Annotated in this window: 83 protein-coding genes, 1 tRNA gene and 1 other annotated feature; of the genes, 45 read left to right on the top strand and 39 right to left on the bottom strand. The window is 54.0% G+C overall.

The features are described from left to right. Positions 1-249 precede the first annotated feature (249 nt). Positions 250-1,164, top strand: coding sequence for a branched-chain amino acid transaminase (locus H6G13_RS22420; RefSeq protein ID WP_190486970.1), 915 nt, complete (start codon positions 250-252; stop codon positions 1,162-1,164). Between the two features lie 18 nt (positions 1,165-1,182). Here H6G13_RS22420 and H6G13_RS22415 read toward each other — a convergent pair whose 3' ends face one another. Continuing rightward, positions 1,183-2,814, bottom strand: coding sequence for an ATP-dependent DNA ligase (locus H6G13_RS22415; RefSeq protein ID WP_190486967.1), 1,632 nt, complete (start codon positions 2,812-2,814; stop codon positions 1,183-1,185). 151 nt (positions 2,815-2,965) lie between these two features. Further along, a complete protein-coding gene (locus tag H6G13_RS22410) occupies positions 2,966-3,565 on the bottom strand; it encodes a hypothetical protein (protein WP_199306502.1) in 600 nt (199 codons plus the stop codon). Positions 3,566-4,091: 526 nt separating this feature from the next. Between H6G13_RS22410 and pntA the strand changes: the two genes are divergently transcribed. The 10 genes from pntA to H6G13_RS22360 all read left to right on the top strand — a co-directional run bounded on the left by pntA (position 4,092) and on the right by H6G13_RS22360 (position 15,495). Then, on the top strand, positions 4,092-5,717 hold the full coding sequence (gene pntA, locus H6G13_RS22405) for a Re/Si-specific NAD(P)(+) transhydrogenase subunit alpha (protein WP_190486965.1): 1,626 nt from the start codon (positions 4,092-4,094) through the stop codon (positions 5,715-5,717). Between the two features lie 90 nt (positions 5,718-5,807). After that, positions 5,808-7,229 carry an NAD(P)(+) transhydrogenase (Re/Si-specific) subunit beta gene (locus H6G13_RS22400; RefSeq protein ID WP_190486962.1) on the top strand — a complete coding sequence of 474 codons (1,422 nt, stop codon included), beginning with the start codon at positions 5,808-5,810 and terminating at the stop codon, positions 7,227-7,229. A gap of 185 nt (positions 7,230-7,414) precedes the next feature. Next, entirely contained in the window at positions 7,415-7,741 is a 327-nt protein-coding gene (clpS, locus tag H6G13_RS22395; RefSeq protein ID WP_190486960.1) for an ATP-dependent Clp protease adapter ClpS, read from the top strand. A 180-nt stretch (positions 7,742-7,921) separates the two neighbouring features. Further along, entirely contained in the window at positions 7,922-8,215 is a 294-nt protein-coding gene (locus H6G13_RS22390) for a DUF2103 domain-containing protein (protein WP_190486958.1), read from the top strand. A 2-nt stretch (positions 8,216-8,217) separates the two neighbouring features. Further along, positions 8,218-9,360, top strand: a complete 1,143-nt coding sequence (locus tag H6G13_RS22385; protein ID WP_190486956.1) for a tRNA (guanine-N1)-methyltransferase — start codon at positions 8,218-8,220, stop codon at positions 9,358-9,360. A 240-nt stretch (positions 9,361-9,600) separates the two neighbouring features. Further along, complete coding sequence (locus H6G13_RS22380) at positions 9,601-10,650, top strand: DUF4268 domain-containing protein (RefSeq protein WP_190486954.1); 1,050 nt, start codon at positions 9,601-9,603, stop codon at positions 10,648-10,650. 190 nt (positions 10,651-10,840) lie between these two features. Next, positions 10,841-11,404: a GAF domain-containing protein gene (locus H6G13_RS22375; RefSeq protein WP_190486952.1), complete on the top strand. Its 564-nt coding sequence runs from the start codon at positions 10,841-10,843 to the stop codon at positions 11,402-11,404. Further along, on the top strand, positions 11,394-12,131 hold the full coding sequence (locus tag H6G13_RS22370) for a DUF3891 family protein (protein ID WP_190486949.1): 738 nt from the start codon (positions 11,394-11,396) through the stop codon (positions 12,129-12,131). The genes H6G13_RS22375 and H6G13_RS22370 overlap by 11 nt, the downstream gene beginning before the upstream one ends. A 382-nt stretch (positions 12,132-12,513) precedes the next feature. After that, the gene (locus tag H6G13_RS22365; protein WP_190486947.1) at positions 12,514-14,658 is read left to right on the top strand and encodes a DUF4114 domain-containing protein; all 2,145 of its coding nucleotides are present in this window, start codon (positions 12,514-12,516) and stop codon (positions 14,656-14,658) included. Between the two features lie 168 nt (positions 14,659-14,826). Continuing rightward, a complete protein-coding gene (locus H6G13_RS22360; protein ID WP_190486945.1) occupies positions 14,827-15,495 on the top strand; it encodes an alpha/beta hydrolase in 669 nt (222 codons plus the stop codon). Here the strand turns inward: H6G13_RS22360 and H6G13_RS22355 are convergent. The 6 genes from H6G13_RS22355 to H6G13_RS22330 form a co-directional block, all read right to left on the bottom strand. Further along, positions 15,449-17,119, bottom strand: coding sequence for a solute carrier family 26 protein (locus H6G13_RS22355; protein ID WP_190487051.1), 1,671 nt, complete (start codon positions 17,117-17,119; stop codon positions 15,449-15,451). The two genes, H6G13_RS22360 and H6G13_RS22355, sit on opposite strands and share 47 nt — an antisense overlap. A 184-nt stretch (positions 17,120-17,303) precedes the next feature. Beyond that, positions 17,304-19,346: a response regulator gene (locus H6G13_RS22350; RefSeq protein ID WP_190486943.1), complete on the bottom strand. Its 2,043-nt coding sequence runs from the start codon at positions 19,344-19,346 to the stop codon at positions 17,304-17,306. Positions 19,347-19,350: 4 nt separating this feature from the next. Continuing rightward, positions 19,351-19,923 (bottom strand): chemotaxis protein CheB, encoded by a 573-nt coding sequence (locus H6G13_RS22345; RefSeq protein WP_190486941.1) that lies wholly within the window; start codon positions 19,921-19,923, stop codon positions 19,351-19,353. Further along, the gene (locus tag H6G13_RS22340; protein ID WP_190486939.1) at positions 19,923-20,759 is read right to left on the bottom strand and encodes a protein-glutamate O-methyltransferase CheR; all 837 of its coding nucleotides are present in this window, start codon (positions 20,757-20,759) and stop codon (positions 19,923-19,925) included. Before H6G13_RS22340 ends, H6G13_RS22345 begins: the two co-directional genes overlap by 1 nt. Positions 20,760-20,980: 221 nt before the next feature. Beyond that, positions 20,981-24,598, bottom strand: coding sequence for a response regulator (locus H6G13_RS22335; protein WP_190486937.1), 3,618 nt, complete (start codon positions 24,596-24,598; stop codon positions 20,981-20,983). Between the two features lie 239 nt (positions 24,599-24,837). Then, complete coding sequence (locus H6G13_RS22330) at positions 24,838-25,779, bottom strand: phosphoribulokinase (protein WP_190486935.1); 942 nt, start codon at positions 25,777-25,779, stop codon at positions 24,838-24,840. Between the two features lie 195 nt (positions 25,780-25,974). Here H6G13_RS22330 and H6G13_RS22325 point away from each other — a divergent pair, with 195 nt between their 5' ends. Beyond that, entirely contained in the window at positions 25,975-28,548 is a 2,574-nt protein-coding gene (locus H6G13_RS22325) for a U32 family peptidase (RefSeq protein ID WP_190486933.1), read from the top strand. A 111-nt stretch (positions 28,549-28,659) separates the two neighbouring features. Here H6G13_RS22325 and H6G13_RS22320 read toward each other — a convergent pair whose 3' ends face one another. Together H6G13_RS22320 and gltB are read right to left on the bottom strand one after the other, a co-directional pair. After that, on the bottom strand, positions 28,660-29,196 hold the full coding sequence (locus H6G13_RS22320) for a VUT family protein (protein ID WP_190486931.1): 537 nt from the start codon (positions 29,194-29,196) through the stop codon (positions 28,660-28,662). Positions 29,197-29,323: 127 nt separating this feature from the next. Beyond that, a complete protein-coding gene (gene gltB / locus H6G13_RS22315) occupies positions 29,324-34,009 on the bottom strand; it encodes a glutamate synthase large subunit (protein WP_190486929.1) in 4,686 nt (1,561 codons plus the stop codon). 724 nt (positions 34,010-34,733) lie between these two features. Here gltB and H6G13_RS22310 point away from each other — a divergent pair. From H6G13_RS22310 to H6G13_RS22270, 9 genes are all read left to right on the top strand, one after another. Beyond that, positions 34,734-36,500, top strand: a complete 1,767-nt coding sequence (locus H6G13_RS22310) for a phosphodiester glycosidase family protein (RefSeq protein WP_199306501.1) — start codon at positions 34,734-34,736, stop codon at positions 36,498-36,500. 306 nt (positions 36,501-36,806) lie between these two features. Then, a complete protein-coding gene (locus H6G13_RS22305) occupies positions 36,807-37,226 on the top strand; it encodes a cupin domain-containing protein (protein ID WP_190486927.1) in 420 nt (139 codons plus the stop codon). Between the two features lie 132 nt (positions 37,227-37,358). Then, positions 37,359-37,700 carry an iron-sulfur cluster assembly accessory protein gene (locus H6G13_RS22300; RefSeq protein WP_190486925.1) on the top strand — a complete coding sequence of 114 codons (342 nt, stop codon included), beginning with the start codon at positions 37,359-37,361 and terminating at the stop codon, positions 37,698-37,700. A gap of 198 nt (positions 37,701-37,898) precedes the next feature. Continuing rightward, positions 37,899-38,276 carry a 30S ribosomal protein S12 gene (rpsL, locus tag H6G13_RS22295; protein ID WP_190486923.1) on the top strand — a complete coding sequence of 126 codons (378 nt, stop codon included), beginning with the start codon at positions 37,899-37,901 and terminating at the stop codon, positions 38,274-38,276. A 232-nt stretch (positions 38,277-38,508) separates the two neighbouring features. Beyond that, the gene (rpsG, locus tag H6G13_RS22290) at positions 38,509-38,979 is read left to right on the top strand and encodes a 30S ribosomal protein S7 (RefSeq protein WP_190486921.1); all 471 of its coding nucleotides are present in this window, start codon (positions 38,509-38,511) and stop codon (positions 38,977-38,979) included. 97 nt (positions 38,980-39,076) lie between these two features. Continuing rightward, entirely contained in the window at positions 39,077-41,152 is a 2,076-nt protein-coding gene (gene fusA / locus H6G13_RS22285) for an elongation factor G (protein ID WP_190486917.1), read from the top strand. Positions 41,153-41,176: 24 nt separating this feature from the next. Then, positions 41,177-42,406, top strand: coding sequence for an elongation factor Tu (gene tuf, locus H6G13_RS22280; RefSeq protein ID WP_190486915.1), 1,230 nt, complete (start codon positions 41,177-41,179; stop codon positions 42,404-42,406). 125 nt (positions 42,407-42,531) lie between these two features. After that, on the top strand, positions 42,532-42,849 hold the full coding sequence (gene rpsJ, locus H6G13_RS22275; RefSeq protein ID WP_190486913.1) for a 30S ribosomal protein S10: 318 nt from the start codon (positions 42,532-42,534) through the stop codon (positions 42,847-42,849). 233 nt (positions 42,850-43,082) lie between these two features. Continuing rightward, on the top strand, positions 43,083-43,724 hold the full coding sequence (locus H6G13_RS22270) for an LON peptidase substrate-binding domain-containing protein (protein ID WP_190486911.1): 642 nt from the start codon (positions 43,083-43,085) through the stop codon (positions 43,722-43,724). 140 nt (positions 43,725-43,864) lie between these two features. On the opposite strand, the gene pheA is transcribed toward H6G13_RS22270, so the two are convergent. After that, positions 43,865-44,734: a prephenate dehydratase gene (pheA, locus tag H6G13_RS22265; RefSeq protein ID WP_190486909.1), complete on the bottom strand. Its 870-nt coding sequence runs from the start codon at positions 44,732-44,734 to the stop codon at positions 43,865-43,867. A 229-nt stretch (positions 44,735-44,963) separates the two neighbouring features. Here pheA and H6G13_RS22260 point away from each other — a divergent pair, with 229 nt between their 5' ends. Both H6G13_RS22260 and H6G13_RS22255 read left to right on the top strand, forming a co-directional pair. Beyond that, positions 44,964-45,548, top strand: coding sequence for a DUF1997 domain-containing protein (locus tag H6G13_RS22260; RefSeq protein WP_190486907.1), 585 nt, complete (start codon positions 44,964-44,966; stop codon positions 45,546-45,548). Positions 45,549-45,951: 403 nt separating this feature from the next. Continuing rightward, positions 45,952-47,787 (top strand): polysaccharide deacetylase family protein, encoded by a 1,836-nt coding sequence (locus tag H6G13_RS22255; RefSeq protein ID WP_190486905.1) that lies wholly within the window; start codon positions 45,952-45,954, stop codon positions 47,785-47,787. On the opposite strand, the gene H6G13_RS22250 is transcribed toward H6G13_RS22255, so the two are convergent. The 5 genes from H6G13_RS22250 to H6G13_RS22230 all read right to left on the bottom strand — a co-directional run bounded on the left by H6G13_RS22250 (position 47,784) and on the right by H6G13_RS22230 (position 55,349). Continuing rightward, positions 47,784-48,422 carry a ribonuclease HII gene (locus tag H6G13_RS22250; RefSeq protein ID WP_190486903.1) on the bottom strand — a complete coding sequence of 213 codons (639 nt, stop codon included), beginning with the start codon at positions 48,420-48,422 and terminating at the stop codon, positions 47,784-47,786. The genes H6G13_RS22255 and H6G13_RS22250 overlap by 4 nt on opposite strands. A gap of 14 nt (positions 48,423-48,436) precedes the next feature. Continuing rightward, positions 48,437-50,578 carry an Rne/Rng family ribonuclease gene (locus H6G13_RS22245; protein ID WP_190486901.1) on the bottom strand — a complete coding sequence of 714 codons (2,142 nt, stop codon included), beginning with the start codon at positions 50,576-50,578 and terminating at the stop codon, positions 48,437-48,439. 535 nt (positions 50,579-51,113) lie between these two features. Beyond that, complete coding sequence (locus tag H6G13_RS22240) at positions 51,114-52,868, bottom strand: ribonuclease J (protein ID WP_190486899.1); 1,755 nt, start codon at positions 52,866-52,868, stop codon at positions 51,114-51,116. 395 nt (positions 52,869-53,263) lie between these two features. After that, a complete protein-coding gene (gene dapA / locus H6G13_RS22235; RefSeq protein WP_190486897.1) occupies positions 53,264-54,142 on the bottom strand; it encodes a 4-hydroxy-tetrahydrodipicolinate synthase in 879 nt (292 codons plus the stop codon). A 172-nt stretch (positions 54,143-54,314) separates the two neighbouring features. Further along, positions 54,315-55,349, bottom strand: coding sequence for an aspartate-semialdehyde dehydrogenase (locus H6G13_RS22230; protein WP_190486894.1), 1,035 nt, complete (start codon positions 55,347-55,349; stop codon positions 54,315-54,317). A gap of 264 nt (positions 55,350-55,613) precedes the next feature. On the opposite strand from H6G13_RS22230, the gene tig reads away from it, so the two are divergent. The 4 genes from tig to H6G13_RS22210 all read left to right on the top strand — a co-directional run bounded on the left by tig (position 55,614) and on the right by H6G13_RS22210 (position 60,162). Beyond that, on the top strand, positions 55,614-57,035 hold the full coding sequence (gene tig, locus H6G13_RS22225; RefSeq protein WP_190486892.1) for a trigger factor: 1,422 nt from the start codon (positions 55,614-55,616) through the stop codon (positions 57,033-57,035). A gap of 226 nt (positions 57,036-57,261) precedes the next feature. Further along, positions 57,262-57,951 (top strand): ATP-dependent Clp endopeptidase proteolytic subunit ClpP, encoded by a 690-nt coding sequence (gene clpP / locus H6G13_RS22220; RefSeq protein ID WP_190486890.1) that lies wholly within the window; start codon positions 57,262-57,264, stop codon positions 57,949-57,951. Positions 57,952-57,960: 9 nt separating this feature from the next. Then, complete coding sequence (gene clpX / locus H6G13_RS22215; RefSeq protein ID WP_190486888.1) at positions 57,961-59,298, top strand: ATP-dependent protease ATP-binding subunit ClpX; 1,338 nt, start codon at positions 57,961-57,963, stop codon at positions 59,296-59,298. Between the two features lie 3 nt (positions 59,299-59,301). Next, complete coding sequence (locus tag H6G13_RS22210) at positions 59,302-60,162, top strand: alpha/beta hydrolase (protein ID WP_190486887.1); 861 nt, start codon at positions 59,302-59,304, stop codon at positions 60,160-60,162. Between the two features lie 14 nt (positions 60,163-60,176). On the opposite strand, the gene H6G13_RS22205 is transcribed toward H6G13_RS22210, so the two are convergent. Next, positions 60,177-61,166 carry a GntR family transcriptional regulator gene (locus H6G13_RS22205; protein ID WP_190486885.1) on the bottom strand — a complete coding sequence of 330 codons (990 nt, stop codon included), beginning with the start codon at positions 61,164-61,166 and terminating at the stop codon, positions 60,177-60,179. Between the two features lie 286 nt (positions 61,167-61,452). After that, on the bottom strand, positions 61,453-61,773 hold the full coding sequence (locus H6G13_RS22200) for a BMC domain-containing protein (protein WP_190486883.1): 321 nt from the start codon (positions 61,771-61,773) through the stop codon (positions 61,453-61,455). 111 nt (positions 61,774-61,884) lie between these two features. Between H6G13_RS22200 and H6G13_RS22195 the strand changes: the two genes are divergently transcribed. The 4 genes from H6G13_RS22195 (at position 61,885) to H6G13_RS22180 (ending at position 65,509) form a co-directional block, all read left to right on the top strand. After that, positions 61,885-62,628: a dienelactone hydrolase family protein gene (locus tag H6G13_RS22195; protein ID WP_190486881.1), complete on the top strand. Its 744-nt coding sequence runs from the start codon at positions 61,885-61,887 to the stop codon at positions 62,626-62,628. 179 nt (positions 62,629-62,807) lie between these two features. Beyond that, positions 62,808-63,689: a S1 RNA-binding domain-containing protein gene (locus H6G13_RS22190; protein ID WP_190486879.1), complete on the top strand. Its 882-nt coding sequence runs from the start codon at positions 62,808-62,810 to the stop codon at positions 63,687-63,689. A gap of 63 nt (positions 63,690-63,752) precedes the next feature. Next, complete coding sequence (locus H6G13_RS22185; RefSeq protein WP_190486877.1) at positions 63,753-64,616, top strand: Tab2/Atab2 family RNA-binding protein; 864 nt, start codon at positions 63,753-63,755, stop codon at positions 64,614-64,616. Between the two features lie 128 nt (positions 64,617-64,744). Beyond that, positions 64,745-65,509: a carbohydrate ABC transporter permease gene (locus H6G13_RS22180; RefSeq protein WP_242028472.1), complete on the top strand. Its 765-nt coding sequence runs from the start codon at positions 64,745-64,747 to the stop codon at positions 65,507-65,509. A 145-nt stretch (positions 65,510-65,654) separates the two neighbouring features. Here H6G13_RS22180 and trpD read toward each other — a convergent pair whose 3' ends face one another. Then, positions 65,655-66,731, bottom strand: coding sequence for an anthranilate phosphoribosyltransferase (gene trpD / locus H6G13_RS22175; RefSeq protein WP_347277515.1), 1,077 nt, complete (start codon positions 66,729-66,731; stop codon positions 65,655-65,657). A gap of 204 nt (positions 66,732-66,935) precedes the next feature. On the opposite strand from trpD, the gene H6G13_RS22170 reads away from it, so the two are divergent. After that, positions 66,936-67,355 (top strand): nuclear transport factor 2 family protein, encoded by a 420-nt coding sequence (locus H6G13_RS22170; protein WP_190486873.1) that lies wholly within the window; start codon positions 66,936-66,938, stop codon positions 67,353-67,355. Positions 67,356-67,392: 37 nt separating this feature from the next. On the opposite strand, the gene H6G13_RS22165 is transcribed toward H6G13_RS22170, so the two are convergent. Beyond that, positions 67,393-68,298, bottom strand: coding sequence for an alpha/beta fold hydrolase (locus tag H6G13_RS22165; protein WP_190486871.1), 906 nt, complete (start codon positions 68,296-68,298; stop codon positions 67,393-67,395). A gap of 154 nt (positions 68,299-68,452) precedes the next feature. Here H6G13_RS22165 and H6G13_RS22160 point away from each other — a divergent pair, with 154 nt between their 5' ends. Further along, positions 68,453-69,268: a TlyA family RNA methyltransferase gene (locus H6G13_RS22160; protein WP_190486868.1), complete on the top strand. Its 816-nt coding sequence runs from the start codon at positions 68,453-68,455 to the stop codon at positions 69,266-69,268. Between the two features lie 40 nt (positions 69,269-69,308). On the opposite strand, the gene H6G13_RS22155 is transcribed toward H6G13_RS22160, so the two are convergent. The 9 genes from H6G13_RS22155 to rplS form a co-directional block, all read right to left on the bottom strand. Then, positions 69,309-69,602, bottom strand: a complete 294-nt coding sequence (locus H6G13_RS22155; protein WP_190486866.1) for a DUF4090 family protein — start codon at positions 69,600-69,602, stop codon at positions 69,309-69,311. A gap of 161 nt (positions 69,603-69,763) precedes the next feature. After that, positions 69,764-70,153 (bottom strand): 50S ribosomal protein L7/L12, encoded by a 390-nt coding sequence (gene rplL / locus H6G13_RS22150; protein ID WP_190486864.1) that lies wholly within the window; start codon positions 70,151-70,153, stop codon positions 69,764-69,766. A 60-nt stretch (positions 70,154-70,213) separates the two neighbouring features. Next, positions 70,214-70,747, bottom strand: coding sequence for a 50S ribosomal protein L10 (gene rplJ, locus H6G13_RS22145; RefSeq protein WP_190486862.1), 534 nt, complete (start codon positions 70,745-70,747; stop codon positions 70,214-70,216). Between the two features lie 71 nt (positions 70,748-70,818). After that, positions 70,819-70,980, bottom strand: a sequence feature (ribosomal protein L10 leader region). A gap of 66 nt (positions 70,981-71,046) precedes the next feature. Next, the gene (gene rplA / locus H6G13_RS22140; protein ID WP_190486860.1) at positions 71,047-71,763 is read right to left on the bottom strand and encodes a 50S ribosomal protein L1; all 717 of its coding nucleotides are present in this window, start codon (positions 71,761-71,763) and stop codon (positions 71,047-71,049) included. A 128-nt stretch (positions 71,764-71,891) separates the two neighbouring features. Next, a complete protein-coding gene (gene rplK, locus H6G13_RS22135) occupies positions 71,892-72,317 on the bottom strand; it encodes a 50S ribosomal protein L11 (protein ID WP_190486858.1) in 426 nt (141 codons plus the stop codon). Between the two features lie 3 nt (positions 72,318-72,320). Continuing rightward, complete coding sequence (nusG, locus tag H6G13_RS22130; RefSeq protein WP_190486856.1) at positions 72,321-72,983, bottom strand: transcription termination/antitermination protein NusG; 663 nt, start codon at positions 72,981-72,983, stop codon at positions 72,321-72,323. Next, complete coding sequence (secE, locus tag H6G13_RS22125) at positions 72,984-73,235, bottom strand: preprotein translocase subunit SecE (RefSeq protein ID WP_190486854.1); 252 nt, start codon at positions 73,233-73,235, stop codon at positions 72,984-72,986. 190 nt (positions 73,236-73,425) lie between these two features. After that, positions 73,426-73,498: transfer RNA gene (locus H6G13_RS22120), tRNA-Trp, on the bottom strand. 63 nt (positions 73,499-73,561) lie between these two features. Continuing rightward, complete coding sequence (rplS, locus tag H6G13_RS22115; RefSeq protein WP_190486852.1) at positions 73,562-73,927, bottom strand: 50S ribosomal protein L19; 366 nt, start codon at positions 73,925-73,927, stop codon at positions 73,562-73,564. Between the two features lie 212 nt (positions 73,928-74,139). Between rplS and H6G13_RS22110 the strand changes: the two genes are divergently transcribed. After that, the gene (locus tag H6G13_RS22110) at positions 74,140-74,382 is read left to right on the top strand and encodes a hypothetical protein (RefSeq protein ID WP_190486850.1); all 243 of its coding nucleotides are present in this window, start codon (positions 74,140-74,142) and stop codon (positions 74,380-74,382) included. Positions 74,383-74,469: 87 nt separating this feature from the next. Next, positions 74,470-75,309 (top strand): type I methionyl aminopeptidase, encoded by an 840-nt coding sequence (gene map / locus H6G13_RS22105; protein ID WP_190486847.1) that lies wholly within the window; start codon positions 74,470-74,472, stop codon positions 75,307-75,309. Here the strand turns inward: map and H6G13_RS22100 are convergent. The 5 genes from H6G13_RS22100 to cofG all read right to left on the bottom strand — a co-directional run bounded on the left by H6G13_RS22100 (position 75,300) and on the right by cofG (position 79,834). Then, positions 75,300-76,280: a hypothetical protein gene (locus H6G13_RS22100; protein ID WP_190486845.1), complete on the bottom strand. Its 981-nt coding sequence runs from the start codon at positions 76,278-76,280 to the stop codon at positions 75,300-75,302. The genes map and H6G13_RS22100 overlap by 10 nt on opposite strands. A gap of 70 nt (positions 76,281-76,350) precedes the next feature. After that, entirely contained in the window at positions 76,351-77,097 is a 747-nt protein-coding gene (locus H6G13_RS22095) for a hypothetical protein (protein WP_190486843.1), read from the bottom strand. Between the two features lie 216 nt (positions 77,098-77,313). Beyond that, positions 77,314-78,231 (bottom strand): PstS family phosphate ABC transporter substrate-binding protein, encoded by a 918-nt coding sequence (locus tag H6G13_RS22090; RefSeq protein WP_190486841.1) that lies wholly within the window; start codon positions 78,229-78,231, stop codon positions 77,314-77,316. A 139-nt stretch (positions 78,232-78,370) separates the two neighbouring features. Continuing rightward, the gene (locus H6G13_RS22085; protein WP_190486839.1) at positions 78,371-78,787 is read right to left on the bottom strand and encodes a biopolymer transporter ExbD; all 417 of its coding nucleotides are present in this window, start codon (positions 78,785-78,787) and stop codon (positions 78,371-78,373) included. Between the two features lie 39 nt (positions 78,788-78,826). Further along, positions 78,827-79,834, bottom strand: coding sequence for a 7,8-didemethyl-8-hydroxy-5-deazariboflavin synthase subunit CofG (gene cofG / locus H6G13_RS22080; protein ID WP_190486837.1), 1,008 nt, complete (start codon positions 79,832-79,834; stop codon positions 78,827-78,829). Positions 79,835-79,935: 101 nt separating this feature from the next. Between cofG and H6G13_RS22075 the strand changes: the two genes are divergently transcribed. Continuing rightward, positions 79,936-81,261 (top strand): glutamine synthetase family protein, encoded by a 1,326-nt coding sequence (locus H6G13_RS22075; RefSeq protein ID WP_190486836.1) that lies wholly within the window; start codon positions 79,936-79,938, stop codon positions 81,259-81,261. A 4-nt stretch (positions 81,262-81,265) separates the two neighbouring features. Here H6G13_RS22075 and H6G13_RS22070 read toward each other — a convergent pair whose 3' ends face one another. Then, positions 81,266-81,979, bottom strand: a complete 714-nt coding sequence (locus H6G13_RS22070; RefSeq protein WP_190486833.1) for a Uma2 family endonuclease — start codon at positions 81,977-81,979, stop codon at positions 81,266-81,268. A gap of 66 nt (positions 81,980-82,045) precedes the next feature. On the opposite strand from H6G13_RS22070, the gene H6G13_RS22065 reads away from it, so the two are divergent. Further along, positions 82,046-86,020: a hydantoinase B/oxoprolinase family protein gene (locus H6G13_RS22065; RefSeq protein ID WP_190486830.1), complete on the top strand. Its 3,975-nt coding sequence runs from the start codon at positions 82,046-82,048 to the stop codon at positions 86,018-86,020. 81 nt (positions 86,021-86,101) lie between these two features. Beyond that, positions 86,102-86,323: a hypothetical protein gene (locus H6G13_RS22060; RefSeq protein ID WP_190486828.1), complete on the top strand. Its 222-nt coding sequence runs from the start codon at positions 86,102-86,104 to the stop codon at positions 86,321-86,323. 163 nt (positions 86,324-86,486) lie between these two features. Here H6G13_RS22060 and H6G13_RS22055 read toward each other — a convergent pair whose 3' ends face one another. From H6G13_RS22055 to H6G13_RS22040, 4 genes are all read right to left on the bottom strand, one after another. Beyond that, the gene (locus H6G13_RS22055) at positions 86,487-86,780 is read right to left on the bottom strand and encodes a hypothetical protein (RefSeq protein ID WP_190486826.1); all 294 of its coding nucleotides are present in this window, start codon (positions 86,778-86,780) and stop codon (positions 86,487-86,489) included. A gap of 407 nt (positions 86,781-87,187) precedes the next feature. After that, a complete protein-coding gene (locus H6G13_RS22050) occupies positions 87,188-87,517 on the bottom strand; it encodes a type II toxin-antitoxin system PemK/MazF family toxin (RefSeq protein ID WP_190486824.1) in 330 nt (109 codons plus the stop codon). Then, positions 87,505-87,780: an AbrB/MazE/SpoVT family DNA-binding domain-containing protein gene (locus tag H6G13_RS22045; protein WP_190486821.1), complete on the bottom strand. Its 276-nt coding sequence runs from the start codon at positions 87,778-87,780 to the stop codon at positions 87,505-87,507. The genes H6G13_RS22050 and H6G13_RS22045 overlap by 13 nt, the downstream gene beginning before the upstream one ends. Before the next feature lie 38 nt (positions 87,781-87,818). Next, on the bottom strand, positions 87,819-88,724 hold the full coding sequence (locus H6G13_RS22040) for a hypothetical protein (protein WP_190486819.1): 906 nt from the start codon (positions 88,722-88,724) through the stop codon (positions 87,819-87,821). A 77-nt stretch (positions 88,725-88,801) separates the two neighbouring features. Between H6G13_RS22040 and H6G13_RS22035 the strand changes: the two genes are divergently transcribed. The 7 genes from H6G13_RS22035 to H6G13_RS22005 all read left to right on the top strand — a co-directional run bounded on the left by H6G13_RS22035 (position 88,802) and on the right by H6G13_RS22005 (position 95,996). After that, the gene (locus H6G13_RS22035; RefSeq protein ID WP_242028456.1) at positions 88,802-89,401 is read left to right on the top strand and encodes a hypothetical protein; all 600 of its coding nucleotides are present in this window, start codon (positions 88,802-88,804) and stop codon (positions 89,399-89,401) included. Positions 89,402-89,485: 84 nt separating this feature from the next. Then, positions 89,486-89,995, top strand: coding sequence for a pentapeptide repeat-containing protein (locus tag H6G13_RS22030; RefSeq protein WP_199306499.1), 510 nt, complete (start codon positions 89,486-89,488; stop codon positions 89,993-89,995). Positions 89,996-90,023: 28 nt separating this feature from the next. After that, positions 90,024-91,157 carry a cobalt-precorrin-5B (C(1))-methyltransferase CbiD gene (gene cbiD / locus H6G13_RS22025; protein WP_190486815.1) on the top strand — a complete coding sequence of 378 codons (1,134 nt, stop codon included), beginning with the start codon at positions 90,024-90,026 and terminating at the stop codon, positions 91,155-91,157. Between the two features lie 181 nt (positions 91,158-91,338). Beyond that, positions 91,339-92,952: a glutamine-hydrolyzing GMP synthase gene (guaA, locus tag H6G13_RS22020; protein ID WP_347277514.1), complete on the top strand. Its 1,614-nt coding sequence runs from the start codon at positions 91,339-91,341 to the stop codon at positions 92,950-92,952. 249 nt (positions 92,953-93,201) lie between these two features. Then, complete coding sequence (locus tag H6G13_RS22015; protein WP_190486813.1) at positions 93,202-93,912, top strand: class I SAM-dependent methyltransferase; 711 nt, start codon at positions 93,202-93,204, stop codon at positions 93,910-93,912. 146 nt (positions 93,913-94,058) lie between these two features. Beyond that, positions 94,059-94,883 (top strand): DUF1206 domain-containing protein, encoded by an 825-nt coding sequence (locus tag H6G13_RS22010; protein ID WP_190486811.1) that lies wholly within the window; start codon positions 94,059-94,061, stop codon positions 94,881-94,883. Positions 94,884-95,051: 168 nt separating this feature from the next. After that, on the top strand, positions 95,052-95,996 hold the full coding sequence (locus tag H6G13_RS22005) for an RluA family pseudouridine synthase (protein WP_190486809.1): 945 nt from the start codon (positions 95,052-95,054) through the stop codon (positions 95,994-95,996). Positions 95,997-96,091 lie beyond the last annotated feature (95 nt).

Genomic DNA, 96,091 nt, shown 5'->3' with positions numbered 1-96,091 from the left:
AATGGCGCTGTGGACCCACACCGACTCCATCTCGAACTCGGAACGTGAAACGCAGCAGCGGCGAAAATAGTGAGGGGGTTGCCCCTTGTCAAAATAGCTCGATGCCTGGTCTATCTTCCAAAAGCCCTCTTCCTTCAATGGATGAGGGCTTTTGCTTTGAGCAGGAGTTGAACAGAGATTGGTGCTTGGACTGTGTTTGGGTAAAATAATCCTCTATGTTAAATAGAGACTCCAGTTCAGTTAAATGTTATGCATCAATTTTTGCCGGTTGCCTACTTTAAAGGTCAGTTCACGGCATTTGAAGACGCCAATATTTCTATTGCTACTCATGCTTTGCATTATGGTACAGGCGCTTTTGGTGGCTTAAGAGGGATTCCTGACCCACAAAATCCCAGCCAAATATTGCTATTTCGTTTAGATCGTCATTGCCAACGCCTCAGTAGCAGTGCGCGTCTTCTCAATTTTGGTTTGCCTGCCGACAAAATTCAAAGCGTTATTATTGAGTTTGTCAGACGAAACCGCCCTCAGGTTTCTTTCTACATCCGTCCTCTTGTTTACACCTCCGATCTGGGTATTTCTCCACGGTTGCATAACGTTGAGAAAGACTTTTTTGTTTACGGTCTGGAGTTGGGGGATTATTTATCACCAGAAGGAGTTAGTTGCCGAATTAGCTCTTGGTACCGCCAAGAGGATCGGAGTCTGCCTTTGCGGGGCAAAATCAGTGGGGCTTATATTACTTCTTCTCTAGCTAAAACGGAAGCAGTGGAGTCGGGGTTTGATGAAGCCATTCTGATGAATACTCAAGGTAAGGTCAGTGAAGCCTCGGGCATGAATGTCTTTATCGTTAGAGCCGGCAAGCTAATTACGCCAGGCTATGACCAAGATATCTTGGAAGGAATTACGCGAGAAAGCATCATTACGATCGCAAAAGATTTGGAGATAGAGGTAATTGAACGCCCCGTTGATAAGTCTGAGCTGTTTATCGCTGACGAGGTGTTTCTTAGTGGAACTGCAGCAAAAATTACGCCTGTTAGGCAGATTGAAACTCATCACATGCCTCAGTCGCGCCCCGTTACAGAAAAATTGCGGGAAAAACTGAGCGCAGTGGTTGAGAACCGTGACCCAGCTTACCAGAAGTGGGTTTTTCCGATTGAAGTAGCTTGAGTAGCAGCACTTTGTAACTTACCTGCAGTTTGTCAAAAGCTTGAGGGCATTTTCAAGCGTGTCGGCTTCGGCCGCAGGTTTGTCTTTGCGCCAGCGCAGAATGCGGGGAAAGCGGACGGAAATACCGGATTTGTGCCGAGTGGACTGTGTGATCCCCTCAAAGCCAATCTCGAAGACGTGAATGGGTTCGACAGAGCGAACCGGACCAAATCTTTCTAAAGTGTGGCGGCGAATCCACCGATCTAGCGCTTCGATTTCTTTGTTATCCAGGCCAGAGTAAGCTTTGGCAAAGGGAACCAATGATTCGCCTTGCCAGAGGGCAAACGTGTAATCGGTGAAGAGGTTGGCTCGTTTACCGCTGCCTGCCTGAGCGTAAATTAAAACAGCATCGAGACTCATGGGGTCAACTTTGTATTTCCACCAGTAGCCGCGTTTGCGACCCACTAAATAGGGGCTGTTTAGGGCTTTTAGAAGGAGCCCTTCGGCTCCTTGCTGGCGGGATGTTTCGCGAATTTTCTGAAGGGCCAAAAACGAGTCAAAGGCTAGATTTTGAGACTGGTGAGTTCGCTCAGTAGGTGCTTGGGTTAGAACTTGGGCTAGGAGGGATCGGCGATCGCACAGTTTTTTACCTCGAATATCCTGTCCCTGATGTTCCAGCAGATCATAGGCAATAAAGTGAACTGGGCATTCCTCCAGTATTTTTTGCGTTACCCGCTTGCGACCCAAGCGTTTTTGCAGATGGTTGAAGTCGAGGGGTGCTCCCTCCTGCCAACAGAGAATTTCACCATCGAGCACGGTGCCGTTAGGAAAAATCTGACACGCGGCTTCTAGCTCAGGGAACTGCTGGGTGACGAGATCTTCCCCACGGGACCAAATGAAAACTTGATCCGCCCGCTTAATGATTTGAGCTCGGATGCCGTCCCACTTCCACTCGGCACCCCATTGAGAGAAATCCTCGGTTTTGAACTTATCCTCGTCAATTAGGGAGGCTAGAAAGAAGGGGTAGGGCTGGCTGGGGCTGCTTTGAGTGGTTTCTGGGCTAGTTAGCTGCTGGTAAAACTCGGTAGTCGGCTCAAAATCACCCATTAGGCGATGAGCCAAAACGGCTTCTGACAAGCCACAGGCCTTAGAAAGCCCCTTTATGACCAGCTTTTCAGAGGCCCCAAAGCGAAAAGCGCCAGTCAGTACCTTATTGAGCACAAAGATCTCCTGACCTTTTAGGGCAGCCCACCAAGAGGTAATTAACTGGCTCAAGTCAACCTCTGCCTTAACGGACTTCACCAGTGGAATAATGTCTTCCATCCACTGATGTAAAGGAACGTCAGCACTAGATTGGGAAGGAACGTCAGCACTAGATTGGGTTAGAAGCGGCGTGTCTCGCAGCAGCAGGGCGATGACCTCAGCAGAGTCGCCAACGTGAGCGTAACACTCCTTGAAGAGCCATTCAGGAATGTCAGAAATTTGTAGAAAAACGTCTCTCAAGATGCGGGAGGTAACGAGCCGCTTGCGTGTCTTTCCCAAGAGCAAATAGAGTGCCCAGACTGCGTTAGCGGCAGATTCTTGCTGGAAATAGCTTTGAAGCGCCTGCACCTTCTCGTTGGTCGATGTTGTGGAGTCAACGGCCTCAAAAAGCTCGGTGAAGCGTTTCATGACAGAAAATACAGGGGTTTCTTACAGTCATGATGACACTTTTTTGAAAACTGCCTTGGAGGAGTGATTAGGCTGTACCGCTGAGGTTGCTATGTTTCTTGTAGTGGCTTGCTCAACAAGCTTGAACAGATCTGCCTGAAAGCTCTAAAAATTACTTGGCTGGCTGAATGTACTTTACCCATCCGTAAAGAAGCACGATTGCTAGCAGCAGGACGGCATTCCAGATGGGCGCAACTTGAGCGATCCATAGGCCGATCAGCAGCAGGCTGACTCCATCGGCTAGCAACACAGGTAGGCGCTGAGCTACGCCGCAGGATCGAACAGGCTTAGTCGTTCCAGGCTGCAATTGGATGCGGGCCAGTAGGTTAAACCAGACCTGACTCAGCAAAACGATCAAGGCTCCCCAGCCAATCCAGATACTGGCCGCATAAAAACCTGCTAGTTCGATCGCAATAGTGCTAAGAGTGACCCAGTGAAACCGATTTAGACGTCGGTCTTGCACCTGCTGTTGGGTGGCTTCGATTTGCTGCAGGTCTGCGATCGCCATGTGAGCCTGCTCCAGGCAAATCAACAAGGTCCCTAGAGCCAAGATGCCAAGGGGCCAGTCAAGGCTAGCCCCTTGGCTCCAGCCCAAGCCTCTCATGACTTGTCTAAAGAGACCCAGTGCGGCGGGCAGAAACAGTAAACCGATGATGAGGGGACGGAACGAGGCCAGAGGTAGGACTGAAGAGCGGATAGGGGTATGAGGCAAGGGGAGTCAGGAAATTCGACGAATGTTACCTATTTTGGGACAAAAGGAATGATTTAGTGAGGCTGCTGTGGCAATTTCTCTGGCGGCAGTAGAATAGCCCTGATGTCTCTAAATCGTGACAACGTAGTAAACCTAGGGCATGAGCAGCTAGCTATTTCATAAAACATTTCTGAAGTTTTAACGGCAGCATTTGTTGTTAGTTTGACTATCCATTACTATCCAAGAGATAGCGCTTTAGAGAAGGCTCAAGCTGGTTGAATGAACGTTAAGAAAGTTTCGTTTTATTAACGAAATCTTTGTGGATTGCCACAGATATCTGAGTTTCAACGTTAGAGTCAAAATTCTGGAGCTGGCTACAAGGTTTTAAGTAATTCATCCTGCTGTCACAGAGACCATCCTTAAAAAAACGAGCGAGAACGGCCTTTGTCTATAGGTTGTGTTCGTTGCCAGTCTTAAATCCAATCTAAAAATACTGACCTGAATTTGACTGTTGGCAAATCAGTCTATTGCACAACAAGGAGCTTGCATGACTATAGCCACTGAGCTAGAAACCAGCTTAGAGACTCAATCTGCTGGAGGGAATCAGCCTAAACGGGTTGGCATTCCCAAAGAGGTGTTTGCCGGAGAGAGCCGGGTAGCGGCTACGCCTGAAACGGCTAAAAAGCTGCAAAAGCTGGGTTTTGAAGTTTTGATTGAGAGTGGTGCTGGGGAGGCAGCCAGTTTCCCCGATGCTGCCTATGCAGCGGTAGGGTGTGAGATTCTGCCTGATCCCCAGTCGATTTGGCAGCAAGCGGACATCGTGTTGAAGGTGCGGCCTCCGATTGAGCACCCAACTTTGGGGACACATGAGGCAGATTTGCTGCCTGCAGAAAAGACTTTGATCAGCTTTATCTGGCCTGCCCAAAACCCGGACTTAATGGGCAAACTAGCTGAGCGCCGGGCTACGGTGTTGGCGATGGATCTAGTGCCCCGCATTTCCCGGGCTCAGAAGATGGATGCCCTTAGCTCGATGGCCAATATCGCCGGTTACCGGGCTGTGATAGAAGCTGCTAATCAGTTTGGCCGTTGTTTCACTGGACAGATTACGGCAGCGGGCAAAATGCCTCCGGCGCGGGTGCTGGTGATTGGGGCTGGGGTGGCGGGTCTGGCAGCTATTGGCACAGCCCGTAGCCTGGGTGCGGTGGTCAAAGCTTTTGACACTCGGCCTGCTGTCAAGGAACAGGTGCAGAGTTTGGGGGCTGAGTTTCTAGAGCTGCATTTTCAGGAAGATGGCTCTGGGACGGGTGGCTATGCCAAGGAAATGAGCCCAGCCTTTATTGCAGCGGAGATGGCCCTGTTTGCTCAGCAAGCTAGGGAAGTCGATATTATTGTCACCACGGCGCTGATCCCGGGTAAAAAAGCGCCCCTGCTGATTACTCGGGACATGGTGGAGAGTATGAAGCCGGGATCGGTTGTGGTTGATATGGCGGCAGAGCAAGGGGGAAACTGCGAAGTGACCCAACCTGGCGAAGTCTCTAGCCACAGTGGCGTGAGGATTGTGGGCTTAACCGATTTGCCTAGCCGCATGGCCTCTCAGGCTAGCCAACTCTATGGCACCAACCTCTACCACCTGCTACATGACCTGGGGGGTTCGGCCCAATACAACCTCAATTTTGAGGATGAGGTGATTCGGGGAACGACGGTGATGCGAGCTGGAGAAGTTACCTGGCCCGCACCTCGACCTGCGCCGCTGCCTGCTCAGGAAAAGCCGATGGCGCAGAACCTAGAGGAAGGGAAATCAACCGATGGAGCAGCTCAACCTGACAAAGGATGGTTGGGCACGGTGGTATGGACCACGCTGATCACGCTGGCTTTGATTGCAGTGGGCTTTTGGGCTCCAGACTCATTCCTGTCACACTTGACGGTGTTTGTACTCTCGATTTTTCTGGGCTGGAAAGTGATTTGGGATGTGGCCCCGGCGCTACATACGCCTTTAATGAGCGTTACCAATGCGATTAGCGGCATCATCATCATCGGTGGCATGCTGCAGATCTCTAGCGATTGGACTTCACCCGTCACGATCTTGGGTGCGATCGCAGTTGTCCTTGGCATGGTCAATGTGGCTGGCGGCTTCATGGTGACCCAGCGAATGCTGAACATGTTTCACAGGTAGCTAACAGGGCCATAGAGCACCGGAACAACCCTCAACCTTCTGCCCTTAACCCTCAACCTTCTGCCTTCTCAACCCTTTACCAAAGCACTTATGTCAAATAATCTCCTCACGGTCGCCTACATCGCGGCCAGCGCTCTTTTTATTCTCAGTCTGGGCGGTTTGTCTTACCCTGAAACTGCTAAGCGCGGCAACCTCTATGGTATTGCTGGCATGGTCGTTGCGTTTTTGGCGACGGCCTTGGTGTGCCAGGGCTACTGGCTCCAGGGCGGGGCTCTGGGACTGGGCATTGTGATTGGGGTTTGGGCGGCAGCTCGGGTGCCCATGACGGGCATGCCAGAGATGGTGGCCCTGTTAAACAGCTTTGTGGGTCTGGCGGCGGTGTTGGTGGGCTTTGCTGAGTACCTGCGGCCTGGTACGGGCTATGAGGGAGCTGAGCACACCATTCACCTGGTGGAGATCTATGCTGGGGTGTTTATCGGCATGGTCACCTTTACCGGGTCGCTGGTGGCAGTGGGTAAGCTGCAGGGGAGGCTGCCCGGTAAGCCACTGCTGCTGCCTGCCCGCCATCTGCTTAACCTGACGATGCTAGGAACGATGATCGCGCTGATCGTGCCGTTTATGGGCGCAACCGGCACAGGTGGGCTGGTGCCGCTGGCAGGAATGGCTGCGATCGCAGCTATCTTTGGCGTTCACATCGTGCTGGCCATTGGCGGCGCGGATATGGCGGTAGTCATTTCCATGCTCAACAGCTACTCTGGCTGGGCCTCAACAGCGACAGGTTTTATGCTGGGCAATGACATGCTGATCATTGCGGGAACGCTGGTGGGCAGCAGCGGAGCCATTCTCAGCTACATCATGTGCAAGGGCATGAACCGCTCTTTTCTCAACGTGCTGCTAGGCGGCTTTGGGGAGGGTGTAAGCTCGACTAGCAGCCAGAAGGGCCAGCAGGGTGAGGCAGTTTCTACCACGGCTGAAGAAGCGGTAGAGCTACTCGATCAGGCTAATGACATTATTATTGTGCCGGGGTATGGCATGGCTGTGGCTCAGGCACAGCACGCAATTTCTGAAATTACCCAGATTTTGCGGCGGCAGGGTAAGCAGGTACGATTTGGCATTCACCCAGTGGCGGGCCGGATGCCTGGTCATATGAACGTGCTGCTGGCCGAAGCCAATGTCCCCTACGACATTGTGCTGGAAATGGATGAAATCAACGAAGATTTTCCCCAGACAGACCTAGTGCTGGTAATTGGGGCTAACGATACGGTGAACCCTATTGCTCAGGAAGATCCTGGCAGCCCGATTGCCGGTATGCCGGTGATGGAGGTGTGGAAAGCGGGCCAGGTAGTGGTGCTCAAGCGCAGCCTGTCGGCGGGCTATGCTGGGGTCGATAATCCCTTGTTTTACAAAGACAACACGCTAATGCTGTTTGGAGATGCCAAGGCCAACATTAACGGCATCTTGGCTAAGCTAGCCACCCGGACGACAGCGCCTGAAGCATTAGCGGTCGTTTAGAGGTCAAGCCTGAGAAGCACCTGTGGCCGTCAGCAGTCCCAAACTACTGACGGCCAAACAATGGGTTTGCGATCGCATCAAAAGCTCCTGTCTGCCGCTTGAATTCCTTTCTGCAAAATTTTCAAGATTCGGTAGACTGGGTAGACATGTAAGTGTATTTTCATGAAGCGTTTCTCTACAGGACTATGAACTGGGTTGTGTCAGCCGCACCGAGAGCTGTTTCTGCTGCGCCGACTATTGCGCCTGAAAAGACCAGTCAGACAGTGCGCAATCCATACCCTAATTACAAAATCATTGTGCTCAACGATGATTTCAATACGTTTGATCATGTGATCAGCTGTTTGGTCAAATACATTCCTGGGATGTCTGCCGACCAGGCTAAGCAGTTGACCAATCAAATTCATTTCGAGGGCCAAGCAACAGTTTGGGTAGGGCCGCTAGAGCAGGCTGAACTTTACCACAGCCAGCTTAGTCGGGCGGGGCTAACAATGGCTCCTCTGGAAAAGGCTTAAACCCAGTTGCGAATATCTAAAGCCCGGCAAAATCAGCCAGAAACATAAAGTATTATTTCAAACCCTTAAGACTTTAGGAGGGCATTTTCAATCTCTTAGGGGCTTACTGCCGCGTCTGCGAAAGTGCCCCCCTTCGGTGATATTGTCGATTTTTAGATAGCATTTAACTTTAATACCGCTATGACCAACGCTTCTGAAGGTCGTCTTGTCTGGAATCACTCGACTCATCTGCCAGGGTTGATTCCTATCTTAGAAAAATTATCTGAATACCCTGGCATTCGGACGGTTACGCCGGGAGTGCTGGCAAATGTACGAGCGCATTCGCCGCATATGCGAATTAAAGTATCTGTGCCCACACGGGGCGGCTATAAACTAATTGCTCGCAAGGGCAAAACGGTTCAAGAAGTGTTTGTGTTGACCGAACTTGATCAGGCTAGGCTAGAAGGTGCGATCGCACAGGCCATGCAGACTTAGGCATGAACACACCCCCAGGGTGGCATCAAGAAGGAAAAGCAACATTCTTTACAGACAACGCCTTCTACCGACCTCAAAGTCAGGTAGGGCGGGATCTGGCTGTTTTGGCAGCAGCGGTCTATAAACGACAAAACGGTCAGCTCAGAGTACTAGATGCTATGACAGGCTGTGGTGTCAGACCGCTGCGCTACCAGCTAGAAGCAGAGGCCGATTGGGTGTGGGCCAACGAAGCCAACCCCGATCATCGAGAAGTGCTAGAGCGCAACCTCTCTACTGGAATGAGGCCGCGCTCTTACCGAATTACCCATCAGGATGCCAACCAGGTTTTTTTTGACTGCTACCAGCAGCGAGACTTTTATGACCTGGTAGATATCGACAACTTCGGTAGCCCGTCGCCCTACGCCAGCACCGCCATGTGGGCGACTCGGCTAGGCGGCCTACTCTATCTGACCAGCACCGATGGCCGCTCCACCAGCGGGCACGATCCTGAGCACAGCCTACAAACCTTTGGAACCTATGCCCGATCCCATCCGGCAGTGCATGAACAGGGTCTGCGAATGCTGCTAGGTCACGCTATGCAGCAGGCTGCTGCCAAAGGGTTTAGCATCCAACCGCTGTTTTCGCTCTTTAACGGACAGGTGCACCGGGTTATGGTGCGGCTAGTGATGGGTGTGCCTCTGGAAGCTGAGCATTCTGGCTTTATCGGCTACTGCCACGTTTGCGGCCATTTTCAAACGGTGGGCTGGCGGCAGCTTGGACGCGTGCAGTGCGCCTGCCACCGATACATTGCAACCTATCTCAAGCCCCATCCGCTGGTGCTGAGCGGGCCGCTCTGGCTGGGGCCACTCCACGACCCACACTGGCTGAGTCAGATGAAAAGCTTGGCCGCTGATTGGGACTGGGGCAAGCGGGTTAAGCTGCTAGAAATTATGCAGGCCGAGGCAGACATGCCGCCGTACTACTACCCCCTCGGAGAAATTGGCCGCCTGGGCCAAATGGATATTCCCCGGCGGGAAGTGTTGATACAGGCGCTGTGCGATCGCAACTTTCGCGCCACCCTTACTCACCTAGATTGGGAGGCTGTTAAGACAGACGCCACGATGGCTGAGTGTGTTGCCGTTGCTCGTCATTGTCAGCGGAAATGAGGGTGGAGGGTAGAGGCGGAGGGTGGATGAGTGGAGGGTTAAGGGTGAAAGGGCGAAAAAACTACTTTGTTAAATCATGTGTTTTGCCTTTAACCCCTTTGTTCCCTAGCCTCCTAGTTCTCTTGCTCTTAGCTCTCTGCCCCTAGCTCTCTCTCAAATCCCCCTAATCCTGCTAACCACACCTGCATTCATCCCTTAAACAGTTAGGATCGAAGGAAAGCAGCTTGAGAGCGTTTAGCGATGCCGTCTGAGCCATCCGCCAGGCCACCCCTGGGAAGACTGGAAAAGATTGATTTGTCTACCTACTGGCAGGGGGAAGAGACCGATTTCACGCCCTGGCTGGCGCAGGCTGACAACCTCAAGCTCCTGGGAGACGCCCTTGGGATGGAGCTGGAAGTTGTCATTGAAGAGCAGCAGGTGGGTGCGTTTCAGGTGGATCTGCTGTGCCGGGATCAGGCGACTGATCGCTGGGTTTTGATCGAAAATCAGTTAGAGACGACAGATTTTAGCCATCTAGGCCGGCTGATTACCTACGCGGCGGGGTTAGATGTCTGCAATGTTGTCTGGATTGCCAGTCATTTCTCAGCCGAGCATCGGGCAGCGCTGGATTGGTTAAACCAGATTACCCAGGAAGAGATCAGCTTTTTTGGTCTTGAGATTGAGCTTTGGCGAATTGGCAATGTGGCGATGGCTGCCAATTTCAATCCGGTAGCGCAGCCCCAAAGCTGGGTGCAAACGGTGCCTGAAGTCGAGGTGGTGCCTGAAGTTGAGGAAGAGCCCTTGACCGAAACTCAGCAGCAAAACCTGGATTTTTGGAGCGGCCTGTGTCAGCAAATAGAGCGGCGGGGCAGCATTGTCAAGCCCGGTACGCCTGAGCCGATTGATGCCATTAGGTTTGCTATCGGGCGGGCCTGCTTTCGGCTTATCACGAGCATTAATCGGGAGGATGGCTGCCTTTATACCGAGCTGCATCTAGCTGGGGAAGATGCTCATCCCCACTTTTACTTGCTGGCGGAGGAGCAAGAGACCATTGAGATGGAGATCGGGCTACCGCTAATCTGGGACGATCATGCCGACGATAAAGCCTGCGCCATCTACTGCGCCCTGCCAAATGTGGACCTGAACGATCTGGAGCGCTGGCCCGAGTATTATCACTGGCTCTGTGATCACCTAGAGCGATTCCACGAGGTGTTTGCAGAGCGAGTTAAGCATTTGAACGCTACGGATTACCAGCCGCTGCCAGATTACAGCTTCAATCCGGCGCGCGGATCGTTGATTTTGCCTAGCTGATGGCCCGCTGCTGTAGTGCTTGCAATACCCGAATCAGTATTGTTCACAGTACCCCGTTTGCATGGACAAGGTCTAACCCTGAGCTGGCCTGCCAGGTTGGGGCTCTGTCTAGAGTGTGATGCATTTTACCATTAAGAATCTTTACGATGAGAGGGTCGGGCCCGCATTTGGCTAGATTGCCTCATTATTTATGATCTTTCTCGATGCAGCCGGGTTTTTGAACCCTATCTGCGCTAAAGATACTCCTCATGCCGTCTTTACGGCGCTAATGCCTGCCTTAGGTGAGCGGTTAGACTGCGATCGCACCTTTCTCTACTTGCGATCGCCTCAGCACCGCATTGGGCGAGTGCCTTTTTGCTGGCGGCGCAGTGAGGAAATTCCGGAAGTGTACGACCCAGACTGGAAGCCGGAGCCACCCTCACTGGTAGAAGAAGACCCCATGTTTGCGGCGGCAGTCAGGGCAGAACCCTCCATTTTTATAGAAGATGTGGAGACGGCCAGCCCCGAAGTCTTAAACCGGGCCTTTGAGGCAAAAACCTTTGGCCATCGTGCCTTGATCCACGCGCACCTGTGCCAAGACGGTGAACTGTGGGGCGTTTTGCAGCCAGCGATCTTTGGTCGGCCTCGAGTCTGGAACCAGGCTGAACGGGCACTGATCGACGAAGTCGTTACCCGTCTGACGCCTGTTGCGATCGCCTATGTGAGCGAGCATTTTAACCCCAACTATTCCGAAAAAACTTCTTATGATCGTTAACCTTCAGGATGAGGGCTGGGAGATTATCTATCACCGTGCCCATGCTCTGCTTGCTGCCCAGATCGCCGGAAACTGGGATCGCAGCAAGACGCCTCAACGCATTTATGAAACCCTGGCCGCCATTTCTCATCACGACGACCTAGAAAAAGAGTGGGAAGAAGACCAGCTCACCACAGCTGGGGCCCCTCTAGACTTCACACTGGAGCGGGAAATTGGCCTTGAGAAGATGCAGCGCCATGCCGAGAATGCGCTGTATCGAGGTCGCTGGGTAGCGCTGCTCACCTCCATGCACCTCAGCTTTCTCAATGAGGGCAGGCGCGATCAGGACAAGGATCTGGCGAAATTTCTTGACCAGCAGCAGCAGCAGCAGGCTCAGTGGCGAGAGGAACTGGGGGTAAGTGAAAAAGCGGTAGAGTCGGCCTACTACTTCATGCGCTGGTGCGATCGCTTGTCACTCATTCTCTGCCAGCAGCAGGTGCCAGAGGCAGGGCGGCAGTTAGAGGTGCAGATTGGCCCCGACGGGAAACACTACTACGTTTCGCAGCTAGAGAATGGCAGCGTTGGCGTTACGCCCTGGCCCTTTAACGAGGAAAAGATCACAGTTAACGTAGAAGCCAGCTGCCTCAGTCAGCTTAAATTCGAAAGCAACGATGAACTGCGGCAGGCCCTAAAGCAGGCCCCTCGAAAACTCCTGACCTGGACTTTTGAGCCGACAGCTGCGGCTTAGACCCTAAAGACGTTCCAACGAAACCCCCTTGAGGCTGGCTGGTTTGCCAAGCAGCTAGACCTTGCGTTGGGACTCGTCCTCGTTGCTTTAATTCGTATGAAGAGGGCTTCGGGCCCCTGTGACTTCAGGCTGAAACAGGGCATATTCAGAAGGAGTCTGCGCTCCGCCAAACGGCTTTACTCTAAAGACGCTGGTGATAGCTGCTCTTTGATCAAGCGTAATAGCCCCCTAGTTCTCCTAGCCCCTTGAATCTCTGCCCGTCAACCTGAATGCTCAAGCATGGTCAACGGTTAGCAATCTTTTAGGAAAACTCAAACTGCTGCTGGGTGTGCCTCTACCGACCTCACCCAATTGACGCCAGTTAAATAGGAGGCGCACTATAATGCCGAACGAATTTTCTGGGATAGCGCTCAGGCCATTTGCTGCCCCCAGTAGTGAGACTGTTTTAGCCGATCTTGCTGCTGAGGAGCCGGGCCAAACTTTACCCCACACGACCGGCGACTCAATCACTGCAATGCCCCTAGCAGTGCTTTCGGAGTACCTGGGTGCAGCAGGGAGAGCAGGGAGTTCTCAGTCCATTGGCCTGTCTATATCCTCTACTCTTAGAGATCAAGATGGCTGGCAGGAATGGCCGCTAGCTCAAAAGGGCCTGCTGGCTACCGAGCCAGACGACCTGCTGGTATTTACAGAAGGCGATGACCTAAAGCCGATTTGGGAAGAAGTAAAGTCGCACCTGAGCGACTGGCGGCAGCGGGCCAACTGGTCGCTGGATATGCGGCAAGTGTTTGGAGAAAGCTGGCATCTAGGTCAGGCAGAGCAGCTAATAGAGGGCATTATTTCGGGGCAGGCTCGGCCTCAGATCGAGCTAGTTCCCTTAGCTAGCCTGCAGGCGAAAGGTGCGTTTGCCGCAGCCCACAACCGCCTATTTTTAGCAGAAGAGCTATTACAGCCCGCTAAAGCCGATGAGCTGACAGCTGTGCTGCTGGAGGAACTGGGCCATTTCATCGATGCTCAGCTCAACTGGGTGGATTCGCCCGGTGATGAGGGGGCGATGTTTGCTGCTCTGGTGCAGCAGCAACTCAGCCCGGAGATCTGGGCTGCTCTCAAGGCAGAAGACGACACGGCAGGGTTGACCTGGCAGGGACAGACCTTCGCTGTGGAACAGGCCTCGCTAGAAGATGGGGTACTGACGGTCGGGGCCTCAGGCCAAGTAACCGTGCAATATGTGTATGACGGCGGCTCCTACTCTGGCCAAGTGGCGCTGTTTAGCCTAACCGGCATGGAAAATCTGCAGCCTGGCTCCCAAGCCTTTATTCAAGAGGCAGCCCGCCGGGCGCTGAGCGGCTCCCAGCAGGGCCATGTGGTGATTTCTGAACGAGATCAGGGCGCAGTGCTCAGCAGCCAGTCGGAGGGAGAGATCTCTAGCGTTGGGGACACTGGGAGTACTCGGGTCTTCTCTATGCAGGCCAGCGATCGCATTGCCGTTATGCTCGTTCCCAATGGCACTGTTGAGATGGTGCGGCAAAGACCATCAGCCGAGGGCAGCCTGAGGCCTCTATTCTCTGTATCAGCCGCTAACCCCCGTGGCCATGTTCAGATGGGGCAGCTCTCTGGCAGTTCAACCGGGGGGGTCTACGCACTTGAAGATTTGCGCTTTGACCAGCGCTCTGATGGGGATTACAACGACGTGATTTTTAGAATCGAGGGGGCGACCGGGCGAGTCGAGTCTGTCTCGAACCTGCTGGAAGCCCCGACTTGGCCGGGTGCAGTTTTGGAGTTGCCGGTTGAAGTTCCGTCTGTACCGGGTACGCCGGGTACGCCAACCAGTCCAGGCTTGCCGACTCAGCCCGGAGTAAATGTGTTGACCTCGATTGTGGACAGCGTAGAGAAGTTTACGCCGGCCTCTAGTGAGGCGCAGATTGCCGCCAGTGGAGCTGCCCGCATCACCCTGGGGAGTCGCACGGTCTATATCGGGACGAATCAGGTCAGCAGTATCAACCAGAACCCCATTATTGCCAGCTTTGACAGCGCTAACTCACTGAATAACTGGGTACGAACAGACTACGAAATGACCGGGGCAGATGGGCGCGGGTTGGGGCTAGCCTGGAGCGGTAATGACCTGTACGGCATCTTCAGCGTAGATGGTACTCAGGGCACTGCCAATCAAGACTTCCGCCGAGCCAGTGCCAGTGCTGAGCAGGCTTGGCTAAGAAGCTATGGTCAGGGGGGTGGACCTAAGGTTGCTGTGTTAGGCCGAATTGATTTGGCGACGGGGCAGTTGCTAGATGCCGTTTACCTGTCGGCAGTGCTGAGCAACGGCAACAGCAATAGCCTCAGCATTACCGGGCTGGCTGTCAACAACAGCGGCAATCTGGTTGTGAGCGCTCAGTCTTTCTTCGCGCCGCGTCGCCCTAATGGGCAGGCAATGACCCAGGTAACGCCAGGGAGTTCACCCTTTGCCTATACTGTGGAACTTACACCTAACCTGAAGCGGGTGGTCAGCACTGCGGCGGTGGGCTGGACCTGAGGTAGCTGTTGTGAATTACTAAAGACATTTAGGCTAAATAGTAAGAGCACAAGTGCTTTGATGGGCACGCTTTGGTTTGCCTATTCTACAAAACTGTTTATCCTAGGCTGTATCAGGGCTTTGGTCATAGCCTGAGGGAAATTCAACGCTCATCTGCCGTTTCTGATCATGAAGGTACTGCTGATTCACGGCATGGCTCGCACTTCACTCTCTCTTATGGGTCTGGAGCGGCGGCTTTTCCAGGCTGGGTTTACGTCTGAGCACTTTGGCTACTTTGCCTTCGCTGAGTCTTTTGATCAGATTGTTGAGCGGCTGCAGCGGCGGCTGCAGGTTCTGTCGGCCCAAGGCCCCTATGCGGTGGTGGTTCACTCTCTGGGGGGGCTGATGATTCGGGCTGCGCTGGGAGGCAGGGCCAGCGACTGCCCTCAGCACGTAATCATGCTGGGTACGCCGAATCAGCCGCCCCGGCTGGCGCTACACGCTTGGCAAGTACTGCCCTTTCGCTGGTTTACCGGCCAGTGTGGCTTTAATTTGACCTGTCCAGATTTTTATCAGAAGCTGCCGCTGCTGCTCTGCCCCTACACTATCATCGCGGGTACAGTGGGGCCGCGTGGTAGTTGGAGTCCCTTTGGCGATGAGATCAATGACGGTATTGTGGCGCTGAGTGAGACGCAACTGGGGCCGTGCGATCGCATACTGCAGCTGCCCGTTTGGCATACTTTTATGATGAATGACCCGGCAGTTCAAGATGCGGTGGTGCAGGCATTGACAACTGCGATTCCAGTGGTTGCTACTTCAGCTGAGGTGGCTGAGCCTGGGCTGCGAACCCCTCAATAGCTGTGTGTAGGGTGAGGAAAATGTGCTCTGAGCCAATTTGATTTAGCAACCCTGAGCGCTTGAGCTGTGCGTAGAGATCTTGCTTGACCCGTGCCATCGCGAAGGTAATGCTGCTGGTTCTCAGTTCCCGGCTAAACTCCTCCAGCGTGTCTAGAGCCGTGATATCGATTTCAGGAATCGCTTCGGTATCGAGCACAAACCAGGCTACTGGAATGGTTTCGGCCTCAATTGCCAGCCAGGCTCGGCGCTTGAAGTTCTCGACATTGGCAAAGCACAGCGGTGCATCGTAGCGGTACAGGACCAGGCCCGGAATGGTTGAAGTTTCGGGCCAGTCGTCGATATCGTGTAGCCCCGGCAGCCCTGGCACAGTGCCCAAGACAGCATCGTGGGGACGGGCGACTCGGGCAAACAGGTCGATCACCGACAGGCTGACTGCGATCGCAACTCCTACCAACAAGTCTGTCATCAAAACCCCAACGGTGGTGATTAGGGCCAGCCCCAGCTCGGTGCGACGGAATCGTTGTAGGCGCTGAAACTCAACCACATCGATCAGCTTGAGAGCAGCAAAAATCACGATGCCGCCCAGCGCTGCACCCGGAAACAGGGCTAGAACAGGCCGCAGAAACAGTAGCACCAGAATGACAACCCCCATCGCCACTCCCGAAAAGAGTTGGGTTTTGCTACCCAAAGAATCGCCGATCACGGTGCGACTGCCGCTGCTGCTGATCGGAAACCCCTGCATTAAACCATTGCTGAAGTTGGCGGCACCGAGAGCCAACAGCTCCTGATTGGCATCAATTTTGTACTGGTTGCGGGCGGCAAAGGCGCGTGCTGTTAGCACGTTATCGGAGTATCCTACGACGGCTATGCCCACAGCAGACCCTAGCAGCGGCAGCAGGTCTAAGCCTGCAAACTGAGGCAAGGCAAATTGGGGTAGACCTGCCGGGATGGGGCCGACTACGGCTACTCCCTGCTGATCTAACCGCAGAACGGCAACGGCTAGGGTTGCCAGCAGTACTGCCAACAACGGGCCAGGAGCCGTGGGAAAGCGACGCTGCACCACCAGCAGGAAGGTCAGCACCAGAGCGGCCAGCAGGAAGGTGGGCCAGTGCATCTGGTCAGTTTTCTGCAAAAACTCACCGACCTGACCTAGGACTGAATCGGCCTCAATATCGATGCCGCTGATTTTGCCCAGCTGACTGGCGATCATGATCAGCGCTACCCCGGCCATGTAGCCGATCAAAATCGGTTTGGAAAGCAGGTTGGCTAAAAAGCCTAAACGAGCCACATAGCCTACTAAGCAGACCAGCCCGACCAAAATAGCTAGGAGAGCTGCGATCGCACTGTAGCTTCCCCCCGCCGCCGCCAAAGGAGCCACTGCCGCCGCCGTCATCACCGCCGTTGTTGATTCTGGGCCGACCGAGAGCTGGGGCGACGAGCCCAGCAGCCCGTACACCACCATCGGCGGCAAAATTGCCCACAGCCCTGCTACCGGCCCGACCCCCGCTAGCTCTCCATAGGCCATACACTGGGGAATCAAGTAGGCGGCTACCGTTACGCCCGCTAGAATATCTCCTCGCAGCCAGGCTGGCTTGTAGTGCAGCAGCGGCCGCAGTCCCGGCATGAATCGAAAAATATTGGAATACGCGTTGATGACCTTCACCTCGCACCTCAATCAGGGTTAAGAAACGGTTAACCCCTTCATGTTTAGCTTACGCGGTCATCCCAGCCTTAATTGAAATGCTTAGAACATCGTTAACTGGTCACCCTGTCCTCTGCCTTCTCCTCTTTGCCCTCTTCTACCCTCCCTAAGGCCTCATTACCTGAGTAATCGCCTGAACCAACATACGAGGCTCAATTGGCTTAGCCAAGTGCCTCTGAAATCCGGCAGCGAGGGCCTGCTGTTGATCAGACAGGCGGGCATGGGCAGTTAGTGCGATCGCAGGGATCTGGGCCTGGGGGTCGCTCATTTGAGTTCTCAGTTTGTGCATCAGGGTGTAGCCGTCCATATCGGGCATGCTGATATCGCACAGGAGCACAGCGGGAGTTTCAGAATTAAGAATCTCTAGCGCTTCAATGGCTGAAGCAGCAGCAGTTACCTGGGCTCCTTCTGTTCGCAGTAGGCAGCTCAGAAAAGCTAGGGTATCGGCATCATCATCTACGACTAGCACCTGCACGCCCTCTAAAGAGGTTGTAGCCGGAGTGACGGTGCTGGGGCGGCTGGGTTGGGCAGGAGACTGTCCCAGCTGTAGCGGCAGCCTGACCGTGAAAGTAGATCCCTGGTTGCGCCCTGGGCTGTCTGCCTGAATTGCGCCCTGGTGCTGCTCGACCAGATGGCGAACAATGGCTAGGCCCAGGCCGAGGCCACCGTGACTACGGGTGGTGGTGCTGTCGGCCTGGCGGAAGCGCTCGAAGACGTAGGGTAAGAACTCAGGTTCGATGCCGATGCCGGTGTCGATCACCTGAACCTGCGCCCACTGCTGGGGGGTCTGGTCGGCCTCTGAATCTGCAGCCGCTTCAACAGCTGACACATGAACCTCAATGCGGCCTTGCTCAGGCGTAAACTTGACGGCGTTGGTCAGCAGATTCCAGATCACCTGCTGCAGCCGCATGGCATCGCCCACCACTTCTAAGCCGCAATTGGGGTCGAATTGGAGCACCAGCGTGATCCCTTTCGCTTCAGCCAGGGAACGTACCGTGTCTAGAGCCGCATTGGCAACGGCAGCCAGATCGACTGGATGACGCTCTAGCTGGAGCTTACCCCGCACGATTTGCGAAACATCTAGAATATCTTCAATCAGTTTGGCTTGGGAATGAGCGTTGCGCTCAATGATCTCTAGGGCATTGGCCAGGGTGCTCTCATTGCACGGCCGCGATCTGATGAGGTGAGTCCAGCCCAGAATGGCGTTGAGCGGAGTTCGCAGTTCGTGGGACAAGATGGCAATAAACTCGTCCTTCATTCGGTTAGCGGCTTCGGCTTCTTCACGCGCCGCCTGCTCTCGAATGATGCGGGCATTGGCAGCTTCGGCCTGCTTGCGCTCGGTAATATCTTCAATCGTGCCTACATGGCCCAAAAACTTGCCCTGATCCGACAACATCCGAGCTGCCCGGATATGGCCCCAAAGAGGAGCCGCCGCTGGAGTGGACAGTCTAAATTCCAGCGAATACTCCTGCCCTCCCTGCAGATAGTCAGACCAGGTTGCTGCAGCCTCTGGCTGATCGTCTGCGTGAACTGCCTGGAGCCAATTTTGACAGGCTTCCTCGGCGAGGCCGCAGAGGGCCTGAAAGCGTGGGTTTGTGTAAACGCATCGGCCGCTCGTCTCGGTGACAAAGACGCCCACCGGAGAGCAAGTGCTGAGGGAGCGAAACCGCTCTTCACTCATCTGCAGCTCTGTGTTGATGGTTTCTAGCTGGGCGGTCTGCTGCTGTAGGGCTGCCGTTTGCTGCCGCAGAGCCTCGGTTTTTCTAAACAGCTCAATAAAAACCGCCACCTTAGATTTCAAAACGTTGGTGGCAATTGGCTTGATGAGATAATCGACGGCTCCCAGGGCATAGCCGCGAAACATAAATTGTTCGGTGGTGCTGAAGGCGGTGAGAAAAATAATCGGCGTTTCGCGCGATCGCTCTCGGCTGCGGATCAGTGAGGCTACCTCAAAGCCGTCCATATTGGGCATCTGCACGTCTAGCAGGATGACGGCAAAGTCTTGGTGGAGCAGGTGGCGGAGGGCGGCTTCTCCAGACATTGCCCGCACTAAATTTTGGCCCAAATCCTCCAGAATCGCTTCCAGCGCCAGCAGATTCTCCGGCTGATCGTCCACCAGCAGAATATTCACTTTCGACTCAGAGAGCATGAATCTACCTTCCTGCCGGACTACAGAGGTGAATCAGGTGGGCTGCAATATCAGATAGTGGCAGAACCTGATCGACAGAAACGGTTGCGATCGCAGCCCGAGGCAAAACAGGAGACTCTGCCGTTTCAGGGGACTGCACAATGGTAGCGCCTCCCCGCGCTTTGACGGCGGCCAGCCCCTGCACCCCGTCCTGATTGGCTCCAGTTAGCAATACGCCAATGAGCCGCTTACCGTAGGCATCGGCAGCCGATTCTAGCAGCACGTCAATTGAGGGACGGGCATAGGAAACAGGCTCATCCGTAGATAGGGAAAAGTACCCCGGCTCTACCAGCAGGTGGTAGTTAGCAGGGGCCATATAGACATGTCCGGGCAAAATTTGGGTTTTGTCTTCGACTTCGCCAACGGGTAACGGAGTGAACTGTTGCAAAAAGGCAGTCAAAGCTGTGTCAGATTCTTTGTGACGGTGCTGAACAATTGCGATCGCGGCTGGAAAATCCCTCGGTAAACTTCTTAGCACATTCTTAAGAGCTGATAATCCTCCCAGAGAAGTACCCACCGCCACCAGCTCAAAGGCCACTAATCGCGTCTCCGGTAAAGTTTCTCAGCCCTGACCAAAGGCTCATACTGGTGCTCGTAGGCAGTAAATCTCAAGGTTTCCTGCTTGCCCAGCCCTAAGATGCCGAATTTACAGAGGCTATTGTAAAACAGCTTGTGGACCTGGTTTTGCAGCCCCTGATTAAAATAGATCAACACATTGCGGCAGAGAATCACGTTGAACTCGTTAAAGGAGCCATCAGTGACCAGATTGTGCATCCCAAATACAATATGCTGCCGCAGAGTTGGTCGTAGAATAGCGCTGCCGTGGCTGGCCGTATAGTACTCAGAAAAGGAGCGACTACCCCCTGCCTTGAGATAAAGCTGGGTGTACTCCTGCATTTGGCTTTGAGGGTAGATCCCGTTGCGGGCGGCCTGCAGCACCTGCTCGTTGGTATCTGTGGCGTAGATGCGGCAGCGGTGGTAGATCCCTGCCTCCTGCAACAAGATTGCCATTGAATAGACCTCTTGCCCCGTCGAGCAGCCCGCATGCCAAATGCGAATGAAGGGATAGGTTCGCAAAATGGGCACTACCTGCTCTCGAAACGCAACATAGAAGCTAGGGTCGCGGAACATAGCGGTGGTGTTGACAGTTAGGCCCAACAGCAGCCGCTCTACACAGGCCCGATCCTGAAGCACACTTCTCTGCAGCTCCGAGATAGAAGATAGCCCCTCTGTTCGCAGAAAATTTCGGACCCGGCGCTTTAGCGAGGCAGCGGCATAGTTGCGAAAGTCATAGCCATAGAGCTGGTAAACTCGATCTACCAGCAGCCGCACTTCAACATCTTCTGGGCCTAACACCGACTTTTCTAACACCATAGGTGTGCGCATCAAAACTCAATGGCTCAGGCAGTCTTTAAACAGATCTGAAACGGAAAATACCGCTCAAACCCTTGCCAGGAAACAATTTCCAGCATGAACGACCGTTTCTATCTTGACAAGACAGGACCACAGCGCACCTCCCCCTGAAGCTGAGTTCGATGGGTAGATTTACTGATTAGTTGGCTCAGTCCTAAGTCGCAAAGCTCCATTAAGCAGCCCTAACGGTATAGCCAGAGGCGCAGCAGAGAGAGCAGCTGTTCGGTGTCTACGGGTTTGGGAATGTAGTCTGATGCGCCTGCTTCGATGCACTTTTCCCGATCGCCCTGCATGGCCTTGGCCGTGAGGGTGATAATTGGGAGCGACCGAAACCGCTCCTGCTGCCGGATGGCGCGGGTCGCTTCATAGCCGTCCATTCCCGGCATCATCACGTCCATTAGCACAAGATTGATATCGGGGTGGGCCTGCAGCATTTCTAGGCCTGCCTGACCATTCTCAGCAAACAGTATCTCCATGCTGTACTGCTCTAACAGACTTGTGAGGGCGAAGATGTTGCGCACGTCATCGTCTACAATCAGCACCCGTTTGCCAGCCAAAACGGGGTCGCTCTGGTGCAGACGCTCTAGAATCTGCTGCTTCGACTGCGGCAGGTTGGCCTGCACCCGGTGCAGGAACAGGGCTGTTTCATCGAGCAGCCGCTCGGGCGATCGCACATCTTTGACAATAATGGTCTCGGCTAGCCGTCGCAGCCGCGTCTCTTCTGCCTCAGTTAGCTCCTTACCGGTGTAGACCACAATCGGCAGGGTCGCCAGAAACGACGCTTGCTTGATCTTCTCGATCAGGTCAAACCCGCTCATATCGGGCAGGCCCAAGTCCAGCACCACGCAGTCAAAGGCCTGATTTTTGAGGGCCTCTAGGGCGGCAGCGCCGCTGCTAACGGCCTGGCTAACTACATCACCACCGCCAATCAGCTCAATAATGCTTTGGGCCTGCACAGGGTCATCTTCAATCACCAGCAGGTGCCTCACCTGGCGCTCAATAAAGCGCTTGATTTCGACTAGGGTGTGGGTCAGCACCTCCGGCGAAACTGGTTTTTGAATGTGGGCAATGGCTCCCATCTGAAATTCCCGCTGCTGCTGGTCGTCAACAGTCAGGATGTGGATGGGAATATGACGGGTGGCAACCTCTCGCTTGAGCTGATCTAGCACAGCCCATCCCTGCATGTCGGGCAGGTGCAGGTCGAGGGTAATCGCATCGGGGACAAACTGCTTGGCCAGCATCAGGCCGGTTTGCCCCTGGGAAGCAATCAAGACCTTAAAGCTCTGTCGCTGAGCCATTTCCATCAAGATTTGAGCAAAGTTGGTGTCGTCTTCAATGACCAGCAGCACTTGGTCACCCGGCTGCAGGTTGTCCCGGTCGTCTGCAATGTCGCTGGCCGGCAGCGGCAGCGATCGCACCAGGGGACCGACTTCGGCTTCGGGGGGCAGAGGGCGATATGGGAAGTGCTGAGTCACTACAACGGGGTTAGTCTCGCTAGACCCATCGGGGCTGCTCTCAAACTGCTCTGGCAAGATCAGCGTAAACGTACTGCCCTCGCCCAGTTCGCTGCTCAGCTCAATGCTGCCGCCCAACAGCCGGGCTAGCTCCAGGCTGATCGATAGCCCCAGCCCAGTGCCGCCATATTTGCGGCTGGTGGTGCCGTCAGCCTGCTGAAATGCCTCAAAAATGACCCGCTGCTTATCTTGGGGAATGCCAATGCCGGTGTCGTTGACAATAAAGGCCAACTGGTGATTCGGTGCTTGCCGAATATGGACCGCTACCCCCCCCTGGTCTGTAAACTTTAAAGCGTTAGACAGCAGATTCTTGAGGATTTGCTGCAGCCGTTTGGGGTCGGTGGAGAGGGTTGCTGGAAGAGGATCTTCTAGGGCAACATTAAAGCTCAATCCCTTGGTCAGCGCTACTTCCTGAAATGTGCGCTCCAGGTCGGTTTTAAGGGCAGCCAACGAGACGGCTTCGATTGAGACGGTCATCGTGCCCGACTCGATTTTAGCCAAATCGAGAATGTCGTTGATCAGCGAGAGCAGATCGTTGCCGGCAGAGTGGATGGTGCGACTATACTCCACCTGTTTACTGGTGAGGTTGCCCTCGCCGTTTTCACTCAGCAGTTTGGCTAGGATTAGCAGGCTGTTGAGCGGCGTTCGCAGCTCATGGGACATGTTGGCCAAAAACTCAGACTTGTATTTTGAGGATAGGGCTAGCTGGTGAGCCTGCTCTTCTAGTGCCTGGCGGGCTCGCTCGATCTCTTCGTTTTTGCGCTCAACCTGCTGCTTTTGCGACTCTAGCAGTTCTGCTTTTTCCTCTAACTCCTCATTGAGCTGCTGCAGCTCTTCGTTAGACTGCTGCAGTTCTTCCTGCTGCTGCTGTAGTAGGAGTTCGGACTCCTGCAGAGACTCGGTTCTCTCTTCCAGCAGTTGGTTGCTATGCATCAGCTCTCCCTGCTGATGGCGCAATTCCTCGGTCAGCGTTTGCGACTCTTTCAACAGCTCCTGGGTGCGTAGGTAGGCTGCGATCGCATTCATCATCACCCCAGTCAAGTCGCTAGCCTCTTGCAGAAGCGTCAGCTGCAGATCACTAAAACGATGGAAAGAGGCCAGCTCGACCACGCCCCTAACTTCAGTTTCAAACAGCAGCGGCAGCACCACAATATTGAGTGGTGGCGCTTCCCCTAAGCCTGAACTGATGCGAATATAGTCTCCCGGCACCTGCGTTAGCAAGATCCGCTGTTTTTCCAGAGCACACTGACCCACCAGCCCTTCCCCTGGCCGAAACTGGTTGGACAAGTGCTTACGCTCCTGATAGGCATAGCTGCCCAGCAGCTTCAGCAAAGGCGGAGTTTCATCGTCATCCATGACATAAAAAACCCCCTGTTGAGCCTCCACCAGCGGGGCCAGCTTAGTCAAAAAGACCTCTGCAACCGCCTCTAGATTGCGCTGTCCCTGCAACGTTTGAGAAAGCTCAGCTAGGTTTCCCTTCAGCCAGCGCTGCTCCTCATTCTTTTGAATGGTTTCCCGCAGGTTTGTCACCATCTGGTTGAAGCTGCGGGTCAACACGCCCGATTCATCCAGTGAGGCGTTGACCGGCAGGCTTGCCGTTAGGTCACCCTCAGCAATGCGTTCGGCGGTATCGGACAGCTGGTGCAGCGGGCGAGCAATGTTGCGCGAGAGCCAAAGCCCTACCAGCGACAGAATGATAAAAGAAGCCGGAATGCCGTAGGTAATTGTATTTAGCGTTTGCTGAGCTGCCATCTGAGACCGCTCGGAACGCTGCGCTAGAAGCTCTCGCTCAGCGGTGCGAATCTCATCAATAAGAGCCCGAATCTCCTCCATGAGCCGCTGCCCTTCGCCCGTCCGCGTAAACTGCTGGGCAGCCTCAAAGCCCTGGCTGTCGAAGAGCTGAATACCTTGCTGTAGGCGAGACAGACGAGCCTCAATAGTTGCGGTAAGCTCTACCATTTGAGCTTGTGCATCAGGGTTATCTATGAGCAGCTGCTGCAGCCGCTGCAGCCGCTCATCAGTGGTTCGCAGGGCATCGTTATAAGGATTTAAATAGATTGGTTGCCCGGAAATCAGGTAGCCCCGCTGCCCACTCTCTGCACTGGCAACCGCCGCTTCCAGCGCATTTAGGTGCCGTAGTGTTTCGTAGGTTTCGCGCTCGTCGATAGAGTTGGTAATCAGACTGCTGGTGGTTCGGTAAGAGGCAATCCCAATGGCGGATAACAGCAGCAGTCCTAGGGCAAAACTGCCGCCGATGCGGGAGCCAATTTTGAAGCGGTCTAACATGCAGGGTGTGAGGGTTAAATCAGCCGATGACCAAGTGACAAACGCTGAGTGGGCTTGCAAAGCCGAGTATGCAATGCTAATACCTCTGGAGACTTTTCGCCTCCTCCCTGGACAAGACTATTCCCCCTGAAAGCTTTGTTTTTGGCCGCTTTAGGTGCTATTTCTAGCATCAAATTTGCTGTTAGGTTCAGGTGAATTCTGGATTGCAGCAAAAGTCAGCGGCCTTGATGAGGCAGCCTCTACTGATAAATATTGGCTGCTTTCATCATGTGATAGGTGATTAGCAGCTGGGTTAGGGCCAGAGGGTAGCTCTGCAAAGTTTCCCCGGTAGTGCCTACGACCTTACCGATGTTGCGGTTGCCCTCTAAACTACAAAACTTACCGAGGTAGGGAATTTCGTTGCACAGCATTCGTTCTAGCTCCTGTACCTGCTCCTCAGTGGCGTGTCCGTCAATTTCTAAGACATCTACAGGTTTGCCCATATCCCGGTCTAGCTCTAGGCGAATAGCGTCGCCCAAATGGCTTCCCTCGCCACCCAAAATGTGGGTAAAGTCGGGATGTGGGATGGTAGGCCGCAGCACTAGCTGAGCATTGAGCAGTAGGTCATCGTTGCTGCCGTTGTCGCTCGAAGGGTAGAAGGAAATGACGGCATCGGCCCACTGGCGCTGAGGCCGAATGAAAGCTTCTGAATCTTCTTCCCGTGCCCGAATTTGCTCCATAACCTGCTCTTCGGTGTAGCCTCGCTTGCGAGTGTCGCGCTTGATCTTCCAGGTGTGGCGTAGCTCTTCGGGTGGTGCTAGATAAACCTTAACGTCGTAGGCATCTCGAGAGCCCCGGGTAGAGTAGCCCAAAAGCCCTTCAACAATGACAAAACGCTTGGGCTTGATGTATTCTGGCGCGTCAAAACAGCCAGAGCTGTGGTTGTAGATGGGCTTGAGAATGGGCTGCCCTGTGCGCAATAGGCCGAGATGCTGCTGAATAATATCGAGGTAGTTGCAGTCGGGATGTAGGGCTGAAATGCCCATTTCCTTACGCTGTTGGCGGTCAAACTTGTGGTAGTCGTCTGTACAAATGGTGGTGACTTCATCTTCACCGAGGATTTGAGCGATGCCGCGGGTGAGGGTAGTTTTTCCAGCGGCACTGTCCCCCACGATACCAAGGACGATTGGACGACTAGCCATGTCTCCCTCCAGGTCTTTTTTTAAAGTTCGAGTCTCATCATTGTAGGGATCAACGGAACTCTGGCTCAAGCAATTGTGACTTCAGTATTTGTGGCTCAAGCCATTGTGAGCCGGCTTAAAATGACTGAGTGGGGAAAATGAGGCAGTCAATTTTAGGACTGGCTGCCTGAGTGAACGGCCTCCACCAAAGCTGCTATGTCATTACCGTCGAGCTTGTCAGATTCTGTCGTCTTACCCCATTGCCCCGAACTCCTTGCTCCGGCCGGCAACTGGGACTGCGCTAAAGCTGCCGTCGAAAACGGAGCTGATGCAATTTATTTTGGGTTGGATCGCTTCAATGCCCGAATGCGGGCCGAGAACTTTACAGAAGCCGACTTGCCTGCCTTGATGGCCTTTCTGCATAGTCGGGGCGTTAAAGGCTATGTCACGCTCAATACGCTGGTTTTTCCCCATGAGCTGAGGGAGGCCGAGCAGTATCTTCGGACTATGATTGCGGCGGGTGTGGATGCGGTCATTGTGCAAGATGTGGGAATTTGCCAGCTGATTCGCCACCTGTCTCCTGACTTTCCTATCCATGCTTCGACGCAAATGACTGTCACCAGCGCAGCTGGAGTGGCCTTTGCCCGCGATTTGGGCTGTCAGCTAGTGGTGCTGGCGCGTGAGTGCTCGCTTAAGGAAATTAACAAGATTCAGGCCCAACTGGCCGATCAAGAGATTGCGCTGCCGCTGGAGGTATTCGTGCATGGGGCACTCTGCGTGGCCTACTCTGGGCAGTGCCTTACGAGTGAAGCGCTGGGAGGGCGCTCGGCCAACCGGGGTGAGTGCGCCCAGGCCTGCCGCATGACCTACGACCTGATCGCTGATGGTGAGTCGGTGGAACTCGGCGATCGCAAATACCTCCTCAGCCCTCAAGATCTCTCAGGGCTGGAGGTGTTGCCGGAGCTGGTTCAAACTGGGGTGAGCTGTCTCAAGATTGAGGGTCGGCTGAAAACGCCTGAATATGTTGCCAACGTCACTCGCGTTTATCGGCAGGCCCTTGATCGGGTAACGGCCGCCGCGCCGTCAGTTCAAAGTCCAGCGTCTGCCGCCCCTAAGGATGTCTTGAATCGTGGTGCAGAACCCTATAGACCTTCCCCAGAGGAGCGCTACCAGCTGGAGATGGCGTTTTCTCGCGGCATTTCTACGGGCTGGTTTGAAGGGATTGACAACCAGGCGCTGGTGCATGCCCGCTTTGGTAAAAAGCGAGGTGTTTATCTAGGCGAAGTTACCCGCGTTTCTAGCCAGGGGGTGTCCCTGCGCTTAGCCGCCCCGGTCAAGCCGGGAGATGGCGTTGTTTTTGACAACGGTCATCCTGCTGCTGGGGAGGAGGGCGGCAGGGTCTACCAGGTTGAGCAGCGAGGCCAGGAGAGCCTGCTTAGTTTTGGCCGCCACGATCTAAATTTAAGCCGCATTCGCACCGGCGATCGGGTTTGGAAAACGAGCGATCCTCAGCTGGATCGGGAACTGCGCCAGACTTTTGCCGGAGAGGAGCCTAAGTTTCAGCGGCCCATTTACATTGAGGTGCAGGGCAGTGCCGGGGAGGTGATGGTTGCGATCGCACGCGATTCCCTCGGCCATATCGCTCAAGCCACGTCAGCCATCCCTCTAGTAGCCGCCCATAATCAGCCCCTTACCACGGAGCGCTTGACCCAACAGTTGGGCCGTCTAGGCCGCACCCCCTTCCGGTTAGAGGCTCTGGAGAATCGCCTGGACGGTGACCTGATGCTGCCGGTGAGCGAACTCAATCGGCTGCGGCGGCAGCTAGTGGAGCAGCTGGAAGAGTTGCGATCGCAACCGCCTCGCTGGCAGCTCAATGGTGAGGCTACTCTTCAGCAGGTGTTGCCCAAAGTAACCCTACCAGCCACTTCTCAGCAGCCGGCATTGTTGGCGCTGGTGCGGAGCCGTTCTCAGCTAGAGGCCGCACTCAGGTCTGGGGTTGAAACGATCTACTGCGAATTTGAGAATCCAGCTATCTACCGCGACACGGTGCAGTGGTTTCGGGCCAACCAAGTGTCGCAGCAGCAGACGGTGTGGGTAGCGCCGCCCCGCATTACCAAGCCGCTAGAGCAGTACATACTCGATCAGGTGCGTCGCTCTGAGGCCGATGGCTACCTGATCCGCAACTATGATCAGCTCAAGAATTTTTCCGGGGAGCGCTGTGTAGGCGACTTTTCCCTCAACGTAGCCAATGCCCTGACTGCCGATTACTTCAAGCGCCGCTATGGGCTGGAGCGCCTCACCGCCTCCTACGACCTCAATGTGGATCAGCTAGAGGCGCTGTTGCGATCGCTGCCCGGCGGCTGGCTAGAAATTACGCTGCACCAGCACATGCCTATGTTCCACATGGAGCACTGCGTTTTCTGCGCCTTTCTCTCGGAGGGCAAAGACTTCCGCGACTGCGGCCGCCCTTGCGAGCAGCACGAGGTGAAGCTGCGCGATCGCATCGGCACCGAGCACATTCTGCAGGCCGATGCGGGCTGCCGCAACACAGTTTTTAACGGGGTAGCTCAAACTGGTGCAGAGTACACCCAGCGGTTGATTGAGGTGGGTGCAACTCACTTCCGCATCGAGTTTCTCAATGAAACGCCTCAGCAGGTGACGCAAACCCTGGATCGCTACCGGCAGCTGCTCAGCGGCAACATCAGCGGGGCGCAGCTCTGGCGGGCGCTGAAGCTGCAAAGCAAGCTCGGCGTTACACGCGGCCCCCTAGATTCCAAGCAAGCCTGGTAATACCGGCTTCCAAAGTTGCAGGCTACAGTTAACCCCACTGGTAGGGGCGCAGGGGTCTGCGCCCGCCCAAGGTAATCTGTGGGATCAGTAGAGAGAATTGATACACGAGGATCAACCCGGCTTAGATTCCTGCCAGACGAACTTGCCTTCTTTCCACAGGGCCACCAAGCCACCGATGACGTACTTGGTCAACACTTCGCCAAACAGTAGGGCAATGATTTCTCCTGTAGAGAGCACTCCGCCAAAGGCCACTAGGGTAAACAGCAGCGTATCAAGCGGCACCGACACGGCATTGCTGCCCGCTACCCGAATCAGCCAGGGATAGCGAATTAGCCTCTGGTACACCTCAGTATCGGCAGTCTCGGCCAGCATAATCGCCAAGAAACTGGCCAAAATGATGCGCAGCGGCACCGCCAGCAGGGCACTCATAAAGACGTTGGCTAGGGCTGCGATCGCAATCGTGCCGTAGACCCAGCGCCGTCCACCAACATGTAGCCGATCCCGTTGGGTAAAGGTAACGCCGAAAACAAACGTCCCCACTGCCACTTGGCCAAAAACCGGCAGGGGAATGAACCAGGCGGCCGTATAGTTAGCCCCCAGCGTTGCCAGAATGTAGATCGTTGCGTTAATCAGATGTCTTCTCTTCATCGGCTCTTCCACTCAAAAATAAAGGAGCCTCAAAGAACGAGGCTCCTGACAATCAGTTGAAGGTTAACCCTTAGGGTTTGAAATAGTTACGCACTGACACATGCACACTTTTCACCTTATTAGACCACTAGGAAGCCGTACTCAGTACCTTAGCTTCTGCCACCTCAGGATTAGCTTCCGGGGTGTCGGCCTCTGAGGGTGGTACCACCTGCCAGAACTTCGGCAGATACGCCTCCCAATTTGCCAGAATGTGAGCCGCTTTAGGACTGCCCGTGCGCTCTGCATGGGCAACAATTAGCTCCTTCAGCTGCTGCTCACCCGCAGCAGAGATCACCCGCTGCACCTTGACGATCTCTGGGTTCACCTTAGTGGGGAAAGAGCCATCTTCATCCAGGAAGTAGGCCAGTCCACCCGTCATTCCGGCTCCCACGTTGCGCCCCACCCGGCCCAACACCACGATGATGCCGCCGGTCATATATTCGCAGCAGTGGTCGCCTGCCCCTTCAATTACGGCTTGGGCTCTGGAGTTGCGCACTGCAAAGCGCTCTCCGGCTTGGCCCAGAGCAAAGAGGGTACCGCCCGTTGCCCCATAGAGACAGGTGTTGCCAATAATGACATTCTCGGAAGGGTCATAGGTAATGCCAACCGGCGGCTTCACAATCAGCTCCCCACCATGCAGACCTTTGCCCACATAGTCGTTCGCCTCGCCTATTAGGGTCAGGGTCATGCCTGGTAGGTTAAAGGCCCCAAAGCTCTGCCCTACACTGCCCTCAAAGGTTAGGTTGAGCTGCCCTTCAAAGCCAGTATTGCCGTACTGCTTGGCGATCACCCCAGCAATGCGGGCTCCCACCGTCCGATCTGTGTTGATTACGGTCACGGTTTTCTCTGCCGTGCCCTGGGTTTGAATCGCCTGCTGAATAGTCGGGTCGGCTAAGAGTTCATCGTCAAGCACGCGGCCGTTGTCGTGGACAGGGCCGTGCTCTAGCCAGCTCCGGTCTTCCCGCACATCGGGCAGGTGGATCAGCGTATCTAGCACCAGGGATTGGGTTTTAGCCAGCGTTAGGTCTTGGCGGGTTGTGAGCAGGTCAGTGCGGCCCACGATCTCCGGCAGAGAGCGGTAGCCCAGATGGGCCAAGAGCGATCGCACCTCTTCTGCAATAAAGGAGAAGAAGTTGACCACATGCTCTGGAATGCCGGTAAAGCGCTTACGCAGCTCCTCTCGCTGAGTCGCTACGCCGACCGGACAGTTGTTGGTATGGCAGACCCGAGCCATGATGCAGCCTTCAGCAATCATGGCGATCGAGCCAAAGCCAAACTCTTCTGCCCCCATCAGGGCACCCATGATCACATCCCAACCTGTTTTGAGGCCGCCATCAACCCGCAGCACCACGCGATCGCGCAGCTGGTTGTCTAGCAATACCTTTTGTACCTCGGTCAGGCCCAGTTCCCAGGGCACCCCGGCGTGCTTGATCGAGCTGAGCGGCGAAGCCCCGGTACCGCCATCGTGACCCGACACCTGAATGATGTCGGCATTCGCCTTGGCTACCCCGGCGGCCACAGTGCCAATGCCCACCTCCGATACCAGCTTCACCGAAACTCCTGCTGCTGGGTTGATCTGGTGCAGGTCGTAGATTAGCTGAGCCAAATCCTCAATCGAGTAAATATCGTGGTGAGGTGGCGGCGAAATCAGAGTTACGCCTGGCTTGGAGCGCCGCAGTAGGGCAATGTAAGGGCTCACCTTCTTGCCCGGCAGCTGACCCCCCTCACCGGGCTTGGCTCCCTGGGCCAGCTTGATCTCCAGCTGCTGAGCGCTCATCAGGTACTCGGGCGTGACGCCAAAGCGGCCCGAAGCTACCTGCTTAATGGCAGAGCTGGCGGTATCGCCATTTTTTAGGCCTTTCAGGTGGGGGAAGGTGGGTGACGTGCCCTCGCTATCTACGTCTGTCAGCGCCTTAAAGCGGATCGGATCTTCGCCCCCCTCACCCGAGTTGGACTTGCCGCCAATCCGGTTCATGGCAATGGCCAGCACCTCATGGGCCTCCCGTGACAGTGCCCCTAGCGACATGCCGCCCGTGCAGAACCGCCGCATGATGCTCTCCACCGACTCCACTTCTTCTAGGGGAATAGAGTTGCGATCGCTCTTAAAGTCAAGCAGGTCCCGCAGTGCTGTGGGCGGGCGGTTAGCCAGCTGCGCCTTGTAAAGCGCATAGTGATCATGCTGCTTGGTCGTCAGCGCCTTGTGCAGCAGCTTAGTCATGGCCGGATTGTTCATGTGGTACTCGCCGCTGGGCCGAGACTGCACAAAGCCCATGTTCTCCAGGCGTTTGCCGGTCAGCTCTGGAAACGCCTTTTGATGGAAGGTTATGGTTTCCTGAGCCAGCTCAGCCACAGTTAGGCCACCCAAGCGTGAGGTGGTACCTCTAAAGGCCAAGTTCAGCAGGTCAGGGCCGATGCCAATGGCCTCGAAGATCTGCGCTCCCTGGTAGCTAGAGAGCAGGGAAATGCCCATCTTAGAGAGAATTTTCAGCAGACCAGCTTCGATCGCTTTACGGAAGTTGTCCTGGGCTCCATTCAAGGTAGAAACCGGCAGCTTGCCCGTTTCCATCAGCTTCTGGGTCTTAGCGTCAGCCCACCAGTGCCGCACCGACTCCAGCGCTAGGTAAGGGCAAACAGCGCTCGCCCCATAACCCACCAGACAAGCAAAATGATGGGTGCTCCAGCACTGTGCGGTATCAACTATCAGCGAGGCCCGCATCCGTAGCCCTTGCTGAATCAAGTGGTGGTGTACCGCTCCGACGGCCAGCAGAGGCGGAATGTAGGTGGTTTCAGTGTCCAGACCACCCACTGGAGTAGAGGTGCGATCGCTCAAAATTAGAATTACTTTGCCAGCCCGTACTGCTGCTGCGGCCTGTTCACAGAGGGCGCGCACAGCTTGCTCCAGCCCAGCAGGCCCGGCAGTAATGCGGTACAGCGTAGGCAGGGTTTCTGTAGCAAACTCCGAGTCGCGGATTAGCTGCAGCTCCGGCTCATTCAGCACTGGGCTCTCCAGCTTGAGCAAATGGGCATACTCAGGCTGCTCCTGCAGCAGATTGCCCCGTGCTCCCAACTGTGTTGTCAGAGACATCACCAGCCGCTCTCGCAGTGGGTCAATAGCCGGGTTGGTAACCTGGGCAAAGCGCTGCTTGAAGTAGTTGTAGAGCAAATGGGGCTTGTTAGAGAGCACTGCTAGGGGAATGTCGTCGCCCATGCAGTAGGTCGGCTCTTTTGCCAGCGCCGCCATATCCTGAATGATCATGTCCAGGTCTTCAGCGGTGTAGCCAAAAGCAGACTGTCGCTGCAGCAGTTCCTCGGAAGAGAACTGCTTAGCCTCCTCAAAGAGCTGCGGAACCAAGGTCTCCCGGTGCTGCCGCAGCCACTCTCCATAAGGCCGCTGGCGAGCAATGCGCTCCTTCAGAGTCCAGTTTTTCAGAACTTCATGGGTGCCCAGATCGACCGCAATCATTTGCCCAGGCCCGAGGCGGCCTTTCTCCACAACATTGGCTGCTTCGATCTCAACGACGCCTGCCTCCGAAGACACGATCACATAATCGTCTTGGGTAATCACGTAGCGAGCTGGGCGCAGTCCATTTCGATCTAGGGTCGCACCCACCTGCTTGCCGTCGCTAAAGACAATCAGTGCTGGGCCGTCCCAGGCTTCCTGTAGACCGCTGTAATATTCGTAAAAGTCTACGATTTCGGGATACTGCGCTAGATCGGGCTGATTGTTATAGGCCTCGGGCACCATGATCATCAGCGCCTCTTGAGGCTTGCGGCCAGAGCGCACCAGCAGCTCCATTACGTTGTCTAAATTGGCGGAGTCGCTATTTTCAGCGTTGACAATGGGCTTAAGCAGTTCAACGCGATCGCCCCAGACCTCATGCTGCAATTCTGGCTGGCGGGCCATCATCCAGTTAATGTTGCCAACCAGCGTATTGATCTCACCGTTGTGCCCGATCAGCCGCATAGGGTGGGCTAGAGGCCATTTGGGCATGGTGTTGGTGCTAAAGCGGCGATGGTAAACCGCAAAAGGGCTGATGTAGTCGGGATGTCTTAGGTCCTCATAAAAAGCGCCCAAGACCTCCGACCGCACCATGCCTTTGTAAACAATCGTTTGGCAAGAGAAGGAGCATACATAAAAATCTTTTAAGCCCCGGCAAAAATCGCTGTCTGGATCAACCTCGCCTGCCACTATTGCCGCAACCGCTTGTAATACCTGACGTCTAACCAGGTAAAGCTGTCGCTCCAGCTCGTCACCGCTCCAGCTTGTTGACCGAACCACAATTTGCTCAATCAGGGGCTGGTTCTGGCGAGCTAGCTGCCCTAAAACCTCAGATTTTACGGGAACCCGTCGCCAGCCTAGGGTTTGCAGACCTTCTGCGGTAACGACCCGCTCAAACTCTTGCCGCACTCTAGCCGCAGCGGCTTCGTGTAAGGGCAAAAAGACCATGCCGATGCCCGTTCGGTCTGGTTCCAGGGTAGGCTGCTGCCGACTGGCCACCCACTGGTTGAGGAGATTCCAGGGAATGGCTGTCATAATGCCAGCGCCGTCTCCAGAAACTTGGTCAGCGCAGCATCCACCCCGGTGCTCCATGCAGTCGAGCGCCTTTAGAGCCTTGGTCACTAGCTCATGGCTGGCCTGACCCTGCCGCTGAGCGATAAAGCCAACCCCACAGGCGTCGCGCTCCTCCACCAACCACTTTGGCCCCCACACCGATGGTTGAGAACCCTGTTGAGCATTTGACTGACGATTTTGATGTGCCGACGTTTTTCCCATGGAACAGCTCATTAATAAAAAGTGTTGACGGTGGGGTAGAGGTAAGGGCGACCCCTGACTCCAAGGCGTGAAACTCAATTCCCTACAAACAGAGCTTTACAAACAGACGTTTAAGCAGTTCCCCGCCGTTGTACGCTCACGCGAGCAGTCTACAGATCGAGAGCCTATAGACCGAGATGAGAATTTCAACAGCGTACTGACTCAACGATGCCTTGGGGCTAAGTGGGTCTATGAAGGCTTGATCAACAAATTGTAAGGATTGATGATTATACCCAATCATTCTTACCATTGGCGGTAGTGAATACGTCAAAATGAACGATCCACTCCCTGTTGGTAGCCTGTGCTCAAACAATCGAGATAGCCGCTGATAACGGTACCTGTTGGCGCTAAAGCAGCGCTATTAGGCTGAGAGCGCCTACCAGATTAAAAACTGGTCAGGCCGGGGAGCGCTTGCTGCTCCCTGCTAGGCATGATGGGGTGAGATAAGCAGGGAATCACTCCATCAGCTGCATAAGCTGTGCCAGAGGGGACTGTCTCTACACAAGCTTCAGCCAGCTAAGGCTAAAGCCTTAAGCGAAGCAGTCGCTGTGCTTGATTGCGGCAATAGGGCTATCTAACTATTCTAAATTGGCGTTTGGGGAGACTGCAGGTGAGACGTTTTAGGTTTAGACCTCTAGATGGGCTACATGGATGGGCTCAGGTTGGCCTTGGATCACTTGGTGCTATGGCAGCTTTAATGACGCTGCTGCCAGCGGGTGCTCAGGCTGATTCGTCAACTTTAGCGGGCTCGCTGCCCCTCAAACCCTCAGTAGAACTGCTGAGTCAGGCTCCTGCTGCGGCCAATCAACAGGGCAATCAGGTGGTTGTCAATGGACAGCCGCTGACATTGCCTTGGCGGCTGCGAGCGGGTCGTCTGGGTCTGGCGGACTTTGGCCTGCTGCAAGATTTTGGATTCGAACTACTCGATAGTGCTAGTCCGAGCACTCAGCCAGTGCGCTGGTTTTCAGATACGGTCGCGGCCCCCATCGTGCTCAATAGCTGGCTAGAGGGCGGCTATCGGTTCTTAGACATCACCGATTTGGCTCAGCGCTACGGCTGGCAGATTCAGCCCAGTGGCGCTAGTTTGCGAATCTCGGTGCCAGTGGTTCAGATTCAGGGAATCCGACGCAGTCGGCAAGATTGGGGCGATCGCATCGTAGTGGATCTGTCAGGCCCTGCGACTTGGGGCGTGCGAGAGAGCGAAGGGGAGTTTACCGTTATCTTGGATGCGCTTGGGGCGAACCCAGCTAACGTAAGTGCGATCGCAACCCAACCCGGCAACCTGCTCACCGCCCTACAAGTCACCCCGACCGCTAACAACACCCAAATTCGAGGCACGATCGACAGAACTGCCCGCCCTCGCGTCTCCACCCTAGCCGGCCCACCCCGTCTGGTGATTGACGTTCGCCGAGACGATCTGGCTCCACGCAATATTACCTGGGCCCCCGGCCTACGCTGGCAGCAGCAGTATCTGACTGTCAGCGGTCGCGCCTTTCCGGTTTACTGGCTAGAGGTCAATCCTCGCCAGGCCGGGCTGAGCCTGCGGCCCATCTGGACCGATCCTGTGACAGCGACCGGCACGGCTCCGCTGATCACAACTGCTCAGCGGTGGCAGGCGGCAGCCGCCATCAATGCAGGCTTTTTTAACCGCAACAACCAGTACCCCCTAGGAGCGATTCGTCGAGATGGCCAGTGGATCTCAGGCCCGATTCTGGGAAGGGGTGCGATCGCATGGGATACCGCTGGCAATGTTTTAATCGATCGCCTGGCGCTCAACCAGACCATCGCCACAGATCGGGGTCAGCAGTTCCCTCTACAGACCTTTAACAGTGGCTACGTAGGAGCGGGTATCGGCCTCTACACCCCCAGTTGGGGACCCACCTATACCTCCATTCTCGATAACGAGGTGCTAGTCACAGTCGTCAACGATCAGGTGGTCAGTCAACAGCCCACGGGCGCTTCTGGCAGCACCACTATAGCCATTCCAGCCAACGGCTATCTGCTGGCCGTGCGCGCCAATCCAACCGCTCTGACAGCCTTAGCCCCAGGCGTTCGCCTGTCACGTCAGGACCAAACCCTACCTGCTGATTTTGGCAACTATCCTCAGATTGTGGCAGGGGGACCCTTGCTAGTAAAAAATCGCACCATCGTCCTAAACGCCGCTGCTGAAGGCTTCAGCGAAAGTTTTGCTACCCAGTCCGCAGTCCGCAGTGCAATTGGCGTCACTGACCGGGGCACTCTGCTGCTCGTCACCCTGCACTTCAGCCCTGGGGGACGAGGCGCAACCCTACCTGAGATGGCGCAAGTTATGCAGCAGCTCGGTAGCGTTCACGCCCTCAACTTAGATGGCGGCAGTTCCTCCAGCCTCTACTTAGGAGGGCAACTGCTGAACCGCATTCCACGCACTGCTGCCCGGGTTCACAACGGTATCGGCATCTTTCTCCAGCCCTGAGGCTAACTTCTCGGCTTGAAAATAAAGGACTGTTGAACTCACCTCAGGTAAGGTGAAGAATTGGTTTAATTGGGCTCAAAGCAAGCTGCTTGACTGAATTCTCTCGAATCCGTTGCTAGACTGCGAAAGGAAATAGGCAGTCCCGCAGCTATCGGGTCTGTACACTCTGCAGCGGAACAAGCACTAAGTCTTAATAGTCAATATCGAATGCCTAGGCCAAAAAATCAGGCATGTTAGAACTGAATAGAAAGCTATTTCCTTGCCAAGTTGATCTTGCCATATGTAGGTTTTGGAGGAAGCGTTACCGTGCCTAAGACCGAAGAACTCATTCAATCAGCAGCTCTGTCCCTCGCCGCTCCAAAGTCGATGGACGTGGCTGAAACCGAGCTTAGACCTTGGGGTTCATACACTATCTTGGAAGAAGCTCGGGGCTACAAGATTAAGCGTATCGAGGTTAAACCGGGTCACCGCCTAAGCCTACAAATGCACCACCACCGCAGCGAGCACTGGATCGTTGTGTCCGGTACAGCTAAGGTTGTTTGTGGAGACAAAGAGATTCTGCTATCCACTAACCAGTCTACCTACGTGCCTCCCTGTACAGCCCACCGATTAGAGAACGTAGGCGTTATTCCCCTGATTCTGATCGAAGTTCAAAATGGCGAGTACCTTGGGGAAGACGACATTGTCCGTTTCCACGACGACTATTCCCGGGTAGAAAGTGCCTAGGGTTTACTAGGGGCGTTCAGCTGACCCCGGTAGGAACCTCTTTTACACCTTTAACTGCCAGATGCGGATAGTCCTGCATCTGGCAGTATGGTTTTAAGGCAAATAAAACCACGGTCTGCCAAGAGCCATTCCATGATTCAACTCAGCCAAGCTGCAATTAAAGAACTGAAACGACTCCAGACAAAACAGCTGTCTCTTCAGTCTGTTGTTCGTTTGAGCCTGCAACCAGGAACCTGCGCTGCCTGGTCCTATGCAATACACTTTGAGAATAAACCTCAAGCAGACGATACGCTTTTTGAGCAGGGAGATGTACGAATCGTCGTTGCCCACGATGCTCTATCTAAGCTAACTGGCCTCACCATCGACTACGCGGAAGACTTGATGGGAGGCAGTTTCCGCTTCGTTAACCCCAATGCTAGTCAAACCTGTGGTTGCGGCATTGCTTTCTCTACAGAGGCCGATCACCCAGCCTGACAGCCTATAAGGTCTGAAACTTAAGCGCCAAACGGCTCTCTAAGCAGCAGCTTCCTAAGCCGCAGAAATATTAAGACCGGGTTCTCAAAATTAAGAGCTTGACCCGGTTGACTGAAGTTTAATAAAAATGCTACCGTTAGAGCTTGTGGAAACTTTTAGCAACCACTACCCTACTCCCGGCTGTTAGCTTTAATAAATATGCCCACGATTCAACAACTCATTCGGAGTGAGCGCGAAAAAACCCAGAAGAAAACCAAGTCTCCGGCTCTGAAAAGCTGCCCTCAGCGTCGTGGTGTATGTACCCGTGTGTATACAACCACTCCTAAGAAGCCAAACTCTGCTTTGAGGAAGGTGGCTCGGGTACGCCTTACATCTGGCTTTGAGGTGACGGCTTACATCCCCGGTATTGGTCATAACTTGCAGGAACACTCCGTAGTGATGATTCGGGGCGGTCGTGTAAAGGATCTTCCTGGCGTCCGGTATCACATTATTCGCGGCACTTTAGACACTTCAGGCGTTAAGGATCGTCGTCAAGGACGCTCCAAGTACGGCGCGAAACGTCCTAAGAAAAGCTAGGTTGGGCCTTACTTGAGCTACCTGCTCTAAAAACTTGTTGCCTAAGGCTCTTCAGTCGGTCGCTTAGCTCCTCCTATCGCTTACTTGGCGATAGGTAAATATGTTAAGGGACTGACACCGTTAAGGTATTAACTCTAGCAATGGCAACGGTTTTAGAGTCAATTGGCCAATTGAAAGTCAACGCCAAGATATTCTTCTGCCAATTTCACAACAGTTTTAGAGAGAGACCATCATGACTCGCCGTTCCGTCGCCCAGAAGCGCACTGTCCCGTCCGATCCCGTTTACAACAGCCGCCTCGTTAGCATGATGTCGCGGCGAATCATGTACAGCGGTAAAAAGTCCGTCGCTAACCGCATTATCTATGATGCATTTAGCGTTATAGAAGAAAGGACGGGCGGCGACCCCCTAGAACTTTTTGAAAAGGCAGTTCGTAACGCGACTCCTCTGGTCGAGGTCAAGGCTCGCCGAGTGGGTGGTGCGACCTACCAAGTTCCTATGGAAGTTCGCTCTGACCGGGGCGTGGCCCTTGCGCTACGCTGGATAACCCAGTACTCTCGCCAGCGTGCAGGTAAGACTATGGCCATGCGGTTGGCAAACGAGCTTATGGATGCCGCTAACGACACTGGTGGTGCTGTCCGCAAGCGGGAAGAAACGCACCGGATGGCTGAAGCCAACAAGGCATTTGCCCACTATCGTTACTAAATCCATTGGCGGATTTGTTGGTGTTGAATTTCAGCGTATAGAATCTTAACAGATACAAAGATCCCATCCGCTAGCAGCCAGTACGAAGGAGGTCGCTGTGGCACGAAGTACTCCGATTGAGCGCGTCAGGAATATCGGGATTGCAGCTCACATCGATGCGGGGAAGACCACTACAACTGAAAGAATCCTGTTCTACTCAGGAGTTGTTCACAAAATCGGTGAGGTTCATGAAGGGACCGCTGTGACCGATTGGATGGAGCAGGAGCGTGAACGCGGCATCACCATCACGGCTGCTGCCATTACTACCAGCTGGCGCGATCATCAAATCAATATTATTGATACCCCTGGGCACGTTGACTTCACAATTGAAGTTGAGCGCTCAATGCGGGTGCTGGATGGGGTCATTGCTGTCTTTTGTTCTGTCGGAGGAGTTCAACCTCAGTCCGAGACAGTCTGGCGGCAAGCAGATCGGTACAAAGTACCGCGTATTGCCTTTGTCAATAAGATGGATCGAACGGGGGCCAACTTCTATAAGGTCTACAACCAGGTTCGCGATCGCATGAAGGCGAACGCAGTTCCCATTCAAATCCCTATTGGAGCCGAAGACCATTTCCAAGGGGTGATTGACCTGGTACATATGCGTGCCCGAATTTATCACGACGACTTAGGTCAAAACGTCGAAGACACCGAGATCCCCGAAGATATGCGGGAGCTGGCTGCTGAATACCGAGCCAAGTTAATTGAAGCAGTAGCCGAGACTGATGATGCGCTGATGGAAAAGTTCTTTGAAGGCGAAGAACTAACCGAGACTGAGATTATGTTAGCGCTTCGGAAAGGCACCGTCACAGGCACCATCGTACCGATGCTTTGCGGCTCTGCTTTCAAAAACAAAGGCGTGCAGCTGCTCCTAGATGCCGTTGTTGAGTACTTGCCAGCCCCCACGGAAGTGCCTCCTATCCAAGGCATTCTACCTAGTGGGGAGACAGCTGAGCGGCCTGCTGACGATGGTGAGCCGTTAGCAGGCTTGGCCTTCAAAATTATGGCTGATCCCTACGGCCGGCTGACCTTTATTCGGGTTTACTCAGGTATTCTGCAAAAGGGCAGCTACGTTTACAACGCAACCAAAGATAAGAAAGAGCGCATTTCTCGGCTGATTGTGTTGAAAGCCGACGATCGCATTGAAGTCGACGAACTTCGGGCTGGTGACCTAGGTGCTGCTATTGGCCTAAAAGACACCTTTACTGGAGATACAATCTGCGATCCGGCTCATCCTATTGTCCTAGAATCGCTCTTTGTTCCTGAGCCCGTCATCTCAGTGGCCGTTGAGCCTAAGACGAAGCAGGATATGGACAAGCTGTCCAAAGCCCTGCAGTCTCTGTCCGAGGAAGATCCAACTTTCCGGGTCAGCATTGACCCCGAAACTAATCAGACAGTGATTGCCGGTATGGGCGAACTTCACCTAGATATTCTCGTAGACCGTATGCTGCGAGAGTTTAAGGTAGAAGCTAACATCGGTGCTCCTCAAGTGGCCTACCGAGAGACAATCCGCAAGGCTGTTAAGGCTGAGGGCAAGTTTGTTCGGCAGAGCGGTGGCAAAGGGCAATATGGTCACGTAGTTGTCAAGGTTGAGCCGAACGAAGTCGGCACTGGCTTTGAGTTCGTGTCTAAAATTGTGGGCGGTACTATACCCAAAGAGTACATCTCCCCTGCCGAGCAAGGCATGAAAGAAGCCTGCGAATCTGGTATCCTAGCTGGGTACCCGGTGATTGACTTGAAGGTTACACTCGTTGATGGGTCTTATCATGAAGTAGATTCATCTGAGATGGCCTTTAAGATCGCAGGCTCCATGGCGATAAAAGAGGCTGTAATGAAAGCTTCTCCAGTTCTTTTGGAGCCTACGATGAAAGTTGAGGTCGAAGTTCCAGAAGAGTTTCTGGGAGATGTTATGGGGGACCTCAATTCCCGCCGCGGCCAAATTGAGGGCATGGGAGCGGAGAGCGGCTTAGCTAAAGTGACAGCAAATGTTCCTTTGGCCGAGATGTTTGGTTATGCCACTGACATCCGCTCAAAAACGCAGGGTCGAGGCATATTTTCGATGGAGTTTAGCCGCTATGATGAGGTTCCTCGCAATGTGGCTGAGTCTATCATCGCTAAAAACAAAGGGAACGCTTAGACAAATAAGGGATACGTAACGTAAATGGCACGCGAAAAGTTTGAACGGAACAAACCTCACGTAAACATCGGGACTATTGGTCACGTTGACCATGGCAAAACGACCCTGACAGCCGCTATTACCATGGCGCTGGCAGCAGCCGGTGGGGCTAAAGCTCGTAAATATGACGAGATTGATGCAGCCCCCGAAGAAAAAGCCCGGGGTATTACGATCAACACCGCCCACGTAGAATATCAGACCGAAGATCGCCACTACGCTCACGTAGATTGCCCCGGTCACGCTGACTACGTGAAAAACATGATCACTGGAGCAGCTCAGATGGATGGTGCCATTCTGGTAGTTTCTGCTGCTGATGGTCCCATGCCTCAGACGCGAGAGCACATTCTACTGGCCAAGCAGGTTGGCGTACCTAGCATTGTGGTCTTCCTCAACAAGCAAGACCAGGTCGATGACGATGAACTGCTTGAGTTGGTTGAGTTGGAAGTGCGGGAACTCCTGAGCTCCTACGATTTCCCTGGCGATGATATTCCTATTGTCCCTGGCTCTGCCCTAAAAGCAGTTGAAGCACTGACCACTACTCCTGCCCTCAAGCGAGGCGACAACGAGTGGGTCGATAAAATCCTGAAACTTATGGATGAAGTCGACGCTTATATTCCCACTCCTGAGCGAGACATCGATAAGCCTTTCCTAATGGCGGTTGAAGATGTCTTCTCCATCACTGGTCGGGGCACGGTTGCAACCGGTCGGATCGAGCGGGGCAAAGTTAAGGTTGGCGACACTGTTGAGCTGGTGGGCATTCGCGACACCCGCAACACAACCGTGACTGGCGTCGAGATGTTCCAGAAAATCCTGGACGAGGGTATGGCTGGAGACAACGTAGGCTTGCTCCTGCGGGGTGTTCAAAAAGCCGACATCGAGCGCGGTATGGTGCTGGCTAAGCCTGGCAGTATCACCCCACACACCCAGTTTGAGGCTGAGGTGTATGTGCTTAAGAAAGAGGAAGGAGGCCGTCACACGCCCTTCTTCCCTGGTTACAAGCCCCAGTTCTACGTGCGGACAACCGATGTGACGGGTACGATCACCACATTTACTGCAGACGACGGTACTGCTGCAGAAATGGTCATGCCTGGTGACCGTATCAAGATGACAGTTGAACTCATTAACCCAATTGCAATTGAGCAGGGAATGCGATTTGCAATTCGGGAAGGGGGTCGGACTGTAGGTGCTGGCGTTGTTGCCAAGATCCTCAAGTAACTTCTGAGCTAGAGATTTTAGAGGAGTGATTTCCGATTAGGTATCACTCCTCTTTGTCTCTGGACTTATGTTTGGCTCAGACATAACAGAACCTCGACAATTTCATGAATTAGAAGGAATCTTACATGGCAACTATTCAACAGCAAAAAATCCGCATTCGGCTAAAAGCTTTTGACCGCAGACTTCTTGACACCTCTTGCGAGAAAATTGTTGACACTGCGAATCGAACTAATGCGACAGCAGTTGGCCCAATTCCTCTGCCTACCAAGCGACGAATCTATTGTGTACTCCGCTCGCCTCACGTGGACAAAGACTCTCGAGAGCATTTTGAAAGCCGCACTCATCGCCGGATTATCGATATCTATCAGCCTTCGTCTAAAACGATCGACGCGCTGATGAAGCTTGACCTACCAGCAGGTGTTGATATCGAAGTCAAACTCTAACTTTGAGCTTATTTTTCTATACTGCACTGGGGTGAAAGTATCTTAGTGCAGTAATTCCTTTTAAAGAGAGTGCTTTGTTCGCCAAACAGTAGGTTTGTAGAGGGTCATTGGCTCAAAGGTGAACAGCACACCTATTGCCGATACGTTAAAATATCTTTCAGATTGTATATTAATGCTTAACCGGACCTCCTGGAGGACATCTCGGTTCTGAGCTTTTGAAACGCGAGACAATAATGACGTTCTCCTCATCCATAGGTGTTCGCGAGCTACCTCTCTTTCCTTTGCCTGAACTTGTTCTTTTTCCTGGACGGCACCTACCTCTCCATATCTTTGAGTTTCGATACCGCATTATGATGAACACCATTCTCCAGAGCGATCGCCGCTTTGGAGTGTTGATGTTGGATCCGGTAACGGGAGAGCCTGCTAAGGTAGGATGCTGTGCTGAGGTCTTACACTATCAGCGCCTGCCAGATGATCGCATGAAAATTTTGACGATGGGGCAGCAGCGCTTTCGAGTGCTAGATTATGTTCGCGAAAAGCCCTACCGAGTAGGGTTAGTAGAGTGGCTTGAAGATGATCCGGCAGAACGAGACCTTCATCCGCTGGCGTCTGAAGTCGATCAGCTTCTACGAGATGTTGTGCGGCTGTCGGCGAAACTGACTAGCCAAGACATCGAAATGCCTGAAAATGTCCCAGACATTCCCTTAGAGTTGTCTTACTGGGTTGCAAGCAACCTCTATGGTGTAGCCCATGAACAGCAGGCTTTGCTGGAGATGCAGGATACGGCAGGTCGCTTGGAGCGGGAAGCAGAGATTTTGACGTCTACCCGTAATCACTTAGCCGCTCGAACGGCCCTCAAGGATGTTTTAGAATAGCCAGTGCCAGTTTGTGAAGGCAGACGTTGAGGGCTAAGGGCCGAGAAATCACAAACTGCTGGCGCTAAGGGATTGTTAGTTGGTTGCTTTACTGCTGCAGAGCCGGATTCTTTGGCAAAGAGCTAGAGCTTGGGTTTGAGTTAAGATTCTATCTGGCCACTCCGCAGTTCTTCAAGAGGAAGAAACGTATAGCTGCCAAACGTTTTGAGGGTCTCGGTGCAGGTGGTCAGTTCGTTCAAGGCTGTCTGAGTGGCGTCAGTGGTAATGCCGGCCTCTAAGTCAACAAAAAATAGGTAATCTCCTAGCGACCGCTTAGTTGGGCGCGATTCAATGCGACTGAGGTTGATGGAGTATTTTGCAAAGATCTGGAGGGGCTTTAGGAGCGCTCCAGGAGCATTGACGGGTAGGCTGAAAGCAAGAAAGGTATGGCCTCCAGATTTGGCTGGCGTAAGCCCTAGCACCCAAAACTTGGTGCAGTTGTCGGCATAGTCATTGAGGCCTTCGGCTAGTATGGGCAGCTGATAAAGCTCAGCGGCTCGCTCTGAGGAAATTGCAGCGGCGTTTGGGTTTTCTCTCAAATGCTGAAGGGCTTCTGTCGTTGAACTGGCAGGCACCAATTTGGCTTGTGGAACATTTTTTTCAATCCACTGTTGGCATTGGGCAAGAGCCTGGGGGTGAGAGTAGACCAGATCAACTGCTGAAATATCTTGGGCCTGGGAGACAAAGACGTGGGCAATGGGTAGGACTAAGGCATGTTGAATTCGTAGGTGATCTAGCTGCCATAGGGTATCAAGTGTGACAGTGACTCCCCCTTCAATAGAATTTTCTACTGGAACAATTGACAGGACTGTTTCCCCGGTTGCGGTTGCCTTGATGGCTTGAAAGATGCTGGGGTACGCTTGCAGGGTGACGGACTTACTAGTTTTTCGCTGGAGCCAGGTGCAGTAAGCTACTGCTGCCGTTTCTGTATAAGTACCTCGAGGCCCTAGATAGGCAAGAGATAGAGTCATAAAAAAGAGCGTGAGAAAACAGCAAACTTATTAATTGTAAATTTTCCAAAGATTAAGTAATCCTTACAGATATTATTCGAAATCAGGGTTAGCAGTTGCGCTCAGTCTCATAACAACTTTAGGCTAAGGGACGGTCAACCCCAATTTCTGAAGATTTCCTCATGTATTGTTACGCTTAAATTAAGCAGTTGCAGGCAGCCCTCGCAAACTCTTGGCCCCTAAAGTCACCATGCCCATTCGATTTAGTGCCTCTCAATCAGTAATAATTCCAGTACATGATCAGCCCCTGCCGATTCAGCACTACCTTAAGCAGCCACAACGCTTGGTGAAGGCTTTGATCGATCCGAGTCGGATGCAGATTCTAGATTTGGAGCTGTTTCGTCTCAGTATGCGCTCTTTTGATTTTATGACGGTGCATATTCAGCCTGTCGTGGATTTGAAGGTATGGAATGGACCTCAAGGAGGGCTCTGCTTGAAGTCTCTGAAGTGTCAGATCTGCAGCAATGAGGACATCAATCGGCGATTCCACTTGTCTCTTGATGGGTTTCTAGCGCCAACTACCCACTGTGGTGAAACTCGGTTAGAAGGCACGGCGCGCTTGGTAGTTGACGTGGATTTACCCCCGGCTCTATGGTTAACGCCGCGTACACTTCTAGAAACTACTGGCAACGGGTTGCTCAAGAGTGTTTTGTTAACCATAAAGCAGCGGCTGTCTCGGCAACTCTTGGTTGACTACTATGCCTGGGTCAAGAGCCAGGAGGAAAAATCTTCTACGGTGATCTCACGAACGGCTATGGGTTCTTCCCATGTCTAGGTGAAGCTGTTTGAGGCTACTTCCTCGTGCTAGCAACGCTATCGTGATGGCAGGGGCACCTCTAGCTGAAACCTAACCTTCTTTGCATCGCGTGTCGGGCTGAGTTGAAAAGCTACGAGACAGGGTAATTTTGAAGAACTTCATCATTGCTGCGATCTGGGCTTTGCTGTGATCTGAGCTTAAAGTCTAAATTTTAGAATTTCTTACTGTTTTCCCCTGTCCCTTAAAGAATACTTAAACCTGCCGAGGCTAGACTTTACTTTATTCCACTTGCTTTTTAGGCGAGTGCCTCCTATGCTCGATTCGGGCTGTTAGGGGAGCATCTGGTATAAGCGGAGCAAGGGGTCTGAACTGCTGCCGGAGCTTTGGAAAACTCGTGTTGGGTAAAGGACAAATATCACAAATGCCAAAGAAATGGGGCAAATTCTTAGTTGGCATTGGCATTGGGGGGCTGCTGCTGGGGGCTGCGACTCCCTTTGCGGAGATTTTTCAAGGGGGAGTAGGTAAACCACAGGGCCTTAACTCGGCGCTTATGGAATTTACGGCGTCTCCAGGCGTGGAAGCATTTCCATCTTCTGTTTCTAACGAGCGGGCCTGCCGAACTCAAAGCCTTTTGGAGGGGCAACAACCTCCTACCAGCTCTAGTTTACCTACGGCTGTTCCAGTAATGGGTTTAGGGTCGCTGCAGGCACTGGTTCGTCTTGGGGCTAACCAGATTGAGGGATTGCAATGGCCCCAAATTGATGAGCAGGCTCGGTTGGCTCGGGTACCGATTGTGATGTACCACGATGTACTAGCTGAAAAAGAGGTTTCCTTTGATGTCACGCCGGAGCAGCTAGAAAATCACCTCAAGGCAATTCAGGCGCAGGGATTAACGCCCGTTAGCTTAGATCAAGTGGTGCAACATCTGCGTACAGGACTACCGCTGCCTGAAAAGCCGATTTTACTCACCTTTGATGATGGCTATGTGGGCCATTTTGAGCAGGCTTACCCGCTCCTAAAGCAGTACCAGATGCCAGCAGTGTTCTCGGTTTTCCCCGGCAAGTTGAATGGGGAAATCGTGGGTCGTTCTACGGTTACTTGGGAGCAACTGAAGGAGATGGCTGCTGATCCGCTGATAACGATCGCATCTCATAGCGTAACCCACCCGCCCAATTTGACCCAGCTGTCGGATGAGGATCTGTGGCGAGAGGTGGCAGATTCAAAGGCGCAGCTAGAGGCGCAGCTTGGTATGCCAATTAAGTACTTTACCTACCCTGCTGGACACTACGACGAGCGGGTAACGGCAGCGGTCTCCCAGGCTGGTTACCTGGCTGCTCTCACCATGCGTGAGGAGAATGAACAGTTTGCTGGAGCTTCTGAATCTCTGCTGACCATTGAGCGGTTTGGGCAATCTAATTTGGAGCAGTTGCTAGACCAGGCTTGGGGCGGAGCTTCACGCCCTCAGCGCCTTGCCGCAGGAACTTTTGACTTTTCTGCCCCAATTGAGGCCAGTGAGATTGTTCAAGAGGACAATACTTTGGTGCTGATTACAGGAGGACACCCTGTTACAGTTCATGCTGATAGCCGTTATCAAGTGCCTGAGATCGTGGCTAAGACGAATGCGATCGCAGCTGTAGACGGGGGCTTCTTCTCTCTCAAATACCTAGACTCTAACGTCATGATTGGCCCGGTACTGAGCCAGAGCAGTCGGCGATTCGTTCCAGGCAACGGCAGCGAAAATCCCCTGCTCAATGGTCGCCCCCTGGTGCTGATTACGCCAGATGCGGTTAAGTTCATACCCTTTGATGCGGCTCGTCACAATACCCTAAGCGGCTTACATCAGGCCGCAAAGGGGGTGACAGATGCGTTTGTGGGAGCAGCCTGGCTGGTTAAAGACGGAGAGCCGCAGCCTGCAAATAGCTTTGGCACCCTGTTTGACTACGACGCCAATCGCCACCGAGCATTTTGGGGAATTAATACGGCCGGCCAGCCTGTTGTTGGGGTGTCTCAGTCGCGAGTAGATTCCGTCACCCTGGGCCGTCTGCTCGCAGAGGCGGGCCTCCAAGATGCGATCATGCTTGACTCGGGAGCCAGCACGTCATTGGCCTTTCGAGGCGAGTCTCTGGTGGGCTATGAGCCTCGCCCAGTGCCTCACGTCGTCGCCTTGATTCCACCTGAGAAGGTTGACGGCCTCTGTCCATTAAGGATGGAGGATGGGGTTCAAGAGGCGGCTGAGGCTGTAGGGACTGCTCCCTAGCTGCTGCTTCTAGGCAGCGGAGACAGCTGTTCAGGGTGCAAAGCCGCGATCTGACAGGGGCGAAAAGAGAGGCGATGCTGTGGGGAAGGGCCCAGTGTCGCTAGCGCCTGCCGATGCTTAAGGCTGCCATAGCCCTTGTTAGCGGCTAAGTCGTACCCAGGATAACGGCTTGCTAAGCGGGTGATTAAGGTGTCACGCCAGACTTTGGCAAGGATGCTGGCGGCTGCGATCGCACAATTCTGCTGGTCCCCCTTTACGATTGTTTGCTGCGACATTGGCAGGTCAGGTACTCGCTGATTGCCGTCGATCAAACAAAGGCTCGGAGCCGGGTCAAGTTGTAAGATCGCCCGCTTCATAGCCAGCAAAGACGCCTGCAAAATATTCAGGCGATCAATTTCTTGAACCGAAGCCAGACCAATCTTGCAGTCAACTGCTAGCTGCTGGATCGCTACAGCCAAAACCTGCCTGCGGGTTGGGGAGAGTTGTTTGCTGTCCCTAACCCCTAGGCTAATCAGCTCACAGGCAGAAGCGTCAGACAGTATGACTGCAGCTGCAACCACAGGACCAAATAAAGCGCCTCGCCCTACCTCATCTACTCCCGCTGCTCTGCAGGTGTCCTGTGCCGGATCGGCCATCTAAACCGAGCCCGCTACTGATTAGTAGCAGTTGCAGAGGAACGACGACGACGGCGGCGACGGACGTTAGCATCAGACTCCTCTTCAGAGGCTTGTGTCTCTTGTGTCTCTATAGACTCAGCTGGCGTTACAGTCTCAGCTGGCGTCACCGAATCAATCTGCGCCGTTGGCTCAGTGTGTGTTGGCGAAGCTTCTGCAAAGGCACTACTCTCAGCTTCAACAGAAACTGATGTTGGGCTAACTTCCTCAGGTTCTGGAGTCTCAGTGGCTTGCTTTCTTTGACGACGTACCGGTTTTTCAATCTCGCCATCAGCTACCACAGGGGCTGGAGCCTCAGCGATTTCTGGGGCAGAGAAGGAAGCCGCTTCGCCTGGAAGCACCACCGCAATAGTCGTATTCTTTGGATCAGTCAGCTCTTGATTAGCCAGGACCAGAGGAGAAATGCCCATCATGGCATAAATGCGCTGCTCATCTGGCGTCATCTCAACAGCGACAACTTGAGGGGCCGCTACGGGCTTTTTCTCATGACGACCGTTGCCACTCCGGCTTCGTCCGGTTCGTACAGGCAGCTTCTCTTCTTCCACTGCTGCTGCTGGAGCCGCTACTGGCTCTGGCACCACTGGCGCTGCTGCTGGAGGTGGAATTTCTTTGGCGGTGGCTCCGTCGCGACCACCATTGCTGCGTGTGGGTAAGGGTTCCCGCCGCCGCCGCCGTCGATTGCCTCGCCCTGTGCGCTCTTGATAGCTGGGATGGTTGACCAGATCCAGTTCTTGCAAATCCTGGAAGGGCTCTAGCTCCTCCCCTCGGACCTCGCGGGGGGTGTCTCGCACAACCGGCTGCACTGCAGCTGGGGTCCGATTGGCAACCGGAGTGTAGCTTCTTCCGGTCTCCTGAACCAAAGGCTGCACTTCTTCAGCATTTTCTCCGGGCAAATGCACCAGATGACCTAAACCACCACAGGTAGGACAGAGTCTTCCAAAGAGCTCATATAGGTTCTGACCCTGGCGCTTCCGGGTCAGCTCCACTAACCCTAATTCCGAAAGCTGAGAAATCTGAGGTCTGGCCTTATCAGAGCGGATAGCTTTGTTAAAGTGTTCTAAAACCTGAAGCTGATCGCGCCGCGAGTCCATATCGATGAAGTCAACGATAATCACCCCAGCTATATTTCTTAAACGTAGCTGCCGGGCAATTTCAGTGGCTGCTTCACAGTTGGTCCATAGCACCGTCTCCCGAGAGGTCGCTGACCGAGTAAAAGAGCCAGAGTTAACGTCAATTACCGTAAGCGCTTCAGTCGGCTCAATAATGATATACCCGCCAGAGGGCAAGTCAACTCGAGGCTTGAGGGCTTCGCGAATGGCAGCATTGACCCGGAAGTACTCAAGTAGGGGAGTGCGGTCTCGGTGATGATCGATCAAAACGCCGGTTGGCAGCTTACCCTCACTCCAGCTAGCCAGGTACTGCTTGACCCGCTTCATGCCCGTGTGAGAATCGGTAACGATACGATTGACGTCTGAACTGTAGACGTCTCGCAAGACTCGCTGAACAAAGTCGTCGTCTCGATTTAACAGGGCTGGAGGACGAGTCGCCAAAGCCTGCTGCTGGACATTTTCCCACTGCCGCTGCAGCATCTCGAGATCTTCAATGATGGCTTTTTCGGCCACACCTTCAGCTTCCGTTCGGACTAGAAGCCCCATACCTGCGGGCTTAATCAAAATGGCTAAAGCCCGCAGGCGGCTACGTTCATTCTCACTACGAATTCGGCGAGAGAGATTGACCCCTCGACCAAACGGCATCAGTACTAGGTATCGGCCAGGAAGAGTAATGTTGCCGGTTAAGCGAGGTCCTTTGTTGCCGGTGGGCTCCTTCATGATCTGAACCAGCACCTTCTGCTGGGGAGCCACCAACTCCGTAATCGAACCGGCAGAGCGTTTTAAGCGCAGAGGTCCCAAGTCAGAGACATGCATAAACCCGTTGCGCTCACTATCACCAATATTGATAAAAGCTGCATCGATACCTGGCAAGACATTCTCAACCGTGCCCAGGTAGATGTCGCTGACTTGGTGGGTTCCCGTTGCAACAATAAGTTCCTGGATTTGATCTTCAGAAAAAACGGCAGCTGTTCGATGCTGCTCAGCAATAACTATTTGCTTCGGCATGCAAATTCCTCAAAAGGCTCACCAGTCTCGGCATGCAATATTGCAATGTACTTAATCATCTGGTGGTAAAAATTTTTAGGCAAACAAAGGCCACCTAATCATGGCTGGAGAGAACTTTATCTCCGACATGAAACCTGAATGCAGCGGTGAAACCTTCACCCTGGTCAGGAGATGGCTAAAAAAGCAGGTTACACAACACTCTTGGCTACTCCGGGGCTTCTTGCCCTTGCCAAGACTTGTTAAATTGAACAGGCATCCTGACAGAAGCGCTTGAGTGTTCAGAACTCGTAGCTGCTAAACCACTGGTAACCTGCTTGACCGACCAGGCACAATCGCTCCTGTTGCTAGCATTATAGCGCCCAGCGGAGGGTTGAACCAAATCAACTGGCTATTTTCTAGCATAAGACAGCTAGATTTGCACGCCTGTATCTTTATTTTTCTTAATATTAATTGGCCCCTATCCCTAAACTTAAACGGGGCAGCCCTGACTTAAAAACAGTCACGAGTGCCCCGTTTGATAAAAACCGAAACTCTCTTATTGAGCAGAAACGGCAGCTAGGGTTGGCCTTTGGCTCTTGACTTGCCGCTGCACTTCGGGCCACTGCAGCATCACAACGACCATCGGTTCGCTCTTAGGCAGTTCCCGCCGAACGAGTCGCTTGAGCTCTTGCTCAATTAATCCTTGCAGTGCATTCCAGTCAATAGCATCCGCTTTATTTCCGACTACCATCTCCGACCAGCGATTAGCTAGAACGGTTTCAATCGCGTTGTAGGCTGACTGCTGCAGCTTGTCTTGGTTGACCGGTTGAGCGACTCCCTTGATTTGAATGGCTGGTTTCGACAACAGCACGCCGGTTGTATCAACAACAGCTGCGATCGTAACAAGGCCATCTGCGGCTAGCCGCTGCCGTTCGCGCAGAATATCGTTGCCAACCCCAAAACGGGAGGAATCTACCAGTTCAATGCCAGAGGGAACCTGCCCAGCTACTCTGATACCAGACGGTGACACTTCAACCATGTCTCCGTTCTTGATGATCACCATGTTCTCAGCCGGAATACCCATGCTTTGAGCCGTTTCTGCATGGCGAACCAGCATTCGGTGCTCTCCGTGTACCGGCAGGAAGTAACGAGGTCGGGTGAGCGCTAGGATTAGCTTTTGGTCTTCCTGAGCCCCATGGCCTGAAACGTGAATGCCTTTATCGCGACCATAGATTACTTTGGCTCCCAGCATCATTAACTTGTCAATGGTGTTGACAACAGAGATGGTGTTCCCTGGAATTGGGTTGGCTGAGAAAACGACAGTGTCGCCTTGCTGAATTCTGATTTGGCGGTGGGCGCTATTGGCAATGCGCGTGAGGGCTGCCATAGGCTCACCTTGAGAGCCGGTAGTCAGGATTAAAGCTTTCTCGGGGGGAAGCTGATTTAGGCTACGCAAAGGCTGGAAAAGGCTTTCCTCGCACTTGATGTAGCCTAGCTCGCGAGCGTGGGCAATGACGTTAAGCATGGACCGCCCAACGACAAAGACCGATCTCTGATGTTTGCGAGCCAGATCTAAGATCATGTTGACCCGGTGAACCGAGGACGCGAATGTAGTAACGATCAGTCGCCCCTCAGTTTGAGCGAAGATGCGGTCTAAGTTGGGATAGACAGACCGCTCTGAAGGCGTATGGCCAGGCACTTCAGAGTTGGTGGAGTCACTAATTAGACACAGAACTCCGCGCTCACCGTAGTCTGCTAGTCTTTGCAGATCGAAATGTTCGCCATCAACCGGCGTGTGGTCTACCTTGAAATCTCCAGTATGGATGACAATGCCAGCAGGGGTATGGATAGCGACTGAGAAGCTATCAGCAATGGAATGGGTATTGCGAATGTATTCAACTAGGAAAGAGTTGCCAATTCTGACAATTTCCCGAGGGCGAACGGTACGCAATTCAGTGTGATCGCTAAGGCCTGCTTCTTCAAGCTTGTTTTCAAGCAGGGCCATGGCTAGCCGAGGCCCGTAAATGACAGGGATATCGAACTGCTTGAGGTGGAAGGAAATACCGCCGATGTGGTCTTCGTGACCGTGGGTCACGATCATGCCTTTGATCTTGTGACGGTTCTCTCGCAGGTAAGTGACGTCGGGCAAAACGATGTTGACGCCGTGCATATCCTCGCTGGGAAATGCCAATCCCGCGTCTAACAGCATGATTTCATCATTGAATTCAAAGACGCAGGTGTTTTTACCGATTTCGTGCAGCCCACCGAGGGGAATCACTTTCAAAGCAGGTTCTGAGTTGTTTTGAGTCATACAAAAAGACAATTTATCCAAAAAGTGTGAACGGACGGAGAAGCTTTAGTCATGGAAGATGCTGGTTTGCTATAGCGTTAGCAGGCAAATTCCTTTGGAGTGAAGTTAGAAAGAGCAAAAATAAGAAGCTTATTTCTGGTGTGGGGATGCCTTAGACAGTGCCTGGTAAGCGAGGTTGTGAGGCTCAGCCTAAAGCAGACTGCCAAAATGAGTAGTGGACAGGCAAATTTTGAGTGGAAGGTCAGGTGCTAAATTGATTGACATAGACAGCTGCTATGGATATATCAGTGGACTTTGACAAGAGGTTTTGAAGCCGGAAAGGAAGTCTCTGGAGGGTATTTAGTTGTTAGAAAATTGGTGTTGCTGAGGTCAAGCTGGTAGTTTGCATCTAGCAGCTAGGCAAGCTCATGTAGAACCTGCTCAAGCACTTGCTTAACATCAGCAGAAGGAGGGCAGAGAGGGGGACGAACGCCGCCTACTTGCCAGCCCTTTAGCGCTAGGGCTACTTTAACAGGGATAGGATTAGTCGTTGCAAACAAAGCCTTAAACAAAGGCATGAGCTGCAGGTGAATTTGGGTAGCCTGCTTGACCTGTCCTGATTCAAAGGCCTGAATCATCTGCCGAATTTGGTCGCCTACCAGGTGGCTGGCTACGCTGACCACTCCAGTGCCTCCTACTGCTAACAAAGGCAGCGTTAGAGAATCATCTCCGGAGTAAATGGCAAACTCTTCGGGAGTAGCTGCACGAATCTGGCTAGCCTGATCGAGACTGCCGCTAGCTTCCTTGATAGCCATGATGTTGGGAATCTCAGCCAGCTTAACCACCGTTTCTACTGCTAGGTTTTGGCTGGTGCGCCCTGGCACGTTATAGAGCATCAAAGGCAAATCAGGAACGGCTTGTGCGATCGCACGAAAGTGCTGGTAGAGGCCCTCCTGCGGGGGTTTGTTGTAATAAGGGACTACCTGTAGCGTACCATCTAATCCCAGGTGGCTGGCTTTGCGAGTTGCTTCAACAGCCTCATGAGTGGAGTTGGAGCCGGTACCGGCAACCACCTTGGCCCGACCGGCAACCGCCTGCTGCACGGTCTTGAACAGCTGGTATTCTTCATCCCAGGAAAGTGTCGGCGACTCCCCTGTTGTGCCGCACACTACTAGAGCATCACTACCGTGGTCAACTAAGTGGGCCGCCAGCTTTTCAGCAACAGCGTAGTTAACGGCTCCATCCTCGTTAAAGGGGGTCACCATAGCCGTCAAGACTTGCCCGAAATACGCCACGCGTTCTCTATCTCCTAGTTATCATCTTTTCTGTGCTGACGCTACTGTCCACGGCATCATAGCGGCATCTCCAGGTTTACATGAAGTCTATGGCAACAGCGAATCCTTAAGGGGCAGGCGCTTAAGCCATCGAACACAGGCTAACACGATTATCTTTAAGCGATATCTCTAGCTAAACTGTGGCAGGTACCTTCAGCCACTGCTTAGCGACTAATAGCTCAGCGATTTGTACCGCATTGAGGGCGGCACCCTTGCGGATCTGATCGCCACAGAGCCACAGGTCTAGGCTATGGTCGTGAGAGATATCCTGCCGAATCCGACCGACCAGCACATCGTCTTGACCGCTAGCGTCAATAGGCATCGGGAAGTAGTTAGCTTGCCAGTCTTCTACTACCTTAACTCCGGGGGCTTGGGCCAAGATGGCTTTAGCTTCTGCTGGAGCAAAAGGTTCTTCAAACTCTAGGTTAACTGCTTCTGAGTGTGCCCGCAGCACGGGAACCCGAACACAAGTTGCCGTAATTCTTAAATTGGGCACATCAAATATTTTGCGGGTCTCATTCACCATTTTCATCTCTTCCTGGCAGTAGCCCAGCTCGTTTAGGGCTGAGTTGTGGGGGAACAGATTGAAGGCTAGAGGATAGGGAAACGCCTCTGTTTGGGGCGTTTGGCCGTCAAGAATGGCGCGAGCCTGTTGCTTGACTTCCTCCATGGCTCGTGCGCCTGCACCGCTAGCTGACTGATAGGTTGCAACGACCAGCCGCTGCACGGGCCTAACCTGATGCAGCGGCCAGACAGCCAGAGACATCAAGATAGTTGTGCAGTTGGGGTTGGCGATAATGCCCTGATGTTGAGCTGCTGCTTGACCATTGACCTCAGGGACAACCAAAGGCACCTGGGGATCCATACGAAAGGCGCTGGAGTTGTCTATCACGACTGCCCCGGCCCGTGCTGCCTTGGGAGCCCACTCTCGGGAGATCGATGCGCCTGCGGAGGCCAGAACAATATCAATGCCGTTGAAGGAGGTATCGCTGAGCGCTTCAATGGTCAGGGTCTCTTGTTTAAAGCGGAGAGTTTTACCCGCCGATCGGGGAGATGCTAGCAGCTTTAGATCCGCTAGAGGGAAAGACCGCTCCTCCAGCAACATCAACAGTTCACTGCCGACGGCTCCGGTAGCTCCTAAGATGGCAACTCGATACCCTTGCGACAAGCCGAAAACCCTCCTAATGCCAACGTGAATAGACTTCAACTCTACTACAGGTGCCTGCTAGACAGCCAACCCCTGTAACAATATTCACTCTGCCCAGTGCCCTTCCACCCTTTGGCGAAAGAGTGCTACCGCCCATTCTATATATCTTAGAAAGACTTTTAAGAGCATGGCTGGAATGGGCTATGATTGCATATTGCGTGAAAAATTGTCCTCCTCTATATAGAAGGGCAGCGATCGCAGTTTTGTAGATAGCCAATAGCCTCGATGAAAGTCACTCAGGAAAAGCTGCCCGATAGTCAAGTAGGTCTGGAGATTGAGATCCCTGCCGATATGAGTCGGCAGACTTACGAGCAAGTGCTTCGTAAGTACATGAACTCTATGAATATCCCGGGCTTTCGCAAGGGGAAGGTGCCCCGCCAAGTCTTTTTACAGCGCGTGGGAGTTACCCAATTCAAGGCAGCGGTGCTGGAGGAATTGGTTCAAAACGCCGTTGATAAAGCCATCAAGCAAGAAGAAATCGAAGCCATCGGCAACTACCAGCTCAAGTCATCGATCGATGACCTGATCGCTCAATATGAGCCTGGCCAAGACCTCACTATCTCGGCTGCTGTGGATGTGCCGCCTCGAGTCACCCTAAAGCAGTACAGTGGTTTTACAGCCCAGGCTGAGGAAGTTAAACCCAAACTGGAGCAGGTAGACGAAACCCTGGAGCAATATCGCACCAACCTAGCTACCCTAGTACCCGTTGAAGACCGACCGGCCCAAATAGGCGACATTGCCGTAGTTGATTTTGTTGGCAAAGTCAAAAGAGAAGGGGAAGAGCCTGAAGAATTTTCTGGCGGCAGCGCCCAAGACTTTCAGGTAGAGCTGCAGGACGGCCGCTTCATCGAAGGATTTGTCCAAGGCATTGTCGGTATGACGCTGGACGAAACCAAGGAAATCGAGGTTACCTTCCCAGAGGGTTACCCCCAAGAGGATTTGGCTGGACAAGAGGCAGTCTTCACTATCACAGTGAAGGAGATCAAAGAAAAGGAACTGCCTGAACTAGACGACGACTTTGCCCAGGAAGTCAGCGAATTTGAGACTTTAGCTGAGCTGCGCCAATCTCTAGAGGAGCGCTACCGCAATGAGGCTGAGCAGCAAACCAAGACGAATCGAGAGCAGGCCCTGCTGGCAGAATTGGTTAAACAGCTTGATGTCGAGATTCCCAGTACTTTGATCCAGCGAGAGGTTGACTTTTTGTTGACCCAAACAGTGATGCAGTTGAGCAACCAGGGGCTAGATGTGAACAAGCTGCTCACGCCAGAACTAATTGCTGGAATGCGTGAGCGCACCCGCCCTGAAGCCATTGAGCGCTTGCAGCGTACCCTGGCCTTAGGAGAAGTAGCCAAACACGCTTCTATTACCGTTGAAGAGGCTGAAATCGAGGCCAAAGCTGACGAGATGATGGCTGAAATCTCCGACCCCACTAAGGTCGATCCTCAGCGGCTGCGAGAGGTGGTGCAGGAAGACTTGTTACAGGACAAGATTTTGGCCTGGCTAGAGGAAAACAGTACGCTCGAACTGGTGCCCGAAGGAACGCTAACGCCTGCCGAGGAGGAAGAAGCTTCACCTGATCCAGCCGTAGCTTCTATAGACGTGGAAGCTGAGGTCGTTGAGGCTGCTGCGGAAGATTCTGAAGAATAACGAAAGCTTCTCTGAAGTGAAGATTGAGGCGGGAAGGGGCAGACCTAAGCTGCGTTCCCGTTTCGTTGCTGCTTTTGGGACGTTTTTGCTGCGGTAGCCAAGTCGCCTCTGCTTAAAAAGTTGAGGCATAATGGAGACATGGCGGGAGTGAAGGGCTAAGTTTAGTCTTTCACTCCCGATATACTACTTAGCAAGTGCGGATTTTCTATTGAATAGCGCTGGGTCCATGTTTTCTTCGATCGCATTTCATTCTCTTCGTAGCCTCGATCCCAGGATCTCGGCTGCGAACCAATCTCCGCAAGGCATTCTCCCGGTTGTCGTTGAGCAATCCGGCAGAGGAGAACGAGCTTTTGATATCTACTCCAGGCTGCTGCGGGAACGCATTGTCTTTCTGGGAACACCGGTTGACGATCAGGTAGCCGACTCTATTGTGGCTCAACTGCTCTATCTGGATGCTGAAGATCCTGAGAAGGATGTGCAGCTTTATATTAATTCTCCAGGTGGATCAATTTATGCAGGGATGGCTATTTACGATACAATGCAGCAGATTCGGCCAGATGTCGTCACTATCTGCTTTGGTTTAGCTGCAAGTATGGGGGCTTTCCTGCTGTGTGCGGGTGCGCCGGGTAAGCGACTGTCTCTCCCGAGCGCTCGAATCATGATTCACCAACCCCTAGGCGGTGCCCAAGGTCAGGCGGTGGACATCGAGATTCAGGCCAAGGAAATTCTCTATCACAAGCAGCGGCTCAATGAGCTAATTGCCAACCACACTCACCAGTCTCTGGAGCGGATTGAAGCAGACACCGAGCGAGACTTTTACATGTCCGCCGAAGATGCTCAAGCCTACGGCCTAATCGACAAAGTCATCCAGCGGCAAGAGCTATCAGCTAACGTAGACGTGACTGCACTCCAGTAAGAGGCCACTATGTCTAAGTACGACTCCCATCTCAAGTGCTCATTCTGTGGCAAGTCCCAGGAGCAAGTCCGAAAATTAATCGCAGGACCGGGAGTCTATATCTGCGACGAATGTGTTGACCTTTGTAACGAGATCTTGGACGAAGAGCTGTTTGACTCTGGGGCAACCGTGGCCCAGCCAGTTCCTCGGCGGGAGCCTCCCGCTGAGAAGCGCCGATCTTCGTCCAGTATTTCTTTAAACCAAATTCCCAAGCCTCGGGAAATTAAAAAATATCTCGACGAGCACGTCATTGGCCAGGATGAGGCCAAAAAAGTGCTCTCTGTAGCTGTCTACAACCATTACAAGCGGCTTAGCTATCTTCAAAACAGAGGGAATGATCCATTAGATGAGAATGTGGAACTGCAAAAGTCCAACATTCTTCTGATTGGCCCAACCGGTTGTGGCAAGACCCTCCTGGCTCAAACGCTGGCCAAGATTTTGGATGTGCCCTTTGCTGTCGCTGATGCCACGACTCTGACTGAAGCGGGCTACGTGGGTGAGGATGTCGAGAACATCCTGCTGCGGTTGCTGCAGGTAGCTGATCTGGATGTAGAAGAGGCGCAGCGGGGCATTATCTACATCGACGAGATTGATAAGATTGCCCGCAAGAGCGAAAACCCCTCAATCACGCGTGATGTCTCGGGTGAGGGTGTTCAGCAGGCGTTGCTGAAGATGTTGGAGGGCACGGTTGCTAATGTTCCACCCCAAGGTGGCCGTAAGCATCCTTACCAAGACTGTATTCAGATCGACACCAGCAATATTCTCTTTATCTGTGGCGGTGCTTTTGTTGGTCTAGAGAAAATTGTCGAGCAGCGAACTGGTAAGAAGTCTATCGGCTTTATCCAGCCTGGCGAAAACCAGCCTTCACGAGAACAGCGGGCAGCTGATGTGCTGCGCCATCTAGAGCCAGACGATCTGGTTAAGTTCGGCATGATTCCTGAGTTCATTGGCCGTATTCCAGCGATCTCGGTGGTTGAACCGCTGGATGAAGAGGCCCTAATGGCGATCATGACAGAGCCTAAGAACGCTCTGGTGAAGCAGTTCCAAAAGCTGATGCGGATGGACAACGTGCAGCTTGAATTTAAGCCCGATGCGTTGACTGCGATCGCACGTGAAGCCTACCGCCGCAAGACTGGAGCGCGGGCCTTGCGAGGCATCGTAGAAGAGCTCATGCTAGATGTGATGTATGAGCTGCCTTCCCGAATGGATGTGAAGCGCTGCATGATCACACGAGAAATGGTTGAAAAACGCTCTACAGCAGACCTGCTGCTGCACCCGTCCTCTCTACCCAAACCAGAATCTGCTTAGCCCATGCCGTATGTTTTAGTTAACGGCGTTAACCATTACTACGAGTGGATAAAATCGCCTGAGGCATCAGCGTCTGGATCGGCTCCTAAGCCGGTTATGGTTTTTGTGCATGGCTGGGCGGGTTCGGCGCGCTATTGGCGCAGCACAGCGCTAGCCCAGCGTGAGCAGTTTGACTGCCTGCTGTACGACATGCGCGGATTTGGGCGATCGCACATAGACGATGCGGGCCGAGAGCTTTGCTTGAAGCGGGGCTATGAACTAGAAACCTTTGCCGACGATCTGATCGCTTTGCTGGATGCGTTGGGGCTGGAGCGGGTTTACCTCAATGCCCACTCGATGGGTGCTTCGGTCGGCGTCTTTTTCCTCAACCGCTATCCGGAGCGAGTGATCAAGGCTATCCTCACCTGCAACGGCATTTTTGACTACGATGAGCGGGCCTTCAACGCTTTTTATCAGTTTGGCGGCTATGTGGTGAAGTTTCGCCCAACCTGGCTGGCGCGGATTCCGCTGGCCCCTCGGTTCTTCATGGCTCGCTTCCTGCATCGACCAATTCCCAGGCGCGAGCGGCAGGCTTTTCTAGAAGATTTTTTGAATGCCGATTACGGTACCGCCCTGGGCACAATTTTTACCTCAGTCAGCCAGAAAGCGACTGAGGTCATGCCGGGAGAGTTTACTCAGGTTAAGGTGCCGACCCTGATGGTGTCGGGACAGTACGACAAAATTACACCCTCTGATTTGGGCAGGCGAGCGGCAGCTTTGAGCCCCTGCGTGGAATACGTTGAGATCCCCAGAACCTCTCACTTTCCCATGTTGGAAGACTCAAAAACCTATCTGGATCAGGTCAATCGGTTTTTAGCGGAGTAGCTTGCGCTGGGTTTTTAGTCCAGGCCCAGCTCCCGCTTTAGCAGGTTGATTGACTTCTCACCAATATAGTTGTCGCAGACAATGAGCTGGGGCGGTCGGATCAGCTCTTCGCGGGCCTCGTTAACGGCCTGCTTAACGGCGGGCAGGCTGCTCTGGTCGAACACGACAATAGTTTGAGCGCTCCGGACTAGGGAGCCAAGCTTGTAGGCATCGTCGCTTTGGGCAGTCATGACTAGAATGTCGTCGCCCCGCAAGCTGTAGCTGATCACCTCTGCCGCCCGCAAAATGCCGGTACTGAGGCTGACCATGCCCAAACAGGTGTCTTTGGACAGGTTTTTGAGCAGGCCCAGCTCTTTGTTGTAATCGTAGATGTCGATAGGAATGACCCGCACCGATTTAGGACCGGCGATCGCTTCTGCCTCAGTAATAAAGTAGCGGCTGGTGACTACCGTACCGGATCGGGTTTGGGCCAGCACGTCTTCGAGTTCTTCTAGGGGCACTAGCTGCACTGGAATTTTGAGAGCAGCTTCTAGCTCCCGTACCATCAGCTGTCCGGCTCCAATGTCTTGCCGGGGCGTGGTCACTAAAACGCGCGCGCTGCAGCGCAGCCGCCAGTCGATCTCGCCGAGAAACAGCTCGCGGGCTTGGTTGAGAGAGCAGCCTTGGCGCAGCAGCTCGTCCAGGCTATTTTCTACGACCTCACGAGCTTTGGGAAACTCATCCCAAAGCTGGGACTGGGGCCGAGCGCTCTCCAGACTGTTCTGCTCTCGTACGTAAATGCCGGAGCCGGGCAGGGCTTCGACAACGCCGGCGTCTTCAAGCTGGCGATAAACTTTGCTGATGGTGTTGCGGTGCAGCCCCGTCTGCATGGCCAGCTGGCGAGTGCTGGGTAGGCGGTAGCCGGGGGGATATTGGCGCGACGCGATCGCAAACCAGATCTGGTCATAAAGCTGCGTCGAAGCTGGAATCTCGCTGTCAGGTTGAATATGAAATTGAACAGCCACAGCACCTCCGGAGTCGTGAGCACACCAAATGGCCCTCAAGGTATTACACCTGTTTTATCGGCCATTACGAACTAGATTCACAAAAATCTGAAGAAAGTCTTTGTCAAAGCCGCACGAGCGCAACAAATTTTGACACTTTGAGCTTGACTATCGCTTCTTTTGACTATCGCCTCTTCTATGTAAACAAAGCATTTCTTGATAGGGGGCAGGGCTGAACCCCCTTGACTAATAGGGTAGCCCTCACTCATTCAACATCAGCGTTCAATGTCGGCAGGTGGGGCTACTCCTAATCAATTAGCCAGTCTGCCGATTCTGAGGTCCCTGAGCGGGACTGCAGCGGCAGGACAGCCTCTAGGTTGCCATCAGGGCAGGGAATGATGTGGTGCCCAGCTACTCTGCCCTTCGGCATTCGGCCCAGCGTAGAAAGGGCGGCCTGAATGGCTGCCGTGACCTCCGAGACAGGCCCTCGGATGATGACGCTAATTAGCCCTGCCTGCACATTATCAAATCGCACAAACTGCACTTGGCCGCTCTTGCAGAGCGTATCAGCTGCTTCTAGGGCAGTGGGCATTCCCAGGGTTTCAATCACCCCAACGGCTTCTGGCATGGCACTTTAGCAATCGTATTTTAGCAATGGGGCTCGAGCAATCGAGGCTGAGCAGGCTTCTGCTAACAGCAGCTTCACGATAAGTTAAGGATGGCGCAATGAGAGCAGCCTATGACGACATCCTTGCCGATTCGCACGGCCACTATCGAGATTATTAGCAACCACACTCCGATCCTAGCTTATCTGGCAGAACCCGGTGGAGAAGGGCCTTTTCCGGCAGTGGTGGTGATTCAGGAGGTGTTTGGCGTCAATGCGCATATTCGATCGGTGACAGATCGGTTTGCCGAGGCTGGCTATGTTGCGATCGCACCCCATATTTACTACCGTCAAGCCCCTGGCTTTGAAGTCGGCTATTCTCAGGCGGATTTGGAGCTAGGCCGCAAATATAAGGTAGGTACTCAGGCCGACGAGCTGCTGAGCGACATTCAAGCTGCGGTCGATCTGCTGCACAGCAAAGCCACTGTCAAGCCGGACGGGGTTGGCTGCATCGGCTTTTGCTTTGGGGGCCATGTGGCCTACCTGGCAGCGACGCTACCAGCTATCAAGGCGACTGCTGTTTTCTATGGCGCGGGCATCACTTCACTAACGCCGGGTGGTGGCGAACCGACCCTAACCCGCACTCAAGCGATTGCTGGCACCGTTTATGGCTTCTTTGGCAACGAAGATCCGCTGATTCCGCTAAAGGAGGTAGATCAGATTAAAGCTGAATTGGCGAAACACAGCGTGCCCCATCAGGTCTTTCTCTACGAAGGAGTCGGGCACGGATTTTTTTGTGACCAGCGCGATAGCTACCATTCGCAAGCCGCTGGCGATGCCTGGCAGCAGGTGATGCAATTATTCAAAGAAACTCTATAGACGGGCTCACAGTTTCTTATTGCCGCTTGAACTTGTCAGCATCGTCTATAGCGCAGCCCTGCATTTTTATATGAATTGGCAGAGTCTAAACGACGCTTTACTCCCTTGCTTGGCTTCGTGAATCCAATAGGATTGCTATAGTTGAAAGACTGACTTTGCTCCGTTTGGGAGGACCGACGTTGACGTTTTCCGCTGATGATTTTGCCAGAGCCCTAGAAGAGCAGCACGACTACACGTTTCAGGTGGGTAGCGTCGTGCGGGGCACGGTTGTGAATTTTGATTCGGAGGGAGCTGCTGTGGATATCGGCGGCAAATCCTCGGCCCTGCTGCCCGTTGAAGAAGTGACCGTCAAGCGGGTAAGCAACCTGGCAGACGTGATCGATATTGGCGATGAAAGGGATTTTTTAATTATTCGCGATCAGGATGCAGATGGGCAGGTGCTGCTCTCGCTCCGCCGACTAGAGCTGAAAAAGCTGTGGGAGAAGCTGAGCGCCATGCAAGAAGAAAGCGCTACCGTTGAAGTCAAAGTTACCGGTACCAACAAGGGCGGCGTGACTGTAGACGTCGAAGGGCTGCGCGGGTTTGTGCCGCGATCGCACCTAAGCCAAAAAGTTGAAGATCTAGAAACTCTAGTAGGCAGCAAGCTCACGGTAGGTTTCCTGGAGGCAAACCCAGCGACTAACAAGCTGGTGCTCTCCCAACGAATTGCCGCCCGCACCCAAGTCATGACTCAGCTAGAGCTGGGTCAGCTCATCAGCGGTACCGTCGTCAACCTCAAGCCATTTGGCGCATTTATTGAATTCAACGGCATTACTGGCCTGCTCCACATCAACCAGATCAGCAAAAGTTACGTCGATTCGCTATCGACCATCTTTCAGCTAGGTCAAGCGATTAAAGCTGTTGTGGTCGATCTCGATGCGGCCCGTAATCGCATCTCGCTGTCAACCAAGGTGCTGGAGAAGTACCCTGGTGAAATGCTAAAGGATCTTGAAACTGTAATGGCCGAGGCCGAGAGCCGGACTCAAGACATTAGCCGCATTCTGGCCGAGAGCGAAAACTGATACGGGCCAAAATTCAGCGATACTGGTTTTGCACCAGCACATCACGTAGGATAGCCATTTGGCATGGGTAGCGTTTGGGAACTGGACTTTTATTCACGCCCAATTTTAGATGAGAACCAGAAGAAGGTCTGGGAGGTGCTCATTTGCGAAGGGCTGCAGACGGTAAACGCTGAAGCGAGAGAACCTTTTCGCTTCAGCAAGTTTTTGTCCAACAGCGAGGTCAACTCGATCAAGCTCAAAGAAGCCATTGAGGAGGCCTTGGCTCAGGCTCCAGCCCGGCCCAGCCGCATTCGCTTCTTCCGCTATCAAATGCAAAACATGATCAGCCGGGCCTGTGAAGATGCGGGGCTGTCTGCCAAGGCCAGTCGTCGCACCCTGACCCTGCAGCAGTGGCTAGACGATCGCAAGCAAAATTTTTACCCGCATCAGCCTGGCTACACAAATGCTCCAGCGCCCACCGTAGCAGCTCCCCCACCCAGCCCCCAGCCATTGCCAGATGCGCTAATGGGCCAGAAGTGGGCTTTTGTCACTCTAGAGGCGGCTGCCCTGCAGGAAATGCCCGACTGGGAAATTGATTTTGGCGAAGCCTTTCCCCTGGAGTTAGCAGGCATTAGCCCCGATACTCCAATTCCTGGCATTCTAATTTTCTCTCCTCGGGCAATGCCCCTAGCTGGCTGGATGTCTGGCTTGGAGCTGGGCTATCTGCGGCTAGAGCAAGGCAAAACCCCACGCGTAATTTTAGAAACAGGGCCGGCTGAGAGCTGGATTTTGGCAAACCTAACTACTGCCGACACCCAGAGCGAAGCCAAGGACTTTGAGGTGGCAAAGCAGGCAGCCAATCAAGTGCACTTCATTGGCGTGCAGGCTAACCCAGAAGCTGATTCATTTGCTGGGTTTTGGCTGCTGCAAGAGCGCAACTTTGGCTAAGGGTGGCTACCAAGATGTCTGCTAGCTCCCCTTCTAAGCCGCGCTTTCAGCCACTAGAAAAGTTTTGGCGGCAACCGCTTTGGGCCAGGGTGGGGCTGTATGCGGTGCTAAGTGCGATCGCACTGGTCATGCTCATCCCCCTGCTCTGGCTGCTCAGCACCGCCCTCAAGTCTGGCGATGAAAACATCTTTGCCTTTCCGCCCCAGCTCATTCCGGCTCGGCCCACCTTCCGAAATTTCATTACGGTCTGGCAGACCAACCCCTTCGGCCGCTATTTCATCAACAGCACGATTGTCGCCGTGCTCACGGTGGGGCTCAACCTGCTGGTATGCTCTCTTGCGGCCTACCCTCTGGCAAGGCTCGTCTTTCGGGGCCGTGAAGTAATCTTCTCCCTGGTAGTTTCCACCATCTTGATCCCATTTCAGATTGTCATGATTCCGCTGTACATCCTCACGGTGCAGCTGGGCTTGCGGAACTCCTATCTGGGGCTGATTTTCCCCTATATCGCTTCTGCCTTTGGCATTTTTCTCATGCGTCAGGCTTTTCAGAGCGTTCCTAAAGAGCTAGAAGAAGCGGCTCGCATGGATGGCTGTTCGGAACTGGGGATCTGGTGGAACGTGATGCTGCCAGCAACTCGTCCGGCGCTAGTCACGCTGGCCATCTTTACGTTCATTGGCTCCTGGAGCGATTTTCTCTGGCCGCTAATTGTTCTAGATCGGCCGGAGTACTATACCCTACCCCTGGGCGTGGCTCAGCTAGCGGGTAGCTTTTCCTTAGACTGGCGGCTGATCGCTGCCGGATCGGTAATTTCGATTGTGCCGGTGATTCTGCTGTTTGTGTTTTTGCAGCGCTACATTGTGCCTACAGAAACAGGCAGTGGGTTGAAGGGATAGGTGTTTTCTCCTATCTCCTATCTCATGTAGTGTGCGCTATCTCAGCGCGTGATGCACCAGAGCCAACAAGCATTAGGCTTTGGCAATTGATTGGTGCGTTGCACCACAGCGACAACGCACTAGCGGACTGTGCTCTGTCAGGATGTTAGCCCTTTAGGAAGCTAACCAGCTGCTGCAGCTTATCCCAGGCTGCCCCGCTGCTGAGAACGTCCTGGGCCAGACTCACGCCCTGCTGCACAGAGCCCTCCCAAGTTGCACTGGAGAGCGCGCCTCCTACCTTGAGTGCTAGGGCCGCATTCAAAGCGACCACGTCCTGCTGAGCCTGAGTGCCCTTGCCCTGGAGAACAGCTTGAAGGATGGCTGCATTCTCTGCGATCTCACCGCCCCGCAACGCTGTTTTGTCAGCGGCTGCTAGCCCAAATGCCTGGGGATCCAAAACGGCAGGGGTGACCTGTCCGTTTTCTAGCACTGCCAAATCGGTTTTATCGCCTAGACCGGCTTCGTCCAGATTTTCTCGACCGTGCAAGACAATTGCTTGGGGCATTTCGAGCTGATTGAGTGCTTCTGCCATTGAGGACAGCACCGACGGATCGAAAACCCCAATTACCTGACCGGTTGGCCGCAGCGGGTTCACCAGCGGCCCCAGCAGGTTAAAGACAGTTCGCACCTTAAGGCTGGCCCGGATAGGCGCTACGGCTTTCATTGCCGGATGCCAGCCCCGAGCAAACAGAAACGTAATGCCTGTTTCCTTTAGCGCTGCTCTGACTAGATCGGGGTGGGCGGCTAAATCAATACCTAGAGCTTCTAACACATCGGCAGAACCGACTTTGCTGGAGGCCGAGCGGTTACCGTGCTTGGCAACGGCAACGTCGGCTGCTGCCGTGACGAAAGCAACGGCAGTAGAAATATTGAACGTGTGAGAGCCATCGCCCCCGGTGCCGCAGGTGTCAATACGTGGGCTAGGTAGGCTGGTATCAGCTTCGCCTCCTAAGGACTGGGACTGCAGCACGCGGGCCATGCCTGCCAGCTCTGTCCCAGAGACGCCCTTTGCCTGAATGGCCGCCAGAAAAGCCCCCGACAGTTCGGGGGAAATGGCTGCACTCAACCATCCGGTCATCAACGCTTCGGCCTGGTCAGTTGTGAGGGACTGCTTGTCAATCAGCTGCTGCAGCAGTTGGGGCCAGTCTTGAATGGCGGGAGCGTCAACGGTGGCTTGGGTCACGGTGGGTGCAGGGTATTACTCAGCAATAATTTACCAGAGTATCAGAACGCCCGGAACTCGATTGCCAATATGGCCAGTGATCTGCTGGCTGCTGAGACAACTCATGGAGGTGCTGTTTGAGGGAATATCTACCTCCTAGAGGGCGCATTAAGGTGCACCGTTTTGAACAATGAGTCTTAATCGATTCATTTCAACGGAGCTGCTATGACTTCTACGCCTACTCAGGGGCTGCTTCAACTGCAGGTTGAGCCGGTTGTTCAGACTTACTTTACGGCCTTCAATCAGGGCGATTTCGCTGCAACCGCTGCTCTCTTTGCGGCTGAGGGAGAGCTTCGGGCCCCATTTGAAGAGCCCATCAGCGGTCGAGAGGCTATTGAGGCTTATCTGCAGGAAGAAGCAAGTAATATGCAGGCTAGCCCCCAAGAAATGGCGAGTGTTGAACTCGGTGAATTGAGGCAAGTCATTGTCAAAGGCACTGTACGAGCCATTATTTTTAATGTCAATGTGCGCTGGACATTTCTGCTTAACAATGAGGATGAGATTGTGCAGGCAGAAGTGAAGCTCTTAGCGTCTCTTCAAGAACTAATGAGCCTGCGCTCAGAATCGGAGGCAGAGTCGAACTGACGGTATGGAGACGCTTCAGACTATCTTCTAAAAGACTTTAAGCAAAGGCCGCTAGCGTTGCTAGCCAGTCAATCATGAGGGCATTGACGACGTCTGGGCGCTCATCGTGGGGGCAATGGCCTGTTTTTGGAATGCTGTGAAAGGTAACAACAGATTGGCCGTCTACGGCTGTGCTTAACGTCTTATAGACTTCTGCGCCTTTGATTGGAGTCCAAGGGTCGTCTTCCCCCCAAATTACCAGCAGCGGCTGTTGGATCAGGGGCAGCAGGTCGATAGGTCTAGGGCCAGGAGGCGCAGTCAAAATGGCGGCAAAGACTTTTTGGGCACCGGCTTCTAAAGCTGGTTGATGCAGCATGTCTATCAGTTCATCGGTGATAGCGTCTTTGTTGCCATAGACTTGCCGCAGGGAACCGCGAATCCGGTGCTTCTGGCGTACTTGATTAAAGAGCAGGGGCCCGGCCCAGTTTGAGCTGACCAGCTTGGTAAATGAGCCCATGACCAGCCGCAGGGGTGGGGGGAGTTCGTCGGGCCGGTGATTGAGTCCGCCTGCTGCGTTTAGCAAGATGCCGCCAGCGGCAATCTCAGGGTGGTTAGCTAGCATCATCATCGCTAGCAGCCCGCCAATGGAGTTGCCGACAAACACAGCTGGCCTCTGGATAAAGACGGTCCAGAAATCTTTGAGCAGATCTTGCCAGAGATCGAGGGAGTATGCGATCGCAGGTTTCTCCGATCCGCCAAAGCCCAACAAATCTAGGGCAAACACTTGATACCCGGCAGCGGCCAGCACTGGAATATTCTTGCGCCAGTGCCCACTCGATGCTCCGAAACCGTGGATTAAGACCAGGGGCTGTCCGGTGCCCTGCACCACATACTTAATGTTGTAGCCCTGCCAGGTCCAGGTCTGCTTTTCTAAAGCGAAGTCGGCAACGAGTTGGGCAGTCATAGGGAGATTATCAAGAAGTGTTTCATGTTCTTCCTTCATCATAAAAAGTTACAGCTAAATTCCCAACCGTAGTCGGTAGATTCGAGACTAATGCCCTGGATTCTACAGGCCCGGTAGGATAATCAGGGGAAGGGGTAAAACTGGATACGAGATCTTGGCCAAACAACGTTTAGACATGCTTTTGGTGGAACGCGGCCTATGCGACTCGCGGCAACAGGCTCAACGTTTGATACGAGCTGGCGAAGTTCAGGTCGATCATGCTGTAGTAGACAAACCGGGTACGCTGATTGCCGAGACAGCAACGATTCAGGTCAAGCAAAAGTCGCCCTATGTCTCGCGTGGCGGTGAAAAGCTGGCTAAGGCGCTGAGTGAATTTCAGATAGAGGTCTGCGATCGCATCTGCCTTGATGGCGGCATTTCTACCGGGGGCTTTACCGACTGTCTGCTGCAGGCAGGCGCAAAGCAGGTCTATGGCATTGATGTGGGCTATGGCCAGGCCGCCTGGTCTTTGCGCCAAGACGAGCGGGTAGTCCTTAGAGAACGAACCAACCTCAGGTATTTGTCCCCAGAAGACCTCTACAGCCCAGAAGCCCCTCGTCCAGACTTAGGCGTAATGGACGTTTCTTTTATTTCGCTAGGCAAGGTTTTGCCTGCCTTCTGGCAACTCTTGGTGGCTCCTCGCGAGGTCATCCTCCTGGTTAAGCCCCAGTTTGAGGTAGGCCGGGAAAAGGTGGGCAAAAAGGGCGTGGTGCGGGACTCTAAAGACCAAGCTGAGGCTATCTGGTGTGTGGTGCAGGTGGCGCGATCGCTGGGCTGGCTCTATCAGGGGCTGACCTGGTCACCGATTGTCGGCCCAGCCGGCAATATTGAGTATCTACTCTGGCTCAAAAGTGAGGGGGCAGAGACAGGGCCAATGGAATTGAGCCACATTCAAGCCCTGACTCAGAGTGCTCAGAACGATTTGACGTAGGGAAAGGCGTTGCGGTCAGGATTTCTACAACGCGTTGCCCCTACTTGCCGCCGTAGTAAAAAGCAATTTCCTTCTCCTTCAGGGGCGCAAAGTCAGCTGCCTGCAGCATCTGGTTTAGCTCATCTTTGGGAAAATGCTTGGCCCCAATGCGAACAATGCGGGAGCGCATAGTGTTAGTAACGCCGCTGCGCTGGCGCTGGGCTTCGATGCCCATTACTTTGCTGTATAGCTCTAAGCGAGCCGCAGGAATCGGGGTGCCATCAAAGTCGAGACCTTGTGCGATCGCAACATCAATTGCATCTGCGCCGGTCGTTTCAGCCGGATTTACGGTCATAGGTCAATCCTTTACAATCTCCATTGGCATCCTATCAGAAGGCGATCTCCTGTTCCCGACAGGTCTTATTAGACATCTCATTAGACACAAAAAAGCCCTGGTCTAAAAAGACCAGGGCTAGAGTTAAAAACCGAGCACTTTACTCAGTTCTTACCCTTGACTTACTTAACGGAAGCTTTAGCACCAGCTTCTTCTAGCTGCTTCTTAGCGTCCTCAGCGGCATCCTTAGCCACTGCTTCGCGAACAGACTTAGGTGCAGATTCAACCAACTCCTTAGCCTCTTTCAGACCAAGGCCAGTCAGCGCCCGGACCACCTTAAGAATAGCGATCTTCTTATCAGCAGGCACTTCTTCGAGAACGACGTCAAATTCGGTCTTCTCTTCTTCTGCTTCAGCCGGAGCTGCTGCGCCGGGCATCGCCATCATCATGCCGCCAGCCGGAGCCGCCGCGCTAACGCCAAAGGCTTCTTCAATTTGCTTGACCAGATCAGCTGCTTCCAGCAAGGTCAGGGTCTTAAGCTTCTCAAGAATTTCATCAGTTGCAGCAGACATTCCACTAATCTCCTTAGTATTGGACCAAATCAAACATTAAATCCGACTGCCGACAGCTGCCTAAGCAGCGTCGTTATCCTGCTCAGATACAGCCTTAATTCCTCGGGCCAGGGAAGACGGCACCTCTTTGATACCCACAGCAACCTTAGTGGCCAGAGCATTGAGCGCACCCGCAATTTGCGCGTACAGCTGATCTTTAGACGGCAGATCGCCAATGGCTTCAACCTGCTCTTTGGAGAGCGCTTTGCCCTCCATCACACCGCCGCGCAGTTCGGTCTTCTTGGAAACCTTTTGGAATTCCTTGTAAGCTTTGACCGCACCCGATACGTCTTCCTTGACTACCAAAAATGCAGAGGATTCCTTCAGGAATTCCTGCATAGGTTGCCAGCTTTCATCCCCTTCCACGGCAATCCGCATCAGGGTGTTCTTGGCGATCTTGCAAACGCCACCTTTCTCACGTAGACGTGTACGCAGATCGGTGATTTCTGCCACAGACAGCCCCTTGTAATCGATTACAAAGGTTAGTTGGGCTTCGCTCAGCAGCTCTTTAAGCTCTGAGACGATCTCCTTCTTGTCCTCTAACGTTCTCCCCATTCAATCTCACCTCCTTAAAAGTGGGAACGGTTGTCAAGCTTTTGCCCACAGGTCAGGGCCTAAAACAGCCGCCAGAAATTCAAAAACCCCGGCGAAGAGATGCCGGGGTTGACTCACAAAACTAGATTCACTGCTTAGTACAGTGAGTTTCTAGAAGCGAATGCATACCTCGGCAGGACTTTCAGCTAACACAAGTCAGCACCTGCTGTCTCCGGTTGTTATACAGTTTTAGGAAGTCAGACTCTAGACACTCTCCTGCAGAAGCTTCAACTGCTCAGTAAACCTATCAGCTCAAAAGCCTATATAGCTTCGGACAACTTGAAGTCACGCAGGCTGCTGACATCTAGAAAGATGGATGGACCCATCGTTGCTGAAATAGCCACACTGCGCCAGTAGCGACCTTTAGCCCCAGAAGGACGGTTGCGGTCAACACTCTCCTGTAGCGCCTTCAAGTTAACCAGCAGATCCTCACCTGAAAAATCCGCCTTACCGAACATAACATGAACAATCCCAGTTCGATCAGCCCGGTATTCCAATTTACCTGCTTTGAACTCCGAGATTGCTTGAGGCAGATCAAAAGTTACCGTCCCACCCTTAGGTGAGGGCATCAAACCCCGAGGACCAAGCTGACGACCGAGCTTAGCTACTTTAGGCATCATGTCGGGGGTAGCAATCAGGATGTCAAAATCCATCATGCCGCCCTGGATATCGTCAATCAGTTCCTCAGAACCTACGATATCAGCACCCGCATCGCTCGCCTCAGTCACCTTTTCGCCTCGGGCAATGACGGCTACTCGGATAGTTTGACCTGTGCCCTTAGGCAAAATCACCGTCGTCCGCAGCTGCTGATCCGTGTACTTAGGATCAATGCCCAGACGAATGTGGGCTTCAGCAGACTCAGTAAATTTGGCGTTAGCTGTTTCCTTGAGTAGGGAAAGCGCTTCTACCGGCTCATACAGCCGATCTTCAACTTTTTCCTGAAGCGCTTTCAGGCGCTTTGAAACTTTTTTAGCCATTTTGCTTGATACTCCTTGGGGTAATAACGAAGCTCAGCCTCTTCCCCGTAAACAACAAAGTTTATTTTCTCTGAAAGGCCCTGCTGAAAAAAGAATGTCAGGGCTAACAAGCCAGGGTTGCTACTACCCTAGTCTTGAACCGTAACACCCATATTACGAGCGGTGCCTTCAACGATATTCATAGCGGCTTCGACATCATTGGCATTTAAGTCAGGCATTTTTGTCTCGGCGATCTCCCGCAGCTGTTGGCGAGTGATGGAGCCTACCTTAACTTTTTGAGGTTCACCAGATCCACGCTCGATACCCGCTGCCTTTTTGATTAAAACCGAGGCTGGCGGCGTCTTCAGAATGAAGGTAAAGCTGCGATCCTCAAAGACGGAGATCTCAACCGGAACTACTAGGCCTACCTTATCAGCCGTTCTAGCATTGTACTCCTTGCAAAAGGCCATGATGTTGACCCCGTGCTGACCCAAAGCTGGACCAATAGGAGGCGCTGGGTTTGCCTTGCCAGCAGGAATGGCTAGCTTAATAATTGAAACAACCTTCTTCGCCATCGATTAACTCTCTTTCTGGACTTGATTAAATTCCAACTCTACCGGCGTGTCACGTCCAAAAATGGACAGCAGCGCCTTCAGCTTGCTGCGTTCGGGGCTAACTTCAATCACTTCCCCTTCAAAGTCTTTAAACGGTCCTGAGAGCACCAAAATCTTGTCGCCCGGTGCCATATCCACCTTGACCACAGGCTTTTGCTCTTCGGCCCGTTTGAAGATGCGCTCTACTTCAGTCATGCTCAATGGCATGGGTCTGACGTGGCCTCGGCCTCGACCGACAGCACGGCGCTGCTCTGCCCCTACAAAGTTGATGACGTGAGGCGTGTTTTTAACAACTGACCACGTTTCGTCATCCATCACCATGCGGACTAGCACGTAGCCAGGAAAGACCTTCTCGTCGATATTTTGTCGAGAACCGTCTTTACGCAGCTTGATTGCGGGAGTCTGAGGAATTTCGATGCGAAGCACGCGATTTTCCACATCCAGAGTCTTAGCTCTTTGCTCCAGATTTAACTTCACCCGCTTTTCACAGCCGGAAGCGACCTGAACCGCATACCACCGAGCTTTGCGCTTTAAGGCTTCTTCGGTAAGGTCAGGTCTGTCAAGCTCTTCTTCCGCCGTTTCAGGCGTGGACTCATCGTAGTTAAATTCGTCCGATGCGTAGGTCATCTAAAATACCTGCCTAGACATCCAGCCAAAGAGCTTATCTATCAAGTAGATCAGGGAGGCAGAAAGACTGACCATTAGAATGACAGCGGCTGATTCACTGATGAGCTGTTGACGGCTTGGCCAGACAACTTTGCCCAACTCTTCCTTGGTGTCCTGCAAAAAGCCCCCAACGTCAAGACCGCTGCCGCCAGCAGTGGGCTGGCTGTCAGCATCCTTGCGCTTTGTTTCTGTATTGGTGTCTTTCTTGACCACTGCGTTTGGCTCCTGTGCTGTCTGATGGAAGAGGTGGCAATTTACCGCCTCAAATAGCAGCCCAAGTGTGCACTTCTGGCTGCAATACGACCCCAAACTACCCAAACAACAATTCTACCCGAAGCTCAGTCAAGTCAGCTTAAATGCTTAAGACCCCTGTAACTTCAGGCAGAATTGGTGCCGTGTTCAGCGCGCCCTGAAGGACTCGAACCCTCGACATCAGGTTTTGGAGACCTGCGTTCTACCAACTGAACTAAGGACGCATGAGGCCAAACTTAATTTGGTTAACCCCACCCAATCAAGCTACCTTGGCCGTAACCAAGATCTTACTTGATCGGACGATCAAATCGCTGCTTCAAGCGAGTTGCTTTGCCCACCCGGTCACGCAGGTAGTAAAGCTTGGCACGACGAGCTCGACCCCGACGAAGCACGGTGATGCTAGCAACCCGAGGTGCATGAACCAGGAAAACCCGCTCAACACCGACTCCTTGAAAGATTCGGCGGACGGTGATGGCCTCGTTAATGCTCCCATTGCGCTTGGCAATGACTGTACCTTCGTAGGGCTGAATCCGCTCTTTGCCACCCTCTTGAATGCGAACGCCAACCCGAACAGTATCGCCGACATAAATGTCGGGCAGATCTGTTTTTAAGTGCTCCGCCTCAATCGAGCGGATGATTTGCTCTGCGTTCATAAAGGCCTGTCAAAGTCACGGTCTATCATTATACGGTAAGTACCGCAAAAAGCCAAATTTCTTTAAGCCCACTAACGAAACCGGAGATGGTTTGTAGTCGATGGCTTTAGACCTTGGCTTACCTACCGTACACTAAATGAGTAGCATTAAAGTAGACTGGCCCTGCCTCTTTTGCGAGTGTATTTTCCTTCAAAGACCGGATAACCCCCTTAATGCAGTATCTCCGTCAATCTCTCCTGACTATCTGTATTTGCCTCTATACGTTCATGGCGGTGGCTCTGGGCTTGAACTTCCTGGTGGGGCGAGTGGATAAAACGGCTGCGGTTGGTTTTTATCATCCTGATCTGGCTCCTGATATTTTTGAGGTTGTTGAGGCAGAGGATTCGCCAACATCTTGGGTAGAGTCTGTGCTGCAGGCCAGCTCAGACCCTTGCTTGGAAGAAATTTGCTTCTGAAGTTTGCTTCTAAGGTTGTTTGTCGGCTCTTTGGCCGTCGTGTCTGTGCCTTAACCGCTTTGTGATTTTTAAGCACTAGCTATTGATATGAAAATTTTGTCCCAGTTACTTTCAAAGCGTTCTTCTGAGGCAACTCGTTCTCGCCGCTCAGGTCGTCGGGCCAATGGTGTTGAGCTGAAGTCTGAGGCGGAGATCGCCATCATGCGAGAAGCCGCTCGCATTGTTGCGACCGTCTTGAAGGAAATCTCTGAGCAGGTCAAACCGGGCATGACCACGGCTGATCTGGACGAGTATGCTGAACAGCGCATTCGAGAGCTGGGGGCGACGCCTAGCTTTAAGGGGTACCACGGGTTTCCGGCCTCTATCTGTGCCTGTGTCAACGACGAGGTCGTGCACGGCATTCCTCGGGGTCGTAAGGTGATTCGGGTAGGGGACCTGCTTAAGGTCGATACGGGGGCTTACTACAATGGCTTCCACGGAGATTCGTGTATCACGATCGCAGTAGGTCAGATTTCAGAGCAGGGACAGCAGCTGATGGCAGCGGCTGAGGCAGCTCTCTATGCCGGTATTGGCCAGGTCAAGCCGGGCAATAGTCTACTCGATATTGCTGGGGCGATTGAGGACAGTATCAATGCCTCTGGCTTTAGCGTGGTCGAAGATTTTACGGGGCATGGCGTGGGTCGGAACCTGCATGAGGCTCCTTCAGTATTTAATTTCCGCACTCGTCAGTTGCCCAATGTGAAGCTCCTGCCGGGAATGACTCTGGCGATTGAACCGATTCTCAATGCCGGGTCGAAGCATACGCGCACGCTGAGCGATCGCTGGACTGTTGTGACTGTTGATCGCAGTCTCTCAGCCCAGTTTGAGCATACGGTTTTAGTAACTGAAGACGGCTACGAAATTCTTACCGATCGCACTCAGCTTTGAGCAGTGGTTTCTGCCGGCTGAGAATAGGGCTTTAGGCACGCCTGGCTACCGTACTCGATTTGGATAGCCGTATCGACGGTGTAAGCTTTTTGTTCGCCGGTAGCCGGGAAATTGTGCTGTTTAACCATCTCTAGCACTGCCGTATTTAGGAAGCCGTAGCCGGTGCTTTGGAGCAGACTGAGTTCTCCTTGAATCTGGCCGCTGGGACTAACCACTGCACCGACCACAGCAGGCAGTGGATCAGGGCTCAGGCAGACCCGCCGATGGTGCTTGAGCGTGAGGGATGACTCTAAGTCTTCATTCCACAGATCGGGTCGTCCGGCAGCCTGTTTGACAGACTCTATCCACTGAGACAGATTGACGCTGTACTCGGTTCCGCTGGTGTTGATGGGTGAGAAAGTGTATTGCTGCGTTAGGGCAGCTGCTAGCTGATTAATCTGGGTTGCTGGCAGCGTCAGGCTTTGGGCATGGGCTAGTAGCTTTTGGTGGATTGTTGAGTTAAACGGCTGCCGCTGAACAGACGGCAGGGGTGCTCCTGGATTAGGGGGGCTAGGCGGGGTATTTGACGGGGATTGACTAAGGGTAGGAACTGCGGCCCTCTCGGATGAAGCCGAGGGCTGATTCTGGCGGGATGTCTGATTGGTGCGATCGCGGCGAGACTGGGTCTGAGTTGGTCTTTGAGCCTGGTTACGAGCGTTGCTGCCTGCTGCTGGGGTGGCTGATGCTGTTCCTGGCGCTGATCCTGGGGGAGCTGCTGACTGGGCAGGACGGCTTTGGCTGCCGACTGCGGCAACTGGTGTTGAGGCGGCAGGCTGTGCGGCAGTGGGCTGGCTGGGGGGGGCACTGGGAGGAATGCGCGTGATGGCAATATCGTCTTGCTCAAAATCAGGTGGGGGGATGTCTGCCTCATCGGAGGCAGCGGTGGGAATGAAGAGCAAGGCGACGTGAAGCCCTAGGGATGCCAGCAGCATAGGAGCCCAAAAAAGTCGCCAGGAACCTGTTTTTTGCTTACTTTCGGAGGGTCTTCTCATGGTTTTGCAACTAGCGGGGATCGTTGTCCCACATAACGAGTAAGGTTGAGCCCTCAAGCTGAACCAGACTAATGTAGAAAACTGTTTGGCCTTCAGCGTTTTGGGCTTCAAAGAAGCGCTCTTCTACAAAGGCTTCTTGCTCCACAAAGCTTAATCCACTGGCTTCATAGGCAGCCTGCAGGCCGTCCCGCAGAATTGTACCAGGTTCTTTATCCAACCATCGGGCGGTGGTGTTTGGCAGTGCAGTCGGGGTGTGATCGACGTTAGCTAGAAACCGGTCGGCGCTGCTTGGATTTCTGAACCTCCTGCGATCTGGTAGCCCAATCGTACCCGTGTAGTCCGACACGCCAATATTGGGGAGGTTTGCGAAGAACTGCTGTCGGGAGGCCTGGGGATCGAAAGCAGGAGTGGCTGGAGGCTCGTCTGCGGGGGGGGCTTGGAATGGATCGTCTACTGCTGGAGGATCGTCGACAGGATTGTCTTCGGGCGGCGGCAGGGTATCGGGATTGGCTGGGGCGGCGGCGGCTGGGGAAGGAGCTGGTTGAGCTGTGGCTGGAGGCGTTTCTGCTGAGGGTGGAGGTGCTGTTTCAATCGGCTCAGGCTCAACTAGTTCAGGTCGAGCAATGCCGAGAATATCAATAACGGCAGGTTCTTCTTCCTCTGCTTCCTCTGGCTCTACAGCCGTCTGAGGAGAGGATAATGGAAAGGCCAGCAGAATAGCGTGAAGTGCTATCGAGGTAATGAAGAGTGGAGCCACCAGCCATTTTGAGAGGTAAGGTCTTTTTGAGGGTGAGGGCCTGAATTGATCGCCCATAACTAGGGTAATTGCTTGAGCAGTAGTGGCAATGGTGGTTACACGGAAGATGCGATCGCATCTTCCTGAGATCGCATCACAGCGCTGTCAAAAACTCTTGGGGTAGATGAACTGCCCCAAGAGTTTTGATGAGCTGCTGATTAAGGCGCTAAGGGAGGTCTACAGGGCAGCGAGTCCTTCGCTGTACTGAGCAGAGGGCAGCGGTACGTAACCAATTTCGGGAACGATGTCCTCGGCGTTGTTTAGGTAGTACTGCACAAAAGAGCGCACCTCAGGTTTCTCGAGGCTGGCTCTGCTGACGTAGATATAGAGTGGCCGGGATAGAGGTGTGTAGCTGCCGCTCTCAACGTTAGCGGGGGTGGGATAAACTCCGTCAATGGCAACGGCATTTAGCCTTTCTTGGTTTTCCAGGTAGTAGGACATGCCAAAGTAACCGAGGGCGTTGCGATCGCGCTCGACGCCGACGACTAGGATGTTGTCGTCTTCGCTGGCGGTGTAGTCAGCGCGGCTAGCCCCAGCTTCGCCCACAATTTCTTCTGTGAAATAGTCGAAAGTGCCGGAGTCTGTACCAGGGCCAAACAGGTTGATGGGCTGGTTGGGCCAGCTAGGATCGATTTGGTTCCAGCGGGTGATAGTGCCCTCGGCGTCGGGCTCCCACAGCATCTTGAGTTGTTCGACCGTCATTTCTTGGGCCCAAGTGTTGTCAGGGTTGACCACAACAGTGAGGGCGTCGTAAGCGACGGGAATTTCGATAAATTCGATGCCTGCTGCCGCACAGGCTTCTTTCTCTGAATCTTTGATGGGGCGAGATGCGTTGGAAATATCGGTCTCACCTTCACAGAATCTCCTGAAGCCGCCGCCGGTACCTGAGACACCGACAACAACTTGGCTGCCCTGGTTAGCCGCCATAAAATCTTCCGCCATCGCTTCGGAGATGGGGAAAACTGTGCTCGAGCCGTCGATTTCAATCAGTGCACTCTGGGACAGGGCCTGGGGAGCAGACACTCCTAGGGCTGCCAATGCTGCGATCGCACCTGCAACAGCAACACGATTGAGCTTAACTTCGCTCACAACCATACAATCACACTCCGTGGCGTTTGATATGTCAAAACTGGCCACACGTAACCCTATCGGCCCCAGGTAAAGGGTGAACCGTAAAGAGATTATGAGAGTGCGTTGAATTAATTAAAGAAAGGTAAAAGGGGTTGGCGATTACCTATTCAACTGCTAGCGAAACTCGATTGCCGCCAATGGCACGCAGCTCTGTCAGGAGATCGGCCACGGTTTCGTAGGACAGATCGCGATCTGCTTTGAGAATAATTTTGCCTTCGGGATTTTGGCCGAAGTAGGTGCGAATGCGCTGATCTAGCTGAGCCGACGAGATGGGCTGGTTATCCATAACCAAGTCGCCGTTGCTGTCTAGGCCCACAATTAAAGGGTCTACGGTCTGAGCGGCGGGTTCTTGATCAGCCCCTGTGACCGACTGCGGCAGCCGCACGTTGGCTAGCTGAGTTCCGGTTAGGGTCATGGCGATGATGATGAAAAAGGTCAGTACTGTCATCAGCACGTCCATCATCGGGACGAGGTTGACTTCGGGAATACCGGAACTGCGAGTGCGGTCTTGGAAGCGCATAATTTCTAGACCGAGTCAAAGATGGACAAAATTTACCCTCTAGCTTAACTGCTTCTGAGCTGCGATCGCAGGTGCCTTAGTCCAGTTAGCGGGGGGCTGGCCCAGGCGATCTCGCCACTGCTGCACTGGCTGGCGCAGCAGCGAGGGCAACCAGGTATCGTATTGGGGATAGACTGGCAGGCGCGGCTGCAGGTGCCAGTCGCCAGGCTGTAGACGGGCTGCCAGGCTCGCTGCCGTGGGGTGAGGATAGTCAGGATTGACTTCATCGGTGGGGCCAATGCCGCCCAGATCGTGGGCTCCTGCTTCTAGGCAAGCCAGCAGACAGGCATCATTGACCAGATTAGGCGGAATTTGCAGGGTGATGTCGGCAGGCAGCAGTTCTCGGCTCATCTGCACGACTTCGATTAGCTGCGCTGGGGGAAAGGGCTTTTCGGCTTTGGCCTGGGAGGTGCCAGGGCTGTGGGGTTGCAGAATGACCTCCTGAATGTGGCCGTGGGTGAGGTGGAGGGCTGCGATCGCACCCAATGTCTCCCGCCAATCTTCCGGCGTCTCCCCAATTCCTAACAACAGCCCGGTGGTGAAGGGAATCTGGAGTTCTCCAGCCCAGGCCAACTGTTGAAGCCGCAGATCGGGCACCTTACTAGGCGCGTGGCGATGAACTGTCTCTAGTAGCCGAGGCGTGATTTGCTCTAGCATCAGCCCCATCGATACGTTCACCTGCTTAAGACGAGCCATTTCGTCGAAGCTGAGCGGCCCGACGTTGGTGTGAGGCAAAAATCCGAGGTCTAGCGCCAGCTCACACAGGCTGTAGATATGCTCAAACCAGTCCTGTCGTCGTAGACTTTGGGGATGAACTTCGCCGCTTAGTATAAGAATCTCGATGACGCCCTGACCCTGAAGCTGCTGGAGCCGCTGTTGGGCTTCTGTCAGACTCAGCCACGAATCTTGCCCTGGATCGACCCGGAAGTTGCAGTAGGTGCAACGGTTAAAGCACTCGTAGGTGGGGACGAGGGTGTAGGCGGGGCTGTAGGTGATGAGGTGGGGCATTTGGGTGGAAGAGGGGTGGAGGGGTGGAGGGCGGTTTTGTGACGATTCTAATGGTAAGAACCCAGTAGGATAGTTGGGATTTCAAATCCTGCTTTGTGGCGATGAATGACGATATTCTCCGGTCTCTTCAGGCGGATCAGATTCGGTTTTTGCGGGTGGTGTGGTGTGACAATGCCAACGTGATTCGCGGTAAGGCGATTCATCGGGATGCGTTTGGGGGGGCACAGGAAGGGGTGGGGCTGTCGGCGGCGCAGCAGGCGATTCCGGTAATGGCGGATGCGGTAGCTCCGGGGAGTGGGCTAGGGCCGGTGGGAGAGGTGTGGCTGGTGCCAGATTGGGCTACGCTGCAGCGACTGCCCTATGCGCCGGGCCATGCGCGGGTGATGGGGGACATGGTGCGGGCGGGAGAGCCTTGGCCTTGGTGCGGCAGGCAGTTTCTCAAGCGGATGATTGGGCAGGCGGCAGGGCTGGGGCTGGAGATTAAAGCGGCTTTTGAGCCGGAGTTTTATCTGCTGCGGCATGAGAATGGGCAGATCTTGCCAGCGGATACTACAGTGTTTGCGGCTAGCCTGGCGATGGATTTGCAGCATGGGGTGATTAATGCGATCGCAGATGCCCTGAGCGCCCAAGGTGTTTTGATCGAGCAGTATTACCCAGAGTCGGGGCCGGGACAGCAGGAAATCTCGGTGTGCTACACGGATGCGCTAGCCGCAGCCGACCAGCACATTATTTACCGGGAAACGGTGCGGGCCGTGGCTCGTCAGCATGGTCTGGTGGCTTCCTTTGTGCCAAAGGTGTTTGAAGCGGCAGCGGGCAGTGGCTGTCACCTTCACCTCAGTCTTTGGCGCGATGGTGGGAACATTACCGGGAACGGCAGCGGTGCGCTCTCCTCTACAACTCAAGCGTTCACGGCGGGGCTGCTAACCCATCTCCCCGCGCTGATGGCCCTGACGGCTCCTAGCACCAATTCCTACCGCCGCCTACAGCCCCATTTTTGGAGCGGGGCCTTTCGGGCCTGGGGCTATGACAATCGGGAAGCGGCGATTCGAGTGCCTAGCAATCCTGCGCCGCCTAGCCCGACTCATATTGAGCTGAAGACGGTGGATGGGGCGGCGAATCCTTATTTGGCGTTGGGAGGTGCGATCGCAGCCGGACTAGACGGCCTCCAGCAAAATCTGCCGCTGCCTGAACCTATTGATTGCGACCCTGGCACTCTGAGCGAAGCCGAACGCAGCGCCCGCCAGATCGACCGGCTGCCGACTGACCTCAAAACCGCAATTCATGCTCTGCGGCAGAACCTGCCCCTCACCCAAGCGTTAGGAGAGCCGTTGGCCCAGACCTATTTGGCTGTGCGTCAGGCGGAGTGGGACGCGATGAAAGATTTGGACCTGGAAGGAGAAGTCCGGATGCTGCTAGAACGGTATTAATTTCTCACTGGTCAGGATCGATGCCTGCCTGCCGTAGACGCTCCTTAAGTTGCTCTAGCTGTGCCTCTGCCTGCTCGGCTCGCTGTTTTGCTTGCTCGGCCTGTTGTTCGGCCTGCTGGCGGGCTAAGGTTTCCTGCTTAAGCGAAGCGGCCAACTCTGCTGGAATCAACAGCCTCTCTCCTGTATCCTCCCGGTAAAAGCCGATGAGCTGGCCTTCTACCTGGAGCCGGAGCTTGAGCGGTTCGCTTCGTCCATCAGTAATTGGTTCGTAGATTTCTCCTCGCAGCCGATATCCTTTGAGCTGGCCTTCGATCCACTCGCCTTTGGGGTCAAACAGCCAGTATTCCTGAACGCCCATCTGCTCGTACAGGGTTTTCTTAAACACCTGGTCTTGCTCGCGGGTGCCTTTTGAGGTCATTTCAAAAACGACGGCTGGCACCTCACCCTCTTCCCAAGTCTTGTAGTTGTCGCGTCCCCCCGGCTCCACATTGAAAATCACCATGACATCAGGAGCTACCCGCAGTCGGGGAAAGCCCTGAGCGTAATAGAGAAACTGGTTTCCCAATACCGTTGCTCGCTGCCCTTCCAGGTATTGCAGCAGCACTTCCATCGTGACCAGCAGGGCATAGAGATGCACGAAGCTTTCGGCCACAGGTTCACCATCGGAGCTGGGATAGTCAATCTCGGCCTCTGTCTGGGGTGAAAACGCAGCAGTCACGGCGATTCTCCAGAGGGGTTTCCTATCATTATGCTATTGGTCACTGTTGTGTCGCATTGCTGCCCTATGTCCTCTTCATTGCCCTCGGAATCGCCCTCAGATCGTCGCTGGCAGTTCTGGATCGACCGAGGCGGCACCTTCACCGACATCGTGGCGCAGCGGCCAGATGGTCAGCTAGTCGTACACAAGCTGCTCTCTGAAAACCCCGATCGCTATCAGGATGCGCCGATCCAAGGGATTCGAGAGCTGATGGGGGTGCCGGGGGATGCGCCAATTCCGGCGGAGCAGATTGCGGCGGTGAAGATGGGCACGACCGTCGCGACTAATGCGCTGCTGGAGCGCCAAGGCGATCGCACTTTGCTCGTCATCACCCAAGGCTTTAAAGACGCGCTGCGGATCGGCTATCAGAATCGGCCCAACATCTTCGCCCGCCAGATTGAGCTACCGGAAATGCTCTATGAACGAGTGATCGAGGTGGCGGAACGAATTAGCGCCCAGGGAGAGGTGCTGCAGGGGCTTTCGCAGGAGGAGGAGACGCGATTAATCACATCGCTACAAGAGGCGCTGGCAGCGGGGATTCAATCCTGTGCTGTCGTGCTGATGCACGGCTACCGCTACCCGGTTCATGAGCAGCGGGTAGCAGCTCTGGCGCGTCAGGTTGGCTTTACCCAGGTGTCGGTTTCGCATCAGGTCAGCCCCTTGATAAAGCTGATCAGCCGAGGCGATACAACCGTAGTAGATGCGTATCTGTCACCGATTTTGCGGCGGTATGTAGATCGGGTGGCGGGGGAGTTAGGGGGAGTGGGAGTGGATGAGTGGATAAGTGAATGGGTGGATGGGGAAGGTAAGGGAGAGGGGAGGACGCAGAGCGGTGGAGCAGGGGAGTGGGGGAGCGGAGAAGAACAATTGCCCGAAACCTTAAACCCTAAACCTAAAACCCTAAACCCTAAACCTAAACCCCTAAACCCTTTACCCTCTGCCCCCCTCCCCCGTCTCATGTTCATGCAATCCAACGGCGGCCTCACCGATGCGGCGCTCTTTCAGGGTAAGGACAGCATCCTGTCAGGCCCAGCCGGGGGTGTTGTCGGAGCAGTGCAGACTAGCCGCATGGCGGGGTATAGCAAAATCATTGGCTTTGACATGGGCGGCACCTCAACGGATGTGTCTCACTACAGCGGCGAGTATGAGCGAGCTTTTGAGACGGAGGTGGCGGGGGTGCGGCTGCGGGCACCGATGATGGCGATTCACACGGTGGCGGCGGGGGGCGGCTCGATTCTGAGCTTTGATGGGTCGCGCTATCGGGTGGGGCCTGCTTCGGCGGGGGCGTATCCGGGGCCTGCGTGTTATCGGCAGGGAGGGCCGTTGGCGGTGACTGACTGCAATGTGATGGTGGGCAAGTTGCAGCCTGCATTTTTTCCGCATGTGTTTGGGCCGGAGGGGAATTTGCCGCTGGAGGGGGAGGGGGTGCGATCGCAATTCACTGCCCTAGCTGAGCGTATTCAGAGTGAGACGGGCGATAGGCGAACGCCGGAGCAGGTGGCGGCAGGGTTTCTTGCGATCGCAGTTGAAAAAATGGCCAACGCCATCAAAAAGATCTCTGTTCAGCGAGGCCACGATGTATCGGAATATGCCCTCTGCTGCTTTGGCGGCGCGGGCGGCCAGCACGCCTGCATGATTGCCGATGCTCTGGGCATTCGAGAAATTTTTCTGCATCCTTACGCAGGCGTGCTCTCGGCCTACGGCATGGGGCTGGCCGATATTCGGTCGGTGCATGAGCGCTCAGCTGAAGCTGCTTTGTCGGAGGCCAATCGAGCTGATCTAGAAGCCCTCTTAGCTGACCTGGCAAACCGGGGCAAAGCTGATTTGGCGAAGCAAGGTATCACCGTCCCTGAAACAGCCGCTCCCCTAGAATCTACTGCCCAGCTTCAAGTGTTGCCCCAGGTTCATTTGCGCTACGAGGGCACCGATTCGACGCTGCTGGTGGATTTTGGAACAGTGGCGGAGATGCGATCGCACTTCGAGCGCCTGCACCACCAACGCTACGGCTTCACCCTGCCCGACAAGCCCCTGATCGTCGCCACCGTCTCGGTGGAAGTCATCGGCAAAACCGAACTGCCCGAAGAACCCCCGCTTCAGGCTCAAAGAAGTGCTTCCCTAAAACCCAAAACTACCGTCCCCGTCTACACCGCAAATCAGTGGTGGGACACCCCCGTTTTTGATCGACAAGACCTTATCCCTGGCGACACCATTACTGGCCCTGCCATCCTAATTGAGCCAACAGGCACCAACGTTGTCGAACCTGGCTGGTCAGCAAGTTTGACAGAGAGGGGGTATTTGATTTTGAGAAGGGAGGAGAGGGGAGAGAAGAGAGAGGAGTGGGAAGGCAGCAGGCAGCAGGCGGACAGCGGAAGCTCTCACCCCTCCACCCCTTCACCCCTCCACCCCTCCACTCCCCCCGATCCCGTCATGCTCGAAATCTTCAACAACCTCTTTCGGGCCATTGCTGAAGAAATGGGCGTGACGTTGCAAAACACTAGCTACTCAGTCAACATCAAAGAGCGTCTAGACTTTTCCTGCGCCATTTTCGACCAGCATGGGCAACTGGTAGCTAATGCGCCTCATATCCCAGTTCACCTGGGATCAATGGGAGAAAGCATCCAGAGCCTAATTCAGGCCAAGGGCGATCAGCTCAAGCCGGGGGATGTCTACATGCTCAACAACCCCTACAACGGCGGTACCCACCTCCCTGACATCACCGTCATCACCCCCGTTTTCCTTCCCACCGATTCCACTTCCCCAGCCACCCATCCGTCTATCCACCCATCTACTTCCCCCACCCCTCCCCTCTTCTACGTCGCCTCACGCGGTCACCACGCTGACATCGGTGGCATCACCCCAGGCTCCATGCCCCCTGCCAGCACCACGATTGAAGAGGAGGGGGTGCTGATCGATAACTTTCTGCTGGTCGATGGCGGGGAGTTTCGAGAGCGGGCGCTGCTGGATCTGCTGACGGGTGCGCCTTACCCAGTGCGGAACTCGACTCAGAATGTGGCGGATTTGCAGGCGCAGATTGCAGCCAATGAGAAGGGGGCGCAGGAGCTGCGGCGCATGGTGGAGCACTATGGCTTGGAGACAGTGCAGGCGTATATGCAGCACGTTCAGGACAATGCTGAGGAGTGCGTGCGGCGGGTGATTGCGGTGCTTAAGGATGGGGCGTTTACCTATGCCTTGGATGATGGCAGCGAGATCCGGGTAGCGATCGCAATTAACCCCGAGGAGCGCAAAGCCCGCATTGATTTCACGGGCACCTCGGAGCAGCGACCTAGTAATTTCAATGCGCCGTCTGCCGTGTGTAAGGCGGCGGTGCTCTATGTGTTTCGGACGCTGGTGGATGATGACATTCCGCTTAATGCGGGCTGTTTGAAGCCATTAGATATCGTGATTCCAGAGGGTTCTCTACTAAAACCACGCTATCCGGCGGCAGTGGTGGCGGGCAATGTGGAGGTGTCGCAGGCGGTGACGGATGCGCTGTATGGGGCGCTGGGGGTGATGGCAGGTTCTCAGGGCACGATGAACAACTTCACCTTTGGCAATCAGCGGCACCAGTATTACGAGACGATTTGCGGCGGTTCGGGGGCTGGCCCTGGCTTTGATGGGACGGATTCCGTACATACTCACATGACCAATTCCCGGTTGACTGATCCGGAGGTGCTGGAGTGGCGCTTTCCGGTGCTATTGCGGGAGTTTTCGATTCGGCGGGGCAGCGGCGGCAGCGGCCAATACCGAGGGGGCAACGGCATTGTGCGGCGACTGGAGTTTCGAGAAGCGATGACGGCAGCGATTCTCTCTAGCCATCGGCGGGTGCCACCCTTTGGTCTGTCGGGGGGAGAGCCGGGTCAGGTGGGGGAGAATGCGGTGGAGCGGGCGGAGGGCACTATCGAGATCCTGGGCAGCCAGGCGACGGTGGCTGTGGAGGTGGGGGATGTGGTTGCGATCGCAACCCCCGGCGGCGGCGGCTACGGCCCCTGTCAGCCGGACTAACTGCAGTGGCTGTCAAGTGTTACAGTACGAGCGACGCCCCCGCCAACGGTGGCGCTTTTAACCAGGCACCTTGAAACCCGCATGACCCCTGAGCAACGATTTGAAATGATTGAGCAGCGGCTCGCTAGCGCCACCGCAATTTTAGAAGCGGCCTCGGCTCAGCAGGCGGCTCTGATTGAGCAGCACATGCAGGTGGTTAGCTTGCTTAAGGCCACTGCGGCTCAGCAGACAGCGCTGGTGGAAATGGTCAATCAGTTGACGGCCCAGGTCAATACCTATGTGGCAGCCGGACAGCAGGTTTAGCAGCGTGTTGGTAGGTTAGTGTCGAGCTTGCAAGGCGCTATAAAGCTTGAGACTGTTGAGTTTTGCCAAGCCCCAACTCAACCTGCGGGGACTCTACTGTTTGCGAGGATGGGTGCGTCACGCGCTACGATGACGCACCCTACTAACGCTATGGGGACTGAACTTATTGTGCTAGTGGCTGAGTGGGGAGACGGTAGCGCTGTAGGTAACGCAGCACGTCGCTGGGGTCAGGACGAATCAGCAGGCCATTTTCTGGAATGTCGATGACGTGGCTCCACTCAAATTGCTCGGCATAGCCCAGCAGGTGCAGGCTGTTGATTGCGCCTTGAATTGCTGTTTCTGAGCCAACTAGATACAGGCGTAAGCGCTCACGCTTGGGCCGGATTGGGGCTACAGGCGCAGGAGGCCGTGCCGCCTCGGCGAGAGGAGACGACAAGAAGTATTGAATTTGCAGCATTTCAGGGATTCCTTGGAAATTAATGGGTAGGAATCCCCGAAAAGATGGTTTTTCCCAACAGTGAGCAAGTAACAGAGCGACCTAAAATAGGACAGCCCTGAGACAGGTGTTTGCTGTCAACGGGTTAGGCGCTGGTTGATGTTGGCGCATCTGCCAGTGCCGCAGACCAAATTTTCGGGGCAAGACAAGCTGCTGTGAGACAGCTATAGCTGAGCATGCTATCTGATTTGATCTCTAAAGACAAGTAAAAACTGATACGGCTTTTGATGAGCCAGCCTTAGACCCCAGGGTTCTTAAAGAACCCTGGGGTCTGTATGTTGCGCGGATTTAGGGGCGCTGGACTAGGGTGCGATCGCACCTCAAAGAGACAAAAAGACAACAGGCAGACAGACGCTGATGGCTCATTCTTACTCAGCAAAGAGTTCGGCCAAGACGGCTAGAACGTCCTTCTGCGTCACCACCGGAATGGCCCCCAGCTTTTTGATGATGCGCTTTTTATCAATTGTGCGGAGCTGATCGAGCACGATTTGTCCGGCTTTGCCTTCAAACTCGCAGGTAATGCGGGTGGGGTAGTCACGGCCTTTCGTAGTCATGGGGGCCACGATGAGAGTTGAGATGTAGCGATTCATCTCATCGGGGGAGACGACTAGGCAGGGCCGGGTTTTGCGAATTTCGTTGCCAATGGTGGGATCGAGGTTGACAAGAATAACATCGAAGCGCCTGATCACCACGTCCATTCATCCTCATCCCAGTCGCTCAGGCTGGGGCTATTTTCATCGAGCAGGGTATCGTCTTCAAACTCGGCCATCTGCTGAAACTGGTCGGCCCAACTGTGGCGGGGGGCCTGCACCGAGCGGATAATAAGCTGGTCAGCTTGAATCTCTAGCTCAACTTCGCCAGATAGCCCCAACTGCTCCAGAATCGGCTTGGGAATGCGAATGCCCTGGGAGTTGCCAATCCTGACAATGCGGGTGCGGGTTGTGGCGGTGGAGGCGACCATGATCAGTAGGTGTAGTTACAGCGTAATTACATAATAGTCTAAGCCCCTTTTAAACGGTCTGCGATCGCATCTAAAACTTGCTCGCTTAACCTCCAACGGGGCTTATCCTCCGGCGTTAGCCAATGGTTGGGTCCTTCACTGCGCTGGTCTAAAATCGCCTGCTGTAGCTGCTGTAGCTGATCAAGGTTCATATCAGAAAGCATTTTGCTGGCTGCTTTAAGCGCCGCAAACTGCTCAAATGCCGAACGAGGCTGAGCGATTGCGTTGACCACCAGACTAAAACACTCCCGGTAGGGATAGCGGTGTAGCATCTGCAGGGCCACAATGCGATCGCCCTCACTGCCTCGATTGAACATTGCTGAGATGGTCTGAGAGTCGCAATGGGCCTCTCCCGCCATCGCCCGAATCCGGGCTGTAATCTCCTGCATCCGGAACGTGCGCTGACTGCCTGACGACATCACCCGCCGCACTTCTTCATATTCTCTGGCTAACGAACTGAGACGATCGCGGGCCTCGGCTTCGCTGCCTGCTGCCGCTGCCCCTAGCTTCTGTTCGGCCTCCTGACGCACGGCGGCTACCTGCTCCTGTTCAGCCTTGCCCAGCGATGGCTCGACCGAGTCTAGCGTTGCAATAAGCTTGGGCAGCAGGCTAATCAGGCCCGGTGTATTGGCTTCTCCAGCTCCCGTTTTAATGCCGCCGCCCGCAACCGCCAAAATTCGCAGCAGCACTGGTAGCCAGATCAGGCCAAACATCACCGCTGTAATCGATTTGATACCAAAGTTAAATGACCAGCCCGTTTGAGCTGAATAGGCGACATCGATCATGCTTAGGAGGATAACCAGCACCGCTGTCACTAGCCAGAGCCGAGGCAGCAGCAGCAACAGTTCCAAAATGGCATTGAGCTGGCCGAGCGGTAGCTCAGTGGAGTTGAAATTGCGCTTCATCCCTAAAGAATTACCTGGATAACCTCCAAATACTAGAGAGAAAACCTGCTTTCTTACACGAATTTTTCGGTAACCTAATGGCGACTAGTCTGGTGGTGAGGTATAAGATGAAACGCCTAATGGTGTTAATGGTTCTGATGCTGGGGGGATGGATGGGCGCTCAAGGTTCTGGCTGGGCCGATGGGATGCCCCCTGGAATGGCCCAACCTCAAACCGCTCCTACGAGTGCCCCCACTGCCCCACCGGCCCCTGGTGCCCCAGCGCGACCTGCCCAGCCCGATGCCTACACCCGAGCTATGCTGCTTGGCTATGCGGCGGCTGAGCAGGGGGATTATCAAACGGCTTTGATCAACTTTCGGCGGGCCTTGGCGGCCCGGCCTAACGACCGCTACGCTCAGGCTGCCATTCGCAACATGGAGTCATTTATCGTCGAACAAAGAGAGGCGGCGAGGCGGCGAGAAATTGCTACCTTGCAGGCTCGCTTAACTGCAGCGGTAGGGCAGACAGACTGGTCTTGTGCGGCGGCAACCGTTGATCAGCTAACGACTTACTTTCCAGCGACTTCGCTAGAGCGAGCTCAGCTTGTGGCCTATCGGGGCGAGATTACTGGCTTTTTAGAGGCCCGCAGCAATGTAGAAACCTGGTCCACAGTTTGCCTAGGGCTGGGGCAGCCGTAGACACAGGTTCTCCCAACCATCCCCGGATTCGCGGTCTAAGATGTGGTACTTAAGAATAAGTCAGCGTATTCGGGGATGTGGACCATGAAGCGTCAAGGGTTGGTATTAGCTGGGGTATTGGCAGCTACTGTGCTGTTTCCACTGTCTGCGGAGGCGTTTAGCTCCCGCGACTTGAGACAGCTAACTCGCTCCAACGCCTGCCCTGGCTGTAATTTGGCTGGCCTTAGATTGCGGGGCGGCGATCTCAGTGGTGTAGATCTCAGCGGTGCTCAACTCGGTGAAGCGCAGCTATTTGGGGCTAACTTGAGTCAGGCCGTTTTAAGCGGGGCAAGCATGCCCAGCGTCTTTCTCAGTGCGGCCAATCTAAGCGAGGCTGATTTGAGCGGAGCCGATCTCAGCCGCGCCTACCTGAGCCAAGCCAATCTAACCAACGCCAACCTGCAGGGGGCTAACCTGAGGGGAGCCATGTTGAGTGGCGCTAATCTAAGCGGGGCCAATTTGAGAGAGGCAGATATTCGCTTTGCGATTTTAAACACCACGCGGTTTTGTGGCACGACGATGCCCGATGGCGCTGTCAACAATAGCGGCTGCTGATTGGGCAATCTGAGCGATTTTTAAGCATATGGCAGATCCCGGCAGCTCAAATATTGCGGACCTGCGTGCGGGCTATACGCTGCCGGTGTTTGCTTGCGCCAGTGCGATCGCAGCTCTGCGCCACCTGCTCAATGCCACCGACAGGCCCAGCAGTGTCTCGATTAACCTGATTGAGCCTGACCAAACTGCCGATATTCCCGTTGAGCAGATAGCGGCACTGCCCGATGGCTCAGTCTTGGCAATCACTCGCAGCGATCCTGGCAGCAATCTAGACCTAACCCGCCACACGCCTATCTGGGCAGTCGTGAACTGGGGCCCTGCCGACCAGTCAGAGCGTATTTTGATCGAGGGCGGCGAGGGCATTGGCAGGCTGCGGGAGGGCGACAAAGCCGCCATTTACCGCTACGCAACCCGACTGCTGCAGGCCAACCTGACCCCTCTCTTGCCCCCCGATAAAGCTCTGCGGGTGACGATTATTTTGCCGGAAGGGCGGGCACTGGCGCAGCGCACCTCTAATGAAGCGTTTGGCGTGGTGGAGGGGCTGTCGCTGCTGGGAACGGGCGGCATTTCCCAACCCTTGAGTGCCCCCGGCCAGCTAGAGGCGTTTCGACAAGAACTCAAAGACAAGGCGGCCCGGTTCGACACCTTGGTGTTTTGTATCGGGGAAAACGGGCTGGATTTAGCCGCTCAGATGGGCGTGGCTCCCGACTGTCGAGTGAAGACTGCAAACTGGCTGGGGCCGCTGCTGGTCGAGGCCGGTAATCAAGGGCTGCCGAAGGTGTTGCTGTTTGGCTACCACGGCAAGCTGATCAAGCTGGCTGGCGGCATTTTTCACACCCATCACCATGTGGCCGACGGCAGGCAGGAGATTTTGGCGGCCCACTGTGCAGCGGCAGGGCTGCCGCCGGACGAGGTCCGGCATGTCCTTGCTAGCGAAACGGTGGAGGCTGGCCTCAAGCACCTGCGGCAGCTAGACGCGGCTTGGGTGGAGCGGGTGTATGGTGCGATCGCAACTCGCATTGACCAGCGGGCCAGTGACTACGTCTTTGCCCTCAGTGCCCAACGCTTGACCGTAGGCTCACTGCTATTTGATCGCAGCCGTAGGGTAATTACAACCAGTTCAATTGGAAATGCACTGCTGAGAGAAACTTTGGTAAGCTAGAAGGAATAATTTTTTTTACAAATTGTCTGGGGCGTTTGCTCACTCGTTCTGCTGCCTAAGAACGGGGCCTTTTCGGGTATCTGTCTTTTTACTCACTGTTTTCTAAAGTATTCCTTTTAGTTATTCTTTTCTGTCGCAGTTTTGTCGGTTTTGTCCACACGAGCATTTCCAGGATTGAACAGTGACCCTTCAAACTGAAAAACTAGCCAACCTTGACGATACGTTTCTGCAGAACGTCGATCGCCAAATGCTGGTCATTCTCGATTTTGGCTCCCAGTATTCTGAGCTGATTGCCCGCCGCATCCGGGAAACCGAGGTGTACTCCGAGGTGCTGTCTTACCGCACTACGGCTGAGCAGCTGCGGCAGCTCAATCCTAAGGGCATTATTCTCTCTGGTGGCCCCAATTCTGTCTACGACACTGGCGCACCCCACTGCGATCCCGAAATTTGGAAACTGGGCATTCCCGTAATGGGCGTGTGCTACGGCATGCAGCTGATGGTGCAGCAGATGGGCGGCAAAGTTGAGCGGGCCGACCGGGGTGAATACGGCAAAGCTTCCCTATTTATTGACGATCCCACCGATTTGCTGACCAATGTCGAAGACGGCAGCACAATGTGGATGAGCCACGGCGACTCGGTGACCGCAATGCCCGAGGGGTTTGTTGTTTTGGCCCACACCGACAACACGCCTTGCGCTGCGATCGCAGATCACGAGCGCAAGTTCTACGGCGTGCAGTTTCATCCAGAAGTGGTTCACTCCACTGGCGGCATTGCCTTAATCCGCAACTTTGTCTATCACATCTGCAACTGCCAGCCCACCTGGACGACCGAAGCCTTCGTTGAAGAAGCGATTCGCGAAGTGCGGGCCAGAGTTGGAGACAAGCGGGTGCTGCTAGCCCTGTCTGGAGGCGTGGATTCGTCTACACTAGCCTTTTTGCTGCACCGGGCCATTGGCGATCAGCTCACCTGCATGTTCATCGACCAGGGCTTCATGCGTAAAGGTGAACCAGAGCGCCTGGTCAAAATCTTTGAGGAGCAGTTTCACATCTCGGTTAGCTACGTCAATGCGCGCGATCGCTTCTTAGAGAAGATTGACGGCGTGACCGACCCCGAAGTGAAACGCAAGCGCATCGGGCACGAATTTATTCGGGTATTTGAAGAAGAGTCACGGCGGCTTGGCCCCTTCGACTATCTGGCCCAAGGCACTCTTTACCCCGACGTGATCGAGTCTGCTGACACCAACGTGGACCCTGCGACAGGCGAGCGGGTTGCAGTTAAGATCAAGAGCCACCACAATGTCGGCGGCCTGCCCAAAGACCTACAATTCAAGCTGGTCGAGCCCCTACGCAAGCTGTTCAAAGACGAAGTGCGCAAAGTAGGTCGCTCCATTGGCCTACCGGAAGAAATTGTTCGCCGCCACCCCTTCCCCGGTCCCGGCCTAGCCATTCGCATCATTGGTGAAGTCACCTCTGAGCGTCTTAACATCCTGCGCGATGCAGACTACATTGTGCGCGAAGAAATTCGCCTGCGCGGCATCTACCACGATTTCTGGCAAGCTTTTGCAGTGCTGCTGCCGGTTCGTAGCGTCGGCGTGATGGGCGACCAGCGCACCTATGCCTACCCAATTGTGCTGCGCCTGATCACCAGCGAAGATGGCATGACCGCCGATTGGGCGCGAGTGCCCTTTGATCTCCTAGAGACAATTTCTAACCGCATTGTCAATGAAGTCAAAGGCGTTAACCGAGTCGTCTACGACATTACCTCCAAGCCGCCTGGCACCATCGAGTGGGAATAGGCATTAGGGTTGTCTGAGTAAAAAAGGTAGAGACAATGTCTCTACCTTTTTTGCATTTTTATAAACAGAACTTGCCATACTAAATTGGCTCAGAATTGCCGAAAAGACTTCCCCCAATCGAAAAATTCAAATAAGATAGCCGCACATAGGTTCGTCCTTGAAAGCCTGATCTACAGGGAACGAAAAAAGGGCGTGACCACGCTTCCTAATAACGGCAATTTTTGATAGGGGTTAATTCAGGTAATGGCTATGAATATTAATTTAACCGTTCATACTGACGATGATATGTTTGTGGCTGAGCACAAGTCTCACTATTTCTCGACCGGGGAATCTGCGCTTAAAAATATCATTGCAGCTTTAAGTACTTCTCAAGAGAAAACGATAAACACTATCCTAGATTTGCCTTGTGGCTATGGTAGGGTGCTGAGGCATCTTCATGCTTACTTTCCTGAGGCTGCAATTACCGCCTGTGATTTAAATCGAGGAGGGGTTGATTTTTGCGTTGAAACCTTTGGGGCAAAAGGCGTCTATTCAAGTCAGAATCTGCTTGATTTGGCTCTTGATCAAACCTTTGATTTAATCTGGTGTGGCTCTCTCTTGACGCACTTGGAAGAGGAACGTTGGCCATCTTGCCTGCAATTTTTCTCTCAACATTTAACTGAAAACGGTATTTTTGTCTTTTCTACGCACGGTCGGCGGGCCTACAATAACCTCCGGAGCCTCAAGCATTCTTATGGTCTGCACGAGCAGGCTGGCCATGAGCTGCTCAAGGACTATGAGGCAACTGGCTTTGGCTATGTAAACTACGCCAGTCATCCTGATTATGGGGTTTCTCTCTCTGCCCCATCCTGGGTTTTTAGGCAGCTTGAGCAGCGCCCTGAGCTAACCATTACTGCCTTCTCAGAGCACAGCTGGGATCAGCATCAGGATGTTTTCGCTTGCCAGAAGGGGACGGTTTGACAGCCTCTGGGCAGGGTACCTAAAAAATAGGGTCTTCCTTGTTTTAAGCCCTTGGAATAGGAGCACTGTTGGGAGATATTTCCCCTGAGGGATGGGGTAAGGACACGATCGCGGCTATACCTAGAGCACTGCACTAATATGTCGCCATGCCTCAGCTCGCCTCTCCACCCAACGTCTCTTCTTCTAAGTGGATCGACACGTTTGCTCGATTGGGCTACGCCACTAAAGGCATTATCTACAGTCTCATTGGTCTGCTGGCGCTCCTGGCAGCTTTTCAAGCCGGGGGTCAGACTACTGATAGCCAGGGTGTTTTGACTACGCTGGCGGGTCAGCCGTTTGGTAAGTTCATGCTGTTTCTAATTGGCATTGGCTTTGCCTGTTATGCCCTCTGGCGGCTGATAGAAGTTGTCAAAGATCCAGAGCATCCTAATAGCTCAGGTGCCGAGAGTGTTTTTCACCGCCTGAGTTATCTCGTCAAGGTGGGCATTTACGGAGGGTTAGCCTTCACCGCGTTTAAGCTGGCTATGGGTTCTGGTGGCGAGAGCGGCAGCTCCAGCCAGGATTCGGTTGCCCGCATCATGGCGCTGCCGTTGGGCCGCTGGCTGATTGCTCTAGGCGGTGCCATTGTCCTCGGTGGCGCATTTTATGAGATGTACAGAGGCTTTAAGGCGAAGTTTCGGGGCAAGCTCAAGCTGCAGGAAATGAGCGCAGACGAACGTACCTGGGCGACACGGGTAGGTAGACTGGGGCTGATTGCCCGAAGCATTGTCTTTAGTCTGATTGGCATCTTCGCCCTACAGGCTGCTTACTATACCAATCCCAGTCGGATTCAAGATCCTGGCGAGGCGCTGCAAACGCTACAGCAGTGGGCCAACCCCTGGGTCTTCGCTGTGATGGCCCTAGGGCTACTGGCCTATGGCATCCATATGTTTTTCATGGCTCGCTATGGTCGCATTGCTACCGGGCAATAAGGAGACTTTGCCCTCTAGCCATAAACTCATGGGGTAAGCCATCAAAGAAGCTTTCCCCTCAAGATTTTACTTGTCTTGCCAATCACCCTGTATAGGAAGAAGGGTCTGTCGCTGTCTCTGTCAAAATAGGAATAGGGACATGCTAAAGTCTCCCTCTGGGGCGCTCTGGTGATTGCTATTTCTGACGAAACAATTGAACTGTCTGTGATTGAAGCCCAGCCTGAGCGACTGGATCGGTGGCTGACAGCCCATATTCAAAAGCTGTCTCGCAACCGCATTCAGAAGCTGATCGATTGGGAGTATGTTGAGCTTAATGGCGAGGTCTGCACCGACAAGAAGCGAGAGGTGCAGGTAGGCGACAAGATTAGCCTCACCATCCCCGAAACCAAGCCCCTTGATTTAACGCCAGAGCCCATTCCCCTCGACATTCTCTATGAAGACGAGCACCTGATTGTTATCAACAAGCCAGCGGGGCTGGTAGTGCATCCGGCTCCTGGCAACATGAGCGGTACCCTAGTTAATGCAGTGCTGGCCCACTGCGGCGAGCAGCTGTTGGGAATTGGTGGGGTGCAGCGTCCGGGCATTGTGCATCGGCTCGACCAGAACACGACCGGGGCGATTGTAGTCGCTAAGACCGACTTGGCCCATCAAGACCTGCAGGCGCAGATGAAGGCCAAGACTGCTCGCCGCGAATATTTAGGGGTGGTGTATGGTTTGCCCCCGCAGGAATCTGGCACAGTTGATGCCCCTGTGGGTCGCCATCCGGCTGACCGCAAAAAGCAAGCTATTGTGCCTGAAGAGAAGGGCGGCCGCCACGCCGTTACCCACTGGCAGGTCGAGGAGCGCCTGGGCAACTTTACCCTCTGTAGGTTTCGCCTGGAGACCGGCCGTACCCATCAAATCAGGGTTCACTGCGCCCACATTGGCCACCCCATCGTAGGCGATCCTACTTATGGCTCAGGTCGCTCAGTCGGTGTGAATTTGCCGGGTCAGGCGCTGCATGCTGAGCGACTAGAGCTGCGGCACCCCGCTACTGGGGAAACGGTGGTTGCGATCGCACCTCTGCCCGCTCATTTCCTGAAACTCTTGGACGTTCTGCGTAAGCGGAGTTAGGGGAGACGTGGGAGGGACAGCGGGCAAAGAAGGGGGCAGCTGTCCCCATGATCCTACTAAAGCGAGCAGCGGGAGGTTAAAATGCCTTCATCCTA

It is taken from the genome of Pseudanabaena sp. FACHB-2040, assembly GCF_014696715.1.
Taxonomy (GTDB): domain Bacteria; phylum Cyanobacteriota; class Cyanobacteriia; order Phormidesmidales; family Phormidesmidaceae; genus JACVSF01.
The sequence above is the reverse complement of the archived record's forward strand: the minus strand, read 5'-3'. Positions and strand labels throughout refer to the sequence as shown.

Excerpts from the sequence above, each read along its gene's own strand:
- clpP (WP_190486890.1), top strand. The coding sequence starts at position 57,262 with ATGTTTTCTTCGATCGCATTTCATTCTCTTCGTAGCCTCGATCCCAGG.
- clpS (WP_190486960.1), top strand. The coding sequence starts at position 7,415 with ATGAACTGGGTTGTGTCAGCCGCACCGAGAGCTGTTTCTGCTGCGCCG.
- H6G13_RS22075 (WP_190486836.1), top strand. The coding sequence starts at position 79,936 with ATGAATGACGATATTCTCCGGTCTCTTCAGGCGGATCAGATTCGGTTT.
- H6G13_RS22310 (WP_199306501.1), top strand. The coding sequence starts at position 34,734 with ATGGCAGCTTTAATGACGCTGCTGCCAGCGGGTGCTCAGGCTGATTCG.
- cofG (WP_190486837.1), bottom strand. The coding sequence starts at position 79,834 with ATGCCCCACCTCATCACCTACAGCCCCGCCTACACCCTCGTCCCCACC.
- H6G13_RS22055 (WP_190486826.1), bottom strand. The coding sequence starts at position 86,780 with ATGCTGCAAATTCAATACTTCTTGTCGTCTCCTCTCGCCGAGGCGGCA.
- H6G13_RS22270 (WP_190486911.1), top strand. The coding sequence starts at position 43,083 with ATGACGTTCTCCTCATCCATAGGTGTTCGCGAGCTACCTCTCTTTCCT.
- H6G13_RS22340 (WP_190486939.1), bottom strand. The coding sequence starts at position 20,759 with ATGGTGTTAGAAAAGTCGGTGTTAGGCCCAGAAGATGTTGAAGTGCGG.
- H6G13_RS22240 (WP_190486899.1), bottom strand. The coding sequence starts at position 52,868 with ATGACTCAAAACAACTCAGAACCTGCTTTGAAAGTGATTCCCCTCGGT.
- H6G13_RS22155 (WP_190486866.1), bottom strand. The coding sequence starts at position 69,602 with ATGACCGTAAATCCGGCTGAAACGACCGGCGCAGATGCAATTGATGTT.
- H6G13_RS22090 (WP_190486841.1), bottom strand. The coding sequence starts at position 78,231 with ATGGTTGTGAGCGAAGTTAAGCTCAATCGTGTTGCTGTTGCAGGTGCG.
- H6G13_RS22370 (WP_190486949.1), top strand. The coding sequence starts at position 11,394 with ATGATCGTTAACCTTCAGGATGAGGGCTGGGAGATTATCTATCACCGT.
- H6G13_RS22400 (WP_190486962.1), top strand. The coding sequence starts at position 5,808 with ATGTCAAATAATCTCCTCACGGTCGCCTACATCGCGGCCAGCGCTCTT.
- pntA (WP_190486965.1), top strand. The coding sequence starts at position 4,092 with ATGACTATAGCCACTGAGCTAGAAACCAGCTTAGAGACTCAATCTGCT.
- H6G13_RS22065 (WP_190486830.1), top strand. The coding sequence starts at position 82,046 with ATGTCCTCTTCATTGCCCTCGGAATCGCCCTCAGATCGTCGCTGGCAG.
- tuf (WP_190486915.1), top strand. The coding sequence starts at position 41,177 with ATGGCACGCGAAAAGTTTGAACGGAACAAACCTCACGTAAACATCGGG.
- H6G13_RS22360 (WP_190486945.1), top strand. The coding sequence starts at position 14,827 with ATGAAGGTACTGCTGATTCACGGCATGGCTCGCACTTCACTCTCTCTT.
- H6G13_RS22325 (WP_190486933.1), top strand. The coding sequence starts at position 25,975 with ATGTCATTACCGTCGAGCTTGTCAGATTCTGTCGTCTTACCCCATTGC.
- H6G13_RS22180 (WP_242028472.1), top strand. The coding sequence starts at position 64,745 with ATGCTCATCCCCCTGCTCTGGCTGCTCAGCACCGCCCTCAAGTCTGGC.
- H6G13_RS22250 (WP_190486903.1), bottom strand. The coding sequence starts at position 48,422 with ATGGCCGATCCGGCACAGGACACCTGCAGAGCAGCGGGAGTAGATGAG.
- H6G13_RS22040 (WP_190486819.1), bottom strand. The coding sequence starts at position 88,724 with ATGAAGCGCAATTTCAACTCCACTGAGCTACCGCTCGGCCAGCTCAAT.
- H6G13_RS22365 (WP_190486947.1), top strand. The coding sequence starts at position 12,514 with ATGCCGAACGAATTTTCTGGGATAGCGCTCAGGCCATTTGCTGCCCCC.
- H6G13_RS22060 (WP_190486828.1), top strand. The coding sequence starts at position 86,102 with ATGACCCCTGAGCAACGATTTGAAATGATTGAGCAGCGGCTCGCTAGC.
- cbiD (WP_190486815.1), top strand. The coding sequence starts at position 90,024 with ATGGCAGATCCCGGCAGCTCAAATATTGCGGACCTGCGTGCGGGCTAT.
- rplJ (WP_190486862.1), bottom strand. The coding sequence starts at position 70,747 with ATGGGGAGAACGTTAGAGGACAAGAAGGAGATCGTCTCAGAGCTTAAA.
- H6G13_RS22170 (WP_190486873.1), top strand. The coding sequence starts at position 66,936 with ATGACTTCTACGCCTACTCAGGGGCTGCTTCAACTGCAGGTTGAGCCG.
- rpsL (WP_190486923.1), top strand. The coding sequence starts at position 37,899 with ATGCCCACGATTCAACAACTCATTCGGAGTGAGCGCGAAAAAACCCAG.
- H6G13_RS22185 (WP_190486877.1), top strand. The coding sequence starts at position 63,753 with ATGGGTAGCGTTTGGGAACTGGACTTTTATTCACGCCCAATTTTAGAT.
- rplS (WP_190486852.1), bottom strand. The coding sequence starts at position 73,927 with ATGAACGCAGAGCAAATCATCCGCTCGATTGAGGCGGAGCACTTAAAA.
- H6G13_RS22415 (WP_190486967.1), bottom strand. The coding sequence starts at position 2,814 with ATGAAACGCTTCACCGAGCTTTTTGAGGCCGTTGACTCCACAACATCG.
- H6G13_RS22165 (WP_190486871.1), bottom strand. The coding sequence starts at position 68,298 with ATGACTGCCCAACTCGTTGCCGACTTCGCTTTAGAAAAGCAGACCTGG.
- rpsG (WP_190486921.1), top strand. The coding sequence starts at position 38,509 with ATGACTCGCCGTTCCGTCGCCCAGAAGCGCACTGTCCCGTCCGATCCC.
- H6G13_RS22335 (WP_190486937.1), bottom strand. The coding sequence starts at position 24,598 with ATGTTAGACCGCTTCAAAATTGGCTCCCGCATCGGCGGCAGTTTTGCC.
- rpsJ (WP_190486913.1), top strand. The coding sequence starts at position 42,532 with ATGGCAACTATTCAACAGCAAAAAATCCGCATTCGGCTAAAAGCTTTT.
- rplA (WP_190486860.1), bottom strand. The coding sequence starts at position 71,763 with ATGGCTAAAAAAGTTTCAAAGCGCCTGAAAGCGCTTCAGGAAAAAGTT.
- H6G13_RS22210 (WP_190486887.1), top strand. The coding sequence starts at position 59,302 with ATGCCGTATGTTTTAGTTAACGGCGTTAACCATTACTACGAGTGGATA.
- H6G13_RS22380 (WP_190486954.1), top strand. The coding sequence starts at position 9,601 with ATGCCGTCTGAGCCATCCGCCAGGCCACCCCTGGGAAGACTGGAAAAG.
- H6G13_RS22375 (WP_190486952.1), top strand. The coding sequence starts at position 10,841 with ATGATCTTTCTCGATGCAGCCGGGTTTTTGAACCCTATCTGCGCTAAA.
- H6G13_RS22420 (WP_190486970.1), top strand. The coding sequence starts at position 250 with ATGCATCAATTTTTGCCGGTTGCCTACTTTAAAGGTCAGTTCACGGCA.
- H6G13_RS22030 (WP_199306499.1), top strand. The coding sequence starts at position 89,486 with ATGAAGCGTCAAGGGTTGGTATTAGCTGGGGTATTGGCAGCTACTGTG.
- gltB (WP_190486929.1), bottom strand. The coding sequence starts at position 34,009 with ATGGGAAAAACGTCGGCACATCAAAATCGTCAGTCAAATGCTCAACAG.
- H6G13_RS22245 (WP_190486901.1), bottom strand. The coding sequence starts at position 50,578 with ATGCCGAAGCAAATAGTTATTGCTGAGCAGCATCGAACAGCTGCCGTT.
- rplL (WP_190486864.1), bottom strand. The coding sequence starts at position 70,153 with ATGTCTGCTGCAACTGATGAAATTCTTGAGAAGCTTAAGACCCTGACC.
- H6G13_RS22390 (WP_190486958.1), top strand. The coding sequence starts at position 7,922 with ATGACCAACGCTTCTGAAGGTCGTCTTGTCTGGAATCACTCGACTCAT.
- H6G13_RS22085 (WP_190486839.1), bottom strand. The coding sequence starts at position 78,787 with ATGCGCTTCCAAGACCGCACTCGCAGTTCCGGTATTCCCGAAGTCAAC.
- H6G13_RS22255 (WP_190486905.1), top strand. The coding sequence starts at position 45,952 with ATGCCAAAGAAATGGGGCAAATTCTTAGTTGGCATTGGCATTGGGGGG.
- H6G13_RS22300 (WP_190486925.1), top strand. The coding sequence starts at position 37,359 with ATGATTCAACTCAGCCAAGCTGCAATTAAAGAACTGAAACGACTCCAG.
- H6G13_RS22330 (WP_190486935.1), bottom strand. The coding sequence starts at position 25,779 with ATGGCTAGTCGTCCAATCGTCCTTGGTATCGTGGGGGACAGTGCCGCT.
- H6G13_RS22035 (WP_242028456.1), top strand. The coding sequence starts at position 88,802 with ATGGCGACTAGTCTGGTGGTGAGGTATAAGATGAAACGCCTAATGGTG.
- rplK (WP_190486858.1), bottom strand. The coding sequence starts at position 72,317 with ATGGCGAAGAAGGTTGTTTCAATTATTAAGCTAGCCATTCCTGCTGGC.
- H6G13_RS22195 (WP_190486881.1), top strand. The coding sequence starts at position 61,885 with ATGACGACATCCTTGCCGATTCGCACGGCCACTATCGAGATTATTAGC.
- H6G13_RS22355 (WP_190487051.1), bottom strand. The coding sequence starts at position 17,119 with ATGCCGGGACTGCGGCCGCTGCTGCACTACAAGCCAGCCTGGCTGCGA.
- H6G13_RS22350 (WP_190486943.1), bottom strand. The coding sequence starts at position 19,346 with ATGCTCTCTGAGTCGAAAGTGAATATTCTGCTGGTGGACGATCAGCCG.
- H6G13_RS22385 (WP_190486956.1), top strand. The coding sequence starts at position 8,218 with ATGAACACACCCCCAGGGTGGCATCAAGAAGGAAAAGCAACATTCTTT.
- pheA (WP_190486909.1), bottom strand. The coding sequence starts at position 44,734 with ATGACTCTATCTCTTGCCTATCTAGGGCCTCGAGGTACTTATACAGAA.
- H6G13_RS22110 (WP_190486850.1), top strand. The coding sequence starts at position 74,140 with ATGCAGTATCTCCGTCAATCTCTCCTGACTATCTGTATTTGCCTCTAT.
- H6G13_RS22045 (WP_190486821.1), bottom strand. The coding sequence starts at position 87,780 with ATGGTCGCCTCCACCGCCACAACCCGCACCCGCATTGTCAGGATTGGC.
- H6G13_RS22200 (WP_190486883.1), bottom strand. The coding sequence starts at position 61,773 with ATGCCAGAAGCCGTTGGGGTGATTGAAACCCTGGGAATGCCCACTGCC.
- H6G13_RS22015 (WP_190486813.1), top strand. The coding sequence starts at position 93,202 with ATGAATATTAATTTAACCGTTCATACTGACGATGATATGTTTGTGGCT.
- tig (WP_190486892.1), top strand. The coding sequence starts at position 55,614 with ATGAAAGTCACTCAGGAAAAGCTGCCCGATAGTCAAGTAGGTCTGGAG.
- H6G13_RS22320 (WP_190486931.1), bottom strand. The coding sequence starts at position 29,196 with ATGAAGAGAAGACATCTGATTAACGCAACGATCTACATTCTGGCAACG.
- H6G13_RS22100 (WP_190486845.1), bottom strand. The coding sequence starts at position 76,280 with ATGCTGCTGGCATCCCTAGGGCTTCACGTCGCCTTGCTCTTCATTCCC.
- H6G13_RS22050 (WP_190486824.1), bottom strand. The coding sequence starts at position 87,517 with ATGGACGTGGTGATCAGGCGCTTCGATGTTATTCTTGTCAACCTCGAT.
- clpX (WP_190486888.1), top strand. The coding sequence starts at position 57,961 with ATGTCTAAGTACGACTCCCATCTCAAGTGCTCATTCTGTGGCAAGTCC.
- H6G13_RS22260 (WP_190486907.1), top strand. The coding sequence starts at position 44,964 with ATGCCCATTCGATTTAGTGCCTCTCAATCAGTAATAATTCCAGTACAT.
- H6G13_RS22010 (WP_190486811.1), top strand. The coding sequence starts at position 94,059 with ATGCCTCAGCTCGCCTCTCCACCCAACGTCTCTTCTTCTAAGTGGATC.
- map (WP_190486847.1), top strand. The coding sequence starts at position 74,470 with ATGAAAATTTTGTCCCAGTTACTTTCAAAGCGTTCTTCTGAGGCAACT.
- nusG (WP_190486856.1), bottom strand. The coding sequence starts at position 72,983 with ATGACCTACGCATCGGACGAATTTAACTACGATGAGTCCACGCCTGAA.